General features: G+C 41.3%; 109 protein-coding genes and 5 pseudogenes (2 of these 114 running past the window's edge). 85 read left to right on the forward strand and 29 right to left on the reverse strand.

What is annotated here, in order from left to right:
* From FFL34_RS16985 to glnA, 50 genes and pseudogenes are all read left to right on the forward strand, one after another.
* On the forward strand, nucleotides 1-787 hold the 3' end of the coding sequence (locus tag FFL34_RS16985; protein WP_138604499.1) for a PolC-type DNA polymerase III. Its footprint begins 3,509 nt before the window's first position; 787 of the gene's 4,296 nt are visible here — the last part of the coding sequence; the start codon falls outside the window, past its left edge; it ends in the stop codon at nucleotides 785-787.
* Between the two features lie 775 nt (nucleotides 788-1,562).
* Nucleotides 1,563-2,417 carry an STAS domain-containing protein gene (locus FFL34_RS16990; RefSeq protein WP_138604500.1) on the forward strand — a complete coding sequence of 285 codons (855 nt, stop codon included), beginning with the start codon at nucleotides 1,563-1,565 and terminating at the stop codon, nucleotides 2,415-2,417.
* A 361-nt stretch (nucleotides 2,418-2,778) separates the two neighbouring features.
* A complete protein-coding gene (rimP, locus tag FFL34_RS16995; RefSeq protein ID WP_138604501.1) occupies nucleotides 2,779-3,249 on the forward strand; it encodes a ribosome maturation factor RimP in 471 nt (156 codons plus the stop codon).
* A 15-nt stretch (nucleotides 3,250-3,264) separates the two neighbouring features.
* Nucleotides 3,265-4,377: a transcription termination factor NusA gene (gene nusA / locus FFL34_RS17000; protein ID WP_138604502.1), complete on the forward strand. Its 1,113-nt coding sequence runs from the start codon at nucleotides 3,265-3,267 to the stop codon at nucleotides 4,375-4,377.
* A 12-nt stretch (nucleotides 4,378-4,389) separates the two neighbouring features.
* Nucleotides 4,390-4,671, forward strand: a complete 282-nt coding sequence (rnpM, locus tag FFL34_RS17005; protein WP_138604503.1) for an RNase P modulator RnpM — start codon at nucleotides 4,390-4,392, stop codon at nucleotides 4,669-4,671.
* Nucleotides 4,661-4,960, forward strand: a complete 300-nt coding sequence (locus FFL34_RS17010) for a L7Ae/L30e/S12e/Gadd45 family ribosomal protein (protein WP_138604504.1) — start codon at nucleotides 4,661-4,663, stop codon at nucleotides 4,958-4,960. The genes rnpM and FFL34_RS17010 overlap by 11 nt, the downstream gene beginning before the upstream one ends.
* Nucleotides 4,961-4,989: 29 nt before the next feature.
* Nucleotides 4,990-7,287: a translation initiation factor IF-2 gene (gene infB / locus FFL34_RS17015; protein WP_411712887.1), complete on the forward strand. Its 2,298-nt coding sequence runs from the start codon at nucleotides 4,990-4,992 to the stop codon at nucleotides 7,285-7,287.
* Entirely contained in the window at nucleotides 7,284-7,562 is a 279-nt protein-coding gene (locus tag FFL34_RS17020) for a DUF503 domain-containing protein (RefSeq protein ID WP_138604506.1), read from the forward strand. The genes infB and FFL34_RS17020 overlap by 4 nt, the downstream gene beginning before the upstream one ends.
* A gap of 38 nt (nucleotides 7,563-7,600) precedes the next feature.
* Nucleotides 7,601-7,942 (forward strand): 30S ribosome-binding factor RbfA, encoded by a 342-nt coding sequence (gene rbfA, locus FFL34_RS17025; protein WP_138604507.1) that lies wholly within the window; start codon nucleotides 7,601-7,603, stop codon nucleotides 7,940-7,942.
* Between the two features lie 92 nt (nucleotides 7,943-8,034).
* Nucleotides 8,035-8,928 (forward strand): tRNA pseudouridine(55) synthase TruB, encoded by an 894-nt coding sequence (gene truB / locus FFL34_RS17030; protein ID WP_138604508.1) that lies wholly within the window; start codon nucleotides 8,035-8,037, stop codon nucleotides 8,926-8,928.
* Between the two features lie 16 nt (nucleotides 8,929-8,944).
* Nucleotides 8,945-9,883 (forward strand): bifunctional riboflavin kinase/FAD synthetase, encoded by a 939-nt coding sequence (locus tag FFL34_RS17035; RefSeq protein WP_138604509.1) that lies wholly within the window; start codon nucleotides 8,945-8,947, stop codon nucleotides 9,881-9,883.
* A 139-nt stretch (nucleotides 9,884-10,022) separates the two neighbouring features.
* On the forward strand, nucleotides 10,023-10,292 hold the full coding sequence (rpsO, locus tag FFL34_RS17040) for a 30S ribosomal protein S15 (RefSeq protein ID WP_138604510.1): 270 nt from the start codon (nucleotides 10,023-10,025) through the stop codon (nucleotides 10,290-10,292).
* Between the two features lie 411 nt (nucleotides 10,293-10,703).
* Nucleotides 10,704-12,824, forward strand: a complete 2,121-nt coding sequence (pnp, locus tag FFL34_RS17045) for a polyribonucleotide nucleotidyltransferase (protein WP_138604511.1) — start codon at nucleotides 10,704-10,706, stop codon at nucleotides 12,822-12,824.
* A 550-nt stretch (nucleotides 12,825-13,374) separates the two neighbouring features.
* Nucleotides 13,375-14,330: pseudogene (locus FFL34_RS17050) on the forward strand (polysaccharide deacetylase family protein).
* A 32-nt stretch (nucleotides 14,331-14,362) separates the two neighbouring features.
* Entirely contained in the window at nucleotides 14,363-15,583 is a 1,221-nt protein-coding gene (locus tag FFL34_RS17055) for a M16 family metallopeptidase (protein ID WP_138604512.1), read from the forward strand.
* A 61-nt stretch (nucleotides 15,584-15,644) separates the two neighbouring features.
* Nucleotides 15,645-15,875 (forward strand): YlmC/YmxH family sporulation protein, encoded by a 231-nt coding sequence (locus FFL34_RS17060; RefSeq protein ID WP_138604513.1) that lies wholly within the window; start codon nucleotides 15,645-15,647, stop codon nucleotides 15,873-15,875.
* A 128-nt stretch (nucleotides 15,876-16,003) separates the two neighbouring features.
* Nucleotides 16,004-16,888, forward strand: coding sequence for a dipicolinic acid synthetase subunit A (dpaA, locus tag FFL34_RS17065; RefSeq protein ID WP_138604514.1), 885 nt, complete (start codon nucleotides 16,004-16,006; stop codon nucleotides 16,886-16,888).
* Entirely contained in the window at nucleotides 16,888-17,472 is a 585-nt protein-coding gene (gene dpaB, locus FFL34_RS17070; protein ID WP_171046422.1) for a dipicolinate synthase subunit B, read from the forward strand. Before dpaA ends, dpaB begins: the two co-directional genes overlap by 1 nt.
* Nucleotides 17,473-17,530: 58 nt before the next feature.
* Complete coding sequence (gene asd / locus FFL34_RS17075) at nucleotides 17,531-18,577, forward strand: aspartate-semialdehyde dehydrogenase (protein ID WP_138604516.1); 1,047 nt, start codon at nucleotides 17,531-17,533, stop codon at nucleotides 18,575-18,577.
* Nucleotides 18,578-18,594: 17 nt separating this feature from the next.
* Nucleotides 18,595-19,826, forward strand: a pseudogene (dapG, locus tag FFL34_RS17080) (aspartate kinase).
* Nucleotides 19,827-19,863: 37 nt separating this feature from the next.
* Nucleotides 19,864-20,739: a 4-hydroxy-tetrahydrodipicolinate synthase gene (gene dapA / locus FFL34_RS17085; protein ID WP_138604517.1), complete on the forward strand. Its 876-nt coding sequence runs from the start codon at nucleotides 19,864-19,866 to the stop codon at nucleotides 20,737-20,739.
* Nucleotides 20,740-20,831: 92 nt separating this feature from the next.
* Nucleotides 20,832-21,566: a ClpP family protease gene (locus FFL34_RS17090; RefSeq protein ID WP_138604518.1), complete on the forward strand. Its 735-nt coding sequence runs from the start codon at nucleotides 20,832-20,834 to the stop codon at nucleotides 21,564-21,566.
* Nucleotides 21,563-21,769 (forward strand): YlzJ-like family protein, encoded by a 207-nt coding sequence (locus tag FFL34_RS17095; RefSeq protein ID WP_181954913.1) that lies wholly within the window; start codon nucleotides 21,563-21,565, stop codon nucleotides 21,767-21,769. The genes FFL34_RS17090 and FFL34_RS17095 overlap by 4 nt, the downstream gene beginning before the upstream one ends.
* Nucleotides 21,770-21,983: 214 nt before the next feature.
* Nucleotides 21,984-24,317 (forward strand): FtsK/SpoIIIE family DNA translocase, encoded by a 2,334-nt coding sequence (locus FFL34_RS17100; protein ID WP_138604519.1) that lies wholly within the window; start codon nucleotides 21,984-21,986, stop codon nucleotides 24,315-24,317.
* 209 nt (nucleotides 24,318-24,526) lie between these two features.
* Nucleotides 24,527-25,249 (forward strand): GntR family transcriptional regulator, encoded by a 723-nt coding sequence (locus tag FFL34_RS17105; RefSeq protein WP_138604520.1) that lies wholly within the window; start codon nucleotides 24,527-24,529, stop codon nucleotides 25,247-25,249.
* Nucleotides 25,250-25,572: 323 nt separating this feature from the next.
* The gene (yfmF, locus tag FFL34_RS17110; RefSeq protein WP_138604521.1) at nucleotides 25,573-26,868 is read left to right on the forward strand and encodes an EF-P 5-aminopentanol modification-associated protein YfmF; all 1,296 of its coding nucleotides are present in this window, start codon (nucleotides 25,573-25,575) and stop codon (nucleotides 26,866-26,868) included.
* Complete coding sequence (gene yfmH, locus FFL34_RS17115) at nucleotides 26,861-28,108, forward strand: EF-P 5-aminopentanol modification-associated protein YfmH (RefSeq protein ID WP_325053284.1); 1,248 nt, start codon at nucleotides 26,861-26,863, stop codon at nucleotides 28,106-28,108. Before yfmF ends, yfmH begins: the two co-directional genes overlap by 8 nt.
* A gap of 40 nt (nucleotides 28,109-28,148) precedes the next feature.
* A complete protein-coding gene (gene ymfI / locus FFL34_RS17120) occupies nucleotides 28,149-28,871 on the forward strand; it encodes an elongation factor P 5-aminopentanone reductase (protein ID WP_138604522.1) in 723 nt (240 codons plus the stop codon).
* Nucleotides 28,872-28,940: 69 nt separating this feature from the next.
* Nucleotides 28,941-29,201 carry a DUF3243 domain-containing protein gene (locus tag FFL34_RS17125; protein ID WP_138604523.1) on the forward strand — a complete coding sequence of 87 codons (261 nt, stop codon included), beginning with the start codon at nucleotides 28,941-28,943 and terminating at the stop codon, nucleotides 29,199-29,201.
* A 144-nt stretch (nucleotides 29,202-29,345) separates the two neighbouring features.
* Nucleotides 29,346-30,137, forward strand: a complete 792-nt coding sequence (locus FFL34_RS17130) for a YmfK family protein (RefSeq protein ID WP_138604524.1) — start codon at nucleotides 29,346-29,348, stop codon at nucleotides 30,135-30,137.
* A gap of 61 nt (nucleotides 30,138-30,198) precedes the next feature.
* The gene (locus FFL34_RS17135) at nucleotides 30,199-31,161 is read left to right on the forward strand and encodes a helix-turn-helix domain-containing protein (RefSeq protein WP_138604525.1); all 963 of its coding nucleotides are present in this window, start codon (nucleotides 30,199-30,201) and stop codon (nucleotides 31,159-31,161) included.
* A gap of 132 nt (nucleotides 31,162-31,293) precedes the next feature.
* Complete coding sequence (pgsA, locus tag FFL34_RS17140) at nucleotides 31,294-31,872, forward strand: CDP-diacylglycerol--glycerol-3-phosphate 3-phosphatidyltransferase (protein ID WP_138604526.1); 579 nt, start codon at nucleotides 31,294-31,296, stop codon at nucleotides 31,870-31,872.
* On the forward strand, nucleotides 31,872-33,116 hold the full coding sequence (locus FFL34_RS17145) for a competence/damage-inducible protein A (protein ID WP_138604527.1): 1,245 nt from the start codon (nucleotides 31,872-31,874) through the stop codon (nucleotides 33,114-33,116). Before pgsA ends, FFL34_RS17145 begins: the two co-directional genes overlap by 1 nt.
* 175 nt (nucleotides 33,117-33,291) lie before the next feature.
* Nucleotides 33,292-34,329 carry a recombinase RecA gene (gene recA, locus FFL34_RS17150; RefSeq protein ID WP_138604528.1) on the forward strand — a complete coding sequence of 346 codons (1,038 nt, stop codon included), beginning with the start codon at nucleotides 33,292-33,294 and terminating at the stop codon, nucleotides 34,327-34,329.
* 304 nt (nucleotides 34,330-34,633) lie between these two features.
* Complete coding sequence (gene rny, locus FFL34_RS17155; RefSeq protein WP_138604529.1) at nucleotides 34,634-36,199, forward strand: ribonuclease Y; 1,566 nt, start codon at nucleotides 34,634-34,636, stop codon at nucleotides 36,197-36,199.
* 190 nt (nucleotides 36,200-36,389) lie between these two features.
* Complete coding sequence (locus tag FFL34_RS17160) at nucleotides 36,390-37,190, forward strand: TIGR00282 family metallophosphoesterase (RefSeq protein WP_138604530.1); 801 nt, start codon at nucleotides 36,390-36,392, stop codon at nucleotides 37,188-37,190.
* A 148-nt stretch (nucleotides 37,191-37,338) separates the two neighbouring features.
* Nucleotides 37,339-37,599, forward strand: a complete 261-nt coding sequence (locus tag FFL34_RS17165) for a stage V sporulation protein S (protein WP_010530699.1) — start codon at nucleotides 37,339-37,341, stop codon at nucleotides 37,597-37,599.
* A 282-nt stretch (nucleotides 37,600-37,881) separates the two neighbouring features.
* Nucleotides 37,882-39,462 (forward strand): tRNA (N6-isopentenyl adenosine(37)-C2)-methylthiotransferase MiaB, encoded by a 1,581-nt coding sequence (gene miaB / locus FFL34_RS17170; RefSeq protein ID WP_138604531.1) that lies wholly within the window; start codon nucleotides 37,882-37,884, stop codon nucleotides 39,460-39,462.
* A gap of 1 nt (nucleotide 39,463) precedes the next feature.
* Nucleotides 39,464-39,895, forward strand: a complete 432-nt coding sequence (locus FFL34_RS17175) for a YlbF/YmcA family competence regulator (protein ID WP_138604532.1) — start codon at nucleotides 39,464-39,466, stop codon at nucleotides 39,893-39,895.
* A gap of 187 nt (nucleotides 39,896-40,082) precedes the next feature.
* Nucleotides 40,083-40,649, forward strand: coding sequence for an outer spore coat protein CotE (gene cotE, locus FFL34_RS17180; RefSeq protein WP_138604533.1), 567 nt, complete (start codon nucleotides 40,083-40,085; stop codon nucleotides 40,647-40,649).
* 123 nt (nucleotides 40,650-40,772) lie between these two features.
* Entirely contained in the window at nucleotides 40,773-43,340 is a 2,568-nt protein-coding gene (gene mutS / locus FFL34_RS17185; protein WP_138604534.1) for a DNA mismatch repair protein MutS, read from the forward strand.
* 20 nt (nucleotides 43,341-43,360) lie between these two features.
* Nucleotides 43,361-45,214 carry a DNA mismatch repair endonuclease MutL gene (mutL, locus tag FFL34_RS17190; RefSeq protein WP_138604535.1) on the forward strand — a complete coding sequence of 618 codons (1,854 nt, stop codon included), beginning with the start codon at nucleotides 43,361-43,363 and terminating at the stop codon, nucleotides 45,212-45,214.
* A gap of 60 nt (nucleotides 45,215-45,274) precedes the next feature.
* The gene (locus FFL34_RS17195) at nucleotides 45,275-45,724 is read left to right on the forward strand and encodes a Dps family protein (RefSeq protein ID WP_138604536.1); all 450 of its coding nucleotides are present in this window, start codon (nucleotides 45,275-45,277) and stop codon (nucleotides 45,722-45,724) included.
* A gap of 20 nt (nucleotides 45,725-45,744) precedes the next feature.
* Nucleotides 45,745-46,670: pseudogene (miaA, locus tag FFL34_RS17200) on the forward strand (tRNA (adenosine(37)-N6)-dimethylallyltransferase MiaA).
* 47 nt (nucleotides 46,671-46,717) lie between these two features.
* Complete coding sequence (hfq, locus tag FFL34_RS17205; RefSeq protein ID WP_138604537.1) at nucleotides 46,718-46,942, forward strand: RNA chaperone Hfq; 225 nt, start codon at nucleotides 46,718-46,720, stop codon at nucleotides 46,940-46,942.
* A 118-nt stretch (nucleotides 46,943-47,060) separates the two neighbouring features.
* Entirely contained in the window at nucleotides 47,061-47,984 is a 924-nt protein-coding gene (gene spoVK, locus FFL34_RS17210) for a stage V sporulation protein K (RefSeq protein WP_138604538.1), read from the forward strand.
* A gap of 65 nt (nucleotides 47,985-48,049) precedes the next feature.
* Nucleotides 48,050-49,285, forward strand: a complete 1,236-nt coding sequence (gene hflX / locus FFL34_RS17215) for a GTPase HflX (protein ID WP_138604539.1) — start codon at nucleotides 48,050-48,052, stop codon at nucleotides 49,283-49,285.
* Nucleotides 49,286-49,291: 6 nt separating this feature from the next.
* Nucleotides 49,292-50,533: a methionine gamma-lyase family protein gene (locus tag FFL34_RS17220; protein ID WP_138604540.1), complete on the forward strand. Its 1,242-nt coding sequence runs from the start codon at nucleotides 49,292-49,294 to the stop codon at nucleotides 50,531-50,533.
* Nucleotides 50,534-50,647: 114 nt separating this feature from the next.
* The gene (locus FFL34_RS17225; RefSeq protein WP_138604541.1) at nucleotides 50,648-51,034 is read left to right on the forward strand and encodes a MerR family transcriptional regulator; all 387 of its coding nucleotides are present in this window, start codon (nucleotides 50,648-50,650) and stop codon (nucleotides 51,032-51,034) included.
* Nucleotides 51,035-51,063: 29 nt separating this feature from the next.
* Nucleotides 51,064-52,401 (forward strand): type I glutamate--ammonia ligase, encoded by a 1,338-nt coding sequence (gene glnA, locus FFL34_RS17230; RefSeq protein ID WP_138604542.1) that lies wholly within the window; start codon nucleotides 51,064-51,066, stop codon nucleotides 52,399-52,401.
* Between the two features lie 154 nt (nucleotides 52,402-52,555).
* Here the strand turns inward: glnA and lexA are convergent, their stop codons facing one another.
* Nucleotides 52,556-53,182 carry a transcriptional repressor LexA gene (lexA, locus tag FFL34_RS17235; protein WP_138604543.1) on the reverse strand — a complete coding sequence of 209 codons (627 nt, stop codon included), beginning with the start codon at nucleotides 53,180-53,182 and terminating at the stop codon, nucleotides 52,556-52,558.
* 278 nt (nucleotides 53,183-53,460) lie between these two features.
* Here lexA and FFL34_RS17240 point away from each other — a divergent pair, with 278 nt between their 5' ends.
* From FFL34_RS17240 to FFL34_RS17275, 8 genes are all read left to right on the forward strand, one after another.
* Nucleotides 53,461-54,102: a YneB family resolvase-like protein gene (locus tag FFL34_RS17240; RefSeq protein ID WP_138604544.1), complete on the forward strand. Its 642-nt coding sequence runs from the start codon at nucleotides 53,461-53,463 to the stop codon at nucleotides 54,100-54,102.
* Nucleotides 54,103-54,179: 77 nt separating this feature from the next.
* Nucleotides 54,180-54,413, forward strand: coding sequence for a DUF896 domain-containing protein (locus tag FFL34_RS17245; RefSeq protein ID WP_138604545.1), 234 nt, complete (start codon nucleotides 54,180-54,182; stop codon nucleotides 54,411-54,413).
* A gap of 58 nt (nucleotides 54,414-54,471) precedes the next feature.
* Nucleotides 54,472-56,505 (forward strand): transketolase, encoded by a 2,034-nt coding sequence (gene tkt, locus FFL34_RS17250; RefSeq protein WP_411712806.1) that lies wholly within the window; start codon nucleotides 54,472-54,474, stop codon nucleotides 56,503-56,505.
* A gap of 201 nt (nucleotides 56,506-56,706) precedes the next feature.
* The gene (gene sirA / locus FFL34_RS17255; protein WP_138604546.1) at nucleotides 56,707-57,171 is read left to right on the forward strand and encodes a sporulation inhibitor of replication protein SirA; all 465 of its coding nucleotides are present in this window, start codon (nucleotides 56,707-56,709) and stop codon (nucleotides 57,169-57,171) included.
* Between the two features lie 44 nt (nucleotides 57,172-57,215).
* Entirely contained in the window at nucleotides 57,216-57,440 is a 225-nt protein-coding gene (locus FFL34_RS17260) for a YneF family protein (protein WP_138604547.1), read from the forward strand.
* 186 nt (nucleotides 57,441-57,626) lie between these two features.
* Nucleotides 57,627-58,334, forward strand: a complete 708-nt coding sequence (locus FFL34_RS17265; protein ID WP_138604548.1) for a cytochrome c biogenesis CcdA family protein — start codon at nucleotides 57,627-57,629, stop codon at nucleotides 58,332-58,334.
* Between the two features lie 90 nt (nucleotides 58,335-58,424).
* The gene (locus tag FFL34_RS17270) at nucleotides 58,425-58,850 is read left to right on the forward strand and encodes a Na(+)/H(+) antiporter subunit B (protein ID WP_138604549.1); all 426 of its coding nucleotides are present in this window, start codon (nucleotides 58,425-58,427) and stop codon (nucleotides 58,848-58,850) included.
* 146 nt (nucleotides 58,851-58,996) lie between these two features.
* Complete coding sequence (locus FFL34_RS17275; protein ID WP_138604550.1) at nucleotides 58,997-59,470, forward strand: CcdC family protein; 474 nt, start codon at nucleotides 58,997-58,999, stop codon at nucleotides 59,468-59,470.
* 52 nt (nucleotides 59,471-59,522) lie between these two features.
* On the opposite strand, the gene FFL34_RS17280 is transcribed toward FFL34_RS17275, so the two are convergent.
* Entirely contained in the window at nucleotides 59,523-59,954 is a 432-nt protein-coding gene (locus tag FFL34_RS17280; RefSeq protein WP_138604551.1) for a DUF2621 family protein, read from the reverse strand.
* Nucleotides 59,955-60,222: 268 nt separating this feature from the next.
* Between FFL34_RS17280 and FFL34_RS17285 the strand changes: the two genes are divergently transcribed.
* The 6 genes from FFL34_RS17285 (at nucleotide 60,223) to FFL34_RS17310 (ending at nucleotide 65,945) form a co-directional block, all read left to right on the forward strand.
* Nucleotides 60,223-61,341: an ATP-binding protein gene (locus tag FFL34_RS17285; protein ID WP_234031534.1), complete on the forward strand. Its 1,119-nt coding sequence runs from the start codon at nucleotides 60,223-60,225 to the stop codon at nucleotides 61,339-61,341.
* A 314-nt stretch (nucleotides 61,342-61,655) separates the two neighbouring features.
* Nucleotides 61,656-64,346: an aconitate hydratase AcnA gene (acnA, locus tag FFL34_RS17290; protein WP_138604552.1), complete on the forward strand. Its 2,691-nt coding sequence runs from the start codon at nucleotides 61,656-61,658 to the stop codon at nucleotides 64,344-64,346.
* A 232-nt stretch (nucleotides 64,347-64,578) separates the two neighbouring features.
* Nucleotides 64,579-64,734 (forward strand): FbpB family small basic protein, encoded by a 156-nt coding sequence (locus FFL34_RS17295; protein ID WP_234031535.1) that lies wholly within the window; start codon nucleotides 64,579-64,581, stop codon nucleotides 64,732-64,734.
* A 136-nt stretch (nucleotides 64,735-64,870) separates the two neighbouring features.
* On the forward strand, nucleotides 64,871-65,089 hold the full coding sequence (tlp, locus tag FFL34_RS17300) for a small acid-soluble spore protein Tlp (protein WP_138604553.1): 219 nt from the start codon (nucleotides 64,871-64,873) through the stop codon (nucleotides 65,087-65,089).
* 131 nt (nucleotides 65,090-65,220) lie between these two features.
* Complete coding sequence (locus FFL34_RS17305) at nucleotides 65,221-65,646, forward strand: acyl-CoA thioesterase (protein WP_138604554.1); 426 nt, start codon at nucleotides 65,221-65,223, stop codon at nucleotides 65,644-65,646.
* Entirely contained in the window at nucleotides 65,646-65,945 is a 300-nt protein-coding gene (locus tag FFL34_RS17310; RefSeq protein WP_138604555.1) for a hypothetical protein, read from the forward strand. Before FFL34_RS17305 ends, FFL34_RS17310 begins: the two co-directional genes overlap by 1 nt.
* Nucleotides 65,946-66,083: 138 nt before the next feature.
* Here FFL34_RS17310 and FFL34_RS17315 read toward each other — a convergent pair whose 3' ends face one another.
* From FFL34_RS17315 to plsY, 3 genes are all read right to left on the reverse strand, one after another.
* Nucleotides 66,084-66,383: a HesB/YadR/YfhF family protein gene (locus tag FFL34_RS17315; RefSeq protein ID WP_138604556.1), complete on the reverse strand. Its 300-nt coding sequence runs from the start codon at nucleotides 66,381-66,383 to the stop codon at nucleotides 66,084-66,086.
* 17 nt (nucleotides 66,384-66,400) lie between these two features.
* The gene (yidD, locus tag FFL34_RS17320; protein WP_138604557.1) at nucleotides 66,401-66,631 is read right to left on the reverse strand and encodes a membrane protein insertion efficiency factor YidD; all 231 of its coding nucleotides are present in this window, start codon (nucleotides 66,629-66,631) and stop codon (nucleotides 66,401-66,403) included.
* Between the two features lie 151 nt (nucleotides 66,632-66,782).
* The gene (gene plsY, locus FFL34_RS17325; protein ID WP_138604558.1) at nucleotides 66,783-67,364 is read right to left on the reverse strand and encodes a glycerol-3-phosphate 1-O-acyltransferase PlsY; all 582 of its coding nucleotides are present in this window, start codon (nucleotides 67,362-67,364) and stop codon (nucleotides 66,783-66,785) included.
* Nucleotides 67,365-67,749: 385 nt separating this feature from the next.
* Between plsY and parE the strand changes: the two genes are divergently transcribed.
* From parE to FFL34_RS17385, 12 genes and pseudogenes are all read left to right on the forward strand, one after another.
* Nucleotides 67,750-69,702, forward strand: coding sequence for a DNA topoisomerase IV subunit B (parE, locus tag FFL34_RS17330; RefSeq protein WP_138604559.1), 1,953 nt, complete (start codon nucleotides 67,750-67,752; stop codon nucleotides 69,700-69,702).
* A 129-nt stretch (nucleotides 69,703-69,831) separates the two neighbouring features.
* Nucleotides 69,832-72,273: a DNA topoisomerase IV subunit A gene (gene parC / locus FFL34_RS17335; protein WP_138604560.1), complete on the forward strand. Its 2,442-nt coding sequence runs from the start codon at nucleotides 69,832-69,834 to the stop codon at nucleotides 72,271-72,273.
* A gap of 180 nt (nucleotides 72,274-72,453) precedes the next feature.
* Nucleotides 72,454-73,035: a TetR/AcrR family transcriptional regulator gene (locus FFL34_RS17340; protein WP_138604561.1), complete on the forward strand. Its 582-nt coding sequence runs from the start codon at nucleotides 72,454-72,456 to the stop codon at nucleotides 73,033-73,035.
* 109 nt (nucleotides 73,036-73,144) lie between these two features.
* Nucleotides 73,145-74,287, forward strand: a complete 1,143-nt coding sequence (locus FFL34_RS17345; RefSeq protein WP_138604562.1) for an acyl-CoA dehydrogenase — start codon at nucleotides 73,145-73,147, stop codon at nucleotides 74,285-74,287.
* 25 nt (nucleotides 74,288-74,312) lie between these two features.
* On the forward strand, nucleotides 74,313-75,962 hold the full coding sequence (locus FFL34_RS17350; RefSeq protein ID WP_138604563.1) for an AMP-binding protein: 1,650 nt from the start codon (nucleotides 74,313-74,315) through the stop codon (nucleotides 75,960-75,962).
* Nucleotides 75,959-77,314, forward strand: coding sequence for an acetyl-CoA carboxylase biotin carboxylase subunit (locus FFL34_RS17355; protein WP_138604564.1), 1,356 nt, complete (start codon nucleotides 75,959-75,961; stop codon nucleotides 77,312-77,314). The genes FFL34_RS17350 and FFL34_RS17355 overlap by 4 nt, the downstream gene beginning before the upstream one ends.
* A gap of 12 nt (nucleotides 77,315-77,326) precedes the next feature.
* Nucleotides 77,327-77,539 carry an acetyl-CoA carboxylase biotin carboxyl carrier protein subunit gene (locus tag FFL34_RS17360; RefSeq protein ID WP_138604565.1) on the forward strand — a complete coding sequence of 71 codons (213 nt, stop codon included), beginning with the start codon at nucleotides 77,327-77,329 and terminating at the stop codon, nucleotides 77,537-77,539.
* A 91-nt stretch (nucleotides 77,540-77,630) separates the two neighbouring features.
* Entirely contained in the window at nucleotides 77,631-78,413 is a 783-nt protein-coding gene (locus FFL34_RS17365) for an enoyl-CoA hydratase (protein ID WP_138604566.1), read from the forward strand.
* 17 nt (nucleotides 78,414-78,430) lie between these two features.
* A pseudogene (locus tag FFL34_RS17370) lies at nucleotides 78,431-79,959 on the forward strand (acyl-CoA carboxylase subunit beta).
* A 181-nt stretch (nucleotides 79,960-80,140) separates the two neighbouring features.
* The gene (locus FFL34_RS17375; RefSeq protein ID WP_138604567.1) at nucleotides 80,141-80,608 is read left to right on the forward strand and encodes a CBS domain-containing protein; all 468 of its coding nucleotides are present in this window, start codon (nucleotides 80,141-80,143) and stop codon (nucleotides 80,606-80,608) included.
* Nucleotides 80,609-80,683: 75 nt separating this feature from the next.
* Nucleotides 80,684-84,325 carry a dynamin family protein gene (locus tag FFL34_RS17380; RefSeq protein ID WP_138604568.1) on the forward strand — a complete coding sequence of 1,214 codons (3,642 nt, stop codon included), beginning with the start codon at nucleotides 80,684-80,686 and terminating at the stop codon, nucleotides 84,323-84,325.
* Between the two features lie 2 nt (nucleotides 84,326-84,327).
* Nucleotides 84,328-85,197, forward strand: a complete 870-nt coding sequence (locus FFL34_RS17385) for a 5'-3' exonuclease (protein WP_138604569.1) — start codon at nucleotides 84,328-84,330, stop codon at nucleotides 85,195-85,197.
* 41 nt (nucleotides 85,198-85,238) lie between these two features.
* On the opposite strand, the gene FFL34_RS17390 is transcribed toward FFL34_RS17385, so the two are convergent.
* The gene (locus tag FFL34_RS17390) at nucleotides 85,239-86,081 is read right to left on the reverse strand and encodes a COX15/CtaA family protein (RefSeq protein ID WP_171046424.1); all 843 of its coding nucleotides are present in this window, start codon (nucleotides 86,079-86,081) and stop codon (nucleotides 85,239-85,241) included.
* Nucleotides 86,082-86,323: 242 nt separating this feature from the next.
* Between FFL34_RS17390 and FFL34_RS17395 the strand changes: the two are divergent.
* From FFL34_RS17395 to FFL34_RS17405, 3 genes and pseudogenes are all read left to right on the forward strand, one after another.
* Nucleotides 86,324-87,628: pseudogene (locus FFL34_RS17395) on the forward strand (D-serine ammonia-lyase).
* Between the two features lie 16 nt (nucleotides 87,629-87,644).
* Nucleotides 87,645-88,565, forward strand: coding sequence for a cysteine synthase A (gene cysK, locus FFL34_RS17400; protein WP_138604571.1), 921 nt, complete (start codon nucleotides 87,645-87,647; stop codon nucleotides 88,563-88,565).
* A 172-nt stretch (nucleotides 88,566-88,737) separates the two neighbouring features.
* Nucleotides 88,738-89,391 (forward strand): DUF3889 domain-containing protein, encoded by a 654-nt coding sequence (locus FFL34_RS17405; protein WP_234031537.1) that lies wholly within the window; start codon nucleotides 88,738-88,740, stop codon nucleotides 89,389-89,391.
* A 590-nt stretch (nucleotides 89,392-89,981) separates the two neighbouring features.
* Here FFL34_RS17405 and narI read toward each other — a convergent pair.
* From narI to FFL34_RS17440, 7 genes are all read right to left on the reverse strand, one after another.
* The gene (gene narI, locus FFL34_RS17410) at nucleotides 89,982-90,677 is read right to left on the reverse strand and encodes a respiratory nitrate reductase subunit gamma (protein WP_138604572.1); all 696 of its coding nucleotides are present in this window, start codon (nucleotides 90,675-90,677) and stop codon (nucleotides 89,982-89,984) included.
* 165 nt (nucleotides 90,678-90,842) lie between these two features.
* Complete coding sequence (gene narJ, locus FFL34_RS17415) at nucleotides 90,843-91,445, reverse strand: nitrate reductase molybdenum cofactor assembly chaperone (protein WP_138604573.1); 603 nt, start codon at nucleotides 91,443-91,445, stop codon at nucleotides 90,843-90,845.
* The gene (narH, locus tag FFL34_RS17420) at nucleotides 91,445-92,983 is read right to left on the reverse strand and encodes a nitrate reductase subunit beta (protein WP_234031538.1); all 1,539 of its coding nucleotides are present in this window, start codon (nucleotides 92,981-92,983) and stop codon (nucleotides 91,445-91,447) included. Before narH ends, narJ begins: the two co-directional genes overlap by 1 nt.
* A complete protein-coding gene (locus tag FFL34_RS17425; RefSeq protein WP_138604574.1) occupies nucleotides 92,973-96,659 on the reverse strand; it encodes a nitrate reductase subunit alpha in 3,687 nt (1,228 codons plus the stop codon). Before FFL34_RS17425 ends, narH begins: the two co-directional genes overlap by 11 nt.
* Nucleotides 96,646-96,930 carry a hypothetical protein gene (locus FFL34_RS17430; RefSeq protein ID WP_138604575.1) on the reverse strand — a complete coding sequence of 95 codons (285 nt, stop codon included), beginning with the start codon at nucleotides 96,928-96,930 and terminating at the stop codon, nucleotides 96,646-96,648. Before FFL34_RS17430 ends, FFL34_RS17425 begins: the two co-directional genes overlap by 14 nt.
* A 19-nt stretch (nucleotides 96,931-96,949) precedes the next feature.
* Entirely contained in the window at nucleotides 96,950-97,270 is a 321-nt protein-coding gene (locus tag FFL34_RS17435; protein WP_138604576.1) for a hypothetical protein, read from the reverse strand.
* A 31-nt stretch (nucleotides 97,271-97,301) separates the two neighbouring features.
* Nucleotides 97,302-97,718: a hemerythrin domain-containing protein gene (locus FFL34_RS17440; protein ID WP_138604577.1), complete on the reverse strand. Its 417-nt coding sequence runs from the start codon at nucleotides 97,716-97,718 to the stop codon at nucleotides 97,302-97,304.
* A 329-nt stretch (nucleotides 97,719-98,047) separates the two neighbouring features.
* Here FFL34_RS17440 and FFL34_RS17445 point away from each other — a divergent pair, with 329 nt between their 5' ends.
* Nucleotides 98,048-98,317 carry an acylphosphatase gene (locus FFL34_RS17445; RefSeq protein WP_138604578.1) on the forward strand — a complete coding sequence of 90 codons (270 nt, stop codon included), beginning with the start codon at nucleotides 98,048-98,050 and terminating at the stop codon, nucleotides 98,315-98,317.
* An 82-nt stretch (nucleotides 98,318-98,399) separates the two neighbouring features.
* Here FFL34_RS17445 and FFL34_RS17450 read toward each other — a convergent pair whose 3' ends face one another.
* A complete protein-coding gene (locus FFL34_RS17450) occupies nucleotides 98,400-98,639 on the reverse strand; it encodes a 4Fe-4S dicluster domain-containing protein (protein ID WP_138604579.1) in 240 nt (79 codons plus the stop codon).
* A 147-nt stretch (nucleotides 98,640-98,786) separates the two neighbouring features.
* Here FFL34_RS17450 and FFL34_RS17455 point away from each other — a divergent pair, with 147 nt between their 5' ends.
* Nucleotides 98,787-99,977, forward strand: coding sequence for a M14 family metallopeptidase (locus tag FFL34_RS17455; protein ID WP_138604580.1), 1,191 nt, complete (start codon nucleotides 98,787-98,789; stop codon nucleotides 99,975-99,977).
* 135 nt (nucleotides 99,978-100,112) lie between these two features.
* On the opposite strand, the gene FFL34_RS17460 is transcribed toward FFL34_RS17455, so the two are convergent.
* The 10 genes from FFL34_RS17460 to FFL34_RS17505 all read right to left on the reverse strand — a co-directional run bounded on the left by FFL34_RS17460 (nucleotide 100,113) and on the right by FFL34_RS17505 (nucleotide 105,939).
* Nucleotides 100,113-100,316, reverse strand: a complete 204-nt coding sequence (locus tag FFL34_RS17460; RefSeq protein WP_138604581.1) for a DUF6501 family protein — start codon at nucleotides 100,314-100,316, stop codon at nucleotides 100,113-100,115.
* 52 nt (nucleotides 100,317-100,368) lie between these two features.
* On the reverse strand, nucleotides 100,369-101,322 hold the full coding sequence (gene msrA, locus FFL34_RS17465) for a peptide-methionine (S)-S-oxide reductase MsrA (protein ID WP_138604582.1): 954 nt from the start codon (nucleotides 101,320-101,322) through the stop codon (nucleotides 100,369-100,371).
* 87 nt (nucleotides 101,323-101,409) lie between these two features.
* Nucleotides 101,410-101,859 carry a VrrA/YqfQ family protein gene (gene vrrA / locus FFL34_RS17470; protein WP_138604583.1) on the reverse strand — a complete coding sequence of 150 codons (450 nt, stop codon included), beginning with the start codon at nucleotides 101,857-101,859 and terminating at the stop codon, nucleotides 101,410-101,412.
* Between the two features lie 413 nt (nucleotides 101,860-102,272).
* Complete coding sequence (locus FFL34_RS17475) at nucleotides 102,273-102,488, reverse strand: YozE family protein (RefSeq protein ID WP_138604584.1); 216 nt, start codon at nucleotides 102,486-102,488, stop codon at nucleotides 102,273-102,275.
* An 18-nt stretch (nucleotides 102,489-102,506) separates the two neighbouring features.
* Entirely contained in the window at nucleotides 102,507-103,265 is a 759-nt protein-coding gene (tatC, locus tag FFL34_RS17480) for a twin-arginine translocase subunit TatC (protein WP_138604585.1), read from the reverse strand.
* Nucleotides 103,266-103,333: 68 nt separating this feature from the next.
* On the reverse strand, nucleotides 103,334-103,525 hold the full coding sequence (tatA, locus tag FFL34_RS17485; protein WP_138604586.1) for a twin-arginine translocase TatA/TatE family subunit: 192 nt from the start codon (nucleotides 103,523-103,525) through the stop codon (nucleotides 103,334-103,336).
* Between the two features lie 18 nt (nucleotides 103,526-103,543).
* The gene (locus tag FFL34_RS17490) at nucleotides 103,544-103,753 is read right to left on the reverse strand and encodes a twin-arginine translocase TatA/TatE family subunit (RefSeq protein ID WP_138604792.1); all 210 of its coding nucleotides are present in this window, start codon (nucleotides 103,751-103,753) and stop codon (nucleotides 103,544-103,546) included.
* A 97-nt stretch (nucleotides 103,754-103,850) separates the two neighbouring features.
* The gene (mobA, locus tag FFL34_RS17495) at nucleotides 103,851-104,435 is read right to left on the reverse strand and encodes a molybdenum cofactor guanylyltransferase (RefSeq protein WP_138604587.1); all 585 of its coding nucleotides are present in this window, start codon (nucleotides 104,433-104,435) and stop codon (nucleotides 103,851-103,853) included.
* Between the two features lie 8 nt (nucleotides 104,436-104,443).
* Entirely contained in the window at nucleotides 104,444-104,935 is a 492-nt protein-coding gene (locus FFL34_RS17500; RefSeq protein WP_138604588.1) for a dihydrofolate reductase, read from the reverse strand.
* 47 nt (nucleotides 104,936-104,982) lie between these two features.
* Entirely contained in the window at nucleotides 104,983-105,939 is a 957-nt protein-coding gene (locus FFL34_RS17505) for a thymidylate synthase (RefSeq protein ID WP_138604589.1), read from the reverse strand.
* Between the two features lie 165 nt (nucleotides 105,940-106,104).
* Here FFL34_RS17505 and FFL34_RS17510 point away from each other — a divergent pair, with 165 nt between their 5' ends.
* Nucleotides 106,105-107,106, forward strand: a complete 1,002-nt coding sequence (locus tag FFL34_RS17510) for a C40 family peptidase (RefSeq protein ID WP_138604590.1) — start codon at nucleotides 106,105-106,107, stop codon at nucleotides 107,104-107,106.
* 135 nt (nucleotides 107,107-107,241) lie between these two features.
* On the opposite strand, the gene FFL34_RS17515 is transcribed toward FFL34_RS17510, so the two are convergent.
* Both FFL34_RS17515 and FFL34_RS17520 read right to left on the reverse strand, forming a co-directional pair.
* Complete coding sequence (locus FFL34_RS17515) at nucleotides 107,242-107,841, reverse strand: HD domain-containing protein (RefSeq protein WP_138604591.1); 600 nt, start codon at nucleotides 107,839-107,841, stop codon at nucleotides 107,242-107,244.
* The gene (locus FFL34_RS17520) at nucleotides 107,841-109,511 is read right to left on the reverse strand and encodes a formate--tetrahydrofolate ligase (RefSeq protein WP_138604592.1); all 1,671 of its coding nucleotides are present in this window, start codon (nucleotides 109,509-109,511) and stop codon (nucleotides 107,841-107,843) included. The genes FFL34_RS17515 and FFL34_RS17520 overlap by 1 nt, the downstream gene beginning before the upstream one ends.
* Nucleotides 109,512-109,829: 318 nt before the next feature.
* Between FFL34_RS17520 and FFL34_RS17525 the strand changes: the two genes are divergently transcribed.
* Nucleotides 109,830-110,030 (forward strand): cold-shock protein, encoded by a 201-nt coding sequence (locus FFL34_RS17525; protein ID WP_068442417.1) that lies wholly within the window; start codon nucleotides 109,830-109,832, stop codon nucleotides 110,028-110,030.
* A 122-nt stretch (nucleotides 110,031-110,152) separates the two neighbouring features.
* Here the strand turns inward: FFL34_RS17525 and FFL34_RS17530 are convergent, their stop codons facing one another.
* Both FFL34_RS17530 and FFL34_RS17535 read right to left on the reverse strand, forming a co-directional pair.
* Nucleotides 110,153-110,662: an isoprenylcysteine carboxyl methyltransferase family protein gene (locus FFL34_RS17530; RefSeq protein WP_138604593.1), complete on the reverse strand. Its 510-nt coding sequence runs from the start codon at nucleotides 110,660-110,662 to the stop codon at nucleotides 110,153-110,155.
* Nucleotides 110,659-111,753: a type III polyketide synthase gene (locus FFL34_RS17535; protein ID WP_234031539.1), complete on the reverse strand. Its 1,095-nt coding sequence runs from the start codon at nucleotides 111,751-111,753 to the stop codon at nucleotides 110,659-110,661. Before FFL34_RS17535 ends, FFL34_RS17530 begins: the two co-directional genes overlap by 4 nt.
* A gap of 441 nt (nucleotides 111,754-112,194) precedes the next feature.
* Between FFL34_RS17535 and FFL34_RS17545 the strand changes: the two genes are divergently transcribed.
* Together FFL34_RS17545 and FFL34_RS17550 are read left to right on the forward strand one after the other, a co-directional pair.
* Nucleotides 112,195-112,698 (forward strand): cytochrome c oxidase subunit II, encoded by a 504-nt coding sequence (locus FFL34_RS17545; protein WP_138604595.1) that lies wholly within the window; start codon nucleotides 112,195-112,197, stop codon nucleotides 112,696-112,698.
* Between the two features lie 20 nt (nucleotides 112,699-112,718).
* Complete coding sequence (locus FFL34_RS17550; RefSeq protein WP_171046452.1) at nucleotides 112,719-114,389, forward strand: b(o/a)3-type cytochrome-c oxidase subunit 1; 1,671 nt, start codon at nucleotides 112,719-112,721, stop codon at nucleotides 114,387-114,389.
* A 147-nt stretch (nucleotides 114,390-114,536) separates the two neighbouring features.
* On the opposite strand, the gene FFL34_RS17555 is transcribed toward FFL34_RS17550, so the two are convergent.
* Nucleotides 114,537-115,343 carry the 3' portion of a THUMP domain-containing class I SAM-dependent RNA methyltransferase gene (locus FFL34_RS17555; RefSeq protein WP_138604596.1) on the reverse strand. Its footprint extends 324 nt past the window's final position, so 807 of the gene's 1,131 nt are visible here — the last part of the coding sequence; its start codon lies off the right edge, out of view — the gene reads right to left on this strand; the stop codon is at nucleotides 114,537-114,539.

Consider the following 115,343-nt stretch of genomic DNA (forward strand, 5'->3'; position numbering starts at 1 on the left):
ATTGTCGCACGGTACGGATGTGTGGCTAGGAAATGCTGAAGAACTGATTAATGAAGGAATCTGTGAGTTACCTGATGTTATCGGTTGCCGTGATGACATCATGGTATATCTGCTGCATAAGGGGCTTGAAGCATCACAAGCGTTTACCATTATGGAATATGTTCGTAAAGGCAGAGGACTTAAAGATGAATGGATAGACGAGATGAAAAAGCACGGCGTACCGGACTGGTATATTGAATCATGTAAAAAAATCAAATATATGTTCCCTAAAGCCCATGCTGCTGCTTATGTATTGATGGCAGTGCGTATTGCCTATTTCAAAGTACATCATCCGATTTACTTTTATGCGGCTTACTTTTCCGTCCGTGCAGGTGATTTTGAGCTGGATACAATGGTTAAAGGGTCCAATGCAATTAGAAAGCGAATTGAAGAAATTATGAACAAAGGGATTGATGCTTCACCGAAAGAGAAAAGTCTTTTGACCGTACTAGAAGTAGCACTGGAAATGTGTGAACGTGGTTTTTCATTTCAAAAGGTGGATTTGTATCAATCAAAGGCATCTGAATTCATTGTGGATGGTAATTCATTAATTCCGCCATTCGATGCTGTAGATGGTCTTGGGACAAATGCGGCTATTAATATTGTTCAAGCTCGAGACGATGGCGAATTTCTTTCAAAGGAGGATCTTCGCCAGCGAAGCCGCATATCCAAAACAGTACTGGAATACTTGGATAATCACGGCTGCCTTGAAGGAATGGCCGAAAAAAATCAGTTATCACTGTTTTAGGTGGTTCGTCATTTTGCTGTTTCCCATCATAATTGATATATAATGCGACATAATTTTGTATGAGTGTTAAACCGCCGCTGCGGAAATACACTACGCTTTCCGCGGGTGACCCGTGAGCCTCCTCGGACATCCGGTGTGCTCGTCGTGTTGCAAGTGGTTTCAGTGAAGCAGCACTCCTCGCAACTCGTAGCGTACTCGGTGGAAGTATCGCTCGTTCCTGCGGGGTCTCACTTTGGCCACTGTTCCCGCAGGAGTCTCCGTGTATTTCCTCCGCTTGTGCTTAACTACATTTATACATAATTAAATCACAAAGAATAATGAACTACTATTTTGATGGTTGATTGGAGTGGAGGCCAGTCGACTCCTGCGGGAAAAGGAAGGCAGGCTAAGTTCGCGACGTCCTGTCGCAACGCCTGCACTAGCACGTCCTGTGCGTCGAAGATCCCGCAGGAAGCGGTTTTCTTCCGAGGAAGCTGAAGCGTTGCCCGCGGAAAGCGACTAGCTGGAACGGAAATCAACCTAGCACTTACGTCACATTATATATCTTTTATGTACTAAAAACACCATTACAGAAAGCAGCTTTTACGTTTATCAAGATTGCAAGGCAACGATTAGAGGGGGTTCAAGGTTATCACAGTTAACTGTTTGAGCTTAACTTTTTGGTGCGAAAGTTGAGTGATTTAAAAACCGCTGTAAAAAACATTCGACACGTGCTATAGGAAGAGGCGAATATAGCTTTTTCCCAAACACCCAAAAGTGGAGGGAGTGATGGTACTTGGAATTGGTAAATGGACATAACCAATCAATCCGACAGTTTCTTATTGACAACCAGCAAGTCTTTGCAGATGAATTGCTTAATGAGGCAAAAAATGTTCGCGATAAGATTGAGGAAATTCAGCTGATAGGGAATATTGATTTACTACAAAATGCACATAAGCTAGTTTTGTATGTTGTAGATGAGAAAAACCAGGAAGTAGAGGAGTTTGCCAAACAGGAAGGTATTGCTTGGGCAAAGTATTCCCTCACACTGACATTGAAAATCGAATGGATTCAGGCAATACGCCGAACACTATGGAATTTTCTCTACGAACACGACAGGTTAAACAATCAACTAAACAGTCGTGACGAATTCTATCGGAGGGAAAGTAAAATAAATGATTTGATTGATAAGTTTCTGAATGGATTTTTCATCAGCTATTCCGCTTTTAAGGACAAATTGCTTGAAGATCAACGAAAACTGGTAGAAAACTTATCGGCACCGATTATTCCGATTACTTCAGCGATAAGCATATTACCGCTAATTGGATCAATGGACAACTATCGGGCAAACATTATTGAAGAAAAGGTTTTACTTGAAATAGGCAACCGGCGTGTGCAGACATTAATAATGGATTTGTCTGGAATTGCATCTATGGAGACGGAGGCAATACACCGCTTTATGCGGCTATTGGATGGAGTGTCAATGATGGGATGCAAACCCGTGATTACCGGATTACGACCAGACATCGTGCAGAATATGATGGATTTGGATGTGAAATTCGGGCAGAATGTAGAAACGAAAGGGACACTTCAGCAAGCGCTGCACGGCTATTTGAATTTGAATACAGAAAACCATGCGTCGAAGAGTTAGTTTTAATAAATAGTTGGAATGAAGGCTTAATAGACGTCAACAACCAAATTCTTGCAACATCCACGTACATATGCTATAGTTTTAAAGGTACGTAATGATACGGAGCAGTAAAAGAGTGGGCGCCCCCCACTCTTTATTCATACTGCTGATTTCCGCACTGTCTCCCCTTGCCACATCTTCCGGCAGGGGGATTATATTATCGGTCAATTGACGTTTTAGTTTCGGAAAATTTGCCGAGATATGGGACGCGGGGTGCAGGAGATAGGCGGTACGGTACGTTCGTTTAGCAGTTAATGTGCAATGAAATGTGTATGAAGGTCCATACTAGTAAATATTACAATTGAATAAAGGAGGATGTTTGTTGAGTTCTCATGTTATCAAAACGACGGAAGAATTGATAGACCCAATCTTAGAGGAAAAAGGACTGGAATTGGTTGATATTGAATATGTAAAGGAAGGAAAAAACTGGTTCCTCCGCGTGTATATTGATAAGAGCGGTGGTGTCGATATCAATGAATGCGGGGTTGTATCGGAACAACTTAGTGAAAAGCTTGATCAAGCCGATCCCGTTAAAGGCGCATATTTTTTGGAAGTCTCCTCGCCAGGTGTCGAACGCCCGCTTAAATCAAAAGACGATTTCCAAAAAAATCTTGGTAACAATGTATATGTGAAATTGTATGAACCCATCGATGGTCAAAAGGAATACGAGGGGATACTTAAAGCATTTGATGGTAATACAGCGACCATTGAATATAAAATTAAAACCCGTACGAAAATTATAGAAATACCGTACGACAAAATAGCAAAAGCAAGATTAGCGGTGACATTATAAAGGGGGAAACGAAAAATGAGCAGTCAATTGTTTGACGCCATTGATTACTTAGAAAAGGAAAAAGGTATTGATAAAGATATATTGATGGAGGCATTGGAAGCCGCCCTCATTTCCGCTTATAAAAAGAATTTTAAATCTGCTTCAAACGTTCGTGTTGATATTGATGAAGAGTCAGCTTCGTTAAAGGTTTTCTCACGTAAAACCGTTGTGGAGGAGGTTGAAAATAACCTTGAAGAAATATCCCTGGAAGAGGCGAGGGAGATTGATCCGAATTATGAGGCTGATGATATCATCGAGGTTGAAGTGACGCCGAAAGACTTCGGACGGATCGCAGCTCAGGCTGCCAAGCAAGTTGTTACCCAGCGCGTCCGAGAGGCGGAACGTGGCGTGATATTCAGCGAGTATGCTGATCGTGAGGAAGACGTGATGACAGGTATCATTTCGCGCAAAGACACGCGTTTTGTTTATGTTAATCTTGGCAAGATCGAAGCAAAACTCGCTGAATCTGAACAAATGCCTACAGAGGACTATTACGTGCATGACCGTCTGAAAGTATTTGTTACGAAAGTGGAAAATTCAAGCAAAGGGCCGCAGATTTATATATCAAGATCACACCCCGGCTTACTAAAACGCTTGTTTGAAATGGAAGTGCCGGAAATATATGATGGTACTGTAGAGATAAAATCGGTAGCCCGTGAAGCAGGTGACCGTTCAAAGATGTCTGTCCATGCTGAAGATCCGGAAATTGATGCAGTTGGCTCCTGTGTTGGACAGCGCGGACAACGGATTCAAGTGGTAGTTGATGAACTAAAAGGTGAGAAAATTGATGTTGTTGAATGGTCGGATGATCCTGTCGTCTATGTTTCTAATGCGCTTAGCCCGTCTAAAGTGATTGATGTCTTGGTGGATGAAGAAGACAAGGCAACAACAGTTATTGTACCTGACTACCAATTGTCACTTGCAATCGGAAAGCGGGGTCAGAATGCTCGCTTGGCGGCAAAATTAACTGGATGGAAAATTGATATAAAAAGCGAATCTGAAGCACGTGAAGAAGGACTTTTAACAGATGACTCAGATACCTTTGATGATGATGCCTATTCTGACAATGAAGAAGACTTGTTTGAATAAGGGGGAAGTCAAATGGCAAAACAACGTAAAGTACCGCAGCGCAAATGCATCGTGACAAATGAAATGAAACCAAAGAAAGAACTTATACGAGTTGTTCGTAATAAGGAAGGTGAGGTTTTTGTTGACCTCACAGGTAAGAAAAATGGACGCGGGGCCTATGTTTCGGCCGAACAGGAAGTAATCGAGAAAGCAGAAAAGGCTGACCTCCTGAGCCGTCAGTTGAATGCCGAGGTTGACCCAGCCATCTATACTGAGCTGAAACAAGCCGCTGAAGGTAAAATAAATGAAAAATAATTATTTAAATATCGTCGGACTTGCCTATCGGGCGGGGAAGTGTTCCACTGGGGAAGACACAATCGTGAAAGATATTAGGCAGCAAAGGGCAAAGCTCGTCCTGCTGGCAAGTGATATTGGTCCCCGTACACAAAAAAAACTTATGAATAAATGTAAAACCTATGAGGTGCCATTTGTATTCGTGGACGACAAAGAATTACTGTCCTATGCAATTGGTAAATCCCAGCGAGTGGCAGTAGCCATTTTGGATGATGGGTTTGCAGCCAAAATCCAATCGCTGCTTAGGTAAAAAATCTTGGGGGTGGATGTATGAGCAAAATGCGCATATATGAATATGCAAGGCAGAATAACACAACCAGTAAAGAAGTAATCCAGCAACTTAAAAATCTAAATGTAGATGTTAAGAACCACATGTCAACTATTTCTATTGAAACGATTGTGGAACTTGATAAAAAGTTTGCACCAAATGAGAACGGAAATAAAACTTCCAGTAATGATAAACAACAGACAAACAATCCAAAAAACAATAAAAATGAAAGCGGACGGCGTATGAATAAACAACAATCAAATAGCAAGCCCAATAAGCAACATCAGCAAAATCAAAATAAAAAACAGGCTTCACCTAATCAGCGAAACCAGGAAAGCCAAAATAAACAGCAGATTTCTCAAGGGCAGCAAAACCAAAAAAATCCGAACAAAAAACAGGCGCCACAGGGGCAACAAAAACGTGGCGACAATCAAAAGCGACAGGATCAACAAAAGAAAAAAGGTCGCCAGCACAAGAATCAGCAACATAACCGCAACCATAATAAAAACCAAAACACGAATTCAGCACCAAAGCAACAGAAACCTGTAAAGAAATTGCCGGAGAAAATCACGTACAGTGAAACACTGACCGTTGATGAACTAGCTGCTAAATTGAATAAGGATGCATCAGAAATAATCAAAAAGCTTATGTTTCTTGGGGTAATGGCTACCAAGAACCAGGACCTTGATGATGATGCAGTTGAATTAATTTGTGATGAGTTCGGTGTCCAAGTGGAGAAGGAAATTATCCTTGAAGATACTGATTTTGATAAATACCGTGAAGAAGATGATGAAGCTAATTTAATTGAACGACCCGCCGTTGTAACGATTATGGGCCACGTCGACCATGGTAAAACAACCCTTTTAGACGCAATCCGTCATGCAAAAGTGACAGAGGGTGAAGCAGGTGGAATCACACAGCATATAGGTGCTTATCAGGTAGAAAATGATGGAAAAAAACTAACCTTTCTTGATACTCCAGGTCACGCTGCATTTACCAGTATGCGCTCCCGTGGTGCTCAGGTAACTGATATTGCTGTTTTAGTTGTTGCTGCTGATGATGGTGTCATGCCACAAACAGTTGAGGCAATTAATCATGCTAAGGCTGCTGAAGTCCCAATTATTGTAGCCGTCAACAAGATGGATAAAGAAGGGGCGAATCCGGACCGGGTTATGCAGGAGCTGACAGAGTACGAGTTAATCCCTGAGGACTGGGGAGGAAGCACTATCTTCGTCAATATGTCCGCAGCCAAACATGAAGGTATTGATAGCCTCCTGGAAATGCTTGTCCTTGTATCCGAGATGGAGGAGTTAAAGGCTAATCCAAAAGCCAACGCGTTCGGGACGGTTATCGAGGCCGAGCTTGATAAAGGAAAAGGGCCTGTTGCGACATTACTAGTACAAAACGGCACACTGAATAAAAGTGATTCCATTGTAGTCGGCAGTACGTTTGGTCGAGTTCGCGCAATGGTCAATGATGAAGGTAAACGTGTACAGTCAGCTGAGCCATCAACCCCTGTGGAAGTGACTGGATTAAATGATGTGCCGCAAGCAGGAGATCAGTTTCTCGTTTTCAGTGATGAGAAGAAAGCGCGTCAGGTCGGTGAAGCACGACAGCAAAAACACATCCAAGAAACACGGTCGGAAACAACGAAAGTCAGTGTGGATGACTTGTTTGAACAAATTAAACAAGGCGAGATGAAGGAGATTAATGTTGTCATTAAGGCTGACGTGCAGGGATCGGCCGAGGCACTTGCATCCTCACTTGAAAAGATTGATGTGGAAGGTGTCAAAATCAAAATTATTCACACTGGCGTTGGTGCTATTAAAGAATCGGATATCATTCTTGCTTCCGCATCCAATGCCATTGTCGTCGGATTTAATGTACGTCCCGATGTCAACGCTAAAAAAGCTGCCGATACGGAAAAAGTGGATGTTCGATTGCATCGCGTCATTTACAAGGTGATAGAAGAAATAGAAGCAGCAATGAAAGGCATGCTTGACCCTGAATATGAGGAAAAAGTGATTGGGCAGGCTGAAGTAAGGGAAACATTTAAGGTATCAAAGATTGGTACGATTGCGGGTAGTTATGTGACAGATGGAAAAGTAACGCGCGATTCAGGTGTGCGCCTTATCCGTGACGGCGTCGTCCAATTTGAAGGTGAAATTGATACCTTGAAACGATTTAAAGATGATGCAAAAGAAGTTTCTCAAAACTATGAATGTGGTATAACGCTCAAAAACTTTAATGATATTAAAGAAGGCGACATACTTGAAGCATTCGTCATGGAAGAAATTGAGCGCACATGATTGTTTACGCTGAAGTCGAATGTATGCTGTATGAAGGCCAATCTTTAAAACAAAAACGTTCCGTCATCAAGCGCGTCATGGCTAAATTACGGAATGACTTAAATGTAGCCGTCACGGAATTAGATTATCACGATTTGTGGCAGCGGACAAAATTGGGCATCGTTACGCTCTCTAATCAAAAGATGCATGCTGAACAAGTGATACAGGAAGCATTAAGAATAATGGATGCATTTCCTGAATTGGAACGCACCATTACAGATGTTGAGCAATTTTAGTACAGAGGCAGATCGTCATATTAACTGAGGTGAGCAAAATGGGTGATATTCGTTCAAATCGTGTAGCGGAACAAATGAAAAAAGAACTGGGTGAACTCTTGAGTCAAAAAATTAAGGATCCACGTGTTGGATTCGTGACGGTTACTGATGTGGAAGTTACCGGTGATTTACAACAGGCTAAGATATTTATCTCCGTACTGGGTAGTGAGGAAGAGAAGCACGAAACGCTTGTTGGCTTGGCAAAAGCGAAAGGGTTTATCCGTTCAGAAATCGGCAAGCGTATACGATTGAGAAAAACACCGGAAATTACATTCGAATTTGATGAAGCTTTTGATTACGGTAATCGTATCGAGAAAATTTTACGCGACTTAAATAATTGAACAGCAGCATGGGATGTAATCTGACTCGTTAGCGGCTAATGAGTCAGATTTTTTCCGTGTACACTAACTAGTGATAGATAGGAGGTGGCGATATGAACGGCATTTTACCTTTATGGAAACCAAAGGGGATGACCTCACATGATTGTGTTATGAGGATCCGAAAATTGTTGCACATAAAGAAAGTTGGACATACAGGAACGCTTGATCCGGAAGTTGAAGGGGTGTTGCCGGTCTGCATTGGTCAAGCAACAAAGATTGTTCCGTTTTTGAGCGACATCACCAAGACCTATATTGCTGAAATTAAGCTCGGGGCTGCTACAGATACAGAGGACAGTCATGGGAAAGTTACCGAAGTCAAAAGTGTGACGCCCCCTCTTTCTCAACAGGCAATCGAAAACGTGTTACAATCGTTTAAGGGTGAAATAACACAAATCCCTCCGATGTATTCTGCTGTAAAAATCAAGGGTAAGAAACTGTATGAATACGCGCGCGCCAATGAACAGGTTGAACGCCCAAAACGTCAAGTGACAATTTTTGATTTGGAACTCGGTGAAGGAGGAATCCAAGAAGACTCCTTCTGGGTACGGGCCGTTTGTTCCAAGGGTACATATATACGGACGTTATGTGTGGATATTGGTGCGGATTTAGGGTATCCGGCACATATGGGTACGTTGTATAGAATAGAATCAGGTGCCATCAATCAAAAAGACACTGTTACATTCCAAGATGTCGAACAGGCGATTGAAAATGGTACACTTGATTGGATACTGCTTCCAATTAATCGTGGACTGGAACACATGGAACGGCTCTTCGTGGATGCCGATACAAAAAAGCGCATCCTTAATGGACAAAAGCTATCAAAACCCAGTATTGCACCGGAAACTGATCCCTTTCTGATCATGTATGACGATCAAGTATTGGCCGTCTATCAGACTCATCCGAAAGACGCTGACGTGATGAAGCCGGTTCGGGTTTTCAATGATTGAAAGTAGGTGAATCTAATTGCAAACGATTAAGTTAACTTATCCTCACACATTACCATCGGATGAACTACCGGAAACAGTAGCAGCTATTGGTTTTTTTGACGGGGTCCATAAAGGTCATCAACAAGTGATTCAGGCTGCGATAGCTGAGGCAAAAGCCCGGCAGATGCAAAGTGCGGTGATTACCTTTCACCCACATCCGTCCGTTGTATTGCGAAAGGATGTACAGCATGTCAAATATATAACTCCTTTACAGGAAAAACAAGAGATATTGCAGCGTTTAGGTGTTGATCGTCTTTATGTTATTACATTTGATAAGACTTTATCTTCGCTTGAACCACAAACCTTCATCGATGAATTCATCATAGCAATGAATATTAAACACCTTGTGTCAGGATTTGATTTTTCATACGGGTATAAAGGACGTGGAAATGTACATACCATACAGAATCATTCTCGAGGCTTGTTCACTTTCACAGCCATTGATGAAGTGAAAATGGATAATGAGAAGATAAGTTCAACAAGAATAAGAGAGTTGCTAAAAAATGGTCAGGTCGACAAAGCCAACACACTACTCGGTAGGCCTTTAACAGTTCGTGGCATCGTAAAAGAAGGTGATAAGCGCGGCAGAACAATTGGTTACCCAACAGCAAACCTGGATGTCAGTACGGATGCACTGCTTCCAAGAGTGGGTGTTTATGCTGTTAAGGTTCTATACAAGAACGAAGTATACAAAGCAATGGCTAGTCTGGGCTATAATCCTACGTTCACTGCTGACAGAAAAGAACCGATTATTGAGGTTAATATTTTTGATTTTAATAATGATTTGTATGGTGAATCGTTAATCCTTGAATGGCACAAATTCATACGGGATGAGGAAAAGTTTAATAGCGCCGATGAACTGGTGAAGAAAATAGAAGACGATGAGTGCCGCATACGGGACTTTTTTCATCATTAGTCGTAAAAAAGCAATATAACTCTTGCATTCTAAATAAAAAAGATGTACCCTTAATATCGTAAACCATCTCTTGGCAATTCGTAACTCCGGCGCTTGCTGGGAGACTGGGGATAACATATAATTCATGGAGGTGAGCCTAATGGCTATCACAAAAGAACGTAAGAATGAAATTATAAGTGAGTTTAAAGTTCATGAAAATGATACTGGTTCTCCGGAAGTGCAAATTGCTGTCTTAACCGATGAGATTACAGCGTTAAATGAACATTTACGTTTTCACAAGAAAGACCACCATTCCCGCCGCGGTCTTTTGAAAATGGTTGGTAAACGTCGTAACTTACTTAACTACTTACGTAAAAAAGACGTTACGCGCTACCGTGATTTAATTAAAAAGCTCGGCCTACGTCGATAAGAGCAAAACTCAGAAAGCAGGAGGAATCCTGCTTTTTTTCACTTTAGTAAAGGATAGTTGTTCTTTCGCTTACCATTCCTGGTATTCCCGAATACCTTAAAAGTAGGTTCAGAAAGGACAGGCTACAGTCGTCCCTTCCTTGACCTTTTTCAAAGATAAGAAACTATAAAATTTCGCGATATAACTTTTACTTGCAAGGTAAGGCCACATCCGCTTCGACGCACAGGACGTGCTAGTGCAGGCGCCCGGACAGGACGTCGCGTTCTTAGCCTGCAAGGGCGCTTGCGCCTTTGTTCATGCAACCAAAACTTTTCTGACGGATGATTCCACATAATGATACATAAAATTTACATTTACGCCCATTAACTATAAAATGAGGGTAGAAAGTTTTTGAAGGGAGTTCTATGACTAATGAAAGAAGTGAAAAAAACGTTCTCCACGGAAATAGCAGGGAGAACATTTACCGTTGAAACTGGAGAACTGGCAAAACAAGCAAATGGTGCTGCTATGATTCGTTACGGTGACACATCCGTACTATCGGTGGCAACAGCATCCAACGAACCAAAAGATTTACCATTTTTCCCATTGACTGTAAACTATGAAGAACGTTTGTATGCAGTAGGAAAAATTCCTGGAGGTTTCATTAAACGAGAGGGGCGTCCAAGCGAAAAGGCAACATTGACCTCCCGATTGATTGACCGTCCAATTCGTCCCCTTTTCCCGGATGGCTACAGAAATGAAGTGCAAGTTATTAGTACAGTCATGAGTGTTGATCAGGATTGTTCCTCTGAAATAGCAGCTATGATTGGTTCATCGATTGCACTTTCCATTTCAGACATACCGTTTTCAGAACCAATAGCTGGGGTTCATGTTGGTCGGGTTGACGGCGAATTCATTATCAACCCTACTGTAGAACAAGAAGAAAAAAGTGATATTGATCTGACAGTCGCAGGAACGAAAGATGCCATAAACATGGTTGAAGCTGGAGCTGACGAAGTACCTGAAGATACGATGTTAGAAGCGATTATGTTTGGTCATGAGGAAATTATCCGGATCATTGAATTTCAGGAGAAAATTATTAAAGAAGTTGGTATGGAAAAACAGGAATTCCAAGCGGAACAAGTTGGTGATGATTTGGTTGCCAGCGTGGAAGCTGAAGCAAAGGATAGATTGGTTGCGGCCATCCAAACAGAAGGTAAACATGCCCGCGATGAAGCGATAAGTACGGTGAAAAATGACGTCCTTGCCTCTTTTGAAGAGGAAGAAGAGGATGAAACTGTTCTGAAACAAGTTGCTTCGATTCTGGATGATATGGTCAAAGCAGAGGTACGCCGGCTAATAACGAAGGAAAAAATTCGTCCGGACGGGCGCCAAGTTGATGAAATTCGCCCTTTATCATCACGTGTTAGGGTATTACCGCGAACACATGGGTCTGGGCTATTCACCCGTGGACAAACCCAGGCATTAAGTGTGTGCACACTTGGCGCGCTTGGCGATGTACAAATTTTAGATGGTCTTGATTTAGAAGAATCTAAACGGTTCATGCATCATTATAACTTTCCACAGTACAGTGTAGGGGAAACAGGGCCAATCAGAGGGCCGGGCCGTCGTGAAATTGGTCATGGTGCTTTAGGAGAACGCGCACTTGAAAAAGTAGTACCGTCTGAAAAAGCCTTTCCGTATACGATTCGTCTTGTTTCGGAAGTGTTAGAATCGAATGGTTCGACATCACAGGCAAGTATCTGTGCAAGTACCTTAGCAATGATGGACGCGGGGATTCCGATAAAGGCTCCGGTTGCAGGTATAGCGATGGGGCTTGTGAAATCAGGTGATGATTATACGATACTCACAGATATACAGGGTATGGAAGACGCACTTGGTGACATGGACTTCAAAGTAGCAGGAACGGAACAAGGTGTTACAGCGCTGCAAATGGATATCAAAATTGAAGGTTTGTCTAAAGAAATCTTGGAAGAAGCATTATCACAGGCTAAAAAAGGACGTATGCAGATACTTGAATCGATGTTAGCAACAATTGGCGAACCAAGGTCACAGCTATCCGAACATGCGCCAAAAATTATGACCATGAATATCAATCCGGATAAAATTCGGGACGTTATTGGTCCGAGTGGAAAACAAATCAATAAAATCATTGATGAGACTGGCGTAAAGATTGATATTGAGCAGGATGGCAGTGTTTTCATTTCTTCTCCGGATGCCGAAATGAATCATAAAGCAAAACAGATTATTGAGGATCTGATCAGGGAAGTTGAAGTTGGACAAGTGTATCAGGGTACGGTAAAACGAATCGAGAAATTTGGCGCGTTCGTCGAGCTCTTTAAAGGTAAGGACGGCTTAGTCCATATTTCGGAATTGGCTGAAGAACGGACAAACAAAGTAGAAGATGTGGTTTCTGTTGGCGATCAGATTAAGGTAAAAGTGAAGGAGATTGACAATCAGGGACGTGTTAATTTATCACGCAAAGCGATCTTGAAAGAAGAGCGGGAAAAAAGCGAAACATCACATTCATAAACAAAAACAAGAAGCTGGAACCCCAGTTTCTTTTTTTATTGACTCAGCTTTCGCAACCTGAGATGAACACATAAGACTTGAAGGAATGAAGAAAGCTTGACATATACTACGCTAGTTGACTTTTTGGATGAATGATTCGTTATTTATCATCACATTTGATATATAATGCGACGTAATTTTGTATGAGTGTTAAACCGCCGCTGCGGTGATTTTCCGCGAGGAGGCTGAAGCCGTGCCCGCGGAAAGCATCCGCCCGCAGCGATCCCGGACGGTGATCGAAAAGTCGTCGTATTTATAGAAAACACTTCAGTAATTACGTCGCATCATATATCTTTTGTGTACAAAAAATAACCTTTTAGAAATCAAGGTTGTGGGGGCGAGGCAACAGTTAGAAGCGTTTCAAGTTTGCCTCAGTTAACTGTTTCATCTTAATTTTTTGGTGCGAAAGTTGAGTTTATTGTGTTATCCTCTATTGCTCTTATTTGCCGTTTCAGTTTACGATACATATCTTGTCCTACCCTTTCATACGGATGAATAAGGGGGGATATGGATGCACCGTTACCGGCAAATTATACATGTATGTGTCTTTATATTGCTTGTTTACGTGTCGTTTGAAAATGTATATAATCCATTCGAGACAAATGAGGCAGCCACGTTTTCTCATACTGTCAGTGAGGTTACGCAGAAGGAAGACCCGCTATACCGGGAAATAAAACAAAAGCGGTCGAATTATGAGGAAGAACCCGACAATGCTGTAATTGATAAAGTGTGGAAAAAAATGCCGGGCCGAAATGGGTTGAAAGTGAATGTTACGAAGTCATATAAGAAAATGAAAAAAGAGGGGAATTTTGACGAGTCACTTCTGGTACATGAGCAGGTCCCTCCGGAAATAAGTATGGACGAACTGCCTCCAGCACCGATTTATCGCGGTCACCTGACAAAAACATGGTAGCATTACTGATAAATGTGGCGTGGGGAGCGGAATATATTCCATCCATGTTGAACACATTAAAGGAAAACCATGTCAAAGCAACGTTTTTTGTTGACGGCAGTTGGGCTAAGGCAAACGTTGATTACGTCAAAATGATTAAAGAACAGGGACATGTTATCGGTAACCACGCCTACAATCATCCGGATATGTCGCGCTTATCCGGTCAGCAAATAAATGAACAATTGACACGGACGAATGAAATTATTGAAGCCATTACAGGAGATATACCAAAATGGTTTGCCCCGCCAAGCGGAAGCTACTCTGATCAGGTAGTCGAAATAGCAGCAAAGCAAGATTTAGAAACCATTTTATGGACGACTGATACAATCGATTGGAAGAATCCGTCAGTTTCTGTTATGATGAATCGGGTAATGAGCAATGTCCATCCTGGAGCCACAATTTTAATGCACCCCACAGCATCGGTTGCTAAAGGGCTGGACTCACTTATTTCAGGTATCCAGAATAAAGGATATAAAATTGGTACAATCGATGAACTGTTAAGTGAAAAACGATAATTGGGGCAGAATGTCATTTAGGAGGATGAATTTTGGTTGAAAAGTATACGAGCAACAATGGACTTCGGATCGTCCTGGAGAAAATTCCTGCTGTTCGGTCGGTAACTATCGGCATTTGGATAAAGACCGGTTCAAGGAATGAAACAGAAGAAATAAATGGAATTTCACACTTTTTGGAACATATGTTTTTTAAGGGAACTAGCAAGCGATCCCCGCAAGACATAGCAGAAGCCTTTGATGCAATTGGGGGGCAGGTAAATGCATTTACATCAAAAGAGTATACCTGTTTTTATGCAAAAGTGATAGATACCCATAAAGAACATGCTTTGGAGATATTGACTGACATGTTTTTTAATTCAACCTTTGACGAAGAGGAAATGGAACGGGAGAAAAAGGTTGTACTAGAAGAGATTAAAATGTATGAAGATACACCGGATGATATTGTACATGATGTGCTTGCGCGTGCTTCGTTCGGCCAACACCCATTGGGCTATCCTATTTTAGGAACAGAAAAACATTTAGAGTCATTTACACGGAGAAGCCTAAAACAATATATAAATGACTGTTATACACCTGATAATGTGGTTGTATCCATTGCCGGCAATGTGGATGATTCCTTCATTCGTACAGCAGAGGATTATTTTAGCGGGTTTGAGGCGAAATCCGGGAAAACCGAAATCCAGCGGCCAGGATTTTTAGGAAATAACATCGAAAAAACGAAAGATACAGAACAAGCGCATTTATGTTTAGGTTTTAATGGACTGCCTGTAGATGATGAAAATATGTATAGTTTAATCATTATGAATAATGTATTGGGTGGCAGTATGAGTTCACGGCTTTTCCAGGAAGTAAGGGAAAAACAAGGGCTGGCATATGCGGTGTTTTCTTATCATGCGGCTTTTTTGGACAGTGGACTCCTGACAATCTATGCGGGCACTGGCAAAGACCAGTTGCCACAATTGAAGGATATCATTCATAAAACAATTGATGAACTAATGCGAGATGGTCTGACAGATAAGGAATTAATCAACAGCAAGGAACAACTGAAAGGTAATCTGATGCTCAGCTTGGAAAGTACCAGCAGCCGAATGAGTCGAAATGGAAGAAATGAGTTGTTATTAAACCGGCACCGCTCGCTGGATGAAATGATCCAGGAAATTGATGATGTCGATCATGAAAAAATCCGTCATATTATTGATTCAGTTTTTCAGCAATCACCATCAAGTGCATTAATTGCCCCGGCTCCAGCCTGATAAGCATAGTATCAGATTACCGGAATATGTATGGAGTAACCACGTCTATGGGGGCGATCATATGCGTTATAAAGATATCAGCGGCAAAGAAATAATTGACGTTAATGAAGGTGCACGACTCGGTGTGTTAGGTCAGACAGATCTTGAAATTGACGAAAAAACAGGCCAGATAGAATCGTTTGTTATCCCAAGTTATAAATGGTTCGGATTGAAAAAAGAAGGTGCTGAAACGACCATCAGGTGGAGCTCCATCCGTAAGATCGGCGAAGATATGATTATGATTGAGTCGTGACAAACTCGTTTAAGCCAGTATCATTAATGATACTGGCTTTTTTTGGTGTGTTTAATCACTAACTTGCGATTTGCACATAAGCTATAAAAGAATTGAAATAGCAAGATGTGTGGAGGGAAATTAAACGAATGACTCAACAAATCGCTGTAATAGGTGGAGATGCACGTTATTTGGAATTAATTCGTCAGCTGCAGGTATTGCCGGAATTAACCATCCACTTAATAGGATTTGATAAATTAGAGCAAGGATTTACAGGGTTACATCAGACAGATTTTGATGATTTGGATCAGGGTCAGCTGGATGCCATTATTTTACCGATTACCGGAACCGATCAGGAAGGATATGTGGAGACGGTTTTTTCCGATAAAACTATTCAGCTGACTGAAGATTGGTTTAGTGGATTGAAAGATACTTCTATTGTATTTACAGGGATTTCCAATTCGTATTTAGATGCCGCGGCAGGACGTTCTAATGTGGAACTTATTCCTTTACTCGATCGGGATGATGTTGCTATTTATAATTCAATTCCAACCGCGGAAGGCACGATTATGAAGGCAATCGAGCATACTGATTATACCATTCATTCATCGCGAGTGATTGTTGTCGGATTTGGAAGAGTTGGTACTACGGTGGCAAATAAGTTCGCAGCTCTCGGTGCCAAAGTGTCTGTTTGTGCCAAAAGTATTATGGATCTCGCCAGGATAACCGAGTTGGGACACACTGCTATTCCATTTCATGAGCTGCATGAACATACTGGTGAATGTGATTTACTCATTAATACGGTACCGGATCGAGTTGTAACAAAAAATGAAATCCAACACCTTCCACCTCATGGGATTATCTTTGACCTTGCATCTAAGCCGGGTGGAACGGATTTTGATTATGCTGAACACCGAGGTATTAAAGCAATATTGGCCAAAAGTTTACCGGGCGTTGTTGCTCCGAAAACAGCCGGAAAAATATTGGCCGATGTCATTAAACAATTTCTAATCAAACGAGGGGAGAATCAATAATGGGATTAGAAGGAAAACGAATCGGATTTGGTGTTACCGGATCACACTGTACCTATGATCAAATATTCCCGCAGCTTGAAAATCTGATGAAAGCCGGAGCCGAGGTTGTACCGGTTATTTCCTACACCGTTCAGAATACTGACAGCAAGTTTGGCTATGCAGCCGATCATGTCGCCAGGATTGAATCGATTACTGGCAAACGTGCCATTAGAACAATCCCTGAAGCTGAACCGCTTGGACCGGACTTTCCGCTTGATTGTATGGTAATAGCTCCATTGACCGGAAACTCCATGAGCAAGCTTGCCAATGCGCTTACAGATACGCCGGTGTTAATGGCTGCAAAAGCAACGATTAGGAATCAAAAACCAGTTGTGCTCGGTATAGCTACTAATGACGCACTTGGAATGAATGGTGTAAATCTGATGCGCCTTATGGCTAGTAAATATTATTACTTTATTCCTTACGGTCAGGATAATCCAAACAAAAAGCCCAATTCGCTTGTTTCTGACATGAGTCAGCTATCCGCTACGATCGAATCGGCACTACAACATGAACAGATTCAACCAGTCATTATTCCGCATTAAAGGCAAAAATATGGTACAATAAAATGAATCTATCAATTTCAGTGAGGTGTCAGAACAAATGGGGAACAAAGCAGCTTTTAATATTGCGGTTGTAGGCGCTACCGGCGCGGTCGGTCAAAAGATCATTCAGCTATTGGAAAAGAGAAATCTTCCTATAAATCAATTGAGGCTTCTGTCGTCCAAGAGGTCAGCAGGAAAAAGACTGTTCTTTAATAATCAGGAGATAACGGTTGAGGAAGCAACACCTGAAAGTTTTGCGGATGTTGATATAGCACTGTTTTCTGCTGGTGGATCGGTTTCTAAAAAACTTGCGCCGGAAGCGGTGAAACATGGTACCGTTGTAATTGATAATACTAGCGCTTTTCGGCTTGATGAGAATGTTCCACTTGTCGTTCCGGAAGTAAATGAAGAAGATTTACAGTCACATAATGGTATCATTGCTAATCCGAATTGCTCCACGATACAGATGGTTGCGGCGCTGAAACCGATACAGAAAGCTTTTGGTTTGACACGTGTCATCGTATCAACGTACCAGGCGGTATCAGGGGCAGGCAATGAAGCATGTAATGAACTTGAGGAACAGACAAAACAATATATGAATGGGGAAGAATTGACCTCGGAACTGTTGCCGGTTAAAGGAGATTCAAAGCACCTTCCGATTGCGTTCAACGCCCTGCCCCAGATTGACGTCTTTCAGGATAATGGTTACACGTTTGAAGAAATGAAAATGATCAATGAATCCAAAAAAATTCTACATGACGAAAAACTTCAGGTAGCAGCTACTTGTGTTAGATTGCCTCTTTTCACGTCCCATGCAGAAAGTGTGTATGCTGAAGTTGGGCAGAATAATCTTAAAGTAGCAGATATATGGAAAGTTCTCGATGGAGCTGATGGTGTCACTTTGGAAGATGATCCTGAAACACAGACGTATCCGACACCGCTAAGTGCCACGGATAAAGAAGATGTTTTTGCAGGTCGTGTTCGTAAAGACTTGGATAATGACAATGGTTTTCATTTCTGGGTAGTGTCTGATAACCTAATCAAAGGTGCTGCATTGAACACCATCCAAATTGCTGAACGATTAATTCATCATAAATGGCTTTAAAAGATTGAGGTGGAATAATGCAGATAATGGTTCAAAAATTCGGGGTACGTCTGTACAATCCGAAGAAACTCGAAATCATGTCATTCAGCATATAAAAAATTCTTTGATGAACAATTATAAACTAGTCGTCGTTGTATCTGCATTAGGGAGGAAACCAGCTCCATATGCAACGGATACATTGCTGGAGCTGGTTGACTTTCCAAAGAATTACAATTCCAATCGCGAATTGGATTTACTCATGTCCTGTGGTGAGACAATTGCGTCAGTTGTACTTTCAAATGAGCTGCAGAAGCATCATATCAATGCCGGGGCGCTGACAGGAGCGCAAGCCGGATTTATAACAAATGACGATTTCACAGAGGCTAAAATTAAGGAAGTGAAACCGGATCATTTGCTTGAAGCATTTAAACAACATGATGTTATTGTTGTAGCGGGTTTTCAAGGCCGTACAGAGCGTGGAGACATAACAACTATCGGTCGTGGCGGTAGTGACACAACCGCTGCTGCTGTTGGTGCGGCATTGAATGCAGAAAGCGTTGAAATATTTACCGACGTAAATGGAGTAATGACAGCAGACCCAAATATGGTTTCTTCAGCCAGGCCATTGGATATTGTGACCTATACAGAAATATGCAACCTGGCATACCAGGGCGCCAAAGTAGTCCACCCAAGGGCTGTGGAGATTGCCATGCAGGCAAAAATCCCCATGCGTGTTCGATCCACTTATGTTGAGGATGAAGGCACGCTTATAACAGCTTCACGGGTGCAAGAGCTTGGTACAGATATTTCTGATCGCCTAATTACTGGCATTGCCCATATGTCTTCGATAACACAAATAAGAGTCCAGACGAAAGAAGAAACACACCGGCTCCAGTCAGATGTTTTTAAATCAATGGCTGAAGCAGGGATTTCCGTTGACTTTATTAATATTTCTCCGACTGGTGTTATATACACTGTTCCGGATGCACAAACAGAAAAAGCAGTGCATATTTTAAAGACACTGGGCTTTTATCCGGAAATTACGCAAAACTGTGCCAAGGTATCCGCCGTTGGAGCTGGAATGACCGGGGTGCCAGGTGTTGCATCACGAATCGTTCAATCACTTACCAGTGCAGGTGTCCAAATACTGCAATCTGCAGACAGCCACACGACTATTTGGGTGTTAATCCATGAACAAGATTTAAAAATGGCTGTTAATGCACTGCATGATGTTTTTGAACTTGATAATGTAAATAAAAAACCTGTTTAATTCCGTTTTTGGAATTCTTAAGGAAAGGTGTCATTTAATGGACTTTGGTAGGATTTTAACCGCGATGGTAACTCCATTTGATGAGCATGGTCAAATTGACTTGGATAAAACAGATCAATTGATTGAACATTTGCTTGACAACGGAAGTGACGGACTCGTTGCAGGCGGAACAACCGGTGAATCACCTACACTTACCAAGCAAGAAAAAATAACCCTTTTTAGGCACATCGTTAAAACGGTGAATAATCGTGTACCAGTCATTGCTGGAACGGGAAGTAATGATACAGCTGCTTCCATAGCTTTGACAAAAGAAGTTGAAACACTAGGTGTCGATGGAATCATGCTTGTTGCGCCATATTATAATAAACCCAATCCTGAAGGGCTTTACCAGCATTTTGCAGCAATTGCACGTGAAACCACCTTACCGGTTATGCTGTATAACATCCCGGGGCGTTCCGTTGTGAAGATGGATGCTGATACGATTATTCGTTTAAGTGAAATGGAGAATATCGTTTCGGTAAAAGAGGCTAGTGGTGACCTTGATCAGGTGTCTAAGATTATTGAGCATACAGCTGATGATTTCAGTGTTTATTCCGGTGAGGACAGTATATCGCTGCCAATGATGTCTGTTGGTGCCGATGGCGTTGTTTCGGTTGCATCACATATTGCCGGAAATGAAATGCAGGATATGGTTCATGCTTATCAACTAGGGGAAACGGTAAGGGCTGCATCAATTCATCGTAAGTTGGTACCAATTATGAACGGCCTGTTTGCCCAACCTTCACCAGCACCGGTTAAAACGGCATTGAACATGAAAGGGATTGATGTCGGAAATGTCCGCCTTCCGCTTGTGTCACTCACCGATTCAGAAAAAGATACGTTAAAAAATTTGCTTAAAAATATCGGCATTTAAATGCCGATATTTTTCGTTTGTCTGCATGGTTCTTTTCTTCTTTGTTCATACTAATTTTAGTGGGATGAGCATGTAAAAAGGAGTGACCATAAATGGAAAAAGAACCAGAAAAGAAAGGTGATCAGAACCAGGGTGATCAGGCGAATAATTCGTCATTAGTACAAAAGATACAGCAGTTGGGCCAATCCAATGTCCCGCAAGCACCTGATTCCAATATTCATGTACTGTCAATTATTGGGCAGATTGAGGGACATGTACAGCTACCCGCACAAAATAAGACGACAAAATATGAACACATGTTACCGCAGCTTATCGCTATCGAGCAAAATCCTAAAATAGAGGGGTTAATTGTTTTGCTTAATACAGTCGGTGGTGATGTGGAAGCAGGTCTAGCCCTGTCAGAAATGATTGCATCCATATCAAAACCAACTGCTTCCATTGTTTTAGGTGGCGGCCATTCCATAGGTGTACCAATCGCTACTGCTGCAGATTATTCGTTTATCACGCCAACAGCGACGATGACTATTCATCCTATCCGATTAAATGGGCTGGTCATCGGTGTACCGCAGACATTTGAATATATGGATAAGATGCAGGACAGGGTAGTTGACTTTGTAACCCAGCATTCTAATATTAAGGAAGAGAAATTTAAGGAACTCATGTTTGCAAGAGGGAACCTGACTAGGGATATAGGAACGAATGTCGTCGGTGATGATGCCGTCGAATATGGATTGATTGATGGTATCGGTGGTGTAACAGAAGCCATGCAAAAACTGAATGAAATGATTGATGAGAATAAAGGGCCAGAAGAGCAGGTGATTCAATGATTTTATATACGCCTCTTTCGGAAACAGACATTTTTCCTGTTTCCGAACAAGAGCTTAATAAGCGACACTGTGTATCGCACAAAGGTAAGCAATTATTTGTTGAGGAATTAGAAGATGGACAATACCAATTATTGCAGCTAATTTCGACGGATCCAAATGATTTTATGAATGGTGACTACACCCCTGGAACTATTTTAAAGTAAACCATACGTCAAATGGTGATAATTGTGTTATAATGGAACTAATTGTCAACGAGACCCCTTGTCTGCTAGATGGCAAGGGGGTTTAATGCTTTTCATTTCTAAGAATTTGTTTACTAAATATATGGGTGCCGCTTACTTATAAATACTTAGCCTTGTTGTGTTACTGCAGGCAGATTGACACATTACTGTTGGTTCTCGTGTTAGTGAGGTGATTATGTTGGCAAAGAAAAAAAGAAAAAATAAGAAGAACCAATTAACGAAACAAGTAAAATCTGAATTGCTCGGACTGCTTTTTTTATTTATAGCTATTTTTGGAAGCGGGGCCAGTGCTATAAGTGATGGCGCGATTCCCGGTGGTCTAGAGTATATTTTTCGGTTTTTTCTAGGAATCTGGTATTTTATTGCATCTGTTTTTCTGCTGCTAACAGGAATAATATTGATGATCAAGCGACGTTTGCCGATATTTCACAGTAAAAAAATGATAGGTTTTTATATCATCTTTGGTGGTTTATTACTCTTTACTCACATAGAAACATATGAAAGTCTGCTTGCCATACCGGCTAACCAGTCAGTAATCAACGCTACATGGGACAGTATTATTACTTTCGTTAATGGTGATGGTGATGCTGCTCAAACTGGGGGCGGAATGATTGGTGCTATGTTGCTCGTATTTAGTTACTATTTATTCTCTGCTGCTGGTGCGAAAATCGTTTCTATTTTTTCCATTTTAATTGGTATTATTTTTATGACAGACTTTTCGTTGGGAGACTTCTTTGCGAAAGTTGCAAAACGAATAGCGGCTATGATGCGTTCAATGAAGGAGCGGCTACTGGAATTCAAGGTTTCCAGAAAAGAGAATGATAGTGACATTGGTGATGTTCCAGATATAGAACTTGCAAATAATCATGAGCAAGATGAGCCTTTAATTCAAGACTTTACGGATGTAGCGTATTCGTTTGATCCACCGCCACCAGAAAAAAATACGAAGCCCGCAACTGAAATGCCAGAGGCGGACCATAGTCATAGAGCGGAGACGGGATTAGATGGCACACATGAGGATCACGAGGAACATGAGGTGTATGAGGATAGTCCGCTACCAATGACTGAAACGGAAAACCATGAATATGAGCTGCCTTCTTCCAATCTATTAGCGGAACCAACACAAAGTTCCCAGCAACAGGAGAAGTCACAAATTCAGGCTACTGTACGGAAATTGGAGCGGACTTTTCAAAGTTTTGGGGTGAAAGCAAGGGTAACCAAAGTGCATGTCGGTCCCGCTGTAACGAAATATGAAGTTTCCCCTGAAGCAGGTGTTAAGGTTAGTAAGATAGTTAATTTACATGATGATCTTGCCTTAGCTTTAGCTGCCAAAGATATCCGGATTGAAGCACCGATACCGGGTAAATCTGCAGTTGGTATTGAGGTGCCGAACGAGGAAATTGCCATGGTTTCACTTAGAGAAGTTCTCGACAGCTCACCCGCTAAACAATCTGCCAAACTATTATTTGCACTTGGCCGCGATATATCTGGTGATGCGGTCGTCTCTGAATTAAGTAAAATGCCGCACATGCTTATAGCCGGCGCGACAGGAAGCGGGAAAAGTGTCTGTGTAAATGGAATCATTACGACTATCTTAATGCGCGCTAAACCACATGAAGTTAAAATGATGATGATTGACCCTAAAAAGGTAGAGCTGAATGTCTATAATGGAATACCACATTTATTGACGCCCGTTGTTACTGACCCTAAAAAAGCATCTAGAGCATTGAAGAAAATTGTTGATGAGATGGAACGGCGCTATGAATTATTTTCGGATACTAGCACACGTAATATAGAAGGATATAATGAATATATCCGCAAGTATAACCAAACAGTTCCGGAAGAGGAGCAGCAGCCAAATCTGCCATATATTGTTGTGTTGGTGGACGAGCTTGCCGACTTGATGATGGTCGCCTCCAACGATGTGGAAGATGCGATTACAAGACTTGCACAAATGGCAAGAGCTGCCGGTATTCACTTAATCTTGGCAACACAGCGCCCTTCTGTTGATGTCATCACTGGTGTCATTAAAGCAAATATTCCTTCCCGGATTGCATTTAGCGTATCATCTGCAACGGATTCACGGACCATCCTTGATGCAGGTGGGGCTGAAAAGCTGTTGGGACGTGGAGATATGTTGTTCATGCCCGTTGGTTCCTCTAAACCGATGAGGGTACAGGGAGCGTTTTTATCTGACGAAGAAGTGGAGCGTATTGTCGATCATTGTATTGATCAGCAGAAAGCATCTTACCAGGAAGAGATGATTCCGGAAGAAACAAGTGAAGCGGCTTCAGATGTCGATGATGAATTATATGATGAAGCAGTCCAACTTATTACTGAAATGCAAAGTGCCAGTGTATCGATGCTGCAGCGGCGGTTCCGGATTGGTTACAACCGTGCTGCACGGCTTATTGACGCCATGGAAGAGCGAGGGGTCGTTGGTCCATATGAAGGAAGTAAGCCACGTACTGTACTCGTCTCACATATGAATGAGGAAAAGACATCATAAGACTTTGTGCTGAAGGGCGGTACTACTGATATAAGGAGTAACCGCCCGCCTTTCTACTCTAGGGTCTTAATTTTTAAAACTTGAGAAACTTCTCCCGTAGCTATTTATTTATCTTGGAGAAAATGTTATATTTATGTCGAATTTAACAGTTATATGTCAGACATCAGATTTCTAACAGTAGCTCATTCATAGTTTAGGAAGGAGACAATATGTCGCTAAAAATAGATTCGCGTCAATTATATTTGCAAGTTATCGATCAACTTAAGCAAGATATTGAAAGCGGTAAATACAAACCGAAACAAAAGCTTCCATCTGAATTCCAGTTGTCCAAGGAACTTGGTGTCTCCCGTGCGACGTTGCGTGAAGCATTACGTATACTTGAGGAAGAGAATATCGTGACGCGTAAACATGGGGTAGGGACGTTTGTTAATCCCAAACCAATTTTTTCATCAGGTATCGAACAGTTAAACAGTGTGACTTACATGATAAAAGAATCCGGGAAAACACCGGGATCACAGTTTTTAACGACTGAGTTTCTGGAGCCAACAGCTGACGAGAGGCAGAAGTTTGCACCGAGAGAACTGGAATCGATTGTGAAAATTGAACGTGTCCGGACAGCGGATAATGAGCCGGTTGTATTTTGTATTGACAAATTGCCTGAGGGACTTGTACCCGTAGATAGGGTGCATCAGACAGATTCACTATTCAAGTTGATGGAAGCGTATTCTGGAAACAGGATAGCATATGCGATAACATATATTGAACCTGTCAGTTACCATGACCGGATATATGAGATTCTTAAATGTGATCCTGAACAATCATTATTACTGCTTAAGCAAATGCATTATACAGCTGAAGATGAACCTGTACTATATTCGGTCAACTTCTTCCGTTCGGATATGTTCAGTTTTCATGTTTTAAGGAAACGCTAGGGACGTCGCGTTCTTAGCCTGCAAGGGCGCTTGCGCCTTTGTTCGTGGGTTGAAATAACCATGACGGACATTTCGATTTCAACTTGTAACTTTCCTTATTCCTATCCAGCAGTTAACATCTTTTCTTCCTAGCCGAACAAGTAACCCCGCAACAGGGAATTCTTCGCTCTGCGCCATATATTTAAGGAACGAGATAATGGGAAATTGAACTACCTGTGTTGCCCAGAACCAAACAACACAGGTTTTTGCTATAATATGATATAAATAAGTATACACTATAGCTATGTGCTGTATTCATTACATAAGTAAAGGAGGCTACCTTGATGACCGAAAAGCTGGAAACGGTTATTCCCGGGAACGGAGTCCATATACATCTCGTCCCGGGGAAAAAATTCAAGACTGTCAGCATCACCGCAAAATTTAGAGCACCTCTGTCAAGGGATACGATAACCAAACGGGCACTACTGCCATATGTTCTACAGCAGGGGACGCTTACCTATCCGGATAGGAGTGCTATGCAGGCTAAGCTTGATGAGTTGTATGGTGCTGTTTTATCGGTGGATAGCTCCAAAAAAGGCAACAACCACATCATTACCATTCGTCTGGAAACAGCTAATCAAAAATTTATCTCAGATGAAGCGTCTATCATGGACGAGGCGGTTAACTTATTGAAGGAAGTCATTTTTCATCCTATTAGTGAAAATGAAGCATTCCTTCCTTCTGTTGTAGATAGAGAAAAGTCTACACTGCAACAAAAAATGAACAGTATCGTTGACGATAAAATGCGTTATGCAAATATGCGCCTTATTGATAAAATGTGCAGCAATGAACGGTATGGTTTGCATGTTCAAGGCTATGAGGACGATTTAAAGTCCATAACAGCTGAAAATCTGTACGCTTATTACCAGTCTGTTTTGAAAACAGATCAGCTTGACATTTATGTTTCAGGTGATTTCGAAAGTGGCGTTATGGAAGAAAAAATAAAAAGTGAATTCGAACGTGATCGTGACTGGGATTCTAAAGAAGCTATGGCGGAACCAGATTCGGAAAAACAGTCGGGCGGACCGAATGAAATGATAGAAACGCAGGAAATCCAACAGGCAAAGCTGCATTTTGGATACCGGACACATATAACCTATGCTGACAGCGATTACGCTGCACTACATGTTTTTAACGGGTTGTTCGGCGGTTTCCCGAGTTCTAAGTTATTTATCAATGTTCGAGAAAAAAATAGTCTGGCGTATTATGCCGCATCAAAATTTGAAAGTCACAAAGGGCTCTTGTTTGTATTTAGCGGAATCGCCCCTGAAGATTATGGACAGGCACGTGAAATCATTGAGAAACAATTGGAGGCAATGAAAAACGGCGATTTCACTGAAGAAGAAATGACCAACACAAAAGCATTAATCATTAATCAGTTGCTGGAGACGATGGACGATTCCAGGGGCCTGATAGAGCTTTTATATCAACAAGTTGTAGCAGATACAGAATTGTCGCCACTTGACCTGGTGGAGGGTATCAAAAATGTCAGTAAAGAAGATGTCGTCAATGCAGCAAACAAATGCGATCTTGACACCATTTATTTGCTGACGAGTAAAGGAGGCGCTTCTAGTGAATAAATTCTCCTATGATACGATTAAAGAAGTTCTTTATAAGGAGCAGCTTACGAATGGCCTAACCGTTTACCTGCTACCAAAACCCGAAATGGCAAAAACATACGGTATCTTTGCAACCAATTATGGTTCGATTGACCAAACGTTTGTCCCAATCAATGAGACGGAACAAGTAACCGTGCCGGAAGGAGTTGCTCACTTCCTTGAACATAAAATGTTTGAAAAAGAAGACCGCGATGTGTTTGCTGACTTTGGTAAACAAGGAGCCTCGGCAAATGCTTATACATCGTTTACCAAAACAGCCTATTTATTTGCTGCTACCAATCAAATTGACAAAAATGTCGAGACATTACTCGATTTTGTACAAGATCCTTACTTTTCAGATAAGTCAGTCGAGAAAGAAAAAGGAATTATTGCACAGGAAATTGAAATGTACAATGATCAGCCAGATTGGCAATCATTCATGGGGACACTCCGGAGTCTGTTTCACCATCATCCCGTGAAGGTTGACATTGCCGGAACGGTTGATTCCATCCGTACGATTAACAAGGATGATTTATACACTTGTTACCACACGTTTTATCACCCCAGCAATATGACGCTTTTTATTGCTGGGAACTTCGATGCCGAACATATGATGAAATTGATCAAGACCAACCAGCAAGATAAACATTTTGCTGAAATGGAAGAAGTGAAACGCGAATTTCCTGAAGAGCCTTCCACTGTAGCGCAGAAGGAAAATAAAATTGCCATGCCTGTTTCGGTCCCGAAGTGTACCATTGGCATTAAGGAATCGGCTACTGCTCTCAGAGGAGATGCTTTTCTGAAGAAAGACTTATTGCAAAATATGGTACTTGATTTTTACTTTTCCAAAGGCGGCCCTTTTTACCGGCAATTATACGAAGAGCAGCTAATTGACGAAAGCTTCCACTTTGAAACGAATTTGGAGAAAAATTTCGGGTACTCTTTGATTGGTGGGAATACCACTAATCCTGATCTGTTTGCTGATAAACTACGGAAGATGCTGACATCAACAAATCAAGCTACGTTTACTGCTGAAGAAGTTGAGCGCATGAAGAAAAAGAAAATTGGTCAGCTATTACGAGCAATGAATTCTTTGGAGTTCATTGCAAATAAATACATTCATTATGATACAGTCGGTATTGATTTATTTACCATTATTCCTACTATCCAATCATTGACAATGGAGGATTTGTCCAGGATTGGATTCAGGAAAATCGTTTAGCAGTATGTAAAATTGTCAATGAGTAGGGGATAAGGATTATATGGGGAGAAACGTATTAGTAATTGGTGCAAGCGGCGATATTGGTACCGCCATATATAAACAGCTTGTCACTGAAGGTGATCAGCTGATTTTGCATTACCATCAGAATAAGAAGGCGTTAGAAGGAAATAAATCAGATTTGCACCAAGAGTCAATTCTAATGGAGATACAGGCAGATCTTAGTACTTCAGGTGGGCTGAATCATTTGTTAAAACAGCTTACACTTCCTATAGATGCGCTCATATTCGCAAGTGGGAAAGCACATTTTGGGCTTTTTCAGGATACAGAAGAAACCATCATGGACAACATGCTGGCATTGCATGTGAAAGCGCCATGGCTTATATCCAGACACGTGCTTCCTCAAATGATTGCACGGAAAAAAGGGAAAATCATTATGGTTACATCCATCTGGGGGGAAGTAGGCGCCAGCAATGAAGTCGTGTATTCATCGGTTAAGGGCGCGCAAAACAGTTTCGTCAAAGCACTTGCGAAAGAAGTTGCACCGTCCGGAATTTCCGTGAATGCCGTGAGCCCGGGATTTATTGAAACAAAAATGAACGAACATTTGCTGGCGGATGAAAAAGATATGATTATACAGGACATTCCTGCAAGTCGAGCTGGCACTGTGGATGATGTTGCACATACAGTTAGTTTTTTAATGAATGAAAAGTCCGGCTATATCAATGGAGAAATTATGCATGTAACAGGTGGGTGGCTATCCTAATCATAATGTATAATCAGGCCAAAACATCGAATACTAAGTGTGAAAAATTTAAGAAGGAGGCAGATTCACATGTCTGTTCTTGATAATTTTGACACATGGAAAGACTTTTTGGCCAGCAGACTTGAGCAAGCGCAATCACAAGGGATGGGACAGCAAACGATATCGAATATGGCGTATGAAGTTGGTGACTATTTAGCAAATAGTACCGATGCTAAGAATAACGAGCAAGCTGTTCTTCAGGAAATCTGGACTGCTGCATCTGATGATGAGCGTCATGCAATTGCCAATGCAATGGTCAAACTTGTACAGAATCAAGGAAACACAAAATAAGATAGTTGTACGATAAAGAAGCTGTCAACACGTACAGCTTCTTTATTTTTTCGATATAATCTCCTTTTCACAATGCCCAAAATACTTTATTATAGTATAATGGATATGATAATAAACAAAAGTATGTTTTTTGAGGGGCTAATAATGGAAAAAACAGAATGGTACCTTGAATATGAAATTCAATATAATCGACCTGGCTTATTAGGCGATATTTCCTCGCTTCTTGGGATGCTTTCCATCAATATCATTTCGATTAATGGTGTGGAAAATTCAAGACGTGGGATGCTGCTCTTATCCAGAACAGAAGAACAAATTATTCGATTGAAATCAATTATGGAGACAATGGATACAATACGAGTAACGAAACTGCGCAAACCGAAACTGCGCGACAAACTGGCTGTTCGTCATGGACGATATATTCAAAGTGATGTGGATGACCGGAAAACGTTTCGGTTTGTCCGAGATGAGCTTGGACTGTTGGTTGACTTTATGGCTGAGCTGTATAAAAAAGAGGGACATAAGTTAATTGGTATTCGTGGAATGCCGCGTGTTGGTAAAACGGAATCAGTTGTGGCAGCAAGTGTCTGTGCAAATAAGCGATGGCTATTCGTTTCGAGTACGCTACTAAAGCAAACCATCCGAAAAGAATTAATTAAGGGCGAGTACAGCACCGATAATCTTTACATTATTGACGGCATTGTATCTGCCAGGCAAGCCAACGAACAACATTGGGAACTGATTCGTGAAATTATGCAGCTGTCCGCCGTTAAAGTAATTGAGCATCCTGATATGTTTGTACAGCAGACCGAGTACAAATTGAGTGACTTTGACTATATCATCGAACTTCGCAGTAATGAAAATGAAGAGATTACATACGAACCAGTTGAAAATAACCAGTTCGGCCAGGGAGATGGTTTTTCAATGTTTGACTTTTAAGTGCAGGCGCAAGCTTTCACCATAAACGATTCAAGTTTTCTTAAAATGGATGGTGTTATTTATGGAAATCGGCGAAAGACTAAAGGAAGCAAGAGAAGCGAAAAACTTGTCGCTGGATAAGTTGCAGGATATGACAAAAATACAGAAAAGGTATCTGGATGCAATCGAACAGGGGAACTTTGGGATTTTGCCAGGGAAATTTTACGCACGGGCATTTATTAAAGAATATGCCTCAGCGGTTGGTCTTGATGCAAAAGAATTAATGGAAGAACATAAAGACGAAATACCGCAGACCGAAGAAGAAACGCCATCACAGTATACGTACATACATCGGTCGAGAAAGGATAACAGTCCTGCAAAAGGCACTTCTGTATTTTCATTAATACCAACAGTGATTGTTGTTCTATTAATTATTGGTATTATGGCTGTCGTATGGTTTTTTGCTCAGGATACGTCACCAGACACTGATAATAATAACGAACCAAAAGAACCACAGGAGGACAATGCAATTATCCGTGATTCCGGCGACAGTGAACAAGAAGACGGACAATATCCGGAAGAAAACGATACAGGCACTAAAGATGGCCCCGGTGATACATCTGATTCGGAACAACAGGATCAACAGGATGAACAAACCGATTCGTCATCTAATGAGGATATTGACAACGCCTCCCCTGAACTTGTTGTTGAAGAAAGAGGTTCAGGCAGTCCCCCGGAATCAACACTCACATTAAAGCATGCCAGTAACGATATAACCCTCAAGATTGAAACATCAGGTGAATCGTGGCTGGAAGTGGAAAACGGTAATGGTGAATCCTTGTTTTCAAATATGTTCGGGGAAGATGAGTCGCCTTTGGAATTGGATGTTTCGGACGAAGATCGTATCTGGATTAATGCAGGAAGTGCCCCAAATCTGGATGTTAGTATTGATGGCTTAGCATTAACATATCCAGTCGACCCTGAAAAAGAAGTGTTTCAGCACATTTGGATAAACCTGAATAAAGATGGCGATCAAACAGACTGATTGGTAAACGACCTGGCAGTTGCCGCCCCTACGTAACCATGATCTCGTTCCGTGAGCTTAATGGGGGGCTTGCTGCCAGTTACATGTGGGATGAACACAGGGAAGGGTCTTATCACGCAGGAGGTATGGGGTATGAATTTACCGAACAAATTGACATTATCACGTATTTTTTTAATTCCGATTTTTATTGTTTTACTTAGTGTACCGCTGGGTTGGGGAGAATGGATGATTGGTGAAAACGTGCTGCCTGTATCCCATCTGGCAGCAGCAGTATTATTTATTATTGCAGCGGCAACGGATTGGGTAGATGGTTATTATGCACGAAAGTATAATTTGGTTACGAATTTGGGGAAGTTTTTAGACCCGCTTGCTGATAAGCTACTTGTTGCCTCAGCCCTTATTTTGCTTGTTGAAATGGGGTTGGCACCAGGATGGGTTACGATTGTTATTATTAGCAGAGAATTTGCCGTGACCGGGTTACGCCTGGTTGCCGCCGGCGAGGGCATTGTATTGGCGGCAGGCAGCATGGGAAAAATAAAAACGGCCACGCAAATGATTGCAATAGCCGTTTTATTGCTTCATAACTTTCCGTTCGCGCTTGCAGGCTTCCCATTTGGCATGGTTATGCTTTATGCGGCGCTATTTTTCACAGTACTATCAGGTTATGAGTATTTTGTTAAAAATTGGCATGTAATGAGGGGTTCGAAATAATGACAAACATCCGTGCGGAAATTGTTGCAGTAGGTACAGAATTATTACTAGGCCAGATCGCTGATACAAATGCACAGTGGATATCACAAAGATTAGCAGCAATTGGTATCAATGTGCATCATCATGCTGTTGTTGGTGATAATCTTCAGCGAGTAGAGGAACAGTTCAAGCTTTCCAATGAAAGGTCTGATGTTATCATCGTCACAGGTGGATTAGGCCCGACAGAGGATGACTTAACAAGAGAAGCTTTTCAGAAGCTTTCTGGTATGGAAATAGTGGAACATGAGCCATCCATGAAAAAAATTAAAGCTTATTTTGCTAAACAAAAAATAGATATGACACCAAATAATCGGAAACAAGCTCGTGTGTTTGCTGATGCGGATATTCTTGATAATCAAACCGGAATGGCCCCTGGAATGATTGTTTCATACGGGGATAAAACGTGGATTTTTTTGCCGGGTGTACCGCATGAGATGAAGCGGATGATGGCCAATGATATACTTCCATACCTTCAGCGCCTATTAGGAGAAGATACGATTATCAAATCAGTTATGCTCCGGTTCATCGGTATTGGTGAATCCCGTCTTGAACATGAATTGCAAGATCTAATCCAGCAGCAAACAAATCCGACAATCGCTCCACTTGCGCAGAATGAAGGGATAGCGACCCGACTGACAGCTAAGGCCGCAACCGATGAAGAAGCGCTTAAACTAATCGAACGGACAAAACAGGATGTTCTTGACAAGGTTGGAGAGCATTATTACGGTGAAGATGAACAATCACTGCAAGCGTCTGTTCTGGAACTACTTAAGGATCAGGGTAAATCCGTAGCCGCAGCTGAAAGTTTGACGGGAGGAATGTTTATAGACAGGTTAATCGCTATACCTGGAGCTTCTCACGTATGCCGCGGCGGGATTGTCTGCTATGACACGAAAGTAAAAGAAAATGTGTTACGTGTGCCTTCCGACCTGATTAGCCAATATGGTACAGTTAGTGAACCATGTGCCTCAGTTATGGCTGCAAACGTGAGCTCGCTTATGGATGCAGATATCGGTATTAGCTTTACCGGCGTTGCGGGTCCGGGCAGTTCAGAGGGGCATCCGGCAGGAACGGTATTCATCACCATTCATGAAAAATCCGGGAAGCAGCAGACGGAAAAATACACCTTTTATGGAGATCGTCAAACAATCCGGAAACAAACGGTTTTAAAGGGTTATGAACTTTTATTTAATTTGTTAAAATAAAATTATTGGCAGATAAAAGATACGGAAATCTATTTTTCAAGGATCGTTGTTTGCTGAATTTGTATTTTGTCTTTAAAAACATCGATAAAATACGGGAACATCTATTCGTTTCTTTCTTGGCAAATCGCTGAAAAAAGCGTATGATGGAACTAGTTCATTTAAGGAGGTTACCTCGTTGGGAGATAAAAAACAAGCGTTGGATATGGCGTTGAAACAAATTGAAAAACAATTCGGCAAAGGCTCGATCATGAAACTGGGGGAACAGGAAGGACAAAAGGTTGCAACCATCCCCAGTGGTTCACTCGCTTTAGATGTTGCACTGGGAATTGGAGGTTACCCTAGAGGGCGCGTTGTGGAAATTTATGGACCGGAGTCGTCCGGTAAAACGACCGTTGCCCTGCATGCTATTGCTGAGGCGCAGCAACAAGGAGGACAAGCTGCGTTCATCGATGCTGAGCATGCACTCGATCCGACATATGCCCGGGCACTTGGAGTAGATATTGAAGAATTGCTCTTGTCCCAACCTGACACAGGTGAGCAGGCGTTGGAAATCGCTGAGGCGCTCGTTCGCAGTGGGGCCGTTGACATCATTGTGGTAGATTCGGTTGCTGCACTGGTACCGAAAGCAGAGATTGAAGGTGAAATGGGTGATTCCCATGTCGGACTCCAGGCACGTCTAATGTCACAGGCTTTACGGAAATTGTCCGGCGCTATTAATAAATCAAAGACAACGGCAATTTTCATTAATCAAATTAGAGAAAAGGTCGGTGTCATGTTCGGGAATCCGGAAACAACTCCCGGCGGCCGTGCGCTTAAATTCTATTCATCTGTCAGACTTGAAGTTCGACGCGCGGAAACATTGAAACAGGGAAATGATATGGTAGGGAACAAAGCTAGATTAAAAGTAGTTAAAAATAAAGTTGCCCCACCATTTAAACAGGCAGAAGTCGATGTTATGTATGGAGAAGGAATTTCTAAAGAAGGTGAAATTCTGGATATTGGATCAGATTTAGATATTATTACTAAAAGCGGTGCATGGTATTCCTATAATAGTGAACGGCTTGGTCAAGGACGAGAAAATGCCAAACAGTTCCTAAAAGAAAATGAGGATATCAAATTAGAAATTCATCAAGCAATCCGCAAGCATCATAATCTGGACGATGGCCCGGAAGAGGAAACTGAGGACCAAAACCAGGAAAGTCTGGATGTCTGAGGCTAATTGTAGCTAAATAGTTTTATTTTCAAATCCCTTTGCTGTCCGCGAAGGGATTATTTTATCTTATACGAGTAGGATCAAGGGGATAGCAAGGCCTCACGTCGGCACTCCACCTATGGAATTTTATTTTATAAATTGCGGATAACTTGTGAGGATTTCTTGACATTGGTTATAGGTACAATTAAAATTAACTTGTATAATTTTATAGTTTATTATACATTAAATTATTTATTATTGAACATTGTACATGCCGACAATAATGAATCAATTGTACAACTTTACAGCAATAGGAGGTGAACTCATGGATAATCCTTTAATCATCTCCATTTTGCTTGCCGTAATCCTAATCGTCGGTATTGTTGTTGGTTATTTGATTCGCCGATCAATTGCAGAAGCTAAAATATCCAGTGCGGAAAATTTGGCAAAACAGATAGTTGATGAAGCTCATCGAAATGCAGATGCCGCAAAGAAGGAAGCGCTTCTCGAGGCAAAGGATGAAAATCATAAACTTCGCCAGGAGACAGAGGATGAACTGCGCGAGCGCCGGATGGAAGTTCAAAAGCAGGAAAATCGTCTGATGCAAAAGGAAGAAAGTCTGGACAAAAAGAGTGAAACGCTTGATAAGCGAGAAACTACACTGGAGGGAAAAGAAGAATCATTAACAGAAAAACAACAACAAATTGAAGAAATGGAAAGCAAAGTGGAAGCAATGCTTAGTGAGCAGCAAACAGAGCTAGAACGGATTTCGGGTTACACTACTGACCAGGCAAAACAGGTGATTCTAGACCGTGTTGAGCAAGAGGTCAGCCATGAATCGGCATTAATGATTAAAGAAGCTGAAAACCGGGCTAAGGAAGAAGCTGATAAAAAGGCTAAAAGCATTCTTTCACTGGCCCTGCAACGCTGTGCTGCCGACCATGTTGCGGAAACAACTGTATCGGTTGTCAACCTTCCGAACGATGAAATGAAAGGACGAATTATCGGAAGGGAAGGGCGTAACATTCGGACATTGGAAACTTTGACCGGAATTGACCTTATTATTGATGACACGCCGGAAGCGGTCGTGTTGTCAGGGTTTGATCCAATTCGCCGCGAAATTGCCCGCATGGCATTGGAACGGCTTGTTCAAGATGGACGGATACATCCTGCCAGAATTGAAGAAATGGTCGATAAAGCAAGGCGTGATGTTGATGACTATATACGTGAGGTTGGAGAAGAAACGACGTTTGAGGTTGGCATCCACGGACTGCACCCAGACCTCGTCAAGATACTCGGCCGCTTGAAATATCGTACAAGCTATGGTCAAAATGTATTAAAGCACTCCACTGAAGTAGCATACCTCTCCGGGCTGCTTGCTGCTGAGTTAGGTGAAGATGAAACATTGGCAAAAAGAGCCGGCCTGCTTCATGATATCGGCAAAGCAATCGATCATGAAGTGGAAGGAAGCCATGTTGAAATTGGCAAGGAGCTTGGTATAAAGTATAAGGAACCTGAAGTAGTTATTAATTCTATTGCTTCACACCATGGTGATGAGGAGGCAACTTCCATCATTTCGGTTCTGGTTGCTGCAGCCGATGCCTTATCAGCTGCAAGACCTGGTGCCAGAAGTGAGACACTGGAAAATTACATTAAGCGTCTCGAGAAATTGGAAGAAATCTCGGAATCATTTGTCGGTGTTGAAAAATCCTTTGCCATTCAAGCAGGAAGAGAAATCCGGATTATGGTTAAACCTGATGAAATTGACGATATTGATTCTGTTCGGGTGGCACGTGATATTCGAAAGCAAATTGAAGGCGAACTTGATTATCCGGGCCATATTAAAGTGACAGTTATCAGAGAAACGCGAGCAGTGGAATACGCCAAATAAAACTTAACGTGTGAGCCGTCTTTGCAGGATTCAAAGCATTACGACCTTTGTGGTACACTAACATATTAAGCGGCGAAATCACTGAAGGAAGATCTAAGCAGAAGCGGTCAGCTAGACCGCTTCTGCTTTACTTTACAATATAATTGCAATATGCAACACTGAAATTACATAATAAGTTAGGATGAGGTCCATGAAAATACTATTTATCGGTGATGTGGCAGGATCACCAGGAAGAGATATGGTACAGGCTTATCTGCCCGAATTGAAAGCGAAATACCGTCCTGATATGACCATTATCAATGGGGAAAACGCTGCGGCAGGCAAAGGAATTACACAAAAAATCTATAAGCAATTTCTGCAGTGGGGTGCTCATGTCATTACGATGGGCAATCATACGTGGGATAAAAAAGAAATATTTGAGTTTATAGATGAAGCCAAAAATATGATTCGGCCGGCCAATTTTCCGGAGGGCACCCCTGGAAAAGGTATCACGTTTGTTAATATAAATGGAACGGAGGTAGCTGTCGTTAACGCACAGGGGCGAACGTTTCTCCCGGCGATAGATGACCCATTCCGGAAGATGGATGAACTGATTGAAATAGCTAGGAAACGGACCAATATTATTTTTGTTGATTTTCATGCGGAGGCAACTAGTGAAAAGCAGGCAATGGGATGGTATTTGGACGGTAGGGTCAGTGCTGTAGTCGGAACACATACACATACACAGACCGCGGATGAACGCATATTACCAAGTGGTACAGCTTTCATAACAGACGTCGGTATGACTGGTCCTTATGATGCTATTCTGGGAATGGAAAAAGAGGCAGTGATGAAAAAGTTTTTGACAAGTTTGCCAGTACGCTTTGAAATTGATAAAAACGGACGGAATCAATTGAATGGAATAATTGTGGATATTGATAAAAAGACAGGTAAAGCTTCTGTAATTGAACGAATTATGATAAATGATGATCACCCCTTTGACAGTTTGTAAAGAAGTGGTTAAATAGGCTGGATGTGTCACTTGCGAATTGAATATTTGAATGTTTAGAATAATTGTTGCATAATGAAGGTTATAAGATAATATCTCCAAGAATATAGTAGCATTAGAACTACAATAGTAAATGAAGGAGGTACCAGTAGTGGAAGTATTAAAAGTGTCAGCTAAATCAAATCCAAATTCAGTAGCAGGTGCACTTGCAAACGTCCTACGGGAAAGAGGTTCAGCGGAGATACAGGCGATCGGGGCCGGTGCATTGAATCAGGCGGTTAAGGCAGTCGCCATCGCAAGGGGATTCGTTGCGCCAAGCGGGGTTGATCTCATTTGTATACCGGCATTCACCGATATTATGATTGAAGAAGAAGAACGAACAGCGATTAAACTGATTGTAGAACCAAGATAATGTAAAATGGATATGTTTTCAGTGTTGTGCACATGCGCAGCACTTTTTTATTTGCCTCACAGCTCGTATGCATCTGAAATGCACTCATAACACTGCCCAGTAACAATTTCATTATACGTTAATAACGCAGTAACTAAGGATGACTAAGGTTCCCGTTGATTAGAATTTTTTTGGTTCGGTCGAATATGACATCTATTGTTTAATTTGGCCGAAACCTTTATAATGAAATAATGTATGATTATGTAGAAAAGCTCTTTTATATATAAGGAAAGGAGTTGCGATATGAACGAACAGCAGCGGAAACAACAATCGCAAATTAAACAGCCCGAGAATCCGGCGGACGTAAAATCCGACGCGGATAACATGGACCGGCTAAAAAATATGTCCAGCGATGATTTGATTAGCAAATATTTTGAGACAACCTACGAACCACCGAACTTGAATAAAGCAAGGAAACGCGGCCGTGATGATGTGGAGGTACATTACAATTTCGGCATCCCGGAAGATATGGAAAATATCGGGGAAGGCAGGAAATTCATGATTCGTACATACGGCTGTCAAATGAATGAACACGATACTGAAGTGATGGCCGGAATTTTATCTGAAATGGGTTATGAATCAACGAATGATCAGCACGAAGCGGATATTATTCTGTTAAATACTTGTGCGATTAGAGAAAACGCAGAGAATAAAGTGTTTGGAGAAATTGGGCATCTGAAAGCATTAAAACGGGAAAAGCCTGATTTAATTCTTGGTGTGTGTGGGTGTATGTCCCAGGAAGAGAAAGTCGTTAATCGGATTATGCAGAAGCATCCGCAAGTAGATTTAATTTTCGGTACCCATAACATTCACCGTCTCCCACAACTTGTCAAAGAAGCGATGTTTGGAAAGGAAAAAGTGGTGGAAGTATGGTCCAAGGAAGGCGATATCATTGAAAACCTTCCGAAAGCACGTAAAGGAAATATTAAAGCGTGGGTTAACATCATGTATGGCTGTGATAAGTTCTGCACCTACTGTATTGTACCAATGACTCGTGGTAAAGAACGCAGTCGCCTGCCGGAGGACATTATCCAGGAAGTGCGTCAGTTGGCAGCGCAAGGCTATAAGGAGGTTACCCTGCTTGGGCAGAATGTGAATGCTTATGGCAAAGACTTTGAGGATTCGGAATATGGTCTTGGCGATTTAATGGACGAGCTGCATAAGATCGATATTCCACGGATACGCTTTACAACGTCACACCCAAGAGACTTTGACGACCGGCTTATTGAGGTGCTTGCACAAGGTGGCAATCTGCTTGACCATATCCATTTACCGGTACAATCGGGCAGCAGCGAGATTCTTAAGAAAATGAATCGTAAATATACACGCGAAGAATATTTGGAATTAGTACGCAAGATTCGTAAAGCGATGCCGAATGCGACACTGACAACGGATATTATCGTTGGGTTCCCGAATGAGACAGAGGAACAGTTTGAAGAGACCATGTCACTAGTAGAGGAAGTAGGATTTGAAGCTGCGTTTACATTCATCTATTCACCGCGGGAAGGTACACCAGCAGCACGCAAGAAAGATAATATACCGGAAGAAGTTAAAAAGCAGCGACTTTACCGCTTGAATGAGCTTGTTAACAAACAATCAGCTGAATCGATGCAACAATACAAGGATCAAGTTGTGAAAGTCCTTGTCGAGGGTGAAAGTAAGAAAGATCCTGATGTGCTTGCCGGGTATACGGAGCGTAATAAGCTGGTCAACTTTAAAGGACCGGAATCAGCAATCGGCAGCATTGTCGATGTTCGAATTACAGAAGCAAAAACATGGTCGTTAAACGGGGTTATGGTGGAAACGACAGCAGAGGTGAAATGATATGGCACAATATACACGTAAAGAAATTTTAGATGAGGCGAAAAATCTGGCAAACATGCTGGCGAACACGGAAGAGATTAACCGGTTTAAACAAGTAGAAGCGAAACTTAATGCGAATCAAAAAGTGCAGAAGCTGATCAAAAAAATAAAAACATTGCAGAAACAAGCGGTTAACTTCCAGGCGTATGAAAAAACAGAAGCGCTGAAAAATGTGGAGGAAGAAATTGACCGACTTCATGCCGAAGTGGATGCTATCCCAATTGTCCAGGAATTCAAAGAAACGCAAGGTGTCGTCAACGATGTACTGCAACTTGTATCCGGAACAATATCCCGTGAAGTGACCAACAATGTAATCACGTCAACGGGTGGTGATCTCCTGGCCGGTACAACGGGAACAAAACAGGCAGATGAAATAACAAATAGTCAGCAGTAAATATTAGAGTTTTTCCAAAAACTAACCAAAATAATAGAGCGTTCGTCTCTTACCCATAATATAGCATGTGAAGGAAAGCCGGGAAAATATTTATCCCGGTTTTTTCTGTTACCTTCTTGTCGTGTCATTATTCACTTTAGGTATTTGTCTTGCATACGATGACAGTGAGAAAAGGAGGTAACGAACTATGTCATTTCTTGATCATGATTTTAGAGAAGTCATTACGAAGGCTGTTTGTGGTAAAGGAAGAAAGTTCACTCAGGCGACGCATAACATCCAGCCGTCACACCGGGCATCAAGTATTCTTGGGTGCTGGGTTATCAATCATCGCTACAATGCCAAGAAAAAGTCCGAGGACACCGTAGAAGTGAATGGCAGCTATGACATCAATATCTGGTATTCGTACAATGATAACACAAAAACAGAAGTAGTTACCGAACGTGTCACGTATACTGATTACATTCCTCTCTCCGTTAAAGATGACAATGTCTTGAACGATGATTTTGATGTGATAGCTAAGGTGGTTCAGCAGCCGAATTGTCTTGAGTGTGAAATAGACAGTCATGGGAACACGATTGCTGTTGATGTAGAACGTGAATTTGTTGTTCAGATCATTGGCGAGACTAAGGTAGCTGTTAAGGTTGACCCAAAAGGTTACACATTTGATGATGATGATGACTGGGGATTTGATGTCACCGATGATGAACTCAATGAAGTAGAACCGAATTTTATTAATGAGCGTGACAAAGACTGAATCACTTACGAGGGGTAATACTCTCGTAAGTTTTTTTTGCACAGATGTATCCCGGTTGTCGTCTTATATCGGCAAACTATGCTATAATAGAACAATATATTCGTATGTTTTGGAGGATTCAATATGGCTGGCCATACACCGATGATGGAACAATATTTACAAATAAAGGCTAACTATAAAGACGCATTTTTATTCTTTCGCCTAGGTGACTTTTATGAAATGTTTTTTGATGATGCCGTCCATGCTGCGAGAGAATTAGAAATAACATTAACCAAGAGGGATGGGGGAAAACAAGACCCCATCCCGATGTGCGGTGTTCCATACCATTCTGCAGAAAACTATATAAAAAATTTAATCGATAAAGGTTATAAAGTAGCCATATGTGAACAGGTTGAGGATCCGAAAGCAGCGAAAGGGGTTGTCAAACGTGAAGTCATCCAGTTAATCACGCCGGGGACTGTCATGGAAAATAATATGCTGGAGGAACGGGATAACAACTATATTGCCAGTCTATCCTATTTCCCTGATGGATCTTATGTGATTGCGTATAACGACCTATCAATTGGTGAGACGAACGTTGCGCTCATTGCAAATGGATGGAATGCTGTCGTGCATGAACTTTATAACCAGCCAGTGAGAGAAATGGTAATTTCCTCTGAGCTTCCAAAAGCTTTGCAGGACGAACTGAAAGAAAAACTGAACATCACTTTATCATTTCAAGATCAAAATACCTTTAACAGTGACTATCAAGATTTGTGTAGCGGTTTGGACGATGACCGGCTAGTTCAAGCATGTAGCCGGCTATTTAATTATATTCAGGAAACGCAAAAACGGTCACTTGATCACTTGCAGCCGGCTACGGAGATCAAGCTCGATCATTATTTGTCATTGGATATGTTCTCTAAACGTAACCTTGAATTGACCGAAACCATTCTGAAAAAGGGAAAACACGGTAGTCTGTTATGGGTACTTGACCAGACAGTAACAGCAATGGGATCACGCATGCTCAAGAAGTGGCTGGATCGCCCGCTTTTGAACAAATGGGAAATAGAACAACGTCTTGATATCGTTGAAGGGTTTTTAACAGATTTTATGGAGCGTGACACATTACGGGAGGCATTAAAATCAATCTATGATCTTGAGCGCCTTGCTGGCAGAATTGCTTATGGGAATGTGAATGCGCGTGATTTAATCCAGTTGAAGCAGTCGCTCGCACAAATCCCTGACTTGAAGCAAATTTTAAGCCAATTCAATGGTGATGGGATAAATACATTAAATAATAATTTGCAGTATCCGGAGCAACTTTTTTCTATACTTGATGCAAGCCTGGCTGATGACCCACCGGTATCCATTACAGAGGGGTCCATTATTAAAGATGGTTACCATGAAAAGCTGGATACATATCGGGAGGCATCGATCAATGGTAAGCAATGGATTGCCGAGCTAGAGCAGAAAGAAAAGAAGGAAACGGGTATTAAATCATTAAAAGTAGGTTTCAATCGTGTTTTCGGCTATTATATCGAAGTAACGAAAGCAAACTTGCACCTTTTGCCGGAAGACAGATATGAACGGCGGCAGACACTCACCAACGCTGAACGCTTTATAACACCGGAGTTGAAAGAAAAAGAGGAATTAATTCTGGAAGCAGAAGAAAAAAGTGTTCAGCTGGAATACGATTTATTTAATGAAATTCGTGAACAAGTAAAAGCCCATATCCCGTCGATTCAGTTCTTGGCTGAAATAGTCAGTCAGATTGATGTACTTCAGGGATTTGCGACGGTGAGTGAAGCAAACCGATATACACGTCCGGTATTTTCGCAAAATCGGCTATCCATTAGCAAGGGGCGGCATCCAGTTGTGGAACAGGTAATGAAAAGTGACTCATTTGTCCCGAATGATATTTTGCTTGATAATGAAACGGAGATTCTGTTGATTACTGGCCCGAACATGTCCGGAAAGAGCACGTATATGCGTCAGCTGGCATTAACAGTCATCATGGGGCAAATTGGCTGTTATGTCCCTTGCAATGAAGCAGAACTCATTCTGTTTGATCAAATTTTCACTCGCATTGGCGCTGCTGATGACCTAGTATCTGGACAGAGCACGTTCATGGTTGAAATGCTTGAGGCTAACCATGCTATTACGAACGCTACCGAAAATAGCCTGATACTGTTGGATGAAATAGGTCGCGGAACGAGTACATATGATGGGATGGCGCTGGCACAGGCGATTGTTGAGCACATTCATGATCATATCGGTGCCAAAACAGTATTTTCAACGCATTACCATGAGCTGACCGCGCTTGAAGATACCTTGGACAAACTGAAAAATATACATGTCCGTGCAGAAGAATACGAAGGAAACGTTGTGTTTCTTCATCAAGTCAACGAAGGAGCCGCTGATCAGAGTTACGGGATTCATGTGGCAAAATTAGCAGACCTTCCGACACCGCTGATTGACAGGGCAAATACTATTCTGGACCACTTAGAAAACAATGATGAAAAACTTCCGGATGATTCAGGTCAATTATCGTTTTTTGCTAGTGAAAGTAAAAAAACTGAGCTTAAAACCAATGTAGACGAGCCGGAATCTATTATTGTCACTGATTTGAAAAATATTAACCTATTAGAAATGACACCACTGGATGCGATGAATGAATTGTACCGCCTGCAGCAAAAGGCGAAAAAATAAGCTGAGAAAGGACGATTGCCATGGGTATTTTTCAACTGCCGGATGCACTTGCAAATAAAATAGCCGCAGGAGAAGTGGTGGAGCGTCCTGCCTCTGTCGTAAAGGAATTAATCGAAAATAGCATCGATGCCGGCAGTACTTTCATAACGATTGACTTAGCCGAAGCTGGATTGCAAATGATTAAGGTGACAGATAATGGTGCCGGAATGACAGAAGAAGATGCAGAGAAGGCTTTTCTACGACATGCGACAAGTAAAATAAAAAACGAAACAGATTTATTTCGCGTCCATACGCTGGGCTTTCGTGGGGAGGCACTTGCCAGTATTGCAGCTGTCAGCAGATTGACGGTCAAAACGTCCCAGGGTGACCACGCAGGAACGTATCTGTCACTTGAAGGTGGTGTGGTGAAAGACCGCTCGAAAAGTGACGCCCGCAAAGGTACGGAGATTACCGTGGAGGATTTGTTTTTCAATACGCCGGCACGATTGAAGTATATGAAAACCATCCATACGGAACTTGGCCATATAACCGATCTTTTAAATCGTTTGGCCTTGTCCCATCCCGGAATTCGTTTTGAACTGCGCCATAATAATAAATCAATCTTTAAAACGACTGGCAGCGGTGACTTATTACAAGTGATCAGCCAAGTTTACGGTATGGGCACTGCCAGAAAGATGCTACCAATCCAGCACGAAACGCTAGATTTTTCCATCAATGGTTATATCGCTAAACCGGAAGTGACGAGGGCATCCCGAAATTATATTTCTACCATAATCAATGGTCGCTATATCAAGAGCATGCAGCTTACACAAGCAATCATCAGAGGCTATCATACATTGCTCCCAATCGGGCGTTCACCAATTGTCGTCTTGGCAATTGAAATGGACCCTATTCTAGTTGATGTCAACGTGCATCCTACTAAACTGGAGGCAAGATTCAGCAAGGACCAGGAATTAGTTACAGCTATTGAAGAAACTATTCGTTCAACGTTCCGACGTACATCACTTATTCCCGAAATGGAGCAAAAAAAGCCGGAACAGCACACGTATACAATCCAGGATTCCATGCCATTAGGTGAAGTGCAATCGAAAACTCTTTCAGACGGATCCAATCAGCGTGTGAACGAAGCTAGCCCGGTTATGGAACACAGTGAAAACGTTGCACGAAAAAGTGAGCACACTTCTGTGGAACCGACCATTGAATCGGTCAATCAAGATACCCCTAGGGAGGTGTCTTATGCGGAAGCGCCGATTGGTGCTGCTCCTGCACCGGCACATCCCGATGAGCAGGAAAGGATACCTGTCATGTATCCAATTGGTCAGTTGCATGGCACATACATTCTTGCTCAAAATGAAAACGGGTTTTACATGATTGATCAGCATGCCGCGCAAGAACGAATCAAATTTGAGCAATTCAGGGAAAAGTTAGGACAAGCTGCGAATGAAGTACAAGATCTATTGATTCCATTAACATTTGATTTTTCGAAGCAAGAGGCCATTTTTATCGATCAAAATAAAGACGAACTGGCAAAAGTCGGCCTGTTTTTTGAACCGTTTGGGAATCAATCCTATATTATAAGGTCATACCCAACCTGGTTTCCTGAAGGTTTTGCAGAAGAAATTATCCGGGAAATGATTGAACAAATTATGCAGCATGAAAAAGTTGACGTGGAAGCGATTAGAGAAGATGCTGCCGCACTGATGTCATGTAAACGTTCCATCAAAGCTAATCATTACTTGAATCAGCAAGATATGACTAGACTGCTAGAGGATTTGCGAAAATCTCGTGACCCGTTCACATGTCCGCATGGACGCCCAATAGTGATCCATTTTTCTTCGTATGAACTTGAAAAAATGTTCAAACGGGTCATGTGAATGATGTATAAATGACACACCCCGCGTGAATACTACTAGAAAAAGGAAGGGGTGTGTCTAATGGATAATCAAAAGCTTATTAATTTCTTAAATCAGCTTTTGTCCAATTATTTTGTTATGTATGTGAAATTGCACCGGTATCACTGGTTTGTACAGGGGCGGCATTTCTTTCAATTGCACGAGGTGTTTGAAGAAATGTATACAACATTTGCAGCCGATATCGATGTGATAGCAGAAAGAGTGTTGATGATTGACGGCAAGCCACTGGCAACCATGGTTAAATACATAAAAGAAGCAACACTTGAGGAAGCATCAGCTGATGATAAAGAAGATGAAATGATTGCAAGGCTAAAAGAAGACTATCAGCAAATCATTCATGAAATAAAGGAAGAGGGGATTCCATACGCATCTGAACGAAACGACGAACCAACTGTTGATCTGCTCGTCACCCTCCAGGGAAAATTAGAGAAATATGTCTGGATGCTCCATGCATATCGTGCGTATGAATAAATAGATATAGGGGAATACTCATGAAGCAAACAGTCATCGCGATTGTAGGACCGACAGCGGTGGGTAAATCACGAATAAGTGTTGAAGTGGCCAAACGTTTTAATGGTGAAATCGTCAGTGGGGATTCCATGCAAGTTTATAAAGGGCTAGATATAGGAACAGCTAAAATTACCGACAAGGAAAAACAAGGAATTCCCCATTATATGATTGATATCAAACAGCCTGATGAAGACTTTTCGGCGGCCGACTTTCAAAACTATGTCCAGCATTATGTTGATCATATCGCATCTAAACAAAAACTGCCGTTTATCGCTGGAGGAAGTGGGCTTTATATTCAGGCGGCCTTGTTTAATTATAACTTTGCAGACCAGCGCCGTGATGAACATGTAACGAAGCGACTTGAACAAGAGCTTGAGAACAAAGGTGTTATGGAGTTGTATAATCAGCTGCAGCGGCTTGATCCGGATCAAGCGGCAAAGATTCATCCGAATAATCATCGTCGTCTGATTCGTGCACTGGAAATCTATGAAACAACCGGCAAAACAATGTCGGCGTATCAGCAGGACCAAATGAGCGAAGGGCTCTATAATCCTATTTTGATTGGTCTGGAAATGAATCGGGAACTCTTATATGAGCGAATTAACAAACGGGTTGACATCATGATGGAACAGGGATTGCTTGACGAGGTTCGCAAACTGTATGACCGAGGATATGAGCATTTCCAAGCGATGCGAGGCATTGGCTATAAGGAATTTCTTCCCTATTTCAAGGGAGAACAGACACTTGAAGAAAGTTTCGGTTATTAAAGCGTAATTCAAGACGGTATGCTAAAAGGCAGTATACGTGGTTCAGAAATAAGTTGAACGTCCACTGGTACACGATTACACCTTCAACAATAGAATCAACATTTGGGAAAATTTCAAATGATTTAGCAGGAATGTTATAAAGGATATAGAAGTAGTTATATATAGATAGAAAAGAGGAGGAAAGACAATGGCGCAATCAGTAAATATTCAGGATCAGTATTTGAACAAACTGAGGAAAGACCATATTTCGGTTACACTTTTCTTGACGAACGGATTCCAATTACGAGGGCTTGTGAAAGCATTTGATAATTTCACTGTACTCATCGAAACTGATGGAAAACAGCAATTAATCTTTAAACATGCCATTTCCACATTTGCTCCAGTAAAAAATGTGACACTAGAAAAAGAATAAGACACGTAAACGGGCGCTTTTTTGCGCCCGTTTTAAATTGTCAGACGGTGTGTAAAGTGGGCGTTTGTCACACCACCCCAAGCAATCGCGTATGCTATTGTGACGAAGGGGTGATGATGTGGATACACAAAAACAGCGAAATAAGAACGGGCAAATTAATATTATTTTGCAAGATAAAAAGAACGGACGGCCAGAAGGAAACACAAAAATGCGAAATGAAGCAAATAATCCATTCTCACATATAGATACAGCCTTCGCTTCCTTTATCGGAATGAAGCAGTTAAAAGAAACGATTAAAGAAGTATACGCTACGATTGTCATTAATGAAAAACGGAAGGAAATGGGGCTGCCCGGCTCTAATCAAGTGCTTCATATGCTGTTTAAAGGCAACCCGGGAACCGGAAAAACAACGGTAGCAAGAAAATTAGCCAAAATGTATTTTGACATGAATTTGCTTTCAAAAGGTCATTTCATCGAAGCGGAGCGTGCAGATTTGGTTGGTGAGTACATCGGGCAGACTGCGCAAAAGACTCGGTCAGTTATTCAAAAAGCGATGGGAGGTATCTTGTTTGTCGATGAGGCATACTCACTGGCGCGCGGTGGCGAGAAGGATTTTGGTAAAGAGGCAATCGACACATTAGTGAAGCACATGGAAGACCATCACAATGATTTTGTTTTGATCCTGGCAGGATATCCGCACGAGATGGATCGTTTTTTGACACTTAATCCCGGATTAAAATCAAGGTTTCCATTTATCCTCGATTTTCAGGACTATGATATTGATCAGCTTACCAACATTGCCAGACAAATGGTGCAGGATCGTGAATATGAATTAACGAGAGAGGCAGAATGGAAACTGCGGACACATTTATATAAAAAGAAGCGAGAAACAGCCATTAATTTTTCGAACGCTCGCTACATCCGCAATGTTATTGAACAATCTATCAGGCATCATGCTGTACGATTATTGAATCAGGAAACATTTTCACCGGATGATTTGATTTTTCTGACCGGTACCGATTTGTCGTTAGATGACCAATAATGTAATATCTGCTATGATAAAGTTAAGGCTTTTTAAGTATTAGTATTACAGGAAGTGATTGATAGATGGCCGAACGAATATTGATTATTGCTGTAAAAATGCCAAGCGAAAATGAAAAACGATTTGAATCATCACTCGAGGAGCTTGTTTCACTTTGTAAAACCGCTGGGGGCTTTGTTGAAAAGACCATCACGCAAAATCGCCAAAAGATACACCCTGCTTACTATATCGGTGAGGGAAAACTAGCCGAAATTAAAGAAGCGGCTGAAGAACTGGATATTGATCTAATTGTCTCCAACGATGAACTTTCGCCGGGTCAACTGCGTAATCTGAGCGATCAATCCGGGTTTCAGGTTATTGACCGGAGCCAGCTAATATTGGATATTTTCGCCCAGCGTGCACGTACAAAAGAAGGTAAATTGCAAGTCGAACTCGCCCAGCTTCAGTATACATTGCCAAGATTACGCGGTAGAGGCGAGGAAATGTCTCGTCTTGGTGCCGGCATAGGAACACGTGGTCCAGGTGAAACAAAACTAGAAACCGATCAGCGACATATTCGAGGCCGGATTGATGATATTAAACGGCAATTGAAGATGGTTGTTCGTCAGCGGGAACAATATCGCCAACGAAGAAAAGCCAATGAGGTCTTCCAGATTGCGATTGTCGGGTATACAAATGCGGGCAAATCCACCCTTTTTAACCGACTGACACAAAGTGATTCGGTTGCCGAAGATCAACTGTTTGCTACACTTGATCCACTGACACGCCAGATTCAACTTCCATCTGGTTTTCAGACGCTCATTACTGATACAGTCGGCTTTATTCAGGATTTGCCGACATCACTTATTGCATCCTTCCGATCCACGCTGGAAGAAGTGGCTGAAGCGGACTTTATTTTGCATATTGTTGATATGTCTAATCCGGATCTAGAGCAGCAGGAGCGAACTGTCCACAACCTGCTGCTTGAGCTGGAGGCGGACACGATTCCAATGCTAACTGTTTATAACAAAAAAGATTTAATAGCCGATGATTTTATACCAACAAATCATCCGTATATCCTGATAAGTGCACATTATTCGGATGATATGAATCGACTTCTGGAAAAAATAGAGGAAGTGTTGAAGACCGAGTGGGATTGGTATTCGGTATCATTACGACCTGATCAAGGAGATTTGTTGCACCGTATGGAAAAAGGAACGATTATGACAGAACGATCATTTGCTGAAGACCAGAACATGTATATGTTACAGGGATATATCCGTCATGATCATCCACTGAAAGGCTTATTAAAGGAGTTTTGATGATAAATGATAAATAAGTTACTGACACAAGCAGAAAAAGACTGTACAAATAGGCATGCAGATGTTTCTAGGCTGGTTGAGATTAATCAGAAACGAATTCTTAACGCCTTCATTAACAACCGTGTCAGTGACAGTCACTTCCATTCGACGACAGGATATGGATATGATGATCTTGGCCGGGAAACACTAGAGGCGCTGTATGCTGAGGTTTTCGGAGGAGAGGATGCGTTAGTCCGCCCCCAGATTGTTTCTGGTACACACGCTATCTCCACCACCTTGTTTGGACTTCTCCGGCCTGGTGATGAACTGTTATATATTACGGGCAAACCATATGATACGCTCGAATCCGTCATCGGCATCAATGGAGATGAATCTGGCTCATTGACGGATTTTCATATTACATATAATCAGGTGGAGTTGCAGGATAATGGATCCGTTGACTTTGAGGGAATTAAACGGAAAATATCTCCGGAAACGGCTGTTGTTGCTATACAACGTTCCAAGGGATATGATGATAGACCATCGTTTACTATTGCAGATATCGAGGAAATGATTACCTTTGTAAAAGAAATAAATAAAGATATTTCAGTATTTGTTGACAATTGTTATGGTGAATTTGTTGAAGAGCGAGAACCGATGCATGTCGGTGCGGATGTCATCGCCGGATCATTGATTAAAAATCCTGGTGGCGGAATTGTAAGGGCAGGGGGGTATATTGTCGGCCGAGAAGATCTTGTACAGCAATGCGCTAACAGACTGACTGCTCCGGGCCTAGGAAAAGAAACTGGTGCAACATTACATATATTGCAGGAAATGTTTCAAGGTTTGTTCATGGCACCACTGATTGTTGGAGAAGCATTAAAAGGCGCTATATTAACAGCAAGATTTTTGGATTTAGCCGGTTTTAAGACTTCCCCGGGCTATCAGGCAAAACGTACGGATTTGATACAGTCTGTAACATTTAATAGCGCCGAACTTATGATAGCATTCTGTCAGGCAATCCAGGCACATTCGCCGGTGAATGCTTTTGTAAAGCCTTATCCGTCTGCAATGCCTGGATATGAGGATGAGGTAATTATGGCTGCTGGCACATTCATTCAAGGAGCCAGTCTTGAACTGACGGCGGACGGGCCAATTCGCGAACCATATATGGCTTTTATCCAGGGTGGACTGACATATGCACACGTAAAACTCTCCCTAGAAGCCGCCATGCAGGAGCTAGTACAAAAAGAACTAATTACGCAATAAAAAAGAGCTATACAAGCTCTTTTTTTAATTGATGATGTAAAGAAACCTTACATGGAATTGACAATAAAATTAACATTTGATAATCTTATTTTCATAAAGAAAGGGGGATTTCTAATGAATGATCAGGATCGGCGTTCGATGCCGTTGTTTTCTATAAGTATCGTCAAGCAGCTGACAGAACTAACAGCTAGGCAAATCCGATATTATGAATCGCATGGTTTAATTACCCCGGCAAGAACTTCCGGTAATCAGCGTTTATTTTCCTTTAACGATGTTGATTGTTTGTTAGAAATAAAAAAATTACTGGATAAAGGAGTTAATTTGGCTGGAATTAAAAAAATTATGCTTTCAGATGACAAGTGTGACAGAAAGGAAATGGCGGCAAGTCATGACTTATCTGACCGTGAACTTCGAAAATATTTGAAAGTGAAATTGACCGAGACCACTATACCCGGCAGATCTCATTTGCACCGGGGTGAATTATCCAGGTTTTTTCAATGAAAATTAACCTATACTTAGGAGGAAACTGAATGTCTGACAGTCTGACAAGAGAACAAATAATGAAAAAAATCGAGGAGGAAAACGTCCAGTTCATCCGTCTACAATTCACTGACATGCTGGGAACAATAAAAAATGTTGAAATTCCTCTCAGTCAGCTCGACAAAGCATTAGATAATAAAATGATGTTTGACGGATCATCCATCGAAGGGTTCGTACGGATAGAGGAGTCAGACATGTATTTGCACCCTGACCTTGATACATTTGTTGTTTTCCCTTGGACATCTGAAAAAGGGAAAGTGGCACGGTTCATCTGTGATATTTATAATCCGGATGGCACGCCATTTGGAGGCTGTCCACGGTATAACCTGAAACGCAATTTGCAGAAAATGGAGGAATTAGGTTTTGATGCTTTCAATATTGGAACAGAACCGGAATTCTTTTTATTCAAATTAGATGAAAAAGGTGACCCATCGCTGGAATTGAATGATCGTGGCGGGTATTTTGATCTCGCACCAACGGATTTAGGGGAAAACTGTCGACGTGATATTGTGCTGGAATTGGAAGAAATGGGTTTCGAGATTGAGGCATCCCATCATGAAGGAGCACCAGGTCAGCACGAAATTGACTTTAAATACTCAGATGCAGTAAAACATGCAGACGATATTCAAACATTCAAATTGGTAGTGAAAACGATAGCGAGAAAACATAATCTCCACGCAACTTTTATGCCAAAACCGCTGTTTGGTGTCAATGGTTCCGGTATGCATGTGAATATGTCCTTGTTTAAAAATGGGGAAAACAGCTTTTTTGATCAACAAGGTGATATGCAGCTCAGTGAAATTGCATACCAGTTTACTGCTGGGATGATCAAACATGCTACCAATTTCACGGCCGTTACAAACCCGACTGTTAATTCCTATAAACGACTTGTTCCAGGTTATGAAGCACCATGCTACGTTGCCTGGTCGGGGACAAACCGAAGCCCACTTGTCCGTATTCCTTATTCCAGAGGGTTAAGTACACGGATTGAGGTCAGAAGTGTTGATCCATCGGCTAATCCGTATATGGCTATGTCTGTATTGCTAGCGAGTGGACTTGATGGGATTCAAAATAAACTAAACCCACCGACGGCAGTTGACAGAAATATTTATATGATGGACAGAAAAGAACGTGAGCAGAACGGTATAAAAGATTTACCTGCAACCTTAATGGATGCACTGGAAGCGTTACAGCAAGATCAAATAATCATTGATGCCTTGGGTGAGCATTTGTTTGAACATTTTATTGAGGCCAAAGAAATCGAGTGGGAAATGTTCCGCACAACTGTACACCCTTGGGAAAGAGAACAGTATTTGAGTACGTACTAAAGTGAATATTGACCTCTCATATGCTTATGTTAGCTTATGAGAGGTCTTTTTTCTTTTAGTGTTACCTTGTTGGAAGAGGTAGTATAAACAATTTAATGTATAGCCTTGATTATGTGTTGACAAGACATTGTTATTTTTGACGAGAATCTCACCTCTAATCAATGTTACGGTACAATCCAACCACTTTGCCTAAAATGGTTACATTGGGATAAATGAGCGGATCCATCGTCGCATTCTCCGGCTGGAGTCGTATGCAATCTTTTTCTTTGAAGAATCGCTTGACGGTTGCTTCATCTTCATCTGTCATAGCAACAACAATGTCCCCGTTTTGTGCTGTGCTCTGCTGTCTAACGATGACCATATCTTCATCAAGTATTCCGGCTTCTATCATACTTTCTCCTTCAATAATAAGAACAAACAAATTTTCTTCCGTACCACCCGAAATAGATCCCGGCAGTGGCACAAACTGCTCAATATTTTCTACTGCAGTGATGGGCAGTCCTGCTGTTACTTTACCAATGACGGGTGCATACCGTGCTTCCTCTCTTGGTATATGGCTTTCATCTGACAGATCTAGCACCTCTATTGCTCTTGGCTTGGTAGGGTCTCTTCTGATGTAGCCTTTACTTTCAAGTCTTGCCAAATGGCCATGAACAGTCGAACTTGACGCAAGTCCCACCGCTTCGGCAATTTCCCGTACGGAAGGGGGATAGCCCTTTTCACTTACACGTTCTTTAATAAAATCCAGAATCGCTTCCTGACGCTTGGAGAGTTTTGTCATCTATCAAACACCTCGTGAATAGAATTTGTTACTAGAAGTTTATCATGGTGACTCCCAAAAAGCAAACATTCGTTCGAAAAAACACTTGACAAGATCACCTGTTCGTATATAATATAACGCAGATACGAACAATAGTTCTGTTTAATGAAGGGATTGATTTAAATGTTTGAAAAAATGACGAAAACGGATATATTCTATTTGGTAGCATTTGCATTTGCGTTAGGATTTTTATATGTCGCTTTAATAACAAGTGCATAATATTAGAAGGAGATTTCAAATTGAGAGCGATTATTTATTGCCGTGTAAGTACGGATAAAAAAACACAGGAAACGTCGCTACACCGACAAAAAGAAGAATTATTGCAGCTTGCCAATCGTTATGCATTTACAATTGTCGAACACATCGAGGAACAGGCGAGCGGATATGATATAAACAGGGAAGGCGTTTTTCAGATGCTTGATTATTTTTCTTCAGGTGAGGCTGACAGTTTGCTTATACAGGATGAAACAAGACTTGGGCGAGGGAATTCAAAAATTGCTTTATTTCATCAGCTACAAAAAATGAATGTTAATATTTATACAGCTCTGCATGATGGGCAGCTGGAATTGTCTGAATCAGATTCGATGGTACTGCAGATAGTCAGTATTGTAGAAGAATATCAACGAAAAATACATAATGCAAAAATTAAACGAGGTATGAAAAAAGCGGTTGATAGCGGATATGACCCAAGCAATAACTTAACAAACCGTAATAAAGCTCCAGGAAAGGAACGAAAACAATTTCCGATAGAAGAAATTGTGCGCTTAAGAGAGAGTAATAATATGACGTTTGAGGAAATTGCTCAAACCTTGAAAGGACTTGGGCACCCAGTTTCCAGAGCGACCGTCCATCGCAGATACCAAGAATATCAAAAAACTTGATAAAGGCATATGGAAATCGTACTATGAAAAAATAGGGGCATTATTGTTCCTATTTATAGGCTCCAGGAGGTTTACCAATGATATCAAAAGAAAAACTGGAACGCATAAATAAACTCGCTAAAAAGTCAAAAGAGGAAGGTCTGACCGTGAAAGAACAGGCCGAACAAAAAGAATTGCGGGAAGAATATTTACAAAACGTAAGGAAATCCTTTAAAAATCAGTTGAAATCCATGACGGTGAAAGACCCGGAAGGTGAAGATGTTACGCCAAAAAAAGTTCGTGATTTACAGGAAAAAGATAAGAAGCATTAAATGAGCCGGTTTATTTATGGTTGTTGTATAATCGGTTTCGTTATAGAATTAAGAGGACATGAAAACAACAATGGAAAGGGGTATTACTTTGTCGCAGCACACTGAGCAGCTATCAATCAACACTATCCGCACGTTGGCAATTGATGCGATAGAAAACGCAAATTCCGGTCATCCCGGTCTCCCAATGGGAGCGGCACCAATGGCATACACATTATGGACAGATTTTATGACGCACAACCCTAAAAACTCCAAATGGTTTAACCGGGATCGTTTTGTCCTGTCCGCCGGTCATGGCTCTATGTTATTGTATGGACTCTTGCATCTGTCCGGTTATAATGTAACGATTGATGATTTGAAATCTTTCCGTCAGTGGGGATCCATTACCCCTGGGCACCCAGAAGTGCATCATACTGATGGGGTTGAAGCCACCACCGGCCCTCTTGGACAAGGGATTGCTATGTCAGTTGGAATGGCGATGGCCGAGGCACATCTGGCAGCAACATACAATAAACAGGACTTATCCATCATCAATCATCATACATATGCGCTTGTTAGTGACGGAGATCTTATGGAAGGTATTTCTCATGAGGCGGCCTCACTGGCAGGTCATCTTGGTCTTGGAAAATTGATTGCATTGTATGATTCCAATGATATTTCACTGGACGGAGAATTAAACCGCGCTTTCTCCGATAACACCGAAGAACGATTTAAAGCTTATGGTTGGCAAGTCCTCCGTGTTGATGACGGAAATAATTTGAATGAAATTCGTCGTGCAATTAAAGAGGCTAAAGAGAATACACAGCAGCCAACACTAATTGAAGTAAAGACCGTCATCGGTTACGGTTCACCAAACAAATCCGCATCTGCAGCATCACACGGAGCCCCACTTGGTGAAGATGAAGTGAAATTAACGAAAGAACATTATGAGTGGCAACATGATGATTTCGATGTTCCGGATGAAGTTTACCAGGACTTTTTGGAAAAGGCAGGCAAAAAAGGTACTGAAGCTGAAGAGAATTGGAATCGTTTGTTTGAGAACTACAAGGAGAAATACCCTGAGCTCGGGGCTGAACTAGAGAACGCTATCAACGGGGAACTACCGGATAATTGGGCTGATAACCTCCCTGTGTACAGTCCGGAAGACGATACAAAGGCAACACGCGCCACATCCGGTGAAGTGCTTAACGAAATTTCTAAGTCGGTTCCATACCTCTTTGGCGGAAGTGCGGACCTGGCAGGATCCAATAAAACAACGGTCAAAGGTGAACAAGATTTCTCCCGTGAAAACTATGCAGGCAAAAATATTTGGTTTGGTGTTCGTGAATTAGCCATGGCTGCTGCAGCTAACGGAATGGCACTCCATGGTGGGATAAAACCTTATGCCGGTACATTCTTCGTATTCAGTGATTATCTGCGTCCGGCACTGCGTCTTTCAGCCATTATGAATAACCCTGTCACATATGTTTTTACACATGATTCCATTGCAGTTGGGGAAGATGGTCCAACACATGAACCAATTGAGCAATTGCCATCACTTAGGGCAATGTCTGGTCTATCTCTTATTCGTCCTGCAGATGGTAATGAAGTACAAGCGGCATGGAGATTGGCGATGGAGTCAAACAATCAACCAACTGCGCTTGTACTAACAAGACAAGGTGTCCCTGTGCTGGAAGGAACAAAAGAGCATGCATACGAAGGCGTCAGAAGGGGTGCTTATACAGTCAGTGCATCTGATAAAGATACTCCGGACGCGCTTCTACTTGCCACAGGTTCAGAAGTGCAGCTAGCTGTCAAAGCGAAGGAAGAATTAAAAGAGAAAAATATTGATGTAAGCGTCGTAAGCATGCCTTCCTGGGATAGGTTTAATAAACAGGATGACGACTATAAAAAACGTGTTCTTCCTCCTGAGGTGAAGAAGCGACTTGCAATTGAAATGGCTTCTCCATTTGGATGGGAAAGATATACAGGTGACCAGGGTGATATATTAGCTATTGATCAATTCGGAGCATCTGCTAAAGGTGCAAAAGTAGTTGAGGAATACGGTTTTACAGTTAACAATGTCGTCAAGCGCGTCGAGGCACTTCTAAATTAAATTGACTGGATAAATTGACTGGATAAAAGTGACTTCCTTCTAGGGGAGTCACTTTTTTTAAAGGAAGCGATACAATTTTTAGTGGTAAAGTTAAGTGCTGCCTTTATTCATGTGTGTCGACAAAACTAGAAGTTATTTGCCACAAGGTATGACAAACTTTGAAAATAGAATCGGTATAATAGTAGTAGATGAGGAGGGATTATGTTGAATCATTACTCTATTTACTGGATTAAAGAAGAATTTGCGCAATTCTTTTATTACAGAAGTGAAATATTATGCCGATTTATCAAAAGTTATGAACATAATCAGAGCAGGGAGGATCTCGTCAAGCAATTCGGGTATATTACATTGGAATTTCCTCAGACTTCATTAATTGCACATATTATGGATTACCTTCCACATAACATGAGCATGCAAAAAAAAGGTGATTTATTGAAAATTTATGATGGTAATCGGTATATTTCTTTACATATGGAGGAAAAACGTATAAACTTTCGAAGTGACATCATTCATGACGCTGAGGAAATACTTTTTCCTGCGTTGCGGTCATTTCATCCGTATTTATTTGTAGTGGGGAACGATACTGAGGACTTTGGGTGGATTTCCCCGGTCCGTCAGGTAACAAAAAGGGACAAGCTTGGACAAGCATTGTATTCCTGTCTTTGATTTACTATACTGTATAGGAGACAACATGAAGGAGGAAAACTTGAATGAACGTAATTTGGGTTGTTTTAATTGCCATCGCTGCATTGATAGCGGGGGTTGCGCTCGGGTTTTTTATTGCCAGAAAATATATGATGAACTATTTGAAGAAGAACCCACCAATTAATGAACAAATGCTTCGAACACTTATGATGCAAATGGGACAGAAACCGTCGCAAAAGAAGATTAATCAAATGATGCGTCAAATGAATAATCAGTACGACAAAAAATGATTTGAATTTAAAAATGGATGGTTTCGTTACCCCGTGTTGTGAAAACCCCTTGTTAAGTCAATAACAGGGGTATTTTACTTGCTTACTACTTACCCGGAAATTGTTCTATTATTGTCAAAGACACCCTCTAAGTTCTAATTCCTGTTTGGTAAAATGGGGAGTAGAATAATGCTAGGAGGATTTTGCATGACTGAAGAAATAAATATATTCATTGCATTCGGCGCCGGCTTGTTATCATTCGTCTCTCCGTGTGTATTGCCATTGTATCCGGCGTTTTTGTCATATATTACCGGGATGAGTGTTAATGAAATTAAAGATGAGAACAAAATGCTAAATCGCAAAAGTTTATTGCACACACTATTCTTTTTGCTTGGATTTTCATTGGTTTTTATCATGCTCGGCTTTGGGTCTTCGTTTATATCTGAATTTCTTGAAGCAAACCGTGATGTAATTAGGCAGATTGGGGCTGTTGTCATAGTTTTCTTCGGCCTTGTGATTGTAGGGGTGTTCAACTTTGAATTCCTTATGAAAGACAGGAAAGTAACGTTCAAAAATCGGCCAACTGGTTTTGTTGGAACATTTTTGATTGGACTGTCGTTTTCATTGGGTTGGACACCATGTATGGGTCCTATTTTAATGGTTGTTATTTCGCTTGCTGCTACAAATCCGGACCTGGGTATGGTAATGATGATAAGTTATATTTTAGGATTTTCCGTTCCTTTCTTTATTCTTTCTTTCTTTATCGGAAAGCTAAAATGGATTAAACGGAATAGTTCGCGAATCACGAAAATAGGCGGTTATATCATGATTTTCATGGGGATTGCATTATTCTTCGATTGGCTCACCGATCTATCGTCATTGTTGGCTAGCCTATTTGGTTTTTCGGGTTTTTAGGAACTGCATGAATTGGAATTTTAGTTATATTGTATTAAAATGTAGACTAATACAGTCTATAGAATTAATAGAGCAAAGGAGTTCGCCCCGATGTATAAACCGAACGATCTTATCTTGCGCACGACTACATCACTAATTGCTTTCATTTTATTGGGCTTTTCGATATATTTGCTGCTTGCTGGGCACAATGCACCTGGCGGGGGATTTATTGGAGGATTAATGACCTCTGCTGCGATTGTGCTAATGTATATGGCATATGGGTCTGCTGTACTGGAAAAAGTGCTTCCAATTAATTATCGTTTGTTGATCCCTACAGGACTTTTAATCGCTGTGGGAACTGGATTGGCATCGTTTATTTTTGGCGAAGCATTCCTATCACATACATATGGCTACTTTCATGTACCTGTTTTTGGTGAACTCGAACTTGCTACCGCTATGTTGTTTGACTTCGGCGTCTATTTTACCGTTTTAGGTGTCACTATTTCCATCATTTTATCGATTGCTAATGACCATTAAAAGTAGACTTAAGGTGAACAATTAATTAGTACCGGATTTTATACGGACGCTTTAAGGATACACTTAAAACGTGTACTGTAACTGTCTTTGTGTAATATTTGTTACTGAATTAAGCGGCTAAAAAGTAAAGAAAAGAGTGATTAAGCATGTGGCTGGTGGGGAGTACAGTTGTCGCAGCTTTCATGGCTGTGACCATGATATTTGTTCGTTTAAAAGCCTCGAAAAAACCGGCATCGGTCAAAAAAATATTGTTGCCTCCAATATTTATGAGTACTGGGGCACTCATGTTTCTATTTCCTGTGTTCCAGGTAAGCTGGATGGAAGTGGTTGAAGCTGTTTTGGTAGGCATGGTTTTTTCTATTTTCCTTATCAAGACGTCAAAATTTGAAGTAAGGAAAAATGACATTTATTTGATACCTTCCAAGTCATTTGTTTTTATATTGTTTGCGTTATTGATTGTTAGAATTGTTATAAAACTTGTCATCGGAGCAACCATTGCTGTAGGTGAGACAAGCGGGATGTTTTTTTTGCTCGCATTTGGCATGATTGTATCCTGGCGGCTGGCAATGTTGTATAAGTTTAAAAAACTGGAAAAGAAATTAGAATATGCAAAAGGTTAATCGTGCGTTCATAATGGACGCACGATTACTATGTTTAAGAAGAATCCGTGCTTCATTCCGGTTCAAATAAATATTCATATGGGGAGATATCGATCTTTCGCTGATTCAGTTTTTTGCGTAAAAATTTGTGGTCACGTTTTGGTGTCGCCAAAATATAACCTTCGATAAGGATGTCTTGAGTGATGATTTTTCGTTTCTTTCGCAGTGCAACTTCACCGATTTTACCGGCTATCTTTTGCTTTGCGACGTCACGGAACAATTCGGGAACAGGAGATACGAGGTCTTCTAGTAATTCTTTTTGCTCGTCCATCCACATATGCTTTGTTTGTTCAATATAGTATTCCTCCCAGTCCATCGCTGAAACGCCATCTTCTTTCGGCCACTTTTTCAGGAATTTGCGGAACATGAAAAATCCGCCGACCCCCATAAGGCCCAATAGCAGAAACCCCCACAGAACAATCAGAATATCCCCGATTACCGACATAAAATCACCTATTCCAACATATTGATTTTGGTTCTTACTATTTTTTCCTTTAACTCTGTTTTTTTTATCATCTATAATAGTCGTATACGCTAGCTTAATTCATATGATACTGACATTGTCAGGGTATTTTTTACATCATCGATTATTTATACTACAATTACAATTATAATAGGATATTGCTGTGCATACAAGTGACATATATTTGTCAAATATTCATATGATCGAAAATAGAAAACATTATTAACATCATGGTAGAGGAGGGAATGGGATGATTGACAAATATCACAAACACCATATGAACCACGATTATAGTGAAGAGAATACGGACATTCCCCCAAGGCTTCATAAATTAACTTCTTTACCTTCTCCTATCCTTACATGGATTGATCAGCATTTACATGGATTTATTACTGTCTGGGATGAATATGATACGATCATTCATGTGTCAAGTACAATTGAAAAAATATTGGGATATACTGCCGCAGATGTGGTTGGCACAAAATGGTTTGAAAAAATTTCTGGTGGAGACACGGCTTACATAAAAGAAACACTTGATGCGAACCCCAATACATCCCAGACATTTTATGTAACGATTCAGGATGCGGATGGCAATAATGTGCATACGGATACGATTGCAGCAAAAATTGTGTGTGAAAACAAAAAATGCTATTACGCAGCTTCCATACAGGATATTACGGATCAAAAAGAAGCGGAAGAGATGATGATCCGTTCTGAGAAAATGTCTGTTGCCGGTCAGCTTGCTGCAGGTATAGCACATGAAATCCGCAACCCCCTGACGTCTCTGAAAGGTTTCTTGCAACTTTTGCAGGCAGGTGTAAAACACAAAGATGAGTATTATCAAATTATGGTGGATGAAATAGAGAAGATGGAGGCGATCACATCGGAACTGTTATTTATTTCTAAGCCATTAACCGATCATAAAGAATGGGAAAGTTTACCCGAACTTATTGATGATGTCATCACATTGTTAAGGTCGCAAGCCAGACTAAAGAATATTACTATTTTGCGAGAAGGGGAAAATAGTTTGTATGTCAATTGTGACCGATCTCAGATTAAGCAGGTGTTCATCAATCTCCTGAAAAATGCAATTGAAGCGATGGATAAGCCTGGATACATAAAAATTAATTATAGGCTAACCCAACAAACAATTCTAATAGATATTGTTGATGAGGGTGAGGGTGTACCAAAAGAGATTATACATAAATTGGGTGAACCCTTTTTCACGACAAAACAATCCGGTACAGGACTAGGCATTATGATTACAAAGCAAATCCTTGACCGCCATCAAGGTGATTTGGAAATCATGCATAACGCCGATAACGGAAGTACGTTTAGAATAACGCTACCATGGTCGGAAGTGTCATAATGCAATTATTAATTTATTATGTATGTAATCTGAGAATAAGTCTTCATTTTAAGCTCATAAAGTTAGACTAAAAAGAGAGGGAAAATCTACTACTGATTCAAGTTTTATTTTACATATCAGTTTACTGATAAGATAAAGTTATATAGTTTAATAATTTTTTACTATACAGATTCAGTCAGGAAAGGATTGTTTTATAGAAATATTTGATATAAGATAAAGTAGTAGGGGATTTTTTTGTCAAAATTACTGTGTAGTTTGTCAAAAAGGTATTTGAGAGAGCAGTTAAATGACATTTGAGAGAGGAGTTAAGTGATATGGGAATTGATACGAAAAAACAGTTTGATTTGAATGGTAAAACGTATAATTTTTACCAACTACAAGCGCTTGAAGATGCAAATTTAGGAAAAATATCCCGCTTGCCTTTTTCAATCCGTGTTCTTTTAGAATCGCTCATCCGTCAACGAGATGGTCACGTGATTAAAGATGAACACATTGAAGGCTTGTCTAAATGGGGTTCAGATGACACGGTGGATGTTCCTTTTAAACCTTCTAGGGTTATTCTGCAGGATTTCACTGGAGTTCCGGCTGTTGTTGATTTAGCCTCTCTAAGAAAAGCAATGGTTGATATGGGTGGCGAACCGAACAAGATCAACCCAGAAGTTCCAGTAGATTTGGTTATTGACCACTCTGTACAGGTTGATCAGTATGGCACACCAAATGCACTGCAGGCGAATATGGAACTGGAATTTGAGCGTAATATGGAACGGTATGAGTTTCTCCACTGGGCACAGAAAGCATTTGAGAATTACCGTGCAGTTCCGCCGGCAACCGGTATTGTGCACCAGGTGAACCTGGAGTATATTGCTGATGTTGTACATGGTATTGAAAATGATGATGGAACATATGACGCATTCCCGGATACATTAGTGGGGACAGACTCACATACGACGATGATTAATGGTTTAGGCGTTCTTGGTTGGGGCGTTGGTGGAATCGAGGCAGAAGCAGGCATGCTTGGTCAGCCATCATATTTCCCTGCTCCAGAAGTTATTGGTGTTAAGTTCACCGGAAATTTCCCACAAGGAACGACTGCCACTGACTTAGCTTTAAAAGTGACCCAGGTGCTACGTGAGAAGAACGTTGTCGGAAAATTTGTGGAGTATTTCGGACCAGGGTTGAAAGACATGCCGCTTGCTGACCGTGCAACCATTTCTAATATGGCGCCCGAGTATGGTGCTACATGTGGATTTTTCCCTGTTGATGATGAAGTATTAAACTATCTCCGTTTAACAGGGCGTAGTGAAGAACAGATTGCGTTAGTAGAAAAATATTGTAAAGAAAATAATCTTTGGTATTCTGCTGACCAGGCGGACCCTGAATATACGGAACTTGTGGAAATTAACTTGTCTGAATTGGAACCAAACCTGTCCGGACCAAAACGCCCGCAGGATTTGATTGCCCTGTCAGACATGAAAGAAGAGTTTAATAAAGCTGTAACAGCACCATCTGGTAATCAAGGGCTTGGATTAGATGAATCGGAGTTCGATAAAGAAGTAACGATTGAGCACCCAAATGGCGAAACATCTGTTATGAAAACCGGTGCAGTTGCCATAGCAGCGATTACATCATGTACGAACACGTCCAACCCATACGTGATGCTTGGAGCAGGTTTACTTGCGAAAAAAGCAGTGGAAAAGGGATTAAAAGTTCCGGAATATGTAAAAACATCATTGGCACCAGGTTCAAAAGTGGTGACCCGCTACCTTGATGACTCTGGTTTACAGGAGTATCTAAATCAACTGGGCTTCAACCTTGTAGGGTACGGGTGTACAACTTGTATTGGTAACTCAGGACCACTACGTCCGGAAATTGAGGAAGGAATATCTGGCAAGGACTTAACGGTTTCTTCCGTACTGTCCGGTAACCGGAACTTTGAAGGCCGTATCCATCCGCTTGTAAAAGCAAACTATCTGGCCTCGCCGCCACTGGTCGTTGCTTATGCACTGGCTGGAACGGTAGATATAGACTTAACAAAAGAGCAACTTGGTACTGACGGTGACGGGGAACCGATTTATTTAGCGGATATCTGGCCATCGATGGATGAGATTAAAGATACTGTTCAAAGTGTTGTGAAGCCGGAAATTTTCCGCAAAGAATACGAAACTGTATTTGAATCCAATGAAAAATGGAATAAGATTCAAACAACCGATGAGCCGCTATTTGAATGGGATGATGAATCAACGTATATTCAAAATCCGCCATTCTTTGAAGGTTTGTCGAAAGAAGCCGGCACTGTGCGACCACTCGATAATCTTCGGGTTATTGGTAAGTTCGGTGATTCGGTGACAACCGACCACATATCACCTGCTGGGGCGATTCCAAAAGATATGCCGGCCGGTCAATACTTGCAGGAAAAAGGTGTTTCACCAAGAAACTTTAACTCATACGGTTCACGCCGTGGTAACCATGAAGTGATGATGCGCGGTACATTTGCGAATATTCGTATCCGTAACCTTCTGGCGCAAGGAAAAGAAGGCGGTTATACCACTTATTGGCCGACTGGTGAAGTAATGCCATTTTACGATGCCGCTATGAAATACCAAGAAGACAACACTGGATTACTTGTTATTGGTGGTAAAGATTACGGAATGGGTTCATCTCGTGACTGGGCAGCTAAAGGAACGAACCTGCTCGGTATTAAAACTGTTATTGCGGAAAGTTTTGAACGGATTCACCGCTCTAACCTTGTTATGATGGGTGTATTGCCATTGCAGTTTGAACAAGGTGAAAATGCGGATAAACTAGGACTAACCGGTAAAGAAACGTATAACGTTGAAATTGATGAACATGTTAAGCCGCATGATCGTGTACAAGTGACAGCGATTGATGAAGACGGAAACAAAACGAAATTTAATGCCGTTGCACGTTTTGACAGTGATGTAGAAATTGATTATTATCGTCACGGCGGTATTTTGCAAATGGTATTACGCAATAAGTTAAAGTGATAAAGTACAAATAAAAAGCCAATACATCGATGTATTGGCTTTTTTAATTTCTTTTCTAACGCAAAAAATGTCCCTATATGTCATAAAAAGACTCACAACCTTTTGGTGTGATTGGTCATTTAATCAAAAATAAATGCTTTAGCGGTAAAGTTACTGTCTTTTTATTTTATTTTGCTATAAACATTATTGGTATAAATTTTCAAATAAATGGTAATACTGCTTCTAAAAAGGGGTGATTACCATTTCTTTAAAGAAAAGATCTTCTTTTGAAGAACTCGTTCGGAAAAATCGTGAGCAAATTTTACAGAATGAGACATTCTTAGAAAAAATTGAAACAAATATGGAAACAAGAATGCGTGAGTCACTGAAAGAAGATAAAGCAAAATAAAAGCAGCCCACGCGAAATGGCTGATTGCTACAGACCATTTCGATGGGCTGTTTTTATGTATATTATCTTTGGATCGGCAAAAAATGAAATCAGACCACCTTTTTTGGGTGAAATATTTTTGTAAAGGAGAAGGACTATGTCTGATAAGTATGAACCAAAGCCGGATGACCGCAGTGATAATGTAGAAAAGCTGCAAAATATGGTACAGGATACAATTGAAAATATTGAAGAGGCACATGAAACAATGGAATACAGTTCAGGTGAACAAAAAGAGCAAATCAAAGCCAAAAATAAGCGCCGTGAAGAAGCGATTGAAAGTATGCGCCAAGAAATAAAGGATGAAGCGAAAAAGTAGGTGCGATTAGCCTCCAACTATTTTTAAATGTTGGAGGCTTTTCCTACTGCTGTGCAAAATTACTTATGTTTTGGACAATATATGATAAACTATTCCATATAATACAGTGATAGGAGAGGGGGAGCAACATATTGCATAAAACACATACACCAATTGAAGTAAGATATCAAGAAACAGATCAGATGGGGGTTGTTTACCATGCCAATTATTTGGTTTGGTTTGAGATCGGGCGTACAAAGTATATAGAAAGCCTGGGTCTAAGTTATATGGATATGGAAAATAGTCATATTGTTTCACCGGTTGTTGATGCACAGATTAGTTTTAGAAAACCTGTTCATTATGGCGAAAAGGCTACGGTAGAAACTTGGCTGGACACATACGATGGTTTACGTACTGTTTATGGATACAATATAAAAAAGGAAAACGGAGAGCTGGCAGTAAGTGGAACAACCAAACATGTCATTGTACACAAAGAGACCTTTCGTCCAATGTCACTCCGTAAAGCGTTCCCAGATTGGCATGAAGTATATTTGCAGCAACTAAATGGTGATGCTTAATGGCTTTTGGGGTAAATAGACGTGAATTGCACGAATGGAAAACACAGGTAAAAAATGGACAGATTGCTTTTTTGACACACTTCTGGATTGATGAGCGGTTTCCTGGCTGTTATACGGTAACGAAAGTCGGTTGCAGTGACTTGGGGAAACTCGCTGAGTGGGGGCGTGCCTATCAGTTAAATCCGGACTGGATTCATCGGGATAAACATTTTCCGCACTTTGATTTGTTTGGTGACAAGCAGAGGCAAATACTAAAAGATGAAGGGAAATGGGAGCATATGAGAAGGTTTAGGATATAAAAAACTGCGGTGAAAAATCCCTGGAATCAGTTTCTATCCATAAATTATCTTTTAAATATAACAGGCAAACCCTCATCGCAGAAATAACCACAAACTGCATATGGGGCTGCCTGTAATAAAGGTTTCATTATTTATGTTTCATTTTGGCTCGTTTGGATTATAAATGAATTCCGGTTCCAGTCCCTGCTCGTTCATCTGAATAGTCAAATTATGCTCATCAAAATACCATGCGTCTTTCTCCTCGATATAAAAGTTTATACCTTCAGCATTAGTCGAGGCATATTCACTGTACGGAGTGTCCCTGCCGATACCGAGCGAGAACCCGGGGATACGACCTCCGAAACCATATCTTACAAAAAGCCGGAAATAATCATTCTTTTCAGCATCAAATTCTTCTTTATACCACTTAGCTGCTTGGTCTGTTACATGTAGCTTCAATTATGTCAACTCCTATTCTAATCGTGCTTTTTATTTTTTTCTGGTACCAAATCAACCCCACCAGGATGAAATGGGTGACATTTGCTGATCCGTTTGATGGTCAGAAAACTCCCCTTTATAAATCCGAATCGTTTGTAAGCCTCTAGCCCATATTCTGAACACGTTGGGAAAAATCTGCACGTTGGTGGTTTTAGTGGACTGATTGCTTTCCGGTAAAATTTAATCAACCCAATCATTAAATAGCGCATATGTTATACTTCCGAAAACGTTTTGTTTTATAAGATAATTGCTTCTTAGGAAATGTGACTATGGTTTCCAATGTTGATCCCTTCTTGATTAGACTTCATTATATAGTATACTAAAAATAAAAACGAATATAAACGTATTAGCCTAGTGGTGTTACATCCATGTAATTTTCGGTTCGGTCCTATTTTTGATCCGTTTAATATTTTCACGGTGGCGATAAAAAACCAGAATGGTAAGAATTGCAGTGACAATAACAAGACCTGTTTCCCTAAAAAGGGCAGACACGATAATTGCAACTATCCCAGTAATCATGGATGATAGGGAAACATACTTGGATAAATAGAGTGTAGCAAAAAATGACAGGATTATCATGGCAAACAGAACTGGATTAATCCCAAGAATAATACCACCGGACGTTGCAACTGCTTTGCCACCTTTGAATTTAGTGAACAATGGATAAGTATGGCCTAACACAGCAAACAGGCCTATTGCCAGCCGGAACACCTCCACATCGAATAGTAGTGGAAGGACTGTTGCGGTGGTTCCTTTTAAAATATCCACCAACGTTACTGTAATGCCAGCTTTTACACCAAGAATGCGGAATGTATTCGTAGCACCTAGATTACCACTCCCATATTCACGGATATCTATATTATAGCCGAGTTTACCGATAATAACACCAGACGGGATTGATCCTAATAAATAAGCAATGAAGGCAAAAATAAAAAAAACCATAAGCTTACCTTCTTTCCAATATGAAATTTGTTTGCCTCTCATTTTACCATGAAATGTCGATTCTAAGAACCTTTATCCATTGTTATCTCTTGTATTGTTTTCTATAATGCAATATAGAAATCTTATTCGACTGTCCAGTAAATGCCCGATGCTGTTCAATTAAAAATTAGTGGTGGTCATAAGTTGGGCAGGCTGAGTCATCACACTTTCTGCGTCGAAAGCTTCATTGATTGAGGTTTCCCTTTACATTTTTTCTGTTAGAATGTACGAATAGACATGTTTAACGATAATAGAACATTTACAATCACAAACATTTGTTCTATCATTGGAATGATAGTGAAAAAAGATGTATCATTCACGAAGAAAGAGAGGAGCATGCATCTTAATGAATAATGAACCTATGCAGTATAACGATGAATCGATTCAGGTGCTAGAAGGGCTTGAAGCCGTTAGAAAAAGACCCGGAATGTATATTGGAAGCACTGATCAGCGCGGGCTTCACCATCTTGTGTTTGAAGTGGTGGACAACGCAGTCGATGAGGCGCTGGCTGGTTTCGGAGACATGATTAAAGTGACGGTACATAAAGATAATAGTATTTCTGTGGAAGATAACGGCAGAGGTATCCCAACCGGCACACACAGTACCGGAAAGCCTACAACTGAAGTGATTTTCACTGTTCTTCACGCTGGCGGCAAATTCGGTCAGGGCGGCTATAAAACAAGTGGAGGACTGCATGGTGTGGGTGCGTCTGTTGTCAATGCCCTTTCTGAGTGGTTGGAGGTAACAATTTATCGTGACGGCAATAAATACAAACAGCGCTTTATAAATGGAGGAAACCCCGCAACTTCACTAGAAACGTTGGGTAAAACAAATAAAAAAGGGACGGTCATTCATTTTAAACCAGATCCTGCCATTTTTACGACTACCATCTATAATTTCGAAACATTATCGGAACGTTTAAGGGAATCGGCTTTTCTCTTAAAAGGATTGAAAATCGAACTATTAGATGAGCGGGAGCAGCAAAAAGAAGCATATCAATTTCCAGACGGGCTGAAATCCTTTGTTACATACCTTAACGAAGAGAAAGACGCCCTTCATCATGTTGTTTCATTTGAAGGTCAGCAGCAGGATATTGAAACAGATTTCGCGTTCCAATTTAACGATGGGTTTGCTGAGAATATGCTTTCATTTGTCAACCATGTTCGAACCAGGGACGGAGGTACACATGAATCAGGTGCACGAACCGCAATAACCCGTGTGTTTAATGACTATGCAAGAAGAAATGCATTCCTAAAAGAAAAAGATAAGAATCTGGAAGGCTCGGATATACGGGAGGGAATGACAGCCATTGTATCAGTTCGAATCCCCGAGGGAATGCTGCAATTTGAAGGCCAGACGAAGGATAAACTCGGAACAACGGAAGCACGATCTGTCGTTGATGCTGTCGTCTCTGAGAAACTTTCCTATTTTTTGGAAGAGAATCCTGATGTTGCGGGAATGCTGGTCAAAAAAGCGATCAAAGCGAAAGAGGCACGGGAAGCGGCGAGAAAAGCACGAGAGGAATCAAGATCTGGTAAAAAGAAAAAACGCAAGGACGCGCTATTAAGCGGGAAATTGACCCCTGCTCAATCCAAAAATCCAAAGAAAAATGAATTGTATCTTGTGGAAGGTGATTCTGCTGGGGGATCGGCTAAACAGGGACGTGATCGTAAATTTCAGGCTGTCCTCCCTCTACGCGGTAAAGTAATTAATACAGAAAAAGCTAAGATCCAGGATATTTTTAAGAATGAGGAAATTTCAACAATCGTCCATACAATTGGTGCAGGTGTCGGCGGTGATTTTGATTTGAAAGATGTTCAATATGATAAAATTGTTATCATGACCGATGCGGATACTGATGGTGCACACATCCAAGTCTTGCTTTTGACATTTTTCTATCGGTATATGCGGCCATTAGTGGAGGCTGGAATGGTGTATATTGCACTCCCACCGCTCTACAAAATAACAAAAGGCAAAGGCAAGAAAGAACAAACGGTTTATGCGTGGGATGACGATGAAATGAAAGCAGCCATTAATAAATTTAAAAATGGGTACATCGTGCAGCGTTATAAAGGATTGGGAGAGATGAATGCAGATCAACTCTGGGAAACAACGATGAGCCCTGGGACAAGAACATTGATCAGGGTTACCATTGAAGACCTTGCCCGCGCCGAACGTAGAGTTACTACACTTATGGGTGATAAAGTAGAACCAAGAAGAAAATGGATTGAAGGCCATGTGGAATTTGGTATGACTGAGGATGCAAATATTTTAGAAAATGATAAGATTCATTCGTGATATAGATTAACAAAATGACTTGCAACCACCCTAGGATATTCGCTAATTTCGGGGGTAGGAGTGCGAATTGGCTGGTTATGGCGATATAATCAGCCAATCGTTTTAGCAAACTATAGGGGGGGAAAAGGCTTGACACAAGCTGAAAATTATTTGGATCTTCCACTTGAGGAAGTGCTTGGTGACCGGTTTGGCAGATACAGTAAGTATATTATTCAGGAACGGGCACTGCCTGATGCCAGGGACGGGATGAAACCAGTACAGAGACGAATACTCTATGCAATGAATGAAGAAAAAAATACATACGATAAGAACTTTCGAAAATCTGCTAAAACAGTTGGTACGGTTATCGGGAATTACCATCCGCATGGGGACTCATCCGTTTATGATGCAATGGTCCGGCTCAGTCAGGAATGGAAAGTGCGGAACCGTCTGGTTGAGATGCACGGTAACAATGGCAGTATTGACGGTGACCCACCTGCAGCTATGCGTTATACAGAAGCCAGGCTCTCCAGAATAGCTTCGGAAATGATCCGAGATATTGATAAAGAAACGGTTGATTTTGTACCAAACTTTGATGATACTATCTCTGAACCTGTTGTTCTCCCGGCTAAAATTCCGAATCTGTTGGTCAGTGGATCAACCGGAATTTCTGCTGGATACGCGACGGATATCCCACCGCATAACCTTGGAGAAGTAATTGATGCGGTTATCAAAAAGATCGATCAACCAGATGCATCGGTAGCTGAATTGATGAAGGCAATTAAAGGTCCCGATTTTCCGACCGGCGGTATTATTCAAGGGATTGACGGGATTAAAAAAGCGTATGAAACCGGCAAAGGCAAAATTGTCGTACGTGGGAAAGCAAAGGTGGAGGATGTTCGTGGTAATCGCCAGCAAATTGTCATTGACGAGATTCCGTATGAAGTGAACAAGGCGGCCATGGTTAAAAAAATGGATGAGTTGCGAATTGACCGGAAAGTGGAAGGGATTGCCGAAGTACGTGATGAAACAGACCGGACTGGTTTACGTGTTGTTATTGAACTAAAAAAAGACGCAGACAGTGAAGGTGTTTTAAAGTATTTGTACAAAAATACAGATTTGCAAGTAACGTACTCCTTTAACATGGTTGCCATCCAGGACAAGACACCGAAATTATTATCACTACCGCAAATACTTGATGCCTATATTGCTCACCAAAAAGATGTGGTAACAAGGCAAACGGTATATGATCTGAAAAAAGCAAATGATCGAGCGCATATTGTTGATGGGCTGATGAAAGCAGTATCTGTTCTCGATGAACTGATCGCTGTCATTAGGAGTTCCAACGATAAACAAGATGCTAAAAAACGCATTATTGCAAAATATGCGTTTTCGGAGGCACAGGCTGAAGCGATTGTCACACTCCAGTTGTATAGGTTGACGAATACAGATGTTACAGCACTGGAAAAAGAAGCAGCCGAACTAAAAAAGCAGATTAATGAATTGGAAGCTGTATTAGGCAGTGAGAAAAAATTATTCCAGACAATAAAGAAAGATCTTCGCCAATTGAAAAAAACGTTTGCCGGGGAACGGTTGACAGTTATTGAGGATAAGATTGAGGATTTGACATTTGACATTGAAGTGACAGTAGCAAGCGAGGATGTAGTCGTATCAACTACAAGTGATGGTTACGTGAAGCGGACAAGCCTTCGTTCCTACGGGGCCTCGAATGGTGAGGATTTTGCCATGAAAGATGAAGATCATCTCGTGGGGCTGCTTGAGCTGAATACAACTGACAAAATTCTTCTGTTTACTAATAAAGGGAAGTATATTTATTTGCCTGTTCACGAATTGCCGGATATTAGATGGAAAGATCTTGGTCAGCATATTTCTAATCTGGTAACGATGGATAAAGATGAGCGTATCATCAAGACTATACCAGTTCGGGAATTTAGTGATGACCAGTATATTGTCTTCTTTACAAGAAATGGGTATGTCAAACGGAGTGAAATGAGATTGTATAAAGCGCAACGTTATACGAAAGCGCTGATTGCCCTGAAATTGAAAGACAATGATGAGGTTGTCGATGTTTTTCAGACGAATGGAAACTGTGATGTTTTCGTCGCCTCCAATAGGGGATACGGTTTATGGTATCATGAATCGGAAGTATCTGTTGTTGGTCAGCGGGCTGCAGGAGTGAAAGCAATACAGTTGAAAGAAGGCGAGTTTGTTGTAAGTGGACAAGTTTTTGATGACTCAAAAGAGCCCTCGCTGGTTATCGTGACACAACGTGGTGCGTGTAAGCGGATGAGATTAAAAGCATTTGAGAAATCCGTTCGAGGCAGACGCGGCTTACTCATGCTCCGGGAATTAAAAAGCAAACCCCACCGGTTGAAGGGACTGTACACGATTGACGAAAATGACACGATTTATTTCCGGACGAATACAGGCGAAAAACACAGTGTGTATCCACTGGAGCTTACAGCTAGTGATCGTTCCAGCAATGGCTCCTTTGTGATCGATGGTGACAATCATGGAGAAGTTACAGAAGTCTGGAAACAAGCGTTATACGAGAAACCCTTTGACGAATAAAAGAAACAGGCAGTTTCACCTATTGAAACTGCCTGTTTCTTTTTTCCTCTTAGGTTGCGAAAGTTGGCTTCTTTATAAATAGTTACATGTAAATTGGTTATTTTTTCTTTATATTTTCTGAAAAATGTGATAGACTAATTTTAGTAGGAAGGAGGGGTCAGAACGAATTTACGAAAAAAGATCATTGAAGCATCCTTAGTGCTGTTTGAAAAGTATGGGTTCCACGGCGTTACGGTTAATCAGATTGTCCAAGAAACCGGGACGTCTAAGGGAGGTTTTTATCATCACTTCACTTCCAAGGATGAGTTACTTTTTGTCATTCATGATGAATTCATAACATATGTATTGGAAAAGGCGACTGCTGCTAAAGAAACATATGAATGGCCAACTGAAAAATTGCAGGCAATTGTTAAAGAATTTGTTAAGGTGTTTGACCTGTACAAATCACATATCTCCGTCTTTTATCAGGAACACATTTATTTAAAACCGCATTACGAAACATTGATTAAAGAAAAACGGGATCAGTTTAAGCAGCTTATGGTTGATATTGTCAGTGAGGGAAAGAAAACCGGGGTGTTTCGCCGGGATTTACCTGAGGAAATAACAGCAATGGCTATTCTTGGTATGGTTAATTGGATTTATAAGTGGTATAGACCGTCTGGACCAAAATCAATTGAAGAAATTGCAACCATTTTTGTCGATTTAATTCTACACGCCGTATTAGAGAAAGATAGAGTAGAAATAATACCGATTGATACATAACATAGTATAGAACGGACTTTTTATCTAATAAATATCGTCGTATAGCATTTTTTTATTACCAATACAGACCAACCAGTCGGTCTCTTGAATAAACAAAGGGGGGTTTGACATGAATTTTGAATTAACGAAAGAGCAGAGCATGATTCAGAAGATGGTACGGGATTTTGCACAGGAAGTTATTAAACCAAGAGCTATCGAAATTGATAAAGAAGCCTCATTCCCGCTCGATATTTTTGAGCAAATGGGAGAGCTGGGGCTTTTAGGGATCCCTTTTCCTGAAGCCTATGGTGGATCCGGTGGTGATACACTTTCGTATGTCATAGCTGTCGAGGAAATCGGCCGCGTATGCGGAAGCACCGGCCTTAGCTATGCGGCGGCAGTATCCCTTGGAGCGAGTCCAATTCACTATTTTGGAACCAAGGAACAGAAAGAAAAGTACCTAATGCCAATGGCAGAAGGCAAAGCACTTGGTTCGTTCGGGCTGACAGAACCAAATGCCGGATCAGATGCAGGTGGGACGAAAACGACAGCAGTTGAAGATGGTGATGATTATATTATCAATGGTGAAAAATGCTTCATTACCAACGCGAATTATGCAAAGACCATTATTGTAACCGCTGTCACTGGTAAGGATGAGCGTGGGAAAAATATCATATCCGCCATTATTGTTCCAGCTGATGCAGAAGGACTCACCATTACAGGCAATTATGACAAGATGGGGGTACGCGGCTCTGATACAGCAGAAATTGTACTGGAAAATGTCCGTGTTCCAAAAGAAAATCTGCTCGGTGATCCCGAAAAAGGGTTTAAGCAATTTTTGCACACGCTGGATGGCGGTCGCATTTCCATCGCTGCACTAGGGCTGGGTATTGCACAGGCGTCCCTTGATAGGGCGCTCGGTTACGCCAAGGAGCGGCAGCAATTCGGTAAGCCCATTTCCAAATTACAGGCCATTCAGTTTAAACTGGCAGATATGTCCATGGAAGTAGAGTTGGCCCGTAACATGGTATATAAAGCGGCCTGGCTGAAAGATAATGATAAGCCCTTCTCCAAGGAAGCGGCATATGCCAAACTTTATGCAACCGAAACAGCATTTCGGACGGCTAATCAGGCAATTCAGATCCATGGCGGATATGGTTATATGCGGGAATATGAAGTGGAACGGTATTTACGTGATGCTAAACTGCTTGAAATCGGTGAAGGCACATCGGAAGTGCAGCGAATGGTAATTGCAAGGCATCTTGGCTGCTGAAAAATGATATGGAGGGAGAAGATTCATGACGTTATTGAACCTGACCGTGGGAGAATTGCTGGAAAAGCAGGTGAATAGGTATCCGCATCAGGAAGCAATCGTCTATCCAGAATTGAATCTGCGCAAAACGTATATTGAATTCAACGAGATGGTCAATCAGGCAGCTAAGGGATTCATGGCACTCGGGATTGAAAAAGGGGAGAATGTTGCCATTTGGGCAGATAATAAGCCGGAGTGGATTACATCACAGTTTGCAACGGGTAAGATGGGGGCAGTGCTCGTTACCGTCAATACTAATTATCAGGCGCGGGAGCTTGAATATTTACTTAGGCAATCGGAATCTTCAACACTGATTCTAGCTGAGTCGTATAAAGGTACGTCATATATTGATATTTTAAAAGAGGTATGTCCGGAATTTGAACATAGTGAAAAAGGAAATTTACAGTCTACGAAACTGCCTTTTCTGAAAAATATCATCGTCCTAAGTGATGATGATTACCCGAATGCGTACACTTGGAAGGAAGTCATTTCAAAAGGAAGCACGATTACCGCGGATGCACTTGAAGATAGAAAACAGACATTGCACCCGAAAGAAGTCATCAACATGCAGTATACATCGGGAACGACAGGATTTCCAAAAGGGGTTATGCTGACCCACCACAATATCGTTAACAATGGAAACCAAATTGCTGATTGCATGAAACTGACAGCCGCTGACCGTCTCTGTATACCGGTTCCATTTTTTCATTGTTTTGGATGTGTGCTTGGTGTGCTTGCGGCTGTATCGAAAGGAACAACCATGGTCATTTTAGAACAATTCGAGGCAGAAAAAGTGATGAAAGCTGTTTCGGATGAAAAATGTACCGGATTGCATGGTGTACCGACCATGTTTATCGCGGAATTGAATCATCCGAATTTCTCCAAGTACGATTTCTCTCATTTGCGTACAGGGATTATGGCTGGATCGACCTGCCCGATTGAAGTAATGAAGGATGTCATGGATAAAATGGGAGCTGCAGAAATAACCATTGCCTATGGCCAGACGGAGTCATCCCCGGTTATTACACAGACAAGAACCGATGATCCTGTTGAACTGCGTGCGACAACCGTTGGGAAAGTTCATCCAAACGTGGAGGTAAAAATTGTCGAACCTGGGACGAACGAAGAACAAGAAGTAGGAGTCCCTGGTGAGTTGTGCACACGTGGCTATCATATTATGAAAGGCTATTATAATAATCCTGAAGCCACTGATGCTGTTATTGACAGGGATGGATGGCTACATACCGGTGATTTGGCCGTAATGGATGCGAACGGATACGTACAGATTACCGGTCGTATGAAAGATATGATTATTCGTGGCGGTGAGAATGTTTATCCCCGGGAGGTAGAGGAGTTTCTTTATCAGCACCCAGCTGTTCTCGACGTCCAGATTGTTGGTGTACCAAGTGAAAAATATGGGGAAGAAATGATGGCTTGGATTATTCTTAAGGACGAGGGAGGGGCCACCGAAGAAGATATAAAGTCGTTTTGTGAAGGCAAAATTGCAAGACATAAGATTCCGAAGTACATCAAATTCACTGAAGCGTATCCGGCAACTGCTAGTGGAAAAATACAGAAATTTAAATTGCGGGAGTATGCGACAAAAGCATTGCAAGATAAGGGTGGGAAACAATGATAAAGAAAATAGTTATAGCCAATCGCGGCGAAATAGCTACACGTATTATTCGTACATGTAAAAGGCTGGGCATAGCTACTGTTGCCGTGTATTCAGAAGCAGATCAGAAAGCACCATTTGTATCCATGGCGGATGAATGCTATCTGCTTGGACCTCCCCGTGTCCAGGAAAGTTATCTCAACGCCGAAAAAATCATTTCCATTGCCAGACAAGCGGGTGCAGATGCCATTCATCCCGGATACGGATTTTTGAGTGAGAATAGTCAGTTTGCTGGTCAATGCCGAGATGCCGGTCTCCTGTTTATCGGTCCATCTAGCCAAGTGCTAGAACAAATGGGGAATAAAATTGCAGCACGTAAAGCTATGAAAGATGCCGCCGTGCCAATTGTACCGGGTACGGATGAGGCTGTTGCCGATGCGGAAGAAGCAAAAGAAATAGCTGAATTAATCGGCTATCCTATCATGCTGAAAGCTGCTTCAGGCGGTGGCGGTATCGGTATGCAAGTGGTACACACGAATAAAGAGCTGGAAAAGGCATTTGACAGCAATGCGAAACGAGCACAATCATTTTTCGGTGATGGTGCGATGTTTATGGAAAAGAAATTGGAGAATGCCAGACATATCGAAATACAGCTATTGGCAGACCATCATGGCAATGTTGTTCATTTATATGATCGTGAATGTTCTATCCAGCGTCGCAATCAGAAAGTGATTGAAGAGGCTCCTTCGCCGTTTATTTCCGAAACTACACGCCAGGAAATGGGCGATTCAGCTGTAAGAGCAGCAAAAGCCTTAAACTATACAAATGCAGGAACAATTGAATTTATCGTTGATGAGCAGGAACACTTCTACTTTCTGGAGATGAATACAAGAATCCAGGTGGAACACCCTGTAACAGAGGAAGTAACCGGGCTGGATATCGTTGAACAGCAAATTGCCATTGCCAACGGAGAAAAACTAGCCTATGAACAATCGGACATAGCAAGAAGCGGCCATGCAATCGAGGCACGAATTTACGCAGAAGATCCGGAAACGTTCTTCCCTTCGCCGGGCTATATTTCCGCATTTGAACTGCCGGATGGTGAGAATATCCGTAATGAAACAGCTGTAACGGATGATTTTACTGTTACACCGTTCTATGACCCAATGATTGGTAAACTGATTGCGCGGGGAGCAGACAGAGGTGAGGCAATTGCTGCTTTGAAACAGGCGCTATTACATTATAAAGTGGAAGGAATTAAAACCAACATACCAATGCTAATAGAAGTGGTAAACCATGACCAGTTTTTAAATGGAAACACGACGACAGCATTTATTGACAACTATTACTTACCAATGGTGAAAACAAACTAGGAGGTTATGAAAATGACAGAAGTGAAAGCATCGATGGCCGGAAGTGTGTGGAAGATAGAAGTTAGTAAAGGAGAAACCGTTGAAGAAGATCAGGATATCGTTATTCTGGAATCAATGAAAATGGAAATACCAATTCCGGCAGAATCCGACGGAACGGTACAAGAATTAAAGGTCGCAGAAGGTGATTTTGTGAACGAAGGGGACGTTATTGCCATTATAGAATAATAATAGCGCATGCATGCCTGTTGCCCGGAAAAGTTCCACATGTCTGGAGCGGTCCGGGCAATTAGGTACAAAGTCATGAAAGGAGAATATTATGGCTCCACTGATTAACTATAGCGTAACTGATAATCATATTGCAGTTGTAACATTGAATCGACCGGAAGCGATGAATGCTTTGTCAGCCCCGCTTCTCGACGAACTGAATGCATATATTGAAAAAATAAATAACGACGATACGATTCGTACGACAATCATAACCGGAGCAGGTCAGAAAGCGTTTTGTGCCGGTGCAGATTTGAAGGAACGTAAAGGTATGACGGAGAAACAGGTAGTACAGGCTGTGGAAAAAATCGGTAGAACCATTAATAACATTGAAAGCATGAACATGCCGGTTATTGCAGCTATGAATGGCGCTGCATTTGGCGGCGGACTAGAACTTGCACTTGGCTGTGACATCCGGATTGCTGCGACTGGCGTTAAAATGGGATTGACCGAAACATCACTTGCCATCATTCCCGGTGCAGGTGGTACCCAGCGTCTCACAAGACTAATAGGTACTGGGCAAGCTAAAAAGCTGATATTTACCGCAGAGCCTGTTCTGGCCGAGGAGGCTTTAAAACATGGGGTTATTGAACAAATATCAGACCCATCTCAATTATGGGAGGAAGCATACAGCCTGGCAGCACAAATTGCTAAAAACGGTCCGATCGCATTGAAACAGGCAAAAGCCGCGATTAATAAGGGGATACAGACTGATCTTTCTACCGGGCTTTCCATTGAACGTCTATGTTATAACGAAACTATCCCAACCGACGATCGTATAGAAGGGCTGCAGGCATTTAAAGAAAAACGAGAACCTGTATACCAAGGAAAGTGAAGCAGGAGGGACACAGTATGACATATAAGGATGAATTTAAAGAGAGAACTGAACAAATTAAAAAGGGTGGTCAGGACAAATACCATCGAAAAAATGAAGAAAAGGGAAAATTATTTGTCCGAAAGCGGCTTGAACGGTTATTTGATAATGATATCGATATAGAAGATGCTTTTTTTGCCAATTGCATGGATGATTCGCTACCTTCAGATGGTGTTGTGACAGGCATTGGTCGGGTTAACGGCCAGGATGTGTGTGTCATGGCGAATGATTCCACAGTAAAAGCCGGATCGTGGGGCAAACGCACCGTCGAAAAAATTATCCGTATCCAGGAGACTGCGTTAAAGCTGGAGATACCGATGCTTTACTTAGTTGACTCTGCGGGTGCACGAATAACCGATCAGGTAGAGATGTTTCCGGGCCGGCGTGGTGCGGGGCGTATTTTTCATAATCAGATTAAATTGTCCGGGCGTGTACCGCAGATCTGTCTGCTTTTTGGACCATCAGCTGCAGGTGGAGCGTATATTCCGGCCTTCTGTGATATCGTTGTGATGGTGGAAGGGAATGCATCGATGTATCTGGGATCACCACGGATGGCTGAAAAAGTCATCGGTGAAAAGGTAAGCCTTGAGGAAATGGGCGGTGCTAGCATGCATTGTTCTGTTTCAGGCGTTGGTGATGTTCTCGTCAAAACGGAAGCAGAAGCCATTGACTATACACGGCGCTACTTAGACTACTTCCCGGCTAATTTTAGGAATAAACCGGATACAGTAGAACCTAAAGAGGTAAAAGTTTATGAAAAATCCATAGCAGATCTCATTCCGGAAAATCAAAACGCTGCCTTTAATATGCATGATTTGATTAAACGATTATTGACGCAGATAGTTTTTGTGAAGTTAAAAAGAAATTTGCTCCGGAATTAATCACCGGGCTTGCTAGGATAAATGGAAAAGCCGTTGGTGTTATAGCTAATCAGCCACGCATGAAAGGTGGTGTTTTGTTCCCGGATTCAGCCGATAAAGCTGCGAAATTTATTCAGCTTTGTGATGCGTTTAATATTCCGTTGTTGTTCTTAATGGATATTCCTGGCTTCATGATTGGTACGAAAGTTGAACGTGCTGGGATAATCCGTCACGGGGCCAAAATGCTGGCGACGATGAGTGAAGCGACCGTTCCGAAAATATCCGTCGTCGTTCGCAAAGCTTATGGTGCCGGACTTTATGCAATGGCTGGGCCGGCTTTTGAACCTGATGCGTGTCTCGCACTACCAACTGCACAAATTGCGGTCATGGGTCCCGAGGCCGCGGTAAATGCGGTTTATGCCAACAAAATTGCTGAATTACCAGAAGAGGAACGGCCTACGTTTATTAAAGAAAAACAGGAGGAGTACAAAAATAATATTGATATCTACCGACTGGCCTCAGAAATGGTAATCGACGCTGTTATTGACCCGGATAAACTACGAGATGAGCTGATTGAACGCTACCGTGTATATGATTCTAAAAACATCATATTCACGGATAGAAAACATGGTGTTTATCCTGTTTGAAATAATCCCCAGCCACCTGATTTGGCTGGGGATTATTTCAAGTTTATATTGACCATAATATTATTATGTAAACTAGAATTAGCGGCTAGCTTTCGTTTTATTTTTCTAAACTTAGTGGTACGATTGTAATGTGTCGAAATAAACTGTTAACGACAAACAGAATTGAATGGAGTGAAGTGCATTGAAAATAAACGAATTTATGATCACTGATGTTATTTCGGTTCATGAGGAAACGAAAATTAAACAGCTATTGCAAATTCTAGTAAATAATAAGATTGGCGGTTTTCCAGTCGTTGATGAAACTGACCGTTTAAAAGGAATGATTAGTGACGGGGATATTATTCGCCATTTACAACCGAAAGGACGAACCATCTATGATATGTTTTCGCTTGTCATCGTAAACGAGCACGAGGATTTCCAAAATAAAATTACCTCCTGTGTTGATCATCAAGCAAAAGATATTATGAAGAAAAATATTTATGCGGTCCATCCGGATGATGATGTTGAAAAGGCTATTTCTATTTTCTCCAATCATCATTTTAAAAAAATTCCGGTCGTCAATGAGGATAAGCAAGTTATGGGGGTTGTCAGCCGTGGTGATATCATCCGTTTCATTTCCACGAAAATAATAGCTGAGTCAACTGATTGACGGGGTAGAAATCCCTTATTCAAATAAGTATAATGGTTGGAAGAAGTGTAAATAAAAGGGGAAAAAGACAACGCTATGCGAACAAAAACAGAAAAAAGTCGAATCACGGAACAACATTTTGCTGCTTTTTATCAGCTAATGATGGATAACGGTGATACCAATAATGCTGATAAGCTATTAGAGGTTTATGAAAAATGGGGCAGCTCGAAGCTGATGATTGGTTTCGCCGGGCACTTTTCTGCCGGTAAATCGTCGATGATTGATTATTTGCTGGGAACGTCCGTATTGCCGAAAAGCCCGATACCGACAAGCGCTAACGTCGTTATGATTCAATCCGGTCATGCAGGTGCACATCTGTATTTTGATGATGGCACCATCTATACCTATGAGCAACCATATAATATGGAGAATATTAAGGAACATGCCAGAACGAAGGGGAATGTGAAAAAGATTGGAATCCATTTGCAGGAGTCTACTTTGCCTGAGGGGTGCACGGTCATTGATACGCCTGGTATTGATGCGGCGGACGATGCTGACCGGTTAATTACTGAATCATCACTGCACCTATTAGATGTGCTGTTTTACGTGATGGATTATAACCATGTACAGTCTGAGGTCAATTTGCAATTTTTGACAAAGGTGCAGGATTACGGGATACCTGTTTTTATTATCATTAATCAGATTGATAAGCATAACGCCAAGGAATTAGCATTTGAGGAATTCACTAAAAAAATTAAACAAACGTTTGATCAATGGAAACTGAGCCCGGAAGCAATCTATTATTCTTCTTTAACCGAGCAGGACTTGCAAGAAAATGAGATTTCTGCTATTAAATCCAAACTTGTTTCTCTTATGACAACAGAAAAACAGGAAGTCTATGATATTAAGCGATCAGTTGGACAATTAAAAGAGGAACATAAAGAATACTTGCAAGTAATGCATGAACATGAATTAACCAGTCGAGGTTTACAGGAGGCAGAGGCAGGAGAAAACTTCAGTGAACGAATGGAATATGTGAACAAGGCAATCAGCGAATTAAGGGCAGTACCACAACAAGTGGAAGAGGCATTTATGCATGAATTAAATACAACGCTTAAAAATGCTTATTTAATGCCCGCAGAACTGCGTGAGAAAGCGCGGCTGTTTCTAGAAGCACAGCAGAAAGATTTTAAAATTGGATTGTTTGGATCAAAGAAAAAGACCGAAGCAGAACGAACAAAACGTTCCGAGGATTTCCTGGAAACGTTGCAGAAAAATATGGAGACATCGATTCGCTGGAAGCTTCGTGACAAATGGACGGAATTACTTACCCATTATCAGCTTCAAGATCCGCTGCTCATGGAAAAAGTACAGAATATCGCTGTTTCTTATGATATAGGCATGCTTCGCGATCTGATCAAGCCGGGCGCGAAAATTACAGGGGACTATGTTCTGGTTTATACAGGAGATGTCACTGCAGATGTAAAGCAAAAATTTAAACAAAAAGCGTTGCAGTTATGGGAGTTAATAGACAGTAAACTGAAAGAAAATCTGAATCAGGAGTTAGTTGCTTACGAAGCGGAATGGCAAAAACTCGAACAGACACACCAAAAACAAGAAGCGCTGGAAATGCTGGAACACCACTTAAGCGAATCTTGCAATGAGCTAGAATGTGTGCTGAACAATCCACAACCATCAGCAGAATCATTGGCAAAAATGAATAGAGCACTTAAAACACAATACAAAGAGATTGATAAGCCGGATGTCATAAATGCTGCACCAAAACCGGTGGATCGTCCAACAAAAGACATACCTGATTCGCAACCAGAGAAAAAAGATACACTGCCAATCGACCGATTGCTTGATCAGCTAAACGAGGCAATGGATATCCTTTCGGGACTACCTGGCTTTCAGACTCTTATCCAGGACTTGTCCCAAAAACATGAACGCCTGCGCAACCGCACATACACAGTCGCTTTATTCGGTGCATTCAGTGCTGGTAAATCTTCTTTTGCCAATGCGTTAATGGGAGAATATGTGCTTCCTTCATCTCCGAATCCGACGACTGCTGTCATCAATCGGATAAACCCGGTGAATGAAACGAATGGACATGGTACGGCAGTAGTGACTCTGAAAGATAAGGATGTACTGAAAGAAGACATTGTAAATCTTATCAGGCATTTTGATGTACCAGATGCAATGAGTTTGGATGAGTTACTGCGATGGATCAGGAAGCAACATTTGCATATGCATGAAGACTTAGCGAAAACAAGTAAGGATTTCCTTCATGCGGTGCTGGAAGGCTACGAGGAGATGTGTGATAGTCTTGCTCAAGAAATTGCTGTTCCTATTGATGCATTAAAAGATTACGTAACAAATGAACAGAAAGCTAGTTTTATAGCCTCCGTTGACCTTTACTATGATTGCCCTATCACACGACAAGGGATTACGTTAGTTGATACACCAGGAGCCGACTCTGTAAATGCACGGCATACGTCAGTTGCTTTTGATTATATTAAATACGCTGATGCGATATTCTATATTACTTATTACAACCATGCTTTTGCAAAGGCAGATAGAGATTTTCTACTGCAGCTTGGTCGAGTGAAAGAATCATTTCAAAAGGATAAAATGTTTTTTGTCATGAATGCATCAGATTTGGCGACGGATCAGACAGAACTTGACTTTGTACGTGGTTATATTGAAGAGCAGCTAGTAACATACGGTATCAGGTTTCCGAAGCTATACGCTGTTTCCAGCAAACAATCATTAGATGAAAAAATTAATGGCACCCCGCTTAACAAGGAAATGGCCGTATTTGAAGCGGCGTTCGATCATTTTATCCATGAGGAATTGACGGCCATCACGAAACACTCGGCTGTTAGGGATATGCACCGAGCGACGGAGGAAGTGCGTCACTACATGGATGCGCTGCAATGGAACGAGGAGGAAAAAGAACAGTTCCATGCGTCTTTAAAATCAAAGGAGACGAGTTTAAAACAGCTGGCAGATGAGTTGCATGCAGCGAGTTATACACAAAAAATTAGCCAGAAACTGGAAAAACAGTTATATTATGTTCTGGAACGACTGTCCATTCGCTTTCACGATTTATTTAAGGAAACGTTTAATCCAGCAACATTCACTGATACCGGCAAGGGTGCCATGGAGCAGCTGGAGCATTGTCTACAAAACCTACTAAATGACACTGGGTATGAATTGATGCAGGAATTGCGAGCGGTTTCCCTAAGAATGGAATCCTTTATCGCAGACATAAAACAGGAAGTTCACCATTATTATGTGCGCCAGAGTAATGATATTGATTCTGCATTTATGCTTCCCGATGCTGAGGCACCCGAGCTGGAAACGCCTGCCTACGAACAGGCATTTGAAAACTTGGGGGCACAAACATTCCAGCGGGAGTTAAAACTATTTAAGGGAACAAAAGCTTTCTTTGCCAAAAATGAAAAAGAAGTGATGAAAGAAGCATTGTATGATCGTTTATATCCATATGCCAGACAGTATATAGATGACTATCACCAGCTGATGCAAGAAACGTATATAAATCAATGGAATATAATTATGCAAGAGATGAAACAAATGATCTATCATCACGTGGAGGGTTATAGAGACCGGCAAATAGCTATGCTGACAGAGCAGCCAGTGGATATAGATATTCTGAGCGAAAAGTACCATACGCTTGAAACCATGTTGGCAACATACGAAGGACTGGAGAGTTAAAGATGGCAAAAAACAAAAAGGTTTTGCTTGTTGATGGAATGGCTTTACTGTTCCGGGGCTTTTATGCAACAGCATTTTCCGGCAATTTTATGTACACGAAAGATGGAATTCCAACAAATGGTGTCTATCAGTTCTTGCAGTACTTCTTTAATGCGGTACACCGGTTCGAACCAACGCATGTCATTTGCTGCTGGGATATGGGGAGTAAGACATTCCGCACAGCGTTGTACCCAGACTACAAGGGGAATAGGCCCAAGCCACCTGAAGCGCTTGTTCCCCAGTTTGATCTGATAAAAGAGGTTACACAAGCATTTAACATTCCGAATGTTGGTCGCGAAAATTTTGAAGCAGATGACTGTATTGGTTCACTGGCGAGACAATTTTCTTCCGACCACGAAGTCTTGATCTTGACGGGTGATCAGGATATGCTGCAGCTTGTTGATGCCGGAATCAGTGTTGCGATTATGAAAAAAGGAATTGGAAACTATGAATTGTTTGATTGTGACACGTTTTATGATAAAAAAGGAATCCACCCGCAACAAATAATTGATTTGAAAGGACTAATGGGAGATTCCTCGGACAACTATCCCGGTGTCAAAGGAATCGGGGAAAAAACGGCACTGAAATTGCTGAGAGAATATGGGACTATTGATAACCTTCTTGCTAATTTGGAATGTTTGCCCAATGGTACAGAGCGTAAGATAAGAGAGAATATTGATATGCTTCAATTATCAAAGAAACTTGCAGCGATCAGGTGTGATGTTACTGTCAGTTGCACGCCGGACGAAGCTTTATGGCACTATGAGCCGTTGCTAGTAGAAGAGGCATTTGCCGAGTTAGCGTTTCCTAATTTAATGGAATTAGTAACCTGAGACGAAAGTGGAACGCACCTTGACTGATGCGTTCCACTTTTTTACTTGTAACATATAACTCTGACTTCCAAAATCATTGCGAACAGCAGCGTCCCGATTGCCAAGTGCAACACAGCCATGGACAAGGATAGGAACGAAAGAATGGTCATGACACCAACAGCCATCTGTATGATGACAACACCAAGAATAAGCAGCATACGCCTTTTCAGGAAGGTTTCATTGGTCCTGAATACGTTAAAGACAAGAAATATAATATATACTGCTGAAACGAGTGCCAATAATCGGTGTGAAGTTTGAAGAAGTTGGGCAAACGTGTCTGGAAAAAATGATTGCTCCGTACATTCCAGCCAGCCGCATGATAGCCCCAGTTCTTCATGTTTTATGTATGCGCCAAGTCCAATCGTAAGGAATAATAACACAATCGCCATGTTCAAATGGGTCACAATAGTAGTGTTCTGAATAGACTTGGCAGACTCATGCCGCCATAGCCATATTAATAGTGCTATAAAAATCATTGCAATTAATAAGTGAACAGTGATGATGATAGACGGAAGATGGTAAAAAACAACGACAGCCCCCATCACCAATTGTAGTGTCAAAAGCAAAATCACCCAATTAGCAGCTTTTTGTTCCTGCAAGTGACCGTTTCCTTTTTTGATGTTTACGAAAAGAAAAACAGTCATGAAAAATAGTACAGCCCCAATAACACGGTGACCGAATTCAATCAGCGTATCGCCGCTCAACTGTGGAATAACTTTCCCATTACAGAGTGGCCAGTCAGGTCCGCATCCCATTCCGGATTCTGATGATGCAACATAGCCACCAAAAACAATTAACAAATACGTCAATACAATTGTTATTAATAATAATCGCTGTTTAATCAAGTACATACGTCCTTTCATTAGTTATGTGAGTATTTTCAGTTTAGCAAAAATAGCATAATTTAAATGTGCTTTGTGTCACTTAAACAGACGATTCAGCCAAATTATAGTAAAATGGATGATAAAGCAATATGAATAATGCGGATGGAGTTGTCTACCTGTTAGTTGAAAGGTTATGACGTAGGGGATTACCTCGTTTTAATGGAATGTTGAAAAGGAAGACTGAATAAATGTGGGGTGTATAAATGGTATATTCTGACGAGCAAATCAAAGAATGGCGTAACACCTATCCCATTCTGAAAGATGTGATGGATTTGCAACCTGTATTTTGGACAAATCCAGGACGTAAAAAAATGGAGAAGCAGAATCTTTCGTTAACGATGGAAGACATTGAAGAAGCAGAGTCGCTGTGGAAACGTTTTGCGCCATTTTTAGCTAACGAATTTCCCGATACAAGCGAAACGAACGGTATAATCGAATCACCTCTAAAAGAAATAAACAGTTTTAAGAATCAATTGTTCCCTGAAATACCGGGTGACTTTTATTTAAAATGTGATCACAAACTACCAATCGCAGGGTCCATTAAAGCAAGGGGCGGCATTTACGAGGTGCTGAAACATGCAGAGACAATCGCTAAACAAGCCGGAATGCTACGTGATAATGATGATTATGCTGTATTTTCAGAGGAAAGGTTTAAAAACTTTTTCGGTCAGTATTCTATTGGTGTTGGCTCAACTGGCAATCTCGGTTTGGGTATTGGTATCATAAGTGCTAAACTTGGGTTTAATGTATATGTATATATGTCAGCCGATGCAAAACAATGGAAAAAAGATTTACTGCGGGAAAAGGGGGCTAATGTACTTGAATTCTCCGGTGACGTCAGTGGAGCGATTGCTACCGGTAGAGATAAAACCAACGCCAATCCTAACGGTTATTTTGTCGATGATGAGGATTCCCGGCACTTATTTCTCGGATACAGTGTCGCTGCATTACGTTTAAAGAAACAACTGAAGCAAAGGAACATAACAGTTAATGGTGATCATCCGTTATATGTCTATCTTCCGTGTGGTGTTGGTGGTTCGCCCGGTGGAATTACATTCGGACTGAAAAAAGTATTTGGCGATCATGTCCATTGCTTTTTCGCCGAACCAGTCCATTCGCCATCGGTACTTATCGGACTAGTAACCGGGAAGATGGATGAAGTCAGTGTGTAGGATTTTGGCATCGATAATAGAACGGAAGCGGATGGACTCGCAGTAGGTCGGCCATCCCGATTTGCTACCGCCATAAGTGATCAGTTAATTAGTGGTATTTATACGATGGAGGATCATACGTTATACCGCTTGTTGGCCACGCTGGCGGATAGCGAGGACGTTTATCTTGAGCCGTCTGCAACCGCTGGATTGGTTGGCCCACAGCGGGTATGGCCGTATACTAGTCAAGTGACAGACGATAAACATGCTACCCATATTGCATGGGCGACAGGTGGTTCGCTCGTTCCGGCAAAGGACATGGAAATGTTTTATAATAAAGGGAAAAGCTTAACATAGAAAGGTTGGCTTATTTATGAAAACAGTACAAAATATGACAGCACTCATTGGGGAAACTCCAGTTGTCCGGTTGAATCACATTGTTCCGGACGATGCAGCTTCTGTTTTTATAAAACTGGAATCATTTAACCCAAGCAAAAGCGTGAAAGACCGTGCAGCGTATAGTATGATTAAAAAAGCGGAGGATGAAGGACGCATCCAACCAGGTGATACCATCATTGAACCGACGAGCGGAAACACCGGGATTGGCCTTGCGATGAATGCTGCAGCGAAAGGGTACCATGCTATTTTAGTAATGCCTGATAACAGCACACAAGAGCGGCGGAACATTTTGCGGGCGTTCGGAGCAAAGGTGGTTTTGACCCCAAGTGACGAGAAAATGCCCGGTGCAATTAAAAAAGCCAAAGAACTGCAGCAGGAGATTTCAAACAGCTTCATCCCTCAGCAATTTGAAAATAGCGCAAATCCTGACATTCATCGCTCAACAACAGCGCTGGAAATATACGAGCAGATGGATGGACAGTTGGATGCATTTGTTGCTACTGCGGGTACCGGCGGAACAATTACCGGTACAGGTGAAGTATTGAAGGAAAAACTACCTGATTTACACATCGCTGTCGCTGAACCTGAAGGATCTCCAGTATTGTCAGGCGGTGAACCAGGTAAACACAAGTTAGTGGGAACCAGTCCAGGATTTGTGCCTGAGATTTTGAATACAGGAATTTACGACAAAATCATCCAGGTTGGTGATGAAGAAACTGTTGACATGTTTAAAATGCTTCCACGGAAAGAAGGGATATTTACTGGTTTGTCGGGTGCAGCGGCGGTTATAGCCGCTATAAAAACTGCCAAACTGCTTGGAAAAGGGAAAAATGTTTTATGCATGGCACCTGACACTGGGGAACGCTATTTAAGTATGAATTTGTTTAATGAATAGTAGTGGGACCATAATGAGTGGGGGGGTGCCCCCTCCGCTTATTATTTGGAACAAGATTAAGACGGAAGTAATTATCAATATAATATAAGTTTTTCAAGTGAAAGGATTCGTCACGGACCTGTTTTTGGCGCATACAGTAACAAAGAGTTCACTTCTGACAGGAGGAAAAAACATGTATCGTCAAAATCATTATTATCCCTCAGCAGCGAATTTTGCCCCGTATCAGTATGGTTTTCCCGCTAACGCTAACATGAATAACGTTGATTCCCAATTTTTTGAAGAACATTACAGACAACAGACAATAAACGGGCAGGCTACGTGGACAGAAGGTGGAGCAGTTACCAAATGTGGAATACCGTGGTCCACCAATCAATACATGACTGTTGCGGTCGGAACGAATTCTTTATATCAATGCGGGCAAATGCTGAAAGTACGAAATCCAGCTACTAGCAGAGAAATTTTGGTGACAGTTGTTGATGAAACGCCAGGATATTCTCAAAACCAAATTAATTTGCACCGAAAAGCCTTTGAAGCACTGGGAGTAAATCTGCAGCAAGGGATTATGAATGTTAAAATAACACCTGTACATGACTTCACACAGAAAAAATGGGGAAAATACTTAATGGATATTGCAAAAACAGCCTATCCATTGTATAGAGTAGATGAATATAATTTCATTGATAAAACGCAAATCTCACCAGAACAAACGAAAGAAACATATGAATATGTTTTGCAATCTTCGCAAGACCGCTTCACGGTTCAGGGTGCAGTTCTTTACAACCCCAAAAACGATCGGGTCTTGTCTTTTAATATGAGTGAGAAATAGCGAATAAAGTGTTTATTATATATATTAAATTGATAATCAGGCTGACAACTAATATTAAAAGTAGGGGGGAAGCTAACAATTTAGCTTCCCAAAATATTTTTATTCTAGTTTACATAATATATATTATAGGAAGTGATTGCAAAAGGACATTTGCCTCATCTCATAATGAAGTATACTTGTGATAGTGAGATGAGACAAAAACTCGCGCTTAGAATAAACCAAGTTATATATGTTATATATATTATGAGGATTGAATACGCCAATTTTATGGTTTGCTAATCCTTGCCGTTCGTCAATGTATTTGAAAGCTCCTGTTCCGATAATCCAGTCCATTACCGTGTTTTAATCTTGGATTGTTATGTTGTTGTTACGCCATATCGCTGATCAATCTCGGCCTCGGCGTTTCATTATTTGTTTCAACTTGTGAAAAAGTTCACTCATTGTTAAAAAGCAGTCATCTCTTATGACTGCTGCTCCAAATCAACTTTATTTAAAGGTTCTTTTGTATTTACGTTGCTATAAATAACGGTCACTCATTAAAAGCAAAAAAGAACTGATGGTGTATTTTCCATCTGTTCTTTTTTGCAGCATTAGCTACTTTTCCTTTGATATTGTGCTCTTGAGCGATATTGCTGTGGTGCCCTTTTCGGATATGTCAGTGGTATACTGTAAAAATGAACGAGCCGTGTAAATGGAATAGAAGCAAAAAGTCCAAAAGCCGTTAGTGTATGCAGCTTAAAAATGAACGGTATGTTGGTCATTAATTGATATTTTGGGTCCAGAACAAATAGGCTTCTAAACCATGGTCCGATTGCTGATCGATAGTCAAATTCCTCAGGTGTATAATTTCCAAAAACAGTCATATAGGTTCCAATACCTGCAACAATCACAAGTGCAATGACAGAATAAAAATCTGCAAATGTTGCATGGACTCTCACGGGATCAATAACTATTTTACGGATTAAAAGAATGATTAAACCAGCAACAGTCATGATGCCTGCTAACGATCCGCCGTACACAGCACCCATATGATACAAATGGTCCGATACCCCAATCACCTCGTAAAATTCCATTGGGACGACAATTCCCATGATGTGACCGAAGAACGCAAAAATAATCCCCCAGTGAAATAATGGTGATCCAAATCGAAGCCACTTCTTTTCAAAAAATTCAGTAGATGGTGCAGCCCAGGTTAATTGCCGAAATGCAAAGCGATATAATAAACCAACGATCATGATAACTAATGTAGCATATGGGAAGATGACCCACCAGAAAATTTCACTCACACGATAACCCTCCTTTTGTTGTAACGCTACCCGTGAAAGTCTATTTCTCGCGGATAGTATGTTCAAATTTAGCGATATAATAATTACTTGCAAGATAAGCCACGTCCGGCTTGAACGCACAGGACGTGACGGTTTTAGCCTGCAAGGACGCTGACGCCTTTGTTCTTACCCATACATAATCGGAAATGGTAGTTCTTCCAAATCGGCTTCTTCTCGTTCATATTCCAGCTTTTCCATTTCCTGTTTTGTCGGCTCTGCAAAAACGGCATCCATTAATAATTGCAGAAACTGTCGGTACGGGTTTTCTTCTGGCAGGTTGCTCATTATACGATAGATGGCAATCCCCAGACGCCTAATCAGCCGCTCATTATCACTGCTGTCAGGTGCGACAGCCAAGAATTCCAGAAGCATCGGAATATAATCCGATAAATCTTCGTCTATCCGTTCGTAGCCCGCCTGATTAATTATATTTTGTAATTTAATCAGTGCGGCACCTCGTTTATTACTATCCCCGAGCTCATGGGCTGTTAGATACAACCCATTTTTTGCTCGAAGGTCAAATGTCGATACGTATTTTGTCTGTAACTCCTTGATTGTATAATGATTAAATGCTTGTAAAGCATCGATCATTTTTTGCTGCTTGTCAGGTGAAATGTTGTTAGTCTTAATCTCATCCTTTATGTCCTCAAGCTCATCAAGGAATGTTTCCTCCGGGTATGCTAGCAGACGGGCGCCGACAATGAGAAAGGTGCGTTCTTGCTGTTCCATTATTTTTTACCTCCGGATGTAAATGTAACCATTTGTTCCGGTGCAGTTTTTCTTCCGGAGGCGTATGTTGTAAGACCCTCCGGCGGTGCCAAATCCTCTAAGCTGCAGGCGCCTTGCTCATAATACAAATCATCATCCATTTCCCTACGTCCGGTTGGAATAACAAATCGCTCGTTGTATTTGGCAATACCCAAAAGCCGTGCCATATCCTCTATTTCTTCCGGATCCGTTTCAGCTTCTTTCAGCAGCTCACTCTGTCTGAATGAATCGACACCACCGACTGTTTTTCCACGCATGTATACCCGCATAGCCGTTAATTTCAGCAGTACTTTCCGAATAACTTTCGTATCCCCGGCGGCGAGAATCGATGCTAGATACTGCATAGGGATTCGCATTTGGTCAACGGCTGGAATATATCCGTCCGTGTTTAAATCGTCCTCATTTGTAAGGTGATTCATGATTGGGCTAAGCGGCGGCACGTACCAGACCATAGGCATTGTCCGGTATTCCGGATGCAATGGTAGCGCAATTTTCCATTTCATTGCCATTTTATAAACCGGTGAATTTTGTGCACCTTCAATCCATTCGTCGTTGATACCTGACTTCCTTGCCTCTTCAATGACTTCAGGATCAAATGGATCAAGAAATACGGACAATTGGGATTCATATAAATCCTGCGGGTCCTCCACTGATGCTGCTTCCTTCACTCTATCTGCGTCATACAGAACAACACCGATGTAGCGGATTTTTCCGACGCACGTTTCTGAGCAAATGGTTGGAAGTCCCGCTTCTGTCCGCGGATAGCAGAAATTACACTTTTCAGCTTTGTGGGTATTCCAATTGTAATAAACTTTGTGATATGGACACCCACTCATACAGAAGCGCCAGCCGCGGCACGCTTCCTGGTCCACTAGAACAATGCCATCTTCATCACGTTTATATAAGGCACCGGATGGGCAGGATGCCACACATGATGGATTCAGGCAATGCTCACAAATTCTTGGCAGATACATCATAAATGTTTTTTCATATTCTGTGGATATGTGTTCCTGTAACTTTTCAACAGTCGGATCCTGAGAAACGGACTCGGTTCCACCTGCCAGGTCATCATCCCAGTTGGGCCCCCATTCCGGTTTATCAATATACTCTCCTGTGATCATTGATTGCGGACGTGCCACTGGAAGATTTTCGCTTTTTGGGCTGTTAATTAGGTGCTGATAATCGTATGTCCAAGGTTCATAATAGTCTTCCATACTAGCCATGTCCGGGTTGTAAAAAATGTTCATCAGCTTAGAAATAGGTCCACCTGCTTTTAACTGCAGTTTACCATTTTTCAAAACCCAGCCACCTTTAAAGCGTTCCGTATCTTCCCAACGCTTAGGATAGCCGGTCCCCGGACGGGTCTCCACGTTATTGAACCACATATATTCTGTTCCAGGCCGGTTTGTCCACGTATTCTTACAGGTTACGGAACAAGTGTGGCAGCCGATACATTTATCCAAGTGCATGACCATCGCTACCTGTGCTTTAATTCTCAAGCCAATCTACCTCCTTCAATGCTCTGATGACGGCTATGGTATCCCGCTGATGCCCAGTTGGCCCGTAATAGTTAAACCCATAGCTTAACTGCGAGTAACCACCAATCATGTGTGTTCCTTTTGGCGTGATTCTTGTGACACTGTTATGGGTTCCACCACGTTTTTTGTTCATGGAGGTGGCAGGAACACCCATTGTTCGATCCTGTGCATGGTACATATACGCCATTCCTTTTGGTATCCGGTATGTGACGACTACCCTTGCTGCGATGGCGCCATTCCGGTTATAAACTTCGACAAAGTCATTATCTTTAAGCCCGATAGATGCTGCGTCATCCTCATTCATCCAGATAGTCTGCCAGCCTCTGAACAACGTCGACATATTGGTTGTATCCGTAAACATCGTATGGATGCCCCATTTTTGGTGTGGTGTCAAATACCTTACCGTAATCGATTTGTTTTCATTTTCTTCCACACCTTCCTCCTTTTTGAGGAATGGTCCATGTCTTAATGGAGGCAAATACAGTGGCAGTCCTTCACCGTAATCAAGCATCATTTCATGATCAAGATAGAAGCTCTGTCTTCCTGTCAGTGTTCTCCATGGGATGTTGTATTCCACATTTACTGTAAACGGTGAGTACCGTCGATGGTCTTTCTCCAAACCGCTCCAGACTGGCGTTGAAATTGCTTGTCGCGGCTGAATGGTTAAATCACGTAATGTATGATCCTCTTCTGCACGCGGTTTTGCAATATCTTCAAGCTTTTGCCCGGTTTTGGTTTCGAGTGACTTCCATCCGGCGACTGCCCGTTTACCATTTGTAGCGCCGGACATCAATAGAATGGCATTAATGGCCTGTTCGTCCGTATATAAATCCGGATTGCCTTTCCCGATGCCTTCACGTTTCGATTTGCCGAGACGTCCGCCTAATTCCTCGTAAACTTCCTCACCAGGGATGGTAACGCCCTTGCCACCGTAACCATTTTTTATTAGCGGGCCAACTGTTGTCATTTTTTGATAAACATTTGGATAGTCACGTTCGACCACTTTAAAGTTTGGCATCGTTTTTCCAGGAATAGCTTCGGTTTCGCCTTTACGCCAGTCTTTTACTTTCCCCATTGCTTGTGCGATTTCACCGGGTGAATCGTGACCAAGCGGTGAAGCAACCAAATCTTCCGTTGCTGGGAGATGTTTTTCGGCTAGTTCTGAAAACACTTTGCTAATTTCCCTGAATGTATTCCAGTCGCTTTTTGCTTCCCATGGCGGTGAAATAGCTGCATTGAACGGGTGAACGAACGGATGCATGTCTGTACTGCTAATATCATTCTTTTCATACCATGTCGCGGCAGGTAGAACGATATCAGAAAACAGTCCGGAACTTGTCATACGAAAATCGACACTAACAAGAAGATCCGCTTTACCCGTAGGTGCTTCCCCATCCGTATTGACGGTTTCCGGCTGCCATGAGTTTTCCGGTTCCGCCATTACCTGGTTGTCACCCCCGACTAGATGTTTAACAAAAAACTCGTGTCCTTTTCCGCTGTCTCCAAGCAAATTGGAACGCCAGTTGAAAAACACCCGCGGGAAGTTTCTTGGGTCGTCAGGATGCTCAATCGCCCAATCTATTTCGTTGTCTTTTATTTGGCTAACGATATCATCAATAATCTCTTGTTCCGTTTGCGCCCCTCGATCACGGCTTTCTTTAACCAGATCAATAGAGTTTTGTGAAAACTGCGGAAAGGAAGGTAACCATCCAAGTCTTGCAGCCAGTGCGTTCAGATCTGCTGGGTGCATGTCATTATACTTACCTCCCCAATCCGTCTTTTCAGCATCATCCGGCAGGCTTTCATAACGGAACTGGTCGGTGATGAAATAAAAATAGGATGTACCATTTTGGTGACGCGGTGGTTTCTGCCAGTCACCGGCAAAGGCAACTTGCTGCCAGCCTTCCTGTGGGCGTACTTTTTCCTGTCCGACGTAATGGGCCCAGCCGCCGCCATTGACACCTTGTGAGCCTGTCAGAAGTACCAGGTTCAAAATGGCACGATAAATCTGATCACTGTGATACCAATGGTTTGTTCCGCCACCCATAGCAATCATCGACTTCCCTTTTGTCCGTTCAGCATTGTCAGCGAACTCACGCGCCACTTTGATGACATGATTTTTATTAACACCTGTAATTGACTCCTGCCAAGCCGGAGTATATGGTTTTGGATCATCATAATTAGATGGGTAGTCACCCGGTAGACCACGGTCAATGCCAGTGTGCGCCATCATCAAATCATAAACGGTTGTTACTTTTACACGGTTCCCGTTAACATCCTGTATTTCTCTTACAGGTACACCGCGTTTAACAATGTCCCCTTCTTTTTCCGCGAAATAAGGGAAACTTACTGTGACCGTATCATCATAGCGATTAATGAAACTTAGCTCTGGGTCTATGAAACTACCATCGTTTTTATCAAGCTGGAGATTCCAATTACTTCCGCCATCCCAGCGAAAGCCCATACTGCCATTTGGAGCTTCCAGTGTATTAGCTACAGCATCCCACACAAGTGTTTTCCATTCGCCGAGTTCGTGTTCATCATTCAAATCGGATGCGCGAAGAAAACGATCACTGCGATATTCCCCATTCTGTTCATTCAAGGTTACTAGGTAAGGCAAGTCGGTAAACTTTTTAGCGTAATCGGTAAAGTAAGGTGTCTCTTTATCGACATAAAACTCTTTTAAAATAACATGTGTCATAGCCATTGCCAGGGCAGCATCCGTACCGGCGCGTGCCGGGAGCCAAATATCGGCAAATTTCTCATATTCCGCATAGTCCGGGCTGACACCGACAACTTTGGTTCCGTTATATCTCGCTTCTACCATAAAGTGGGCATCCGGTGTCCGCGTTTGCGGTAGATTGGTTCCCCAAATGATAAAGTATTTGGAATTGAACCAGTCAGCACTTTCCGGAACGTCTGTTTGTTCCCCCCATACTTGCGGAGAAGCCGGTGGTAAGTCGGCATACCAGTCATAAAAGCTTAGAATGGTACCACCGATTAACGAAAGAAAACGTGTACCAGCAGAATAACTGACCATCGACATAGCCGGTATTGGACTAAATCCTGCCACACGGTCCGGCCCATATTTTTTAATAGCATGGATAGAAGCACTGGCAATCATCTCACTCATGTCCCGCCATGTCGCACGAACAAAACCGCCTCTTCCACGCGCTTGGACATATTGGGCACGTTTCTCAGGTGTACTGACAATGTTCTGCCATGCTTCCACAGGGTCAAAACCTGCTTCACGCTCTTCTTTCCAAAGTGCAAACAAATCACTGCGCACATATGGATATTTCACGCGTATCGGGCTGTATGTGTACCATGAAAAGCTGGCCCCTCTTGGACAGCCGCGCGGTTCGTATTCCGGAAAATCATCGCCGGTACTCGGATAGTCTGTCTGCTGGGTTTCGGACGTGATGATACCGTCTTTCACATAGATTTTCCAGCTGCATGAGCCGGTGCAGTTGACGCCATGTGTTGACCGGACAACTTTATCATGTTGCCAGCGTCTCCGATATATATCTTCTGAATCACGCGGACGGGTGCTCTCTTCCGTCCAGCCATCATTAATTCGATTTCCCGCTTTAATATGTCTTAAACTTTCAAATAGTTTATTTTTATTCTTTTTCATTTGCTTCACCGTCCTGTGTCGCTTCAATTGGGTTAAATCGCTCCCCTAGAATTTTGAAACTACCACTGCCTGCCTCCATTTCTTCCAGGAAAATCTTTAAGCTTGGAACGTTTGAAGCAACAAGTATTAAGCGTTCCAATGTATTGTAATCTTTTATGTCATAAATGGTCTCGATGACTTTTGGTGGAATTTCACCAAATCGCATCTTCAAAATCGCTATTAAATCCTCTCGATCCTCAACATTATTTGCTTCATCTTCAAACATGAACATGTTTAGTCATCCTTTCCTATTACGGTTTCATCATCCGGTAATAATCGGCAATCATCACTTCTTTGCATGATTCCCCAACGCTTTCAATGAATTCCAACAGTTCCGTATCAAAGTTTTGCAAGGCCTCGTCTGTAAATGATTGGGATTTCTGATGAGCATATCCATCCCCGTAATAAAGGAACAGTTTGTACCCGGACGCTTCTTTCACAGCATAAACTTGGATATCGTATGGGTGGATATTGTAAAGTTCTTCCAATTTTGTTGTTATAAAGTTGTATAGTTCCGGAAGAATAATGCGTAGTGTCCGTTTTTTACTGGATGCAGTTTGTTCGGGATGCAAGATGTTTCACCTCCTGAGTGAATAAGTTGGATCAGTGATCCGGGAGCACTTCCATCTCTTTTTGATTATGCAGTTGATCAACGATAATCAATGAATGAAATCGTTGTACGACATCACTGTTTACGCCGTGTTCCGGCAGTAACTGTTTGACTTCAGCGACTAGAAGCCGCAGTAAATCGTGATCACGTGTCAGCGCAACAATGTCATCCTTTAACTCCGGATTATCTTCAACGAGATCTTTATATAAACCTTCTTCTTCTGCTTCGGCGTGAGCGAGGGTTCTTGTTTCCCATTGTTCAAGAAGCACATATGATAATTCCATTGCTTTTTCTTCTTGACTGTTATCGACAAGTTTTTCGAGCATTTTCGTCAGCTCTATCGCCTCATTCAATGTTGCTTCATGAATAGCAGAATGGCTGTCGATACGTTTTAAAGCTGGACCTGACAATACGATTCACTCCTATGCTTTAATAATAATGAAGAGATTACTAGATTAAGTCGGCTAGCCCTTGCCATCTAACAACTTCCACCAGCTTATCTCTGTTTTCCGGAATTTAATTCCGTGTTTTTCAGCATATCACGTTGGTTAGCGTGCAAACAAATCTGACACGACAAATCTCCACCAAAATGTGACAATCATCACAAAAACATAGCAACAGTATTGTCGATATTTTTCTATTGACAATAGGTGCAGGTTTTGATATGCAAGAAAATGACGTTTGAAAATGAACGATGCGTCTATATATTAGTAGACAAGATGAAAAGGAGACGATAAAGATGTTAGCCCAAGTTACCGTTAGTGGACGCGTTCAAGGAGTAGGATTCAGATATTCGGCTCAGCAGCAGGCTAAAAATTATCAGTTGACCGGATGGGTTCAAAACAAAGCAGACGGTACAGTTGAGCTGGAAGTTGAAGGTGATGAACAGCGGGTTCATGCATATTTGCGAGCGTTAGAAAAAGGGTTCAGCCCGTTTATTCGGGTGGAGAATATGGAAGTTAATCTAAATGAGAATGAAAAAGGTTATGATGACTTTTCTATAAAGTGAAAGTTTAGTTTTATTGCCCGATCATGAGTATAAAATAAAAACCGCTGATTCCAGCGGTTTTTGTCTAATTTGAATTTCTGCTTTAACGGTTCTCAAAAAATTGGCGGTTTAATTCTATATATTTATTTTCCTCTTCCGGCACTTCATCTTCCATATAAATAGCTTCAACCGGACATACCGCCTCACATGCTCCACAATCGATGCAAATATCAGGATCAATATAGAACATGTCTTTGCCTTCTTCTATACAATCAACAGGGCAAACTTCCACACATTCCCCTGATTTTTCATTTATGCAAGGTGATGTTATGATAAATGCCAACGTTACTCCTCCTTTAGATTGGACGAAATCAATAAACTATACAAATAATATTACAGAACTTTGTCGGCAAGTTCAAGCATTGAAACACATTCCTGGGCTTTTATACATATTATTTACTATTGGAATTATCAAAGGGAGAGGTTTTTTATGGAGGTCATCATTCGGTCTAATGACTCGTTTTGGTATTACAGTGAATTGTTTGATATCCCGCTTGTCTTGATCGAACAATCGAATCTGTCGTCCAATCCGTATCATTTAACTATAGGTGAAACAGTGCAAATACCCGGCTATATTGCAACTAGCAGGCAAATATGTAGGAATGATTCGTTTTGGAACATCGCCATGGAACAGAATTTACCAGTCGATATGCTCCAATTGGCTAATCCTTTAATTGATCCTGTTAATTTACAAGTCGGACAACATATCACCATCCCGCAACGTGTCAATCAATTACTATTAACGGATTTTAATCATTATACATTTGATCAAATGGTACGTGACATCAAGCAGCTGACTACCGTTTATCCATTTATCAAACAACAGATAATAGGCCGTTCCGTTATGGGAAAAGATTTAATCGAACTGCAGATTGGAAATGGAAGTAAACAGGTTCATTTGAATGGGTCATTTCATGCTAACGAATGGATTACAACCCCTGTCATTATGCGGTTTTTAAATGAGTATGCACGAGCATTGACGAATAGACTTCCGATAAGAGGAATGCAAGTATACCCTCTTATTTTAAACACGAATTTATCCGTAGTTCCTATGGCCAACCCCGATGGTGTGAATCTTGTTCTTAATGGCGCTTCTGCAGCTGGCCCTTACCGTGATGAGGTATTGGCCTTAAATAATCAAAATCCGGATTTCTCAAATTGGAAGGCGAATATTGCCGGGGTTGATTTGAATAACCAATATCCTGCACGATGGGACGTCGAAGCAGCCCGAAAGCCCAATTCACCTCAGCCGAGAGATTATCCGGGACCACATCCATTGTCGGAACCAGAAGCGCTTGCCATGGCAAAGTTAGCTAATACACGAAACTTTTGGCGAGTCAATGCTTTGCATACGCAAGGTGAAGTTATTTACTGGGGCTATGAGGGTCTCGAACCGCCTGCAGCACAGGAAATAGTCAGTGAATACAGTCGTGTAAGCGGATATCGCCCTGTTCGTTATATTGATAGTTATGCCGGTTTCAAAGACTGGTTCATAAAAGAATTTAGAAGACCCGGATTTACTGTCGAACTGGGTACAGGTGTCAATCCGTTGCCGTTTAGCCAGTTTGAGGAAATCTATCAGGAAACACTGGGGATCATGCTTGCAAATTTATATATGTAGTAAGTAATGAAAAACACCGTTCTCTCCTCTTCTTATAGAGAATTCCGAAGTTTTTCCTATCATTCCAGTTAATTTAAAAATAACAGGCAGAATAGTGCCTGTTATTTTTATAAGCTAATGTCATGTGCAGTCGGCTTATATCTCCTTGAAATAATCCTTGTAAAATCCACCGATTCGTCCGCTGTTATCGATAATAAAGTAAAATTCATCGGTTTCATTTTTGACATGGTATCGTTCTCCTGGTGTCAGTTTATTATTTACGACGAATTTTTTAGCATCGGTATGGATGCATTCAATCATTTTTACTGTTTCACGTTCTTTCCAGTTTAAGTGAATCATTAGTCAACGCTCCTGTTCGGTTTCTTGTTAACATAATAATATTATTGTAAACTTATCCAAAAAGGTATAAATAACGCCCGTACCCTTTATCTTTCATTTCTTCTTTCGGTATAAATTTCATTGCAGCGGAGTTCATACAATAACGTAGACCACCTTTGTCTTTCGGTCCATCGTTAAAAACATGGCCCAAGTGGGAATCAGCCTGTTTGCTCCTTACTTCGGTACGAATCATACCGTGACTGGTGTCTGTGTTTTCTTTTACAAGGTAAGGATCAACCGGTTTGGTAAAGCTTGGCCATCCGCATCCCGCATCAAATTTATCCTGGGAGGAGAATAAGACATCTCCGGAGATAAGATCTACATAAATTCCTTCTTCCTCATTATCCCAGTATTCGTTGGAGAATGGCCTTTCCGTTCCATTTTCTTGTGTAACGCTATACTGAATAGGTGTTAATTGCTCCTTCAGTTTTGCTGAATCGACCTTTTGCTGCCAATTTTCCTTAATAAAGTCTTCCCGACCGGAACCTTTCTTGTAAAGACGGTAATGGAATGCTTGCTTTTTATAGTAATCCTGGTGTTCCTCTTCTGCTTTATAGAATGGTTTAGCCGGTATAATCGGTGTAACAATCGGTTTGGAAAATTTCCCACTTGCTTCGATATTTTGCTTAGACTCCTCCGCTAGTTGCTTCTGTTTATCGTTATGGTAAAAAATGGCAGTCTGGTAGGACTCACCCCGATCATTAAACTGTCCGTCCGCATCGGTTGGATCAATCTGTTGCCAAAAGGTGCTTAGAAGTTCTTCGTAAGGCATAACTTCAGGATCGAATGTAATCTGCACTGCTTCGACATGCCCAGTTGTGTTCGAGCACACTTCCTCATAGGTCGGGTTTTCGGTGTTACCGCCCGTATAACCTGAAACGACATTCAGGATACCCGGACGCTCGTCAAATGGTTCGACCATACACCAAAAACACCCGCCTGCAAATGTTGCCAATTCGGTTGTCATAAGATACCCCCACTTTAATTTCTATAGCGTAACCCTATTTTTTCGTTTTTATCGAAAAAAATCAAGTCGTTTGCCTAAATGGAGATATTAAATAAAAAGTTTTGGTACCGATTCACCTGTTTTGTCAACATCCTCATTTGCATCTGTTTGAACGCTTTCCAAATACATATCTGCAGGCAAGCTTTCGTCTTCACCTTCAGGAAGCGATTCAGATGTATCTTGTTTTTCTGTATCTTCTTCTTCACTGTCACTTAAAGCTTTCATTAATTGAAACATCGTCGGCAGATTTTTAAGCATGGGTCCATACTGTTGTATAATTGGTGCTGCCGATTGAACGGTTTTTAGAATCTGCTGCAGACTACTCAGTTTATGTGAGAAATTGCTGATTCGCTCTGGTGATAATAAACGCTGGGTGTTCTGAGGCGTTAAAAGTTGCTGTATACCACTTGTGGGCTGGAACTGTGGCGGTTGTGCCGGGAATCTCCCTTGCTGATTTAGATAATAATTACTAGGTTGCTGCTGAATTGGCCATACCATTACTATCCTCCCCTTCCATCATGGTCACTTACATTATTGTACGTGACAAACGTGTAAAAGGTGTTAGGCCAGCCAACTATATTGGGGTTCTTCCAACAACAAGAAAGCCTTTACTTTATCAGTAAAGGCTTTAACCATTAGTCACTAGCTATTTCTGCTGCGATGATAAAACCAAAAGAACCTGTAAGAATGATACCGAAGACAATAACCGGAAACATAATATCAACCCCTTTTCCTATCCTATAGTTTCATTATACTGGATAGGTGGTCGATCTGACGACTTAATGTTTGACGATTTCATGATAATTCCCTGTTAAAATAAAATATTTCCCGGGCAACCGCATAAATCAGCACATTTTTCACAGTGTAGCATTGGTTTATGACGAAAAAACACGCATTAAGGGAAAATGTGTCTAATCAGTTTTCTGATAAGTTTCCCAAAGGTCATCAAAGACAACTAACGCATTCGAGAAAGGACTGTTCCATTCCAAATAGTTGCTAATCTCGTGGTAGTCTGTAGACTGCTTCGGAAAATCATGGTCAAAGAAAATCCAATTAGCCAGTCTACTTTTATCGTCCGGTTCCTTTTTCCCTCTATAAGTTAGTACATAATGATAAAACGAACGCATGGTACACCTCCGAGATGTCTAACTATCTTCATTCATAAACTCCTGATGTTTTTTTAACTTTTTTCGGTATACTGTTTGAGACAGCAAAATACTGATTTCATATAAAACAACTAACGGAACGGCCACAACTAGCTGCAACATAAAATCAGGCGGTGTGATCAGCGCACCAATAATAACAAGAATTAAATAGGCGTACTTTCTTGATTTCCGCATGAAAGCCGGTGTAATAATTCCTAGACGTGTAAGGAACATGGCAATAATGGGAATTTCGAAAAAAAAGGCAAATGGAATAACAATCCGGAATAAAAGTTTGAAATAACGATCATATGTAAAAATCTCAACGAACATGTCATTATTTAATGAAAGCAAAAACGGAACAATTAGTTCAACAAAAATGGTATAGCCGAATACGATGCCAATAAGAAATAGAACGAAAATAACCGGCACATACAATAGTGTCACCTTTCGCTCAGGCTTTGTCAGTCCGGGTTTTATGAAGAGCCAGATTTGCAGGCACAAAATCGGCAATGTTCCAACAATGGCAATCAATCCCGCAAGTGTAATATAGACAGATATTAAATCGGTTAGACCAGTAACACTCAATGTAAAGGGTAAATCAGCAGCAATAAAATCATAAATTTCTTCTACATAAACGAACCCCGCTGCAAAAAATAAAATAAAGAATACTGCTGTGACAATTAGTCGATTCCGTAACTCGGATAGATGCCCTACTACATTCATTTCTTTTTCATTGTCAAATTGCTGCTCATCAGCCATTTGTTCACGCTCCTAGTGGTACACATAAAAGAAGATGTAAGGTTACCCCTACACCCTTGCCGCTTCGATTATTTATTCGATGTATGATCATCATTACTGGAATCATCATCTGATACAATGCCTTTAGTAGCACTTTTAAATTCCTTTAATGAACTACCAAACGCTTTACCGATTTCCGGAAGCTTGGACGGACCGAAAACAATCAAAGCAATAATTAGAATTAAAATTAATCCTGGAATACCGATACTACCTAACCCCATCATCATCACTCCGCATTATTATTTATTTTTATTATCATTAACAATCTTCTTGACTTCATTAACCTCATCTTTAATATCACTGGTTGAATCCTGGGCTGAGTTCTTAAATTCCTTTAATGTATGACCTGCCGCTTTTCCTATCTCGGGCAATTTTTTTGGACCGAAAACCACCAATGCAATAACCAGAATGAGAATAAGTCCTGGAAATCCAATGCTACCTAATCCCATCATCATCATCCTCTTCTATATATAATTTGTTTTCAAGAGGCTAACCTTCTACTAATTCCTAAGATAAGTGTAACACGTCTAACAACCGCCGCACAACTTATAAATGCTTTGCTTTTTCATATTGGTGTGGATAGTTCATGTTAAAAAAATGTTTCAATAATAAATAATCATCGATACCTTCATAGTTTGATACATATCGCACATTTATATGTTCAAACAATGTTCGCACTTTTCGTTGATCTTTTTCTAATAGGTTTTCAACTTCAGGCAAGACTCGTTTTTGGTATATGCCTGAAAGAGGGTGCATTTTCTCATTATATACCGGGATTACCGCGTCATGATCATAGCTGTCCATGGCATCTAGAAGCAAGCGGTAGACTTTCCTGTTAATAAGTGGCGTATCGCACGCAGCAAATGCACATATATCGTTGCTGGAATGATATAAACCCGCTTCGATACCTGCCAATGGGCCTTTATGTTTGTACCTGTCACAATAGATATCTGTCCCCAAAAAAGCGTAAGGCGCTGGGTCATTCGAAATGACAGCCCTGTAATGGCAGAAGTGACTTAGTTCATCATTAATATGAGCGATGGCAGGCTTGCCATTAATTCCCAATAATGATTTATTTGTCCCCATCCGTGATGATTGCCCGCCTGCAAGAATTATTCCACTGATTTGCATAGTCAACCTCACCGAGCCCGATCATACTGGAGGAAGTAATAGGTATAAGGGTTTTTATCATTTTGTTCTCCCCTCTTCCTTGATGTTAGCTGCCAGTCTTCTTCATTAAAGGAAGGAAAATATGTATCCCCCTTAAACGTTTCATCAATTCGTGTAATGTACATACGGTCGGCATGGGGAAGAAGCTGCCGAAAGATATCCGCACCGCCGATGACGAATATTTCTGCATCTGAATGCCGGCGATTCCATTCAAGAACTGCATCGATGTCATGAACTACTTCAATTCCTTCCGGGAAGCCTGTTTGTTTACGTGTGATAACAACATTTGTACGATTTGGTAAAGGCTTACCAATTGCCTCAAACGTCTTCCGCCCCATGAAAATAGTGTTGCCCGTCGTCTTTTGTTTGAAAAATTTTAAGTCGTTCGGTAGATACCACGGCAAGTCATTTTGGTATCCAATTACCTGATTCTGATCCATGGCCACCAGTAGTGAAATCATCTGTTAAAACCTCCTTCTAAATTTGGTTTAAGTTTCTCACTCGATTTTTATACCGCTATCGGCGCTTTAATGGCTGGGTGCGGGTGATACCCCTTAAGTTCAAAATCTGACATATCAAAATCAAAGACAGAATCCTTATCCTTGTTGATTTCCAGTGATGGCAATGCCCGTATATCGCGCCCTAGCTGTGTTTTCACCTGTTCTACATGGTTCGTGTAAATGTGCGCATCTCCTAACGTATGAACGAATTCGCCAGCCTGAAAGCCGCATTCATGTGCAATTAAATGCGTCAGTAGTGCATAGCTTGCTATATTAAAAGGTACACCCAAAAACATATCAGCACTACGCTGGTACAATTGACATGAAAGTTTTCCTTCCGCTACATAAAATTGAAACAACGTATGACATGGTGCAAGTGCCATATTCGGTATGTCTTCGGGATTCCATGCCGTTACAATGTGTCTGCGTGAATCGGGATTGTTGCGGATGGAATCGACTGTTTCCTTCAGTTGATCAATCGTTTCATCGCGGGATGTTTTCCAGGCGCGCCACTGTTTTCCGTAAACGTCCCCTAAGTCTCCATATTTTTCCGCAAATGACTGATCGTGCAGAATGCGCTCCTTAAAGCGGTTCATTTGCTTCTGGTACGTTTCACGAAAAGCTGCATCCTGCTGACTTCGTTTACCGAAATTCGTCATATCGGGGCCATCATACGCGTCGCTTTCCACCCATTTTTTAAATGCCCATTCGTTCCAGATATTATTGTTATGCTGCAGTAAATAGCGGATGTTTGTATCCCCTTTAATAAACCAGAGAAGTTCACTTGCAACCAAACGAAACGGTACTTTTTTCGTCGTCAAAAGCGGAAATCCTTCGCTCAGATCAAACCGCATCTGTTGACCGAAAACAGAATATGTTCCTGTGTTCGTCCTGTCTGCTTTTTTTATTCCGTTTTCAAGTATGTATTTACATAAATCTAGATAACCACGTTCACCGATTAACATGTTATACCCTCCCATCATAATCCGTTTATAAAGCTTATCCTCATCATTATACCATAATAATAGAACACAGTATTGTAACACAATCGTTAACCCGCTATGCGCATATAGCTAATTACCATTACATAAATCTCTTAAAAGCAGTCACACATGAAAGGGGATATTCGCATGCTGAATGGTACAATCCAATATGTGGTTAAACAAACCATTATATATAGCTATGTGCTAAGTCAGCCGTTTGCAGTATACGTTGATGCATATCCTGCACTCCAAGATGAACAGTTGTTCAAAGCTGAACAACTAGTGTCCGGACAACACGGTGAGGCTGTTCGGACTATGCAGCATAAATGGAACCATTTGTCCTATTTCGATGAAGCGATTGATGGAGAATATCGTATACTTACCGAACATGCACTAAAAAAATTCCAAAAGGATTACCAGATTACGATTACTAGCAAAACCAATCTAAAAACTTTGCAAACAATTGTTGATAAAGAGAACAAACGATATAAGGAACAATTAAAAGATATGTCTGATACCATTCATCCGGAAATGAACCATAGTGATGTCACAATTGTCCAGCGCGCACTAAAGCATCTTGATTACTATGAAGGTGAAGTTGACGGTATCTATGGAATACGCACACAAAAAGCCCTGGAGGCAGCAGAAGAAAAACTTGGTATGCAGCTGGTCGATGATAATGCCTTGGAAAAACTGCACGAACAAAAACAGGCAACGTATAGCCGTCAGGTTGCCCAAAAGTCAGCATCTGAAGCGGATCAGGAAATGAAGAAAATAAAGGTTAGCAGTACATCCCATTCCGGTGCTGTTGAATCTGCATACGCACAAATAGGAACACCTTATGACTGGGGTGGAGAGTCACCATCAGGTTTTGATTGTAGTGGTTTTATTCAATACATTTTTCAAATGGAAAACATCAAGCTTCCTCGGACGGTCAGTGAAACGTGGAACTCCACCGTTCCCGTCGGCAAACCCTCCGTCGGGGATCTTGTGTTTTTTGAAACATATAAACCAGGCCCGTCCCACATGGGGATATATGTTGGCGATGAAAAATTCATTCATGCTGGAGAATCACGGGGTGTTGAAATCAGCAAGCTAGAAGATTCTTATTGGAAACAGCGCTATTTAGGGGCTAGAAGTGTACAATAAGTTCGATAGATACCAATAATACAACCTTAGTGTTGTACGTATTTAGATCTATTCGAGCAAAAAGGAGGCACTTTTTGCTCGAATACTTTTAACGGAAATCCCGTTTAACGGTTTGAGAGGGATGTAGCATTTAACCTATTGCCACTCCTGCAAAAACTGTTGTAAATACATCTCCATAAACTGATGCCGGTGTACAGCAATTTCTTTTGCAGTTTCTGTATTCATCGTATCTTTCAGTGTTAATAATTTATCATAAAAATGTTGTATCGATGTGTTCCTCTGTCTGGCATCATCGTCGTGCCAAAGCAATTGTCCATTCGACCCGCCATAAGCGAACGTTCGAGCAATACCTACTGCTCCAATCGCATCCAGCCGGTCAGCATCCTGAACGATTTTCCCTTCCAGTGTCTCTGGAATGCGTCCTTTATGAAAAGCTATATCATCTATTGCCCTTATAACACGGTCAACCTGACAATGTGTACAGCTGATCTTATGCAGGAACACTTCCATTTCCTTGATTGCCAGGGTACTGTCTGTAAATAACTTTGGATCACCAATATCATGTACCCAAGCAGCAGTTTCACATATAAATGGATTGGCTTGTTCGTTGCTCGCAATTTTCTTCGCCATCCGGGCGACTCGCTTCATATGGAAAAAGTCATGCCCGCTTGCATCGTCGCTGAATATGTTGTAAATATAGTTGCGTATCGCCACTAGTTGACTGTCATTGTCCATTAAAACAATCCTTTTATCTTTCCATCTTTGTCGACATCCATGTTCAATGCAGCAGGTTTTTCCGGCAAACCAGGCATTGTCATCATATTACCGGTCAGCACAACGATAAAACCTGCACCGATAGATGGCCGTAGTTCTCTGATAGTAACGGTGAAATTTTCCGGACGCCCGATTAATGCAGGGTCATCTGACAGGGAATACTGTGTTTTTGCCATACATACCGGAAGATTCCCCCACCCCTGTTCTTCATAAAAGGCAAGCTGTTTTTTTGCTTGGGCGGATAACTCAATGTCATTAGCACCGTATACGTTTTGGGCCACTTTACGTATCTTGGTTTCAAGGCGTTCATCGGTGCCATAGACATACTGAATTTTTTCTTCGGAACCCTCAGCAATAGCAATAACTTTTTCGGCAAGGTCAATCCCACCTAATCCGCCATTTGCATAAACATCCGTTAGCGCTACGTCGGCATCACGGGATTCACACCATGACTTAACAAAGTTGATTTCCGCATCCGTATCTGTCGGGAATTTATTAATGGCCACTACAAAAGGAAGTCCAAACGAATCAATTGTTTCCATATGCTTCTTCAGATTTTCCATACCTGCTTTTAGCGCCTGCACATTTTCTTCTTTCAGATTGTCACGATTAAGCCCGCCGTGCATTTTCAAGGCACGAACTGTCGCAACAATAACAACGGCACTAGTATTGATGTTACCGGCACGAGACTTGATGTCAAGAAATTTTTCCGCGCCTAAGTCAGCACCAAAGCCGGCCTCGGTTACTGCATAATCCCCTAATTTTGCTGCGGTTTTAGTTGCCATGATGCTGTTACAGCCATGTGCAATATTGGCGAATGGACCTCCGTGAATAATGGCTGGTGTATTTTCGGTCGTCTGGACCAGGTTTGGTTTAAGAGCATCTTTAAGTAATAGTGTAAGCGCACCCTCAATTTCCAGATCTTTCACTGTAACAGGTTCTTCATTATACGTGTAGCCGATAACAATGTTTGCAATTCGTTCTTTCAGATTTTTAAGGCTCGTAGCCAAACATAGAATGGCCATAATTTCAGATGCTACTGTTATATTAAAACCATCTTCTCTAGGAACACCACGTGAAGGACCACCAAGCCCGACAACAATCTGTCGTAACGCTCGGTCATTCATGTCCATAACCCGTTTCCACTCTACCCGACGTGGATCGATTTGCAGTTTGTTTCCCCGATGTATATGGTTGTCAATCATTGCAGCCAATGCATTGTTTGCCGTTGTGATGGCATGGAGATCACCTGTGAAGTGTAAATTAATGTCCTCCATCGGCAAGACTTGAGCGTATCCTCCGCCTGCTGCTCCACCTTTTAATCCCATAACAGGTCCGAGCGATGGTTCGCGCAGGGCAATTAGTGCCTTTTTGCCAAGTTTTGCAAGTGCTTGTCCAAGTCCAACAGTTACTGTCGATTTTCCTTCCCCGGCAGGTGTTGGATTGATGGACGTAACCAGTACTACTTTCCCATCTGGTCGATCACGCAATTTATCCATCAGACCATTTGAAAGTTTGGCCTTCGTGTGCCCATATGGTTCCCAATCATCTTTTGTCAGACCTAATTCATTGGTTATCCCCTCAATAGGTTCCAGTGTGGCTTCCTGTGCTATCTCAATATCTGTTTTCATTGTGGGTGCTCCTTCCCCTATTTATTATTTCCAGTGTAACGTATTAATACATTTTTTTGTATAAGAACGCTTTCACTTTTTTACTGTTATATGTATAAAATCATATAAAGTAGGGTAAATTCTTGACTGAGGGTCTAAAATAAGCTATATTAGACACAAGCAATGAAGATGAATGGAATCATGAAGGACAGGCAGCTTCTAAGGAAGTGGATGTAGCAAGTGATCCATTACTTCTCTGGAAAGCTGCTTTTTTGCAATTCATTTATCTGATTTGTATTAACACGTTTTACGTGAAAGGTTTTAGGAGGAAATTTACAAATGGAAAACGGCGTAGTAAAATGGTTTAACGCAGAAAAAGGCTATGGCTTCATTCAAGTGGAAGAAGGAAATGATGTATTCGTACATTATTCCGCCATTCAGGAAGAAGGTTTTAAAACACTGGAAGAAGGCCAAAACGTTACATTCGATATCGTAGAAGGCGACCGTGGCCCACAGGCTGCAAACGTAGTAAAACAATAACGTTCATGAAACCATATATAGAAAAGCGGCAGTCTTGCGGATTGCCGCTTTTTTCGCGTTAAGAATGTATAAAGTCGAAAGTAACAAAAGAGGGCTAGCAATATATGCTAGCCCTCTTTTGTTCAAGTTGCTCTGGTTAATGCCTTTTCTTCCCGTGGTATGCGTACTTTTAGTAATAATATATGAAGAAACGGGAAAATAACGGCGGTCAATTGGGCACCAAGTAGAAGCGGAATCAGAAACAATTCAGCTGCAACAATAATATAGTTTGGATGTTTTACATATCTGTAGGGTCCTTTTTTAATGACAGTTACCCTTGGCAGCACAATGATTTTCGTATTCCAAAATCTTCCTAACGTATGGATGCACCATACTCTTCCAATCTGCAGTAACAAGAATAACAACAGTAAAAAATAATTAGGCTGTATATATGACTGTGTATTTAAAGATGCTTCAGTTATTACTGATGCAAAAAAACAGCAGTGCAAAAACACAAATAACTTGTAATGTTTTTCTCCTTTCTCAACGCCTCCCACGCTCTTCATCCATTTTTCATTCTTTCTTGCAATATATAATTCACCAAGCCGCTGGGCGATAATCGCCATAATAAAAATCCACATCCAAGTAGTCATTTTTTCCACTCCAATAACAATAATTCTGAACTAAATCCCGGTCCTAAAGCCGATATGATACTCAGCATATTTGCCGGAACACCCTCCTTCATCCACTCATACATCACATATAATACGGTTACTGATGACATGTTTCCGTGATTCCGAAGTATACGATAGGAATGTCTGAACTTCTCTTGCGGTACCTGTAATACATCTTCCATTGCTTCTAACACTTTTTTTCCACCAGGGTGTGCGATAAATGAATGGATGCTTTGTCCCGTCAAACTTAATTGAGCTAAAAATGTATGGATATGCCGTTTCCAGAATGAACGCACCTGTGCAGGAATGCTTTTGGAAAAAATGACTTCCAACCCCCTATCCGTAACATCCCATCCCATAACAGAATTACTGTTCTTCTTTGTCTTAGTGCTTGTTTCAATAATTCGTGGTTTTGTCGAGAGATCTTTGATACTGGATAGGTTGCTGGAACTTTCGCCCATCAACAAGGCAGCTGCAGCCCCATCTCCGAAAAGAGCGGTTCCAACAAGATTGCTCTTGCTTGAGTCGCTTTTCTGAAATGTAAGGCTACATAACTCGCAACAGATTAGAAGCACATTTTTGTCCGGATGTGCGCTAATCCAATCAAAAGCACGTGATAAGCCAATAGCCCCACCTGCACATCCAAGACCCCAAAGCGGCATTCGGATAACATCTTCCCGAAACGGCCGTTCATTCATGATATATGTATCAATGGACGGAGTGGCGATCCCGGTACTGGAAACGAAAATGATCATATCAATTGCCTCATATGGAATATTTTCATTTAGCAGCTGATTATTTTTCAGGCAGGCATCAATAGCTTGGAGTGAATAGATTTGTGCAAAGTATTGGTACAAATCATTCTTCTCTTTAAACGTATGATTATTTTTCAGCCACTCCAGATTAACCACGAATTGTCTGTTATCAATACAGGCATTATCAAACACAGGCATCATTCGTTCAAGGAACTGTGAAGCCGACTGGTGAAACACGTCGCTAACAAAAGTTTTAACCGTTTGTTGTGACATATTATGTTGTGGTATGCCTAAACCAATTGAACTTATCACCACCCCATATCCCCCTTTTCTAATCATGTAACAAGCGTTAGTACATACAACATTTTGTCCTTAGTGTGGATACTTTTCCACGAAAATATTACATCTTTTTTCACAGATCATTCACAAACTTTTTCAACATAAGGGTTTAAAAAGTCAGTCGAACGCCGTCTGTGCGCGTTATTGAACAAATTATGAACACTTGTGAAAAGGGTTTAACAACAAAATAGTATTATTTATAATGGAAATAGAACTTAAGTTACACAAAGGAGGGTTTGAAATGGGAAGTTTGCAACAAAAAATGAACGTTCATCTGAAAAGGATCAAAGCCCCAATCTAAAGGGAACTTTTATTTCAGTTATGCTCTTAGGGGTTTTTATTATCGTCAGTTGGGTCGGCGTTTACATTTTTTACATGATGCGTTAATACAAAAAATGATTAGGAAAGGAGTTAAACATGCATTTACACAAATATGAAAGAATCTGGTTATTATTTGGAACTGGATCACTTGTAGTTTTCCTTCTCATAATTGGTTTTGGGGCTTTTTACAAAGGAGCACAACCACCTAGTGAAAAAATTACAATTGACCCGCAAAATGTTGAGGCACAAGAGTCTTTTAAAAAAGAAAATCTCGGTTTAACAAAGGTGGAAGATGGTAAATATATCGTCAACGTAGTGGCTTCAGCTTTCAATTATGATTTAGGTAAAGACGAAGATGGTTCTAACGTCAAAAAACTTAGGATTCCAAAAGGATCAACCGTATTATTTCAAGTGACCTCGAAGGATGTTGTTCATGGATTCGAGCTTGCCGGCACGAATGTCAATATGATGGTTGAACCAGGATATATCAGTAGTTATGAGACCGAATTAAATGAAACGGGAGAATACACATTAGTATGCAATGAGTATTGTGGTACAGGACACCACCTGATGTTTGCTGAAGTGGAGGTGTATGAATGATGCTGAATAAAACATTAGCAATGTCTGACCAAGAAGAACAGCGAACATGGAGCTTGTCAAAACAGGAAAAGCGATTATCCATGTCCTTTATGTATGTTACATTTATTTCTCTTCTTATAGGCGGACTGATGGGACTGCTACAGACATTAGTTCGTTCGGGTACCTTTTCACTTCCATGGGGAATCGGTTACTATCAGATTTTGACCGTTCATGGTGTCATATTGGGGCTGGTTTTGACAACATATTTTATTATCGGATTTCAATACACGTTAATGAATAAAACAGTCGGAATGTCACATAAGCAGCGACAGACAGCATGGCTAGGTTTCTGGGTCATGGTTGTCGGAACAATTATGGCATCGATTACTATTTTATTAGGCAAGGCAAGTGTACTTTACACGTTTTATGCACCGCTCAAAGCACACCCAGCATTTTACATTGGGTTAGCACTAGTAATTATTGGAAGCTGGATTGCCTGTTTTGTCAACTTCAGACAATTGCAAGTTTGGAAAAAGCAGCATAAAGGTGAAAAATCCCCATTACTTGCATTTATGGTTGTCATTAATATGCTTTTATGGTTTATTGCAACGTTAGGTGTTGCGGCTGCTGTATTAGTTCAATTTATTCCGTGGTCATTAGGCTACGCAGAAACAATTAACATTTTGATTAGTAGAACATTGTTTTGGTATTTTGGCCATCCACTTGTTTACTTCTGGCTTTTACCTGCTTATATGGCTTGGTATGCAATTATTCCAAAGATTATCGGTGGGAAAATTTTCAGTGATTCGTTAGCTCGTTTATCATTTGTTTTGTTTCTTATGTTTTCGATTCCGGTTGGGTTTCACCATCAGCTAACAGAGCCTGGAATTGATCCAGTATGGAAGTTTGTCCAAGTTACCTTAACTTTTATGGTTATCGTACCATCACTAATGACGGCATTTTCTATGTTTGCAACCTTTGAAACAACTGGTCGTAAAAAAGGTTTTGGTGGTTTGTTCGGTTGGTTCAAGCACTTACCTTGGAAAGACGTTCGGTTTTTAGCTCCTATGATTGGTATGCTTGCATTTATCCCTGGAGGTACTGGTGGTATTATTAATGCGTCCAACCAGCTGAATCAGGTTGTGCATAATACTATTTGGGTAACAGGCCACTTTCATTTGACCGTGGCCACAACTGTTATTTTAACTTTCTTCGGACTGTCGTATTGGCTGATTCCAGCGTTAACAGGAAGGAAATTGACGTCCAAAATTAATAAACTAGGTATTATTCAAACAGTCATTTGGACGGTTGGCATGACTATCATGTCCGGATCAATGCATATTGAAGGATTGCTTGGCGCACCTCGCCGCTCGTCCTATTCAACATATGGTGGTACAGAACAAGCTTCTGACTGGATTGGGTATCAAATAGCTCAGGCAGTTGGCGGTACAATTTTGTTCGTAGGTATTTTGCTTATGGTTTACATTTTTATCCAACTGGTATTTTTTGCACCTAAAGGTGAAGAGGATTTCCCAATTGCAGAAGAAGAACCTGATGCTGAGCCGACACCAAGATTTTTGGAAAACTGGAAATTGTGGATTGGGCTCACAATAGGGCTAATTTTGATTGCTTATGCGATTCCGTTTATGGATATTATTCAGAATTCACCTCCAGGATCACCGCCATTTGATTGGCCAATAGGAAATAGTTGATAAAACACAATCCCTACAATCTAGTCTCACCTTGAGCTTGAAGTAATAAGTGGGATAAAATAAATCAAGACCGAGAGAGTGTTAACTCTCCGGTCTTGATTTTTATGATCGAAAACGTAAGCAACGAAGGGTTTCTGCCCTCCTGTATTATTGTTTCGTACCAAAGTATTGATAATAGTTTGTTTCAATGAACCCATTAAACAATTTTCGTTTCTTTGTTGCCGTTTGCCCATATTCCTTCTCAAAATTTTCGAATGCGGTTAAGATATAAACACTCCAAGAAGGTTGTTTTATCATGATTTGGCCTAACTGGCGGTATATATTTGCTGCTGACTCTTGATCACCAATTCGTTGTCCATACGGTGGATTACCAATTAAATAACCATTAGGCTGTTGGATAGAAAGATCTTTCACCTGCATCTGTTTCCACGTGACTAAATCACCGAGCCCCGCTTCCAGTGCATTCTCATTCGCGGCAGCTGTCATTGTATGGTCTATATCTGTCCCAGTAATGTCAAGCGCTTTATCATAATCAGCCTTATCTTCCACTTCTTCCATAGCCTCATTCCAGTGGTTATTTCTAATCCAGTGCCAATCTTCCGAAGCAAACGAGCGGTTAAAACCTGGGGCAATATTTTGGCCAATGAGGGCTGCTTCAATTGGAATTGTTCCTGATCCACAAAATGGGTCAACCAAAGGATATTCAGGTTTCCAATTGGTCAAAAGGATTAGTGCCGCAGCCATCGTTTCTTTTAAAGGAGCTTCCCCCTGATTGACACGATATCCCCGTTTGTGCAACCCTGTTCCCGATGTATCAATTGTTAAAACAACATCATCTTTATGTAGGGACACTTCAACTTTGAACAACGCGCCGGATTCCGGCAATTTGCCAGCTACTCCATATTTTAGTTTTAATCGTTCGGCAATTGCTTTTTTTACAATTGCTTGACAATC

It is taken from the genome of Lentibacillus cibarius (genome assembly GCF_005887555.1).
In the GTDB taxonomy this organism is placed as follows: Bacteria; Bacillota; Bacilli; order Bacillales; family Amphibacillaceae; genus Lentibacillus; species Lentibacillus cibarius.

Excerpts from the sequence above, each read along its gene's own strand:
- nusA (WP_138604502.1), top strand. The coding sequence starts at position 3,265 with ATGAGCAGTCAATTGTTTGACGCCATTGATTACTTAGAAAAGGAAAAA.
- rnpM (WP_138604503.1), top strand. The coding sequence starts at position 4,390 with ATGGCAAAACAACGTAAAGTACCGCAGCGCAAATGCATCGTGACAAAT.
- FFL34_RS17010 (WP_138604504.1), top strand. The coding sequence starts at position 4,661 with ATGAAAAATAATTATTTAAATATCGTCGGACTTGCCTATCGGGCGGGG.
- infB (WP_411712887.1), top strand. The coding sequence starts at position 4,990 with ATGCGCATATATGAATATGCAAGGCAGAATAACACAACCAGTAAAGAA.
- FFL34_RS17020 (WP_138604506.1), top strand. The coding sequence starts at position 7,284 with ATGATTGTTTACGCTGAAGTCGAATGTATGCTGTATGAAGGCCAATCT.
- rbfA (WP_138604507.1), top strand. The coding sequence starts at position 7,601 with ATGGGTGATATTCGTTCAAATCGTGTAGCGGAACAAATGAAAAAAGAA.
- truB (WP_138604508.1), top strand. The coding sequence starts at position 8,035 with ATGAACGGCATTTTACCTTTATGGAAACCAAAGGGGATGACCTCACAT.
- rpsO (WP_138604510.1), top strand. The coding sequence starts at position 10,023 with ATGGCTATCACAAAAGAACGTAAGAATGAAATTATAAGTGAGTTTAAA.
- pnp (WP_138604511.1), top strand. The coding sequence starts at position 10,704 with ATGAAAGAAGTGAAAAAAACGTTCTCCACGGAAATAGCAGGGAGAACA.
- FFL34_RS17060 (WP_138604513.1), top strand. The coding sequence starts at position 15,645 with ATGCGTTATAAAGATATCAGCGGCAAAGAAATAATTGACGTTAATGAA.
- dpaA (WP_138604514.1), top strand. The coding sequence starts at position 16,004 with ATGACTCAACAAATCGCTGTAATAGGTGGAGATGCACGTTATTTGGAA.
- dpaB (WP_171046422.1), top strand. The coding sequence starts at position 16,888 with ATGGGATTAGAAGGAAAACGAATCGGATTTGGTGTTACCGGATCACAC.
- asd (WP_138604516.1), top strand. The coding sequence starts at position 17,531 with ATGGGGAACAAAGCAGCTTTTAATATTGCGGTTGTAGGCGCTACCGGC.
- dapA (WP_138604517.1), top strand. The coding sequence starts at position 19,864 with ATGGACTTTGGTAGGATTTTAACCGCGATGGTAACTCCATTTGATGAG.
- FFL34_RS17090 (WP_138604518.1), top strand. The coding sequence starts at position 20,832 with ATGGAAAAAGAACCAGAAAAGAAAGGTGATCAGAACCAGGGTGATCAG.
- FFL34_RS17095 (WP_181954913.1), top strand. The coding sequence starts at position 21,563 with ATGATTTTATATACGCCTCTTTCGGAAACAGACATTTTTCCTGTTTCC.
- FFL34_RS17100 (WP_138604519.1), top strand. The coding sequence starts at position 21,984 with ATGTTGGCAAAGAAAAAAAGAAAAAATAAGAAGAACCAATTAACGAAA.
- FFL34_RS17105 (WP_138604520.1), top strand. The coding sequence starts at position 24,527 with ATGTCGCTAAAAATAGATTCGCGTCAATTATATTTGCAAGTTATCGAT.
- yfmF (WP_138604521.1), top strand. The coding sequence starts at position 25,573 with ATGACCGAAAAGCTGGAAACGGTTATTCCCGGGAACGGAGTCCATATA.
- ymfI (WP_138604522.1), top strand. The coding sequence starts at position 28,149 with ATGGGGAGAAACGTATTAGTAATTGGTGCAAGCGGCGATATTGGTACC.
- FFL34_RS17125 (WP_138604523.1), top strand. The coding sequence starts at position 28,941 with ATGTCTGTTCTTGATAATTTTGACACATGGAAAGACTTTTTGGCCAGC.
- FFL34_RS17130 (WP_138604524.1), top strand. The coding sequence starts at position 29,346 with ATGGAAAAAACAGAATGGTACCTTGAATATGAAATTCAATATAATCGA.
- FFL34_RS17135 (WP_138604525.1), top strand. The coding sequence starts at position 30,199 with ATGGAAATCGGCGAAAGACTAAAGGAAGCAAGAGAAGCGAAAAACTTG.
- pgsA (WP_138604526.1), top strand. The coding sequence starts at position 31,294 with ATGAATTTACCGAACAAATTGACATTATCACGTATTTTTTTAATTCCG.
- FFL34_RS17145 (WP_138604527.1), top strand. The coding sequence starts at position 31,872 with ATGACAAACATCCGTGCGGAAATTGTTGCAGTAGGTACAGAATTATTA.
- rny (WP_138604529.1), top strand. The coding sequence starts at position 34,634 with ATGGATAATCCTTTAATCATCTCCATTTTGCTTGCCGTAATCCTAATC.
- FFL34_RS17160 (WP_138604530.1), top strand. The coding sequence starts at position 36,390 with ATGAAAATACTATTTATCGGTGATGTGGCAGGATCACCAGGAAGAGAT.
- miaB (WP_138604531.1), top strand. The coding sequence starts at position 37,882 with ATGAACGAACAGCAGCGGAAACAACAATCGCAAATTAAACAGCCCGAG.
- FFL34_RS17175 (WP_138604532.1), top strand. The coding sequence starts at position 39,464 with ATGGCACAATATACACGTAAAGAAATTTTAGATGAGGCGAAAAATCTG.
- cotE (WP_138604533.1), top strand. The coding sequence starts at position 40,083 with ATGTCATTTCTTGATCATGATTTTAGAGAAGTCATTACGAAGGCTGTT.
- mutS (WP_138604534.1), top strand. The coding sequence starts at position 40,773 with ATGGCTGGCCATACACCGATGATGGAACAATATTTACAAATAAAGGCT.
- mutL (WP_138604535.1), top strand. The coding sequence starts at position 43,361 with ATGGGTATTTTTCAACTGCCGGATGCACTTGCAAATAAAATAGCCGCA.
- FFL34_RS17195 (WP_138604536.1), top strand. The coding sequence starts at position 45,275 with ATGGATAATCAAAAGCTTATTAATTTCTTAAATCAGCTTTTGTCCAAT.
- hfq (WP_138604537.1), top strand. The coding sequence starts at position 46,718 with ATGGCGCAATCAGTAAATATTCAGGATCAGTATTTGAACAAACTGAGG.
- hflX (WP_138604539.1), top strand. The coding sequence starts at position 48,050 with ATGGCCGAACGAATATTGATTATTGCTGTAAAAATGCCAAGCGAAAAT.
- FFL34_RS17220 (WP_138604540.1), top strand. The coding sequence starts at position 49,292 with ATGATAAATAAGTTACTGACACAAGCAGAAAAAGACTGTACAAATAGG.
- FFL34_RS17225 (WP_138604541.1), top strand. The coding sequence starts at position 50,648 with ATGAATGATCAGGATCGGCGTTCGATGCCGTTGTTTTCTATAAGTATC.
- glnA (WP_138604542.1), top strand. The coding sequence starts at position 51,064 with ATGTCTGACAGTCTGACAAGAGAACAAATAATGAAAAAAATCGAGGAG.
- lexA (WP_138604543.1), bottom strand. The coding sequence starts at position 53,182 with ATGACAAAACTCTCCAAGCGTCAGGAAGCGATTCTGGATTTTATTAAA.
- FFL34_RS17245 (WP_138604545.1), top strand. The coding sequence starts at position 54,180 with ATGATATCAAAAGAAAAACTGGAACGCATAAATAAACTCGCTAAAAAG.
- tkt (WP_411712806.1), top strand. The coding sequence starts at position 54,472 with ATGAAAACAACAATGGAAAGGGGTATTACTTTGTCGCAGCACACTGAG.
- sirA (WP_138604546.1), top strand. The coding sequence starts at position 56,707 with ATGTTGAATCATTACTCTATTTACTGGATTAAAGAAGAATTTGCGCAA.
- FFL34_RS17260 (WP_138604547.1), top strand. The coding sequence starts at position 57,216 with ATGAACGTAATTTGGGTTGTTTTAATTGCCATCGCTGCATTGATAGCG.
- FFL34_RS17265 (WP_138604548.1), top strand. The coding sequence starts at position 57,627 with ATGACTGAAGAAATAAATATATTCATTGCATTCGGCGCCGGCTTGTTA.
- FFL34_RS17270 (WP_138604549.1), top strand. The coding sequence starts at position 58,425 with ATGTATAAACCGAACGATCTTATCTTGCGCACGACTACATCACTAATT.
- FFL34_RS17275 (WP_138604550.1), top strand. The coding sequence starts at position 58,997 with ATGTGGCTGGTGGGGAGTACAGTTGTCGCAGCTTTCATGGCTGTGACC.
- FFL34_RS17280 (WP_138604551.1), bottom strand. The coding sequence starts at position 59,954 with ATGTCGGTAATCGGGGATATTCTGATTGTTCTGTGGGGGTTTCTGCTA.
- FFL34_RS17285 (WP_234031534.1), top strand. The coding sequence starts at position 60,223 with ATGATTGACAAATATCACAAACACCATATGAACCACGATTATAGTGAA.
- acnA (WP_138604552.1), top strand. The coding sequence starts at position 61,656 with ATGGGAATTGATACGAAAAAACAGTTTGATTTGAATGGTAAAACGTAT.
- tlp (WP_138604553.1), top strand. The coding sequence starts at position 64,871 with ATGTCTGATAAGTATGAACCAAAGCCGGATGACCGCAGTGATAATGTA.
- FFL34_RS17310 (WP_138604555.1), top strand. The coding sequence starts at position 65,646 with ATGGCTTTTGGGGTAAATAGACGTGAATTGCACGAATGGAAAACACAG.
- yidD (WP_138604557.1), bottom strand. The coding sequence starts at position 66,631 with ATGCGCTATTTAATGATTGGGTTGATTAAATTTTACCGGAAAGCAATC.
- plsY (WP_138604558.1), bottom strand. The coding sequence starts at position 67,364 with ATGGTTTTTTTTATTTTTGCCTTCATTGCTTATTTATTAGGATCAATC.
- parE (WP_138604559.1), top strand. The coding sequence starts at position 67,750 with ATGAATAATGAACCTATGCAGTATAACGATGAATCGATTCAGGTGCTA.
- FFL34_RS17345 (WP_138604562.1), top strand. The coding sequence starts at position 73,145 with ATGAATTTTGAATTAACGAAAGAGCAGAGCATGATTCAGAAGATGGTA.
- FFL34_RS17350 (WP_138604563.1), top strand. The coding sequence starts at position 74,313 with ATGACGTTATTGAACCTGACCGTGGGAGAATTGCTGGAAAAGCAGGTG.
- FFL34_RS17355 (WP_138604564.1), top strand. The coding sequence starts at position 75,959 with ATGATAAAGAAAATAGTTATAGCCAATCGCGGCGAAATAGCTACACGT.
- FFL34_RS17360 (WP_138604565.1), top strand. The coding sequence starts at position 77,327 with ATGACAGAAGTGAAAGCATCGATGGCCGGAAGTGTGTGGAAGATAGAA.
- FFL34_RS17365 (WP_138604566.1), top strand. The coding sequence starts at position 77,631 with ATGGCTCCACTGATTAACTATAGCGTAACTGATAATCATATTGCAGTT.
- FFL34_RS17380 (WP_138604568.1), top strand. The coding sequence starts at position 80,684 with ATGCGAACAAAAACAGAAAAAAGTCGAATCACGGAACAACATTTTGCT.
- FFL34_RS17385 (WP_138604569.1), top strand. The coding sequence starts at position 84,328 with ATGGCAAAAAACAAAAAGGTTTTGCTTGTTGATGGAATGGCTTTACTG.
- cysK (WP_138604571.1), top strand. The coding sequence starts at position 87,645 with ATGAAAACAGTACAAAATATGACAGCACTCATTGGGGAAACTCCAGTT.
- FFL34_RS17405 (WP_234031537.1), top strand. The coding sequence starts at position 88,738 with ATGTATCGTCAAAATCATTATTATCCCTCAGCAGCGAATTTTGCCCCG.
- narJ (WP_138604573.1), bottom strand. The coding sequence starts at position 91,445 with ATGGAACAGCAAGAACGCACCTTTCTCATTGTCGGCGCCCGTCTGCTA.
- FFL34_RS17425 (WP_138604574.1), bottom strand. The coding sequence starts at position 96,659 with ATGAAAAAGAATAAAAATAAACTATTTGAAAGTTTAAGACATATTAAA.
- FFL34_RS17430 (WP_138604575.1), bottom strand. The coding sequence starts at position 96,930 with ATGTTCATGTTTGAAGATGAAGCAAATAATGTTGAGGATCGAGAGGAT.
- FFL34_RS17445 (WP_138604578.1), top strand. The coding sequence starts at position 98,048 with ATGTTAGCCCAAGTTACCGTTAGTGGACGCGTTCAAGGAGTAGGATTC.
- FFL34_RS17455 (WP_138604580.1), top strand. The coding sequence starts at position 98,787 with ATGGAGGTCATCATTCGGTCTAATGACTCGTTTTGGTATTACAGTGAA.
- FFL34_RS17460 (WP_138604581.1), bottom strand. The coding sequence starts at position 100,316 with ATGATTCACTTAAACTGGAAAGAACGTGAAACAGTAAAAATGATTGAA.
- msrA (WP_138604582.1), bottom strand. The coding sequence starts at position 101,322 with ATGACAACCGAATTGGCAACATTTGCAGGCGGGTGTTTTTGGTGTATG.
- vrrA (WP_138604583.1), bottom strand. The coding sequence starts at position 101,859 with ATGGTATGGCCAATTCAGCAGCAACCTAGTAATTATTATCTAAATCAG.
- FFL34_RS17475 (WP_138604584.1), bottom strand. The coding sequence starts at position 102,488 with ATGCGTTCGTTTTATCATTATGTACTAACTTATAGAGGGAAAAAGGAA.
- tatC (WP_138604585.1), bottom strand. The coding sequence starts at position 103,265 with ATGGCTGATGAGCAGCAATTTGACAATGAAAAAGAAATGAATGTAGTA.
- tatA (WP_138604586.1), bottom strand. The coding sequence starts at position 103,525 with ATGGGGTTAGGTAGTATCGGTATTCCAGGATTAATTTTAATTCTAATT.
- FFL34_RS17490 (WP_138604792.1), bottom strand. The coding sequence starts at position 103,753 with ATGGGATTAGGTAGCATTGGATTTCCAGGACTTATTCTCATTCTGGTT.
- mobA (WP_138604587.1), bottom strand. The coding sequence starts at position 104,435 with ATGCAAATCAGTGGAATAATTCTTGCAGGCGGGCAATCATCACGGATG.
- FFL34_RS17500 (WP_138604588.1), bottom strand. The coding sequence starts at position 104,935 with ATGATTTCACTACTGGTGGCCATGGATCAGAATCAGGTAATTGGATAC.
- FFL34_RS17505 (WP_138604589.1), bottom strand. The coding sequence starts at position 105,939 with ATGTTAATCGGTGAACGTGGTTATCTAGATTTATGTAAATACATACTT.
- FFL34_RS17510 (WP_138604590.1), top strand. The coding sequence starts at position 106,105 with ATGCTGAATGGTACAATCCAATATGTGGTTAAACAAACCATTATATAT.
- FFL34_RS17515 (WP_138604591.1), bottom strand. The coding sequence starts at position 107,841 with ATGGACAATGACAGTCAACTAGTGGCGATACGCAACTATATTTACAAC.
- FFL34_RS17520 (WP_138604592.1), bottom strand. The coding sequence starts at position 109,511 with ATGAAAACAGATATTGAGATAGCACAGGAAGCCACACTGGAACCTATT.
- FFL34_RS17525 (WP_068442417.1), top strand. The coding sequence starts at position 109,830 with ATGGAAAACGGCGTAGTAAAATGGTTTAACGCAGAAAAAGGCTATGGC.
- FFL34_RS17530 (WP_138604593.1), bottom strand. The coding sequence starts at position 110,662 with ATGACTACTTGGATGTGGATTTTTATTATGGCGATTATCGCCCAGCGG.
- FFL34_RS17545 (WP_138604595.1), top strand. The coding sequence starts at position 112,195 with ATGCATTTACACAAATATGAAAGAATCTGGTTATTATTTGGAACTGGA.
- FFL34_RS17550 (WP_171046452.1), top strand. The coding sequence starts at position 112,719 with ATGTCTGACCAAGAAGAACAGCGAACATGGAGCTTGTCAAAACAGGAA.